Annotated in this window: 106 protein-coding genes and 1 tRNA gene (1 of these 107 running past the window's edge); 68 read left to right on the top strand and 39 right to left on the bottom strand. The window is 70.5% G+C overall.

The annotated features are described in order from the left end of the window. The 3 genes in view from ACFZDA_RS31500 to ACFZDA_RS31490 are tightly spaced (each overlapping or abutting the next) and all read left to right on the top strand, a layout consistent with a single transcriptional unit that may run on beyond the window. Positions 1-578, top strand: the 3' portion of a protein-coding gene (locus ACFZDA_RS31500; protein ID WP_391088303.1) for a replication initiator. The gene continues 403 nt to the left of window position 1, outside the view; the window shows 578 of its 981 coding nt (coding positions 404-981); the start codon falls outside the window, past its left edge; the stop codon is at positions 576-578. Beyond that, entirely contained in the window at positions 554-748 is a 195-nt protein-coding gene (locus ACFZDA_RS31495) for an AlpA family transcriptional regulator (protein ID WP_033314625.1), read from the top strand. The genes ACFZDA_RS31500 and ACFZDA_RS31495 overlap by 25 nt, the downstream gene beginning before the upstream one ends. After that, positions 745-2,151: a tyrosine-type recombinase/integrase gene (locus ACFZDA_RS31490; RefSeq protein WP_391088302.1), complete on the top strand. Its 1,407-nt coding sequence runs from the start codon at positions 745-747 to the stop codon at positions 2,149-2,151. Before ACFZDA_RS31495 ends, ACFZDA_RS31490 begins: the two co-directional genes overlap by 4 nt. Before the next feature lie 233 nt (positions 2,152-2,384). Here ACFZDA_RS31490 and ACFZDA_RS31485 read toward each other — a convergent pair. Further along, positions 2,385-2,456 (bottom strand) — tRNA-Arg (locus ACFZDA_RS31485). A gap of 184 nt (positions 2,457-2,640) precedes the next feature. Between ACFZDA_RS31485 and ACFZDA_RS31480 the strand changes: the two genes are divergently transcribed. The 26 genes from ACFZDA_RS31480 to ACFZDA_RS31355 all read left to right on the top strand — a co-directional run bounded on the left by ACFZDA_RS31480 (position 2,641) and on the right by ACFZDA_RS31355 (position 30,594). Continuing rightward, the gene (locus ACFZDA_RS31480) at positions 2,641-3,141 is read left to right on the top strand and encodes a response regulator (RefSeq protein WP_391088641.1); all 501 of its coding nucleotides are present in this window, start codon (positions 2,641-2,643) and stop codon (positions 3,139-3,141) included. Between the two features lie 156 nt (positions 3,142-3,297). Then, a complete protein-coding gene (gene nrtL / locus ACFZDA_RS31475; protein WP_391088300.1) occupies positions 3,298-4,353 on the top strand; it encodes an ArgS-related anticodon-binding protein NrtL in 1,056 nt (351 codons plus the stop codon). Between the two features lie 15 nt (positions 4,354-4,368). After that, entirely contained in the window at positions 4,369-5,760 is a 1,392-nt protein-coding gene (gene lysA, locus ACFZDA_RS31470; RefSeq protein ID WP_391088298.1) for a diaminopimelate decarboxylase, read from the top strand. Between the two features lie 153 nt (positions 5,761-5,913). Beyond that, positions 5,914-7,206, top strand: coding sequence for a homoserine dehydrogenase (locus tag ACFZDA_RS31465; RefSeq protein ID WP_391088296.1), 1,293 nt, complete (start codon positions 5,914-5,916; stop codon positions 7,204-7,206). 6 nt (positions 7,207-7,212) lie between these two features. Continuing rightward, a complete protein-coding gene (gene thrC, locus ACFZDA_RS31460; protein ID WP_391088294.1) occupies positions 7,213-8,271 on the top strand; it encodes a threonine synthase in 1,059 nt (352 codons plus the stop codon). 294 nt (positions 8,272-8,565) lie between these two features. After that, positions 8,566-9,495, top strand: coding sequence for a homoserine kinase (gene thrB, locus ACFZDA_RS31455; RefSeq protein WP_391088292.1), 930 nt, complete (start codon positions 8,566-8,568; stop codon positions 9,493-9,495). 402 nt (positions 9,496-9,897) lie between these two features. Then, positions 9,898-11,952, top strand: a complete 2,055-nt coding sequence (gene rho, locus ACFZDA_RS31450) for a transcription termination factor Rho (protein ID WP_391088290.1) — start codon at positions 9,898-9,900, stop codon at positions 11,950-11,952. A gap of 125 nt (positions 11,953-12,077) precedes the next feature. Then, positions 12,078-13,871, top strand: a complete 1,794-nt coding sequence (locus tag ACFZDA_RS31445) for a trypsin-like serine protease (protein WP_391088288.1) — start codon at positions 12,078-12,080, stop codon at positions 13,869-13,871. A gap of 208 nt (positions 13,872-14,079) precedes the next feature. Continuing rightward, positions 14,080-15,216, top strand: a complete 1,137-nt coding sequence (locus tag ACFZDA_RS31440) for an LCP family protein (RefSeq protein WP_391088286.1) — start codon at positions 14,080-14,082, stop codon at positions 15,214-15,216. 210 nt (positions 15,217-15,426) lie between these two features. Further along, positions 15,427-15,648, top strand: coding sequence for a 50S ribosomal protein L31 (rpmE, locus tag ACFZDA_RS31435; RefSeq protein WP_010040182.1), 222 nt, complete (start codon positions 15,427-15,429; stop codon positions 15,646-15,648). Between the two features lie 106 nt (positions 15,649-15,754). Then, complete coding sequence (prfA, locus tag ACFZDA_RS31430; RefSeq protein ID WP_391088285.1) at positions 15,755-16,831, top strand: peptide chain release factor 1; 1,077 nt, start codon at positions 15,755-15,757, stop codon at positions 16,829-16,831. 77 nt (positions 16,832-16,908) lie between these two features. Continuing rightward, entirely contained in the window at positions 16,909-17,748 is an 840-nt protein-coding gene (gene prmC, locus ACFZDA_RS31425; RefSeq protein WP_086559099.1) for a peptide chain release factor N(5)-glutamine methyltransferase, read from the top strand. Positions 17,749-17,806: 58 nt separating this feature from the next. After that, positions 17,807-18,454, top strand: a complete 648-nt coding sequence (locus ACFZDA_RS31420; RefSeq protein ID WP_391088283.1) for an L-threonylcarbamoyladenylate synthase — start codon at positions 17,807-17,809, stop codon at positions 18,452-18,454. Then, positions 18,451-19,131 carry a protein-tyrosine-phosphatase gene (locus ACFZDA_RS31415; RefSeq protein ID WP_391088280.1) on the top strand — a complete coding sequence of 227 codons (681 nt, stop codon included), beginning with the start codon at positions 18,451-18,453 and terminating at the stop codon, positions 19,129-19,131. The genes ACFZDA_RS31420 and ACFZDA_RS31415 overlap by 4 nt, the downstream gene beginning before the upstream one ends. 71 nt (positions 19,132-19,202) lie before the next feature. Next, positions 19,203-20,441, top strand: coding sequence for a serine hydroxymethyltransferase (glyA, locus tag ACFZDA_RS31410; protein ID WP_391088279.1), 1,239 nt, complete (start codon positions 19,203-19,205; stop codon positions 20,439-20,441). Positions 20,442-20,570: 129 nt separating this feature from the next. Next, positions 20,571-21,905: an MraY family glycosyltransferase gene (locus ACFZDA_RS31405; protein WP_391088278.1), complete on the top strand. Its 1,335-nt coding sequence runs from the start codon at positions 20,571-20,573 to the stop codon at positions 21,903-21,905. Between the two features lie 315 nt (positions 21,906-22,220). Then, a complete protein-coding gene (locus tag ACFZDA_RS31400) occupies positions 22,221-22,658 on the top strand; it encodes a hypothetical protein (protein WP_391088277.1) in 438 nt (145 codons plus the stop codon). 273 nt (positions 22,659-22,931) lie between these two features. Beyond that, positions 22,932-23,702 (top strand): F0F1 ATP synthase subunit A, encoded by a 771-nt coding sequence (gene atpB / locus ACFZDA_RS31395; protein ID WP_391088640.1) that lies wholly within the window; start codon positions 22,932-22,934, stop codon positions 23,700-23,702. Between the two features lie 78 nt (positions 23,703-23,780). After that, entirely contained in the window at positions 23,781-24,017 is a 237-nt protein-coding gene (locus ACFZDA_RS31390) for an ATP synthase subunit C (protein WP_010040161.1), read from the top strand. Positions 24,018-24,056: 39 nt separating this feature from the next. After that, positions 24,057-24,605, top strand: a complete 549-nt coding sequence (locus ACFZDA_RS31385) for a F0F1 ATP synthase subunit B (protein WP_086852629.1) — start codon at positions 24,057-24,059, stop codon at positions 24,603-24,605. After that, positions 24,602-25,417, top strand: a complete 816-nt coding sequence (locus ACFZDA_RS31380; protein ID WP_391088275.1) for a F0F1 ATP synthase subunit delta — start codon at positions 24,602-24,604, stop codon at positions 25,415-25,417. Before ACFZDA_RS31385 ends, ACFZDA_RS31380 begins: the two co-directional genes overlap by 4 nt. A gap of 126 nt (positions 25,418-25,543) precedes the next feature. Further along, the gene (atpA, locus tag ACFZDA_RS31375; RefSeq protein ID WP_391088274.1) at positions 25,544-27,133 is read left to right on the top strand and encodes a F0F1 ATP synthase subunit alpha; all 1,590 of its coding nucleotides are present in this window, start codon (positions 25,544-25,546) and stop codon (positions 27,131-27,133) included. A 20-nt stretch (positions 27,134-27,153) separates the two neighbouring features. After that, positions 27,154-28,071 carry a F0F1 ATP synthase subunit gamma gene (locus ACFZDA_RS31370; RefSeq protein ID WP_391088273.1) on the top strand — a complete coding sequence of 306 codons (918 nt, stop codon included), beginning with the start codon at positions 27,154-27,156 and terminating at the stop codon, positions 28,069-28,071. Next, positions 28,072-29,508 (top strand): F0F1 ATP synthase subunit beta, encoded by a 1,437-nt coding sequence (atpD, locus tag ACFZDA_RS31365; RefSeq protein ID WP_086601185.1) that lies wholly within the window; start codon positions 28,072-28,074, stop codon positions 29,506-29,508. Positions 29,509-29,638: 130 nt separating this feature from the next. Then, the gene (locus tag ACFZDA_RS31360; RefSeq protein ID WP_391088271.1) at positions 29,639-30,016 is read left to right on the top strand and encodes a F0F1 ATP synthase subunit epsilon; all 378 of its coding nucleotides are present in this window, start codon (positions 29,639-29,641) and stop codon (positions 30,014-30,016) included. Between the two features lie 131 nt (positions 30,017-30,147). Then, on the top strand, positions 30,148-30,594 hold the full coding sequence (locus tag ACFZDA_RS31355) for a DUF2550 domain-containing protein (RefSeq protein ID WP_086565274.1): 447 nt from the start codon (positions 30,148-30,150) through the stop codon (positions 30,592-30,594). Between the two features lie 8 nt (positions 30,595-30,602). Here ACFZDA_RS31355 and ACFZDA_RS31350 read toward each other — a convergent pair whose 3' ends face one another. The 3 genes from ACFZDA_RS31350 to ACFZDA_RS31340 all read right to left on the bottom strand — a co-directional run bounded on the left by ACFZDA_RS31350 (position 30,603) and on the right by ACFZDA_RS31340 (position 34,393). Then, entirely contained in the window at positions 30,603-32,426 is a 1,824-nt protein-coding gene (locus tag ACFZDA_RS31350) for a glycosyl hydrolase family 18 protein (RefSeq protein WP_391088269.1), read from the bottom strand. Positions 32,427-32,561: 135 nt separating this feature from the next. Then, positions 32,562-33,203 (bottom strand): response regulator, encoded by a 642-nt coding sequence (locus ACFZDA_RS31345; protein ID WP_391088268.1) that lies wholly within the window; start codon positions 33,201-33,203, stop codon positions 32,562-32,564. Then, positions 33,200-34,393, bottom strand: a complete 1,194-nt coding sequence (locus ACFZDA_RS31340) for a histidine kinase (protein WP_391088266.1) — start codon at positions 34,391-34,393, stop codon at positions 33,200-33,202. The genes ACFZDA_RS31345 and ACFZDA_RS31340 overlap by 4 nt, the downstream gene beginning before the upstream one ends. Positions 34,394-34,545: 152 nt before the next feature. On the opposite strand from ACFZDA_RS31340, the gene ACFZDA_RS31335 reads away from it, so the two are divergent. Together ACFZDA_RS31335 and ACFZDA_RS31330 are read left to right on the top strand one after the other, a co-directional pair. After that, a complete protein-coding gene (locus ACFZDA_RS31335) occupies positions 34,546-35,124 on the top strand; it encodes a hypothetical protein (RefSeq protein WP_391088264.1) in 579 nt (192 codons plus the stop codon). Continuing rightward, positions 35,121-35,309 carry a DUF5708 family protein gene (locus tag ACFZDA_RS31330; protein WP_391088262.1) on the top strand — a complete coding sequence of 63 codons (189 nt, stop codon included), beginning with the start codon at positions 35,121-35,123 and terminating at the stop codon, positions 35,307-35,309. The genes ACFZDA_RS31335 and ACFZDA_RS31330 overlap by 4 nt, the downstream gene beginning before the upstream one ends. Before the next feature lie 3 nt (positions 35,310-35,312). Here ACFZDA_RS31330 and ACFZDA_RS31325 read toward each other — a convergent pair whose 3' ends face one another. The 3 genes from ACFZDA_RS31325 to ACFZDA_RS31315 are packed head-to-tail and all read right to left on the bottom strand — an operon-like array spanning position 35,313 to position 37,448. Next, positions 35,313-35,885: a cob(I)yrinic acid a,c-diamide adenosyltransferase gene (locus tag ACFZDA_RS31325; RefSeq protein WP_391088260.1), complete on the bottom strand. Its 573-nt coding sequence runs from the start codon at positions 35,883-35,885 to the stop codon at positions 35,313-35,315. 13 nt (positions 35,886-35,898) lie between these two features. Then, entirely contained in the window at positions 35,899-36,648 is a 750-nt protein-coding gene (locus ACFZDA_RS31320) for an ABC transporter permease (protein ID WP_391088258.1), read from the bottom strand. 17 nt (positions 36,649-36,665) lie between these two features. After that, positions 36,666-37,448: an ATP-binding cassette domain-containing protein gene (locus ACFZDA_RS31315; protein ID WP_391088257.1), complete on the bottom strand. Its 783-nt coding sequence runs from the start codon at positions 37,446-37,448 to the stop codon at positions 36,666-36,668. Between the two features lie 79 nt (positions 37,449-37,527). Here ACFZDA_RS31315 and ACFZDA_RS31310 point away from each other — a divergent pair, with 79 nt between their 5' ends. From ACFZDA_RS31310 to ACFZDA_RS31295, 4 genes are all read left to right on the top strand, one after another. Continuing rightward, positions 37,528-38,169 (top strand): TetR family transcriptional regulator, encoded by a 642-nt coding sequence (locus ACFZDA_RS31310; protein ID WP_391088255.1) that lies wholly within the window; start codon positions 37,528-37,530, stop codon positions 38,167-38,169. Positions 38,170-38,295: 126 nt separating this feature from the next. Beyond that, positions 38,296-39,144: a 3-hydroxybutyryl-CoA dehydrogenase gene (locus ACFZDA_RS31305; RefSeq protein ID WP_391088253.1), complete on the top strand. Its 849-nt coding sequence runs from the start codon at positions 38,296-38,298 to the stop codon at positions 39,142-39,144. Between the two features lie 149 nt (positions 39,145-39,293). After that, positions 39,294-39,617 (top strand): STAS domain-containing protein, encoded by a 324-nt coding sequence (locus ACFZDA_RS31300; RefSeq protein WP_186284954.1) that lies wholly within the window; start codon positions 39,294-39,296, stop codon positions 39,615-39,617. A 266-nt stretch (positions 39,618-39,883) separates the two neighbouring features. Beyond that, entirely contained in the window at positions 39,884-42,382 is a 2,499-nt protein-coding gene (locus tag ACFZDA_RS31295) for an ATP-binding protein (protein WP_391088251.1), read from the top strand. 70 nt (positions 42,383-42,452) lie between these two features. On the opposite strand, the gene nucS is transcribed toward ACFZDA_RS31295, so the two are convergent. Then, positions 42,453-43,124, bottom strand: a complete 672-nt coding sequence (gene nucS / locus ACFZDA_RS31290) for an endonuclease NucS (RefSeq protein WP_010040116.1) — start codon at positions 43,122-43,124, stop codon at positions 42,453-42,455. A 256-nt stretch (positions 43,125-43,380) separates the two neighbouring features. Between nucS and ACFZDA_RS31285 the strand changes: the two genes are divergently transcribed. Beyond that, the gene (locus ACFZDA_RS31285) at positions 43,381-43,773 is read left to right on the top strand and encodes an SCO5389 family protein (RefSeq protein ID WP_010040113.1); all 393 of its coding nucleotides are present in this window, start codon (positions 43,381-43,383) and stop codon (positions 43,771-43,773) included. Between the two features lie 83 nt (positions 43,774-43,856). Here ACFZDA_RS31285 and ACFZDA_RS31280 read toward each other — a convergent pair whose 3' ends face one another. Beyond that, a complete protein-coding gene (locus tag ACFZDA_RS31280) occupies positions 43,857-44,885 on the bottom strand; it encodes an LLM class flavin-dependent oxidoreductase (RefSeq protein ID WP_391088249.1) in 1,029 nt (342 codons plus the stop codon). A gap of 257 nt (positions 44,886-45,142) precedes the next feature. On the opposite strand from ACFZDA_RS31280, the gene ACFZDA_RS31275 reads away from it, so the two are divergent. Continuing rightward, complete coding sequence (locus ACFZDA_RS31275) at positions 45,143-45,475, top strand: ATP/GTP-binding protein (RefSeq protein WP_338783186.1); 333 nt, start codon at positions 45,143-45,145, stop codon at positions 45,473-45,475. A gap of 6 nt (positions 45,476-45,481) precedes the next feature. On the opposite strand, the gene ACFZDA_RS31270 is transcribed toward ACFZDA_RS31275, so the two are convergent. The 8 genes from ACFZDA_RS31270 to mce form a co-directional block, all read right to left on the bottom strand. Then, entirely contained in the window at positions 45,482-46,351 is an 870-nt protein-coding gene (locus tag ACFZDA_RS31270) for an ABC transporter permease (protein ID WP_391088247.1), read from the bottom strand. Continuing rightward, positions 46,348-46,536, bottom strand: a complete 189-nt coding sequence (locus tag ACFZDA_RS31265; RefSeq protein WP_391088245.1) for a hypothetical protein — start codon at positions 46,534-46,536, stop codon at positions 46,348-46,350. The genes ACFZDA_RS31270 and ACFZDA_RS31265 overlap by 4 nt, the downstream gene beginning before the upstream one ends. Further along, complete coding sequence (locus tag ACFZDA_RS31260; protein WP_391088244.1) at positions 46,533-47,879, bottom strand: ATP-binding cassette domain-containing protein; 1,347 nt, start codon at positions 47,877-47,879, stop codon at positions 46,533-46,535. Before ACFZDA_RS31260 ends, ACFZDA_RS31265 begins: the two co-directional genes overlap by 4 nt. Positions 47,880-48,022: 143 nt before the next feature. Next, positions 48,023-48,793 carry an ABC transporter permease gene (locus ACFZDA_RS31255; protein ID WP_391088243.1) on the bottom strand — a complete coding sequence of 257 codons (771 nt, stop codon included), beginning with the start codon at positions 48,791-48,793 and terminating at the stop codon, positions 48,023-48,025. Between the two features lie 2 nt (positions 48,794-48,795). Beyond that, positions 48,796-49,764 (bottom strand): ATP-binding cassette domain-containing protein, encoded by a 969-nt coding sequence (locus ACFZDA_RS31250; RefSeq protein ID WP_391088241.1) that lies wholly within the window; start codon positions 49,762-49,764, stop codon positions 48,796-48,798. 85 nt (positions 49,765-49,849) lie between these two features. Continuing rightward, positions 49,850-50,785 carry a cellulose-binding protein gene (locus ACFZDA_RS31245; protein WP_391088240.1) on the bottom strand — a complete coding sequence of 312 codons (936 nt, stop codon included), beginning with the start codon at positions 50,783-50,785 and terminating at the stop codon, positions 49,850-49,852. Positions 50,786-50,968: 183 nt separating this feature from the next. Continuing rightward, positions 50,969-54,916 carry a polarized growth protein Scy gene (scy, locus tag ACFZDA_RS31240; RefSeq protein WP_391088238.1) on the bottom strand — a complete coding sequence of 1,316 codons (3,948 nt, stop codon included), beginning with the start codon at positions 54,914-54,916 and terminating at the stop codon, positions 50,969-50,971. Between the two features lie 233 nt (positions 54,917-55,149). After that, positions 55,150-55,590, bottom strand: coding sequence for a methylmalonyl-CoA epimerase (gene mce / locus ACFZDA_RS31235; protein WP_391088236.1), 441 nt, complete (start codon positions 55,588-55,590; stop codon positions 55,150-55,152). 148 nt (positions 55,591-55,738) lie between these two features. On the opposite strand from mce, the gene ACFZDA_RS31230 reads away from it, so the two are divergent. Both ACFZDA_RS31230 and meaB read left to right on the top strand, forming a co-directional pair. Then, positions 55,739-56,938, top strand: a complete 1,200-nt coding sequence (locus ACFZDA_RS31230) for an acetyl-CoA C-acyltransferase (RefSeq protein WP_391088235.1) — start codon at positions 55,739-55,741, stop codon at positions 56,936-56,938. Between the two features lie 34 nt (positions 56,939-56,972). Beyond that, positions 56,973-57,929: a methylmalonyl Co-A mutase-associated GTPase MeaB gene (gene meaB / locus ACFZDA_RS31225; protein ID WP_391088233.1), complete on the top strand. Its 957-nt coding sequence runs from the start codon at positions 56,973-56,975 to the stop codon at positions 57,927-57,929. A 194-nt stretch (positions 57,930-58,123) separates the two neighbouring features. Here meaB and ACFZDA_RS31220 read toward each other — a convergent pair whose 3' ends face one another. After that, positions 58,124-58,756, bottom strand: a complete 633-nt coding sequence (locus ACFZDA_RS31220; protein WP_391088231.1) for a PepSY domain-containing protein — start codon at positions 58,754-58,756, stop codon at positions 58,124-58,126. 116 nt (positions 58,757-58,872) lie between these two features. Between ACFZDA_RS31220 and ACFZDA_RS31215 the strand changes: the two genes are divergently transcribed. Together ACFZDA_RS31215 and ACFZDA_RS31210 are read left to right on the top strand one after the other, a co-directional pair. Then, positions 58,873-59,541 (top strand): response regulator, encoded by a 669-nt coding sequence (locus ACFZDA_RS31215; protein ID WP_391088229.1) that lies wholly within the window; start codon positions 58,873-58,875, stop codon positions 59,539-59,541. Next, entirely contained in the window at positions 59,538-60,938 is a 1,401-nt protein-coding gene (locus tag ACFZDA_RS31210) for an ATP-binding protein (RefSeq protein ID WP_391088227.1), read from the top strand. The genes ACFZDA_RS31215 and ACFZDA_RS31210 overlap by 4 nt, the downstream gene beginning before the upstream one ends. Positions 60,939-60,960: 22 nt before the next feature. Here ACFZDA_RS31210 and ACFZDA_RS31205 read toward each other — a convergent pair whose 3' ends face one another. The 4 genes from ACFZDA_RS31205 to ACFZDA_RS31190 form a co-directional block, all read right to left on the bottom strand. Further along, the gene (locus ACFZDA_RS31205; protein WP_391088225.1) at positions 60,961-61,437 is read right to left on the bottom strand and encodes a MarR family transcriptional regulator; all 477 of its coding nucleotides are present in this window, start codon (positions 61,435-61,437) and stop codon (positions 60,961-60,963) included. A gap of 116 nt (positions 61,438-61,553) precedes the next feature. Further along, entirely contained in the window at positions 61,554-62,354 is an 801-nt protein-coding gene (locus ACFZDA_RS31200; protein WP_391088224.1) for an AIM24 family protein, read from the bottom strand. After that, positions 62,351-63,001 (bottom strand): AIM24 family protein, encoded by a 651-nt coding sequence (locus ACFZDA_RS31195; RefSeq protein ID WP_391088222.1) that lies wholly within the window; start codon positions 62,999-63,001, stop codon positions 62,351-62,353. The genes ACFZDA_RS31200 and ACFZDA_RS31195 overlap by 4 nt, the downstream gene beginning before the upstream one ends. Before the next feature lies 1 nt (position 63,002). After that, positions 63,003-63,635 (bottom strand): AIM24 family protein, encoded by a 633-nt coding sequence (locus ACFZDA_RS31190; protein ID WP_391088638.1) that lies wholly within the window; start codon positions 63,633-63,635, stop codon positions 63,003-63,005. A 209-nt stretch (positions 63,636-63,844) separates the two neighbouring features. Between ACFZDA_RS31190 and ACFZDA_RS31185 the strand changes: the two genes are divergently transcribed. From ACFZDA_RS31185 to ACFZDA_RS31145, 9 genes are all read left to right on the top strand, one after another. After that, positions 63,845-64,189, top strand: coding sequence for a DUF3817 domain-containing protein (locus tag ACFZDA_RS31185; protein ID WP_086564498.1), 345 nt, complete (start codon positions 63,845-63,847; stop codon positions 64,187-64,189). Next, the gene (locus ACFZDA_RS31180; RefSeq protein WP_391088220.1) at positions 64,186-64,479 is read left to right on the top strand and encodes an MTH1187 family thiamine-binding protein; all 294 of its coding nucleotides are present in this window, start codon (positions 64,186-64,188) and stop codon (positions 64,477-64,479) included. Before ACFZDA_RS31185 ends, ACFZDA_RS31180 begins: the two co-directional genes overlap by 4 nt. Positions 64,480-64,666: 187 nt before the next feature. Then, the gene (locus ACFZDA_RS31175; RefSeq protein ID WP_391088219.1) at positions 64,667-65,785 is read left to right on the top strand and encodes a SchA/CurD-like domain-containing protein; all 1,119 of its coding nucleotides are present in this window, start codon (positions 64,667-64,669) and stop codon (positions 65,783-65,785) included. Positions 65,786-65,853: 68 nt separating this feature from the next. Continuing rightward, entirely contained in the window at positions 65,854-66,318 is a 465-nt protein-coding gene (locus ACFZDA_RS31170) for a cupin domain-containing protein (RefSeq protein WP_391088217.1), read from the top strand. Further along, positions 66,315-67,583 (top strand): beta-ketoacyl-ACP synthase II, encoded by a 1,269-nt coding sequence (locus ACFZDA_RS31165; protein WP_391088215.1) that lies wholly within the window; start codon positions 66,315-66,317, stop codon positions 67,581-67,583. The genes ACFZDA_RS31170 and ACFZDA_RS31165 overlap by 4 nt, the downstream gene beginning before the upstream one ends. After that, complete coding sequence (locus ACFZDA_RS31160) at positions 67,580-68,830, top strand: beta-ketoacyl synthase N-terminal-like domain-containing protein (protein WP_391088213.1); 1,251 nt, start codon at positions 67,580-67,582, stop codon at positions 68,828-68,830. The genes ACFZDA_RS31165 and ACFZDA_RS31160 overlap by 4 nt, the downstream gene beginning before the upstream one ends. 34 nt (positions 68,831-68,864) lie before the next feature. After that, positions 68,865-69,122, top strand: coding sequence for a phosphopantetheine-binding protein (locus ACFZDA_RS31155; protein ID WP_391088211.1), 258 nt, complete (start codon positions 68,865-68,867; stop codon positions 69,120-69,122). A gap of 1 nt (position 69,123) precedes the next feature. After that, a complete protein-coding gene (locus ACFZDA_RS31150) occupies positions 69,124-69,603 on the top strand; it encodes an SRPBCC family protein (RefSeq protein ID WP_391088209.1) in 480 nt (159 codons plus the stop codon). A gap of 26 nt (positions 69,604-69,629) precedes the next feature. Then, positions 69,630-69,971 carry a TcmI family type II polyketide cyclase gene (locus ACFZDA_RS31145; protein WP_391088207.1) on the top strand — a complete coding sequence of 114 codons (342 nt, stop codon included), beginning with the start codon at positions 69,630-69,632 and terminating at the stop codon, positions 69,969-69,971. A gap of 63 nt (positions 69,972-70,034) precedes the next feature. Here ACFZDA_RS31145 and ACFZDA_RS31140 read toward each other — a convergent pair whose 3' ends face one another. Together ACFZDA_RS31140 and ACFZDA_RS31135 are read right to left on the bottom strand one after the other, a co-directional pair. Beyond that, the gene (locus ACFZDA_RS31140) at positions 70,035-71,012 is read right to left on the bottom strand and encodes an amidohydrolase family protein (protein ID WP_391088205.1); all 978 of its coding nucleotides are present in this window, start codon (positions 71,010-71,012) and stop codon (positions 70,035-70,037) included. 38 nt (positions 71,013-71,050) lie between these two features. Further along, positions 71,051-72,694 (bottom strand): FAD-dependent monooxygenase, encoded by a 1,644-nt coding sequence (locus ACFZDA_RS31135; protein WP_391088203.1) that lies wholly within the window; start codon positions 72,692-72,694, stop codon positions 71,051-71,053. Positions 72,695-72,925: 231 nt separating this feature from the next. Between ACFZDA_RS31135 and ACFZDA_RS31130 the strand changes: the two genes are divergently transcribed. From ACFZDA_RS31130 to ACFZDA_RS31110, 5 genes are all read left to right on the top strand, one after another. Then, positions 72,926-74,185, top strand: a complete 1,260-nt coding sequence (locus tag ACFZDA_RS31130; protein WP_391088202.1) for a cytochrome P450 — start codon at positions 72,926-72,928, stop codon at positions 74,183-74,185. Continuing rightward, a complete protein-coding gene (locus ACFZDA_RS31125; protein ID WP_391088200.1) occupies positions 74,182-74,529 on the top strand; it encodes an antibiotic biosynthesis monooxygenase in 348 nt (115 codons plus the stop codon). The genes ACFZDA_RS31130 and ACFZDA_RS31125 overlap by 4 nt, the downstream gene beginning before the upstream one ends. A 32-nt stretch (positions 74,530-74,561) precedes the next feature. Then, a complete protein-coding gene (locus ACFZDA_RS31120; RefSeq protein ID WP_391088199.1) occupies positions 74,562-75,071 on the top strand; it encodes a MarR family transcriptional regulator in 510 nt (169 codons plus the stop codon). A gap of 43 nt (positions 75,072-75,114) precedes the next feature. Further along, the gene (locus ACFZDA_RS31115; RefSeq protein ID WP_391088197.1) at positions 75,115-75,453 is read left to right on the top strand and encodes a DUF3817 domain-containing protein; all 339 of its coding nucleotides are present in this window, start codon (positions 75,115-75,117) and stop codon (positions 75,451-75,453) included. Between the two features lie 75 nt (positions 75,454-75,528). Further along, positions 75,529-77,229, top strand: coding sequence for a methylmalonyl-CoA mutase family protein (locus tag ACFZDA_RS31110; protein ID WP_391088195.1), 1,701 nt, complete (start codon positions 75,529-75,531; stop codon positions 77,227-77,229). A gap of 205 nt (positions 77,230-77,434) precedes the next feature. Here ACFZDA_RS31110 and ACFZDA_RS31105 read toward each other — a convergent pair whose 3' ends face one another. Further along, positions 77,435-78,070 carry a TetR/AcrR family transcriptional regulator C-terminal ligand-binding domain-containing protein gene (locus ACFZDA_RS31105; RefSeq protein ID WP_391088193.1) on the bottom strand — a complete coding sequence of 212 codons (636 nt, stop codon included), beginning with the start codon at positions 78,068-78,070 and terminating at the stop codon, positions 77,435-77,437. Positions 78,071-78,303: 233 nt separating this feature from the next. Between ACFZDA_RS31105 and ACFZDA_RS31100 the strand changes: the two genes are divergently transcribed. From ACFZDA_RS31100 to ACFZDA_RS31085, 4 genes are all read left to right on the top strand, one after another. Beyond that, complete coding sequence (locus tag ACFZDA_RS31100; protein WP_391088191.1) at positions 78,304-79,278, top strand: tetratricopeptide repeat protein; 975 nt, start codon at positions 78,304-78,306, stop codon at positions 79,276-79,278. Positions 79,279-79,901: 623 nt separating this feature from the next. Further along, positions 79,902-80,534: a DUF6230 family protein gene (locus ACFZDA_RS31095; RefSeq protein ID WP_391088189.1), complete on the top strand. Its 633-nt coding sequence runs from the start codon at positions 79,902-79,904 to the stop codon at positions 80,532-80,534. A gap of 118 nt (positions 80,535-80,652) precedes the next feature. Next, positions 80,653-81,216, top strand: a complete 564-nt coding sequence (locus tag ACFZDA_RS31090) for a DUF6114 domain-containing protein (protein ID WP_391088187.1) — start codon at positions 80,653-80,655, stop codon at positions 81,214-81,216. Further along, the gene (locus ACFZDA_RS31085; RefSeq protein WP_391088184.1) at positions 81,206-82,561 is read left to right on the top strand and encodes a hypothetical protein; all 1,356 of its coding nucleotides are present in this window, start codon (positions 81,206-81,208) and stop codon (positions 82,559-82,561) included. Before ACFZDA_RS31090 ends, ACFZDA_RS31085 begins: the two co-directional genes overlap by 11 nt. Before the next feature lie 104 nt (positions 82,562-82,665). Here ACFZDA_RS31085 and pyk read toward each other — a convergent pair whose 3' ends face one another. The 3 genes from pyk to pta all read right to left on the bottom strand — a co-directional run bounded on the left by pyk (position 82,666) and on the right by pta (position 87,484). Continuing rightward, the gene (gene pyk, locus ACFZDA_RS31080) at positions 82,666-84,096 is read right to left on the bottom strand and encodes a pyruvate kinase (RefSeq protein WP_391088182.1); all 1,431 of its coding nucleotides are present in this window, start codon (positions 84,094-84,096) and stop codon (positions 82,666-82,668) included. 74 nt (positions 84,097-84,170) lie between these two features. Continuing rightward, positions 84,171-85,385 carry an acetate/propionate family kinase gene (locus ACFZDA_RS31075; RefSeq protein WP_391088181.1) on the bottom strand — a complete coding sequence of 405 codons (1,215 nt, stop codon included), beginning with the start codon at positions 85,383-85,385 and terminating at the stop codon, positions 84,171-84,173. Beyond that, positions 85,382-87,484: a phosphate acetyltransferase gene (pta, locus tag ACFZDA_RS31070; RefSeq protein ID WP_391088179.1), complete on the bottom strand. Its 2,103-nt coding sequence runs from the start codon at positions 87,482-87,484 to the stop codon at positions 85,382-85,384. The genes ACFZDA_RS31075 and pta overlap by 4 nt, the downstream gene beginning before the upstream one ends. 220 nt (positions 87,485-87,704) lie before the next feature. On the opposite strand from pta, the gene ACFZDA_RS31065 reads away from it, so the two are divergent. Beyond that, positions 87,705-88,730, top strand: a complete 1,026-nt coding sequence (locus tag ACFZDA_RS31065; RefSeq protein ID WP_391088177.1) for an ATP-dependent 6-phosphofructokinase — start codon at positions 87,705-87,707, stop codon at positions 88,728-88,730. On the opposite strand, the gene ACFZDA_RS31060 is transcribed toward ACFZDA_RS31065, so the two are convergent. After that, positions 88,727-89,506 carry a helix-turn-helix domain-containing protein gene (locus tag ACFZDA_RS31060; protein WP_391088176.1) on the bottom strand — a complete coding sequence of 260 codons (780 nt, stop codon included), beginning with the start codon at positions 89,504-89,506 and terminating at the stop codon, positions 88,727-88,729. The two genes, ACFZDA_RS31065 and ACFZDA_RS31060, sit on opposite strands and share 4 nt — an antisense overlap. A 177-nt stretch (positions 89,507-89,683) precedes the next feature. Here ACFZDA_RS31060 and ACFZDA_RS31055 point away from each other — a divergent pair, with 177 nt between their 5' ends. From ACFZDA_RS31055 to ACFZDA_RS31045, 3 genes are all read left to right on the top strand, one after another. Beyond that, entirely contained in the window at positions 89,684-90,145 is a 462-nt protein-coding gene (locus tag ACFZDA_RS31055) for a TIGR03618 family F420-dependent PPOX class oxidoreductase (protein ID WP_391088174.1), read from the top strand. A gap of 486 nt (positions 90,146-90,631) precedes the next feature. Further along, entirely contained in the window at positions 90,632-91,969 is a 1,338-nt protein-coding gene (locus ACFZDA_RS31050; protein WP_391088173.1) for a gluconate:H+ symporter, read from the top strand. 26 nt (positions 91,970-91,995) lie between these two features. Then, complete coding sequence (locus ACFZDA_RS31045; RefSeq protein WP_391088171.1) at positions 91,996-93,333, top strand: enolase C-terminal domain-like protein; 1,338 nt, start codon at positions 91,996-91,998, stop codon at positions 93,331-93,333. A gap of 245 nt (positions 93,334-93,578) precedes the next feature. On the opposite strand, the gene ACFZDA_RS31040 is transcribed toward ACFZDA_RS31045, so the two are convergent. The 5 genes from ACFZDA_RS31040 to ACFZDA_RS31020 all read right to left on the bottom strand — a co-directional run bounded on the left by ACFZDA_RS31040 (position 93,579) and on the right by ACFZDA_RS31020 (position 99,241). Then, positions 93,579-94,418 (bottom strand): ABC transporter permease subunit, encoded by an 840-nt coding sequence (locus tag ACFZDA_RS31040; RefSeq protein ID WP_391088169.1) that lies wholly within the window; start codon positions 94,416-94,418, stop codon positions 93,579-93,581. Positions 94,419-94,423: 5 nt separating this feature from the next. Continuing rightward, on the bottom strand, positions 94,424-95,344 hold the full coding sequence (locus ACFZDA_RS31035; RefSeq protein WP_391088167.1) for an ABC transporter permease subunit: 921 nt from the start codon (positions 95,342-95,344) through the stop codon (positions 94,424-94,426). Between the two features lie 16 nt (positions 95,345-95,360). Beyond that, the gene (locus ACFZDA_RS31030) at positions 95,361-96,728 is read right to left on the bottom strand and encodes an extracellular solute-binding protein (RefSeq protein WP_391088165.1); all 1,368 of its coding nucleotides are present in this window, start codon (positions 96,726-96,728) and stop codon (positions 95,361-95,363) included. Between the two features lie 129 nt (positions 96,729-96,857). Beyond that, entirely contained in the window at positions 96,858-97,556 is a 699-nt protein-coding gene (locus ACFZDA_RS31025) for a response regulator (protein ID WP_306963502.1), read from the bottom strand. Continuing rightward, the gene (locus ACFZDA_RS31020; protein WP_391088163.1) at positions 97,553-99,241 is read right to left on the bottom strand and encodes an ATP-binding protein; all 1,689 of its coding nucleotides are present in this window, start codon (positions 99,239-99,241) and stop codon (positions 97,553-97,555) included. Before ACFZDA_RS31020 ends, ACFZDA_RS31025 begins: the two co-directional genes overlap by 4 nt. A gap of 177 nt (positions 99,242-99,418) precedes the next feature. On the opposite strand from ACFZDA_RS31020, the gene ACFZDA_RS31015 reads away from it, so the two are divergent. Continuing rightward, a complete protein-coding gene (locus ACFZDA_RS31015) occupies positions 99,419-100,810 on the top strand; it encodes a cation:dicarboxylate symporter family transporter (RefSeq protein ID WP_391088161.1) in 1,392 nt (463 codons plus the stop codon). A gap of 101 nt (positions 100,811-100,911) precedes the next feature. On the opposite strand, the gene ACFZDA_RS31010 is transcribed toward ACFZDA_RS31015, so the two are convergent. Further along, positions 100,912-101,529: a TetR family transcriptional regulator gene (locus tag ACFZDA_RS31010; protein ID WP_391088159.1), complete on the bottom strand. Its 618-nt coding sequence runs from the start codon at positions 101,527-101,529 to the stop codon at positions 100,912-100,914. 108 nt (positions 101,530-101,637) lie between these two features. Between ACFZDA_RS31010 and ACFZDA_RS31005 the strand changes: the two genes are divergently transcribed. The 4 genes from ACFZDA_RS31005 (at position 101,638) to ACFZDA_RS30990 (ending at position 106,493) form a co-directional block, all read left to right on the top strand. Then, positions 101,638-103,311: a DHA2 family efflux MFS transporter permease subunit gene (locus tag ACFZDA_RS31005; RefSeq protein ID WP_391088157.1), complete on the top strand. Its 1,674-nt coding sequence runs from the start codon at positions 101,638-101,640 to the stop codon at positions 103,309-103,311. 46 nt (positions 103,312-103,357) lie between these two features. Continuing rightward, the gene (locus ACFZDA_RS31000) at positions 103,358-103,771 is read left to right on the top strand and encodes a MerR family transcriptional regulator (RefSeq protein ID WP_391088156.1); all 414 of its coding nucleotides are present in this window, start codon (positions 103,358-103,360) and stop codon (positions 103,769-103,771) included. After that, positions 103,765-104,082, top strand: coding sequence for a thioredoxin domain-containing protein (locus ACFZDA_RS30995; protein ID WP_391088154.1), 318 nt, complete (start codon positions 103,765-103,767; stop codon positions 104,080-104,082). The genes ACFZDA_RS31000 and ACFZDA_RS30995 overlap by 7 nt, the downstream gene beginning before the upstream one ends. Positions 104,083-104,231: 149 nt before the next feature. Beyond that, entirely contained in the window at positions 104,232-106,493 is a 2,262-nt protein-coding gene (locus tag ACFZDA_RS30990) for a HelD family protein (RefSeq protein WP_391088153.1), read from the top strand. A gap of 200 nt (positions 106,494-106,693) precedes the next feature. Here ACFZDA_RS30990 and glgB read toward each other — a convergent pair whose 3' ends face one another. From glgB to ACFZDA_RS30970, 4 genes are all read right to left on the bottom strand, one after another. After that, the gene (glgB, locus tag ACFZDA_RS30985; protein WP_391088152.1) at positions 106,694-109,540 is read right to left on the bottom strand and encodes a 1,4-alpha-glucan branching enzyme; all 2,847 of its coding nucleotides are present in this window, start codon (positions 109,538-109,540) and stop codon (positions 106,694-106,696) included. A 45-nt stretch (positions 109,541-109,585) separates the two neighbouring features. Further along, positions 109,586-111,028, bottom strand: a complete 1,443-nt coding sequence (locus ACFZDA_RS30980) for a maltokinase (protein WP_391088150.1) — start codon at positions 111,026-111,028, stop codon at positions 109,586-109,588. Positions 111,029-111,219: 191 nt separating this feature from the next. Next, a complete protein-coding gene (treS, locus tag ACFZDA_RS30975; RefSeq protein WP_391088148.1) occupies positions 111,220-112,938 on the bottom strand; it encodes a maltose alpha-D-glucosyltransferase in 1,719 nt (572 codons plus the stop codon). Beyond that, a partial coding sequence (locus ACFZDA_RS30970) for a DUF3459 domain-containing protein (RefSeq protein ID WP_391088145.1) occupies positions 112,935-113,444 on the bottom strand: 510 nt, incomplete at its 5' end. The genes treS and ACFZDA_RS30970, both read right to left, overlap by 4 nt.

The following is a 113,444-nucleotide window of genomic DNA, read 5'->3' as shown; positions in this document are numbered from 1 at the left end:
CACTCGGCTCCCCGCTCGACCCGGACACCTACGACTACGAAGCCGCCGTGCTCTGGAACGCCCATGCCGGTCCGCTCTGGCGGCGTTTCTCCACCTATCTGCGCCGGGAGGTCGCCGCCGTCGCCGCCTACATCGCCAAGTACGCCACCAAGGGCGCCGAGACCGCGACGGGAGCTCTCGACCGGCCGCTCAAGTTCGCCGCCGAACTCGCCCAGCTCGACATCAGCGACCACGCCCGCCGCCTCATCCGAACCGCCTGGTTTCTCGGCGCCCGCAAGGACCTCGAACACCTCCGCCTGCGCGCCTGGGCCCACATGCTCGGATTCCGCGGCCACTTCTCCACCAAGTCCCGCCGCTACTCCACCACCCTCGGAGCCCTCCGCGACGCCCGTGCCGAATGGCGCCGAGCACAAGCCGCAGCAGCCAACGGCCCCGAGCCCGACACGACGTACGTCCTCGCGCACTGGGTCTTCGCCGGTACCGGTCTGTCCGACGCCGAAGCCTGGCTGGCCGCATCTCTCGAACCCGCCCCCGGAACGGAAGGAGAGCCGACATGGACCGTCGGCGAGACGAGCTGATGACTGTCCCGCAGATCCTCGCCGAGCTCGGCGGAGTGTCCCGCCGAACCTTCTACCGCTGGCGCGAGCTGGGGCAGGCTCCGGAAGCGATCAAGCTTCCGAATGGTGAGCTCCGCGTCTGGCGCAGCGACTTCGACGCGTGGCTCCACGGGCTCGCGGAGGCGGCGTGAAGTCGCATGACGTGAGGGTGTGGGGCATCCGCAAGCGGCCGTACAAGACGCCGTCGTACGACGTGCGATGGAAGGTCGGCGATGCCCCGCCGTTCTCCGAGACCTTCCGGACGAAGGCACTCGCCGACAACTTCCGAGCCAAGCTTCTTCGGGCTGCCCAGAAGGGGGAGGCATTCGACACGGAAACCGGTCTGCCGGACTCCATGGCACCCGCCAAGGCGTCTCGCACCTGGTACGACTTCGCACGGGCATACGTCGCCATGAAGTGGCCGCACGCGGCTCCGAACTCCCGCGACAGCTTGAACGAGACGATGACGCTCGTCACGACTCAGCTGCTGGGTGATCGGCCTGGGCGTCCAGCTGACGACGTCTTGCGCCGTGCGCTGCGGGGCTGGGCTTTCGTCGTCCAAGCCTCGGACGAGGAAGCTCCGCCGGTCGACATCGCGAACGCGCTTCGCTGGGTGGCCAAGGCCTCGCTGCCACTGGCGACACTCAAGAATCCGGCAGACATCCGCCGCGTCCTCGACTCGCTCAAGCTCAGGCTGTCGGGCGCTCCAGCGGCCGCCGAGACGGTACGGCGCAAGCGCGCGGTTCTCTTCAACGCCCTCGCCTATGCGGTCGAACTGGGGGAGCTTCCGGAGAACCCGGTCACGCTCGTGAAGTGGAAGCCGCCGAAGGTGACCAAGGAAGTCGACCGCCGGGTCGTGGTGAACCCTCGACAGGCACGCGAACTCCTGGCCGCCGTCTCTTACGTCGGCGGCTACCGCAGAGCCCGTGGGCGGCGCCTGGTCGCGCTCTTCGCATGCATGTACTTCGGTGGGCTTCGGCCGGCGGAAGCAGTGGCGCTGCGTCGTCCGGACTGCACGCTGCCGGAGACCGGATGGGGCTCGCTGATCCTGGAGAAGACCCGCCCGACCGTTGGGAAGCGCTGGACCGGGACCGGGGAGGTTCACGACAACCGCGGCCTCAAGAATCGCCCCGCGAGCGAAACGCGCATCGTCCCTATCCCGCCTCGTCTCGTCCGCATGCTCCTCGCCCACATCGAGGAGTTCGGCACCGCCGAGGACGGGCGGCTGTTCGCCAACGAACGTGGGGGAGTGGTCGCCTCCACTACGTACTGGCGCGTCTGGGACGAGGCTCGGCACTTGGCGCTCACGCCGGAACAGGTGGCTTCGCCGCTGGCCGCTCGGCCGTACGACCTGAGGCACGCCGCGCTCTCCTCCTGGCTCAATGCCGGCGTCGACCCAACCGAGGTTGCGGAGCGTGCGGGCAACAGCGTCGAAGTGCTGCTGAGCCGGTACGCGAAGTGCCTCGACGGCCGCCAGGACATCGCCAACCGCCGGATCGCCGAGCTCCTCGGTGAGGACGACGGCCAGGAGGACGAGCCCGGCGACGGGGACTGATCCCGACACACCTTCGACACGCGCACCTGCGGCATGATGGCCCCTGGACTACGGTCCGGGGGCCTCGGCGCTTTTCTGGGCCTGACCTGCGGATTCCTACCCCGTAGTCAGTCCACGGATAGTCCACGGCGCCCGACATACAGCCGCTCCAAGCGGCACACGCCTGCACAAACGCGAAGACCCCGTCTCAGCGAAACCACTGATGGCGGGGTCTTTAGGCACCTAATCCAAGGTGCCCCCGGCAGGATTCGAACCTGCGCACACGGCTCCGGAGGCCGTTGCTCTATCCCCTGAGCTACGGGGGCGTGTCGGTCGCGTTGCTCGCGGCGACGGGTAGAACACTACCAGCTCCCCCTGGGTGGTCATGAACGGGTTTCCGCTGTCGGGGGCGGGGTTGCGGGTCGCCCGGTCGGGGTGGAAGTGGGGAAAACCCGGACGCGGTGGCCGGGGGCGACCTACTCTCGAGTGGTGCCAGGCGCGTCGGGCCGGGTGCTTGTTGTGGACGACAACAAGGTCATCCGGCAGTTGATCAGGGTCAACCTCGAGCTGGAGGGGCTGGAGGTCGTGACCGCGGCCGATGGTGCCGAGTGTCTTGATGTGGTTCATCAGGTGCGGCCCGATGCAGTGACCCTCGACGTCGTCATGCCCCGGCTGGACGGGATCCGGACCGCCGCCCGCCTGCGAGCCGATCCGCGGACCCGTGACCTGCCCCTCGCCATCGTCAGTGCCTGTACCCAGTACGAGGTCGAGGCCGGGCTGGAGGTGGGCGTCGACGCCTTCCTCGCCAAGCCTTTCGAGCCCGCCGAACTCGTCGGGATGGTGCGGCAGTTGATCGAGCGGGAGCGGAGTGAGGGCCGGCCGGGGGGCGGTGCCGGCTTCAGCGGCGGTGGTGGCGTCGGCAGTGGTGGCGTCAGCGGTGGTGGTGCGCCCGCTTACGGGTCCGTCCTCGGTGCGGGGGAGGCCGAGCGGGCCGGGAGCGCCGGTGGGTGATCCATCGGCCGCACGCGGGCTGTCCGTCCATGACCGTGCGCCGCAGCCGCGCACGGCTCCGCGGGCGCGGCCTCGGCGTCGGACCGCGTCCACATGCCGGACCCTCCTCAAAACCGGCTCGCTTCTCCACCCCCCTCCTCCCATACGCTTGTCCCCGTGACCCCCGTCGAGCTCTCCCGCACCGTGCTGCACGCCGTGCGCCGCGCTGTCGACGACGGTGAGCTCAGCGTGACCGTGCCGGAGCGTGCCGTGGTCACACCGCCGGGGCCCGGAGGCTGTGGCGACTACGCCACCGGCATCGCCCTCCAGCTGGCCGGCGCGGCAGGGCAGCCGCCGCGGCGCGTGGCCGAGATCCTCAGGGCGCGGCTGGCCGGTGCGGCCCTCATCGACGATGTCGTCGTCACGGGGCCCGGATTTCTCAACTTCAGCCTGGAACGCGACGCCTCCGCACTCCTCGTCGAGGAGATCCTGCGGCGCGGGCGGCGGTACGGCCACGCCGAGGGGGCCGGCGGGAGCGTCGTGCGGCTCCGGTGCCCGGCGGAGGTCCGTGCCCTCGTCGTCGCGGATGCCCTGGCCCGCGTGCTGCGCAGCCAGGGCGATGTCGTAGGCGTCACGTGCGACGGCCGGCTCCTGCCGGAGTGGGAGACCGGCCTTGGTGTGGATGCCGGCCAATCCGGCCGTGGCCCCAGCCCTCGCCACATCCCCGGCCCCGACCTCACCCTCCACCCCGTCCCCGCCCCCGCCGACCCCCTGCCCCTGGGGCGCGACGCCGCCCGCTGGGCACTGCTGTATCCGGCCGCGCACGACCGGCCCCGGATTCCCGGTGATCATCTGGTCCAGCGGGAGGTCAACCCTCTCTTCCGCGTCCGGTACGCCCACGCCCGCACCCGGGCGCTCCTGCGTAACGCCGCCGACCTGGGCTTCCACTCCGAGCCCGGCCCCGTGAGCGACGCGGAGGCACTGCTCGCCGCACTCGGCGACCACCCTCGCGTCCTGACCGCCACCGCCACCCACCGCGGTCCCGACCGCCTGGCCCGGCATCTCGTCACCGTCGCTGATGCCGCGCTGCCCCTGCTCCCCGGCGTGCTGCCCCTCGGCGACGAGAAACCCTCGGCCGCCCACCGCGCCCGGCTCGCCCTCGCCGAAGCCGCCGGGACGGTGCTGGCCGGTGGCCTGTCCCTGCTCGGCATCGACGCACCCGACCACCTCTGAGAGACGCATACCGACATGAGCCGTTCCGCCCACCCCGCCGGGCCCCGTCACGCCGACGTCCTTCCCGAGGGCCACTACTCGGCCCCGCCCGCCGACCTCAACGTCCTGGACCCCAAGGTCTGGGCGCAGACCGTGACGCGTGACGAGCACGGTGTCGCCACCGTCGGGGGAATCCCCGTCACGCGGCTCGCCGAGGAGTTCGGCACCCCGGCCTACTTCCTCGACGAGGCCGACTTCCGGGCCCGCGCGCGTGCGTGGCGCACCGCGTTCGGGGCCGGCGCCGACGTCTTCTACGCCGGCAAGGCGTTCCTGTCCCGGGCCGTCGTGCGCTGGCTGCACGAGGAAGGGCTGAACGTCGACGTCTGCTCCGGCGGCGAGCTGACCACCGCCCTGAGCGCGGGCATGCCCGCCGACCGCATCGCCTTCCACGGCAACAACAAGTCCGTCGACGAGATCACCCGGGCCATCGAGGCCGGGGTGGGGCACATCGTGCTCGACTCCTTCCAGGAGATCGCCCGCGTCGCCCACATCGCGCAGAGCCTCGGAAAGCGGCAGAAGGTCCTGATCCGGATCACCGTCGGCGTCGAGGCCCACACCCACGAGTTCATCGCCACGGCCCACGAGGACCAGAAGTTCGGCATCCCGCTGGCCGGGGGGCAGGCCGCCGAGGCCGTGCGCCGGGCCCTCCAGCTCGACGGGCTCGAAGTCGTCGGCATCCACAGCCACATCGGCTCGCAGATCTTCGACATGTCCGGGTTCGAGGTCGCCGCCCACCGAGTGGTCGGGCTGCTGAAGGACATCCGCGACGAGCACGGCGTCGAGCTGCCCGAGATCGACCTCGGCGGCGGGCTCGGGATCGCGTACACGAGTGACGACGACCCGCGCGAGCCGCACGAGATCGCCAAGGCGCTCACCGAGATCGTCAGCCGGGAGTGCGAGGCCGCCAAGCTGCTCACGCCGCGCATCTCCGTCGAGCCGGGCCGCGCCATCGTCGGTCCGACCGCCTTCACGCTGTACGAGGTCGGCACCATCAAGCCGCTCGACGGGCTGCGGACGTACGTCTCCGTCGACGGCGGCATGTCGGACAACATCCGCACCGCGCTGTACGACGCCGAGTACAGCGTCGCGCTGGTCTCGCGCACCTCCGACGCCGAGCCGATGCTCGCCCGGGTCGTCGGCAAGCACTGCGAGAGCGGCGACATCGTGGTCAGGGACGCGTTCCTGCCGGCCGACCTGGCACCGGGTGACCTCATCGCCGTACCGGCCACGGGCGCCTACTGCCGGTCCATGGCCAGCAATTACAACCACCTGCTGCGGCCGCCGGTCGTCAGCGTGCGGGACGGCGAGGCCCGGGTGATCGTCCGCCGCGAGACGGAGGAGGACCTGCTGCGTCTCGACGTCGGCTGAGCGAGAAGCCGAAGGGCACGGGGCGGAAGATCTCCTGTCTTCCGCCCTCGTGTACATGAAATAGACATCTCACGATCCGGACCGGGGGCAGAAACTCCCGTCCGGTGAGTGAGACTGGTTCCACCGTAGAAGGTCATGAGGAGACGAGGTCGGATGATGCGTACGCGTCCGCTGAAAGTGGCGCTGCTGGGCTGTGGAGTGGTCGGCTCAGAGGTGGCGCGCATCATGACGACGCACGCCGACGACCTCGCGGCCCGGATCGGGGCCCCGGTGGAGCTGGCGGGCGTGGCCGTACGGCGGCCCGACCGGGTCAGGGAGGGCATCGACCCGGCCCTCGTCACCACCGACGCCACCGCCCTCGTCAAACGCGGCGACATCGACGTCGTCGTGGAGGTGATCGGCGGCATCGAGCCCGCGCGGACGCTCATCACCACCGCCTTCGAGCACGGCGCCTCCGTCGTCTCCGCCAACAAGGCGCTGCTCGCCCAGGACGGGGCGGCCCTGCACGCCGCCGCCGAGGAGCACGACAAGGACCTCTACTACGAGGCCGCCGTCGCCGGTGCCATCCCGCTGATCCGGCCGCTGCGCGAGTCCCTCGCCGGCGACAAGATCAACCGGGTGATGGGCATCGTCAACGGCACGACCAACTTCATCCTCGACAAGATGGACTCGACGGGCGCCGGCTACCAGGAGGCCCTCGACGAGGCCACCGCCCTGGGGTACGCGGAGGCCGACCCGACCGCCGACGTCGAGGGCTTCGACGCCGCCGCCAAGGCCGCCATCCTCGCCGGGATCTCGTTCCACACGCGCGTGCGTCTCGACGACGTCTACCGCGAGGGCATGACCGAGGTGACGGCGGCCGACTTCGCCTCCGCGAAGGAGATGGGCTGCACCATCAAGCTGCTCGCCATCTGCGAGCGGGCCGCGGACGGGGCGTCCGTCACAGCGCGCGTGCATCCCGCGATGATCCCGCTGAACCATCCGCTGGCCTCCGTGCGCGGCGCCTACAACGCCGTGTTCGTCGAGTCCGACGCCGCGGGGCAGCTCATGTTCTACGGCCCCGGAGCGGGGGGTTCCCCGACGGCCTCGGCCGTGCTCGGCGACCTCGTCGCCGTCTGCCGCAACCGGATCGGCGGCGCGACCGGACCGGGTGAGTCCGCCTACGCCGCGCTGCCGGTGTCGCCGATGGGCGAGGTGGTCACGCGCTACCACATCAGCCTCGACGTGGCCGACAAACCGGGTGTTCTCGCCCAGGTCGCGACCGTCTTCGCCGAGCACGGAGTCTCGATCGATACGGTTCGCCAATCGGGGAAGGACGGCGAGGCGTCCCTCGTCGTCGTCACGCACCGTGCGTCCGACGCCGCCCTCACCGGGACCGTCGAGGCGTTGCGCAAGCTCGACACCGTGCGTGGTGTCGCCAGCATCATGCGGGTTGAAGGAGAGTAACCAGCAATGACCCACCAGTGGCGCGGAATCATCGAGGAGTACCGGGACCGGCTTCCGGTATCCGACAGCACGCAGGTCGTGACGCTCCGTGAGGGCGGCACGCCGCTCGTGCCCGCGCAGGTGCTCTCCGAGCGCACGGGCTGCGAGGTCCACCTCAAGGTGGAGGGTGCCAATCCGACCGGGTCCTTCAAGGACCGCGGTATGACCATGGCCATCACGCGGGCCAAGGAGGAGGGCGCGAAGGCCGTCATCTGCGCCTCCACGGGCAACACGTCGGCCTCCGCCGCCGCGTACGCCGTGCGGGCCGGGATGGTCTGCGCCGTGCTCGTGCCGCAGGGCAAGATCGCGCTCGGCAAGATGGGCCAGGCCCTCGTGCACGGCGCGAAGATCCTCCAGGTCGACGGCAACTTCGACGACTGCCTCACGCTCGCGCGCGGCCTGAGCGACAACTACCCCGTGGCGCTGGTCAATTCGGTCAACCCGGTACGTATCGAGGGCCAGAAGACCGCCTCGTTCGAGATCGTGGACATGCTGGGCGACGCGCCCGACATCCACGTCCTGCCGGTGGGCAACGCGGGCAACATCACGGCCTATTGGAAGGGCTACCAGGAGTACGCCGCCGACGGCGTCGCCTCCCGGACCCCCCGGATGTGGGGCTTCCAGGCCTCCGGCAGCGCCCCGATCGTGCGCGGCGAGGTCGTCAAGGACCCGTCGACCATCGCCACCGCCATCCGCATCGGCAACCCGGCCTCCTGGCAGTACGCGCTCGCCGCGCGGGACGAGTCGGGCGGCTTCATCGACGAGGTGACCGACCGTGAGATCCTGCGCGCCTACCGGCTGTTGGCCTCGCAGGAGGGTGTCTTCGTCGAGCCCGCGTCCGCCGCTTCCGTCGCCGGTCTGCTGAAGGCCGCCGAGCAGGGCAAGGTCGACCCGGGGCAGCGGATCGTGTGCACCGTCACGGGCAACGGTCTGAAGGACCCCGACTGGGCCGTCGCCGGTGCCCCGCAGCCGGTCACCGTACCCGTCGACTCGGCGGCCGCCGCGGAGCGCCTCGGTCTGGTCTGACGTGCGCCGACGCGCCGGGCGCCGGTGTAACGCGCGACACGGTCCGGCGTAAGACGGCGCTTGCCGGGGGAGGATCCCTACGAGGGGTGCACAGGGGGCTTACGACACGCATCGTGCGCCTCCCGTGCGCCCTGTGTCGCCACAGAACCTTCCTTCGATAGGCTGTACTGAACCCGCCCGCCGCATATGCCGCGGAGCCGCGCCGTCTCCGCGGCCCTCAGGGTTCTCGTACGCCATCGAATGTCCATCCCACGTCATTCGACCATCACGCAGCTCAAGGAGAGTCATCGAGCGATGGCCGGTCCAGCGTTCCGCGCCGCCGCCGTCCGGGTGCGCGTCCCCGCCACCAGCGCCAACCTCGGTCCGGGCTTCGACGCCCTCGGCCTCGCGCTGGGGTTGTACGACGACGTGGTCGTCCGGGTGGCCGACTCCGGGCTGCACATCGACATCGCGGGTGAGGGCAGCGAGACACTCCCGCGCGACGAGCGGCACCTTCTCGTACGTTCCCTGCGCACTGCCTTCGATCTGCTGGGCGGACAGCCGCGCGGCCTGGAAATCGTCTGCGCCAACCGCATTCCGCACGGCCGGGGCCTGGGCTCCTCCTCGGCCGCCATCTGTGCCGGCATCGTCGCCGCCCGCGCCGTGACCATAGGCGCGGAGGCCAAGCTCGACGACGCCGCGCTGCTGGAGCTCGCCACCGAGATCGAGGGTCACCCCGACAACGTCGCCGCGTGCCTGCTGGGCGGCTTCACGCTGTCCTGGATGGAGGGCGGCGCGGCCCGGGCGATCAGGATGGAGCCCGCCGATTCCATCGTTCCGGTGGTTTTCGTGCCCGGAAAGCCGGTACTCACCGAAACCGCGCGCGGCCTGCTCCCGCGCACCGTGCCGCACGTCGACGCGGCCACCAACGCGGGCCGGGCCGCCCTGCTCGTCGAGGCCATGACGCGGCGCCCCGAGCTGCTGCTGCCCGCCACCGAGGACCGCCTGCACCAGGAGTACCGCGCCCCGGCCATGCCCGAGAGCGCGGCGCTGGTGGAGCGGCTGCGCTCCGAGGGCGTCCCCGCTGTCATCTCCGGCGCCGGCCCGACGGTCATGGCGCTGGCCGACGCCGGCACCGCCGACAAGGTCGAGGCCCTGGCGGGCGCGGACTGGGCCGCCAACCGGCTGAGCCTCGATCCGCAGGGCGCGATCGTCCTGCCGCTCGCGACCTCCAGTGACATTTGAAAGCGCACGGTTGCCGGATTTCGAGAGGGGGAATGTTTGTTGGATCCGGTAGTGTTAACCTCAAGTCTGCACCCGACCCCACCACGGCGAGGTGCCTCGTGTCCCCGTCCGGGACAGACATTCTTCCGGGAGCCCCCCAAGCCGCACTGTGTTCCGTACGTCGGACCGTACGCCGTACAAGGACACTGAGCGGGGCGCAGGGCACGCTCCGGAACCGGTGCGACCACGCCGCGTGACACTGACACTGGGTGCCACGGCATACGGAAGCGCCATCACCAGATTCCTCCGCCGCTGAGGCGGACCACCGCCCCGGCACGGTTCACACCACACGGACCGAAGCCGGACAGCACAACCGGTCGCCGAGCCAGACAGGCCGACGTCCGCTCCAGGGAAGGACCCTTCGTGAGCGACACCACCGATCTGATGGGCGCACGTGTCGAGGAGACCGCTGCCGCGCCCGCCACGGACGCCTCCGCGCCTGCCACCGGTGCCGGCTCCCGGCGGCGCCGCGGTACCGGCCTCGAGGGCATGGTGCTGGCCGAGCTGCAACAGGTCGCATCCGGCCTCGGTATCAGGGGCACCGCGCGTATGCGCAAGAGCCAGCTGATCGAGGTCATCAAGGAGGCGCAGGCGTCCGGCGGCGCCGCCCCGGCGGCGAAGGCCGAGGCCCCCGCCGAGACCAAGCCGAAGCGCCGCGCCACCTCCCGGACCCGTACGGGGGACAACGCGGAGAAGGCGGAGAAGAAGGCGGACGCGAAGCAGGCCCCCGAGGCCCCCGCCGAGAAGGCCGACAAGGCCGACAAGGCCGTGGCCCAGCAGCAGATCGAGATTCCCGGCCAGCCGGCTGGGGGCCCCTCCCGCGATGGAGCAGCCGAGCGCGGGGGAGAAGACGCGCCCTCCGAGCGCCGCCGTCGCCGGGCCACCGCCGACGCCGGTTCCCCGGCCGGCGCTCCCGAGACGGTCGCGGCCGAGGCGAAGAACGAGTCCAAGGGCGACGCGCAGGCGCAGCAGCAGTCCCAGAACGACGCCAAGTCCGACGGGGGCGAGGGCGGCGAGGGCCGTCGTCGCGACCGCGGCCGTGACCGCGGCCGGGACCGCGACCGCCGGGGCAACAAGGGCGACGACCAGCAGGGCGGCCAGCGCGGCCAGCAGAACCAGCAGCAGGGCGGCGGCCGTCAGGACCGTGACCGCCAGCGGGCCGACGAGGACGGGGACGACTTCGAGGGCGGCCGGCGTGGCCGTCGCGGGCGTTACCGCGACCGCCGTGGCCGCCGTGGCCGTGACGACATCGCCTCCGAGCCGCAGATCGCCGAGGACGACGTCCTGATCCCCGTCGCGGGCATCCTGGACATCCTCGACAACTACGCCTTCATCCGGACCTCCGGCTACCTGCCGGGCCCGAACGACGTGTACGTCTCCCTCGCCCAGGTCCGCAAGAACGGCCTGCGCAAGGGTGACCACATCACCGGTGCCGTGCGTCAGCCCAAGGAAGGCGAGCGCCGCGAGAAGTTCAACGCGCTGGTGCGCCTGGACTCCGTCAACGGCATGGCGCCCGAACACGGCCGTGGCCGCCCGGAGTTCAACAAGCTCACGCCGCTGTACCCGCAGGACCGCCTCCGCCTGGAGACGGACCCGGGCGTCCTCACCACCCGCATCATCGACCTGGTCTCGCCCATCGGCAAGGGCCAGCGCGGTCTGATCGTGGCCCCGCCGAAGACCGGCAAGACCATGATCATGCAGGCGATCGCCAACGCGATCACGCACAACAACCCCGAGTGCCACCTGATGGTCGTCCTCGTCGACGAGCGTCCGGAAGAGGTCACCGACATGCAGCGGTCGGTCAAGGGCGAGGTCATCTCCTCGACCTTCGACCGCCCGGCCGAGGACCACACGACGGTCGCGGAGCTCGCCATCGAGCGCGCCAAGCGGCTGGTCGAGCTCGGTCACGACGTGGTCGTCCTGCTGGACTCCATCACGCGTCTGGGCCGTGCCTACAACCTGGCCGCCCCGGCCTCCGGCCGCATCCTGTCCGGTGGTGTCGACTCGACGGCGCTGTACCCGCCGAAGCGCTTCTTCGGTGCCGCGCGGAACATCGAGGACGGTGGCTCGCTCACCATCCTGGCGACGGCTCTCGTCGACACCGGCTCCCGCATGGACGAGGTGATCTTCGAGGAGTTCAAGGGCACCGGCAACGCCGAGCTCAAGCTCGACCGGAAGCTCGCCGACAAGCGGATCTTCCCGGCGGTGGACGTCGACGCGTCCGGTACGCGTAAGGAAGAGATCCTGCTCGCCAGCGACGAGTTGTCCATCGTCTGGAAGCTGCGCCGGGTGCTGCACGCCCTCGACCAGCAGCAGGCCGTCGAGCTGCTCCTCGACAAGATGAAGCAGACGAAGTCGAACGCCGAGTTCCTGATGCAGATCCAGAAGACCACTCCGACGCCGGGCAACGGCGACTGAGGTAAGCACTGCGTAAGAGGGCCGCTCCCGGAAACGGGGGCGGCCCTCAGTGCTGTTCCCGTGCGGGTAGGATCACGCTCTCTTCGAACATGTGATCCCGAGGGGGGACATTCGTGGGTAGAACCATGCCTGGGGGCGGTCGGCACAGACGCCGGATACGCATCGCCCTTCCCGTCGCCGCGGCCGGTGTGGCCGCCGCCGTGGCCGCCGCGCTGCTGACGACGTCCGCCGGCGCGGCCACCGCACTGCCGCAGCCGACGGTCAAGCCCGCCACCACCTCACCGTCGCTCGCCGAGCTGGAGAAGCGCGTCGCGGGCGCCATGGCCGGTGACGACGTCGCGGGCAAGACGAGCAAGACGTCGCTGAGCACGAGCACGAACACGAGCCCCTCCACCGTCGACCCGAAGATCATCGGCGGCAGCGAGACCACCATCACCTCGGCTCCGTGGATGGCGCAGCTCCACTACTACGACGACCGGGGCACGTCGACCACCAGCGACGACATCGGCTTCTTCTGCGGCGGCGCCGTCGTCGCGCCGACGAAGATCCTCACCGCCTCACACTGCGTCAAGGGCTACGACTGGCACGCCAACGGCGCCATCGTCACCGGCACCTCCCAGCTGCCCTCGGCCGACGGCACCGACCTGCACGGCGGCACCGTCACCGGCGTCTGGCGGCAGTGGAACCACCCGTCGTACAACGCGACGACCATCGACAACGACATCGCGGTGCTCACCCTGCCCGTCCCGGTCAAGGCCACCCCGATCCGCATGACGACGTCCGGCGACACCACGTCGTACAAAGCCGGCACCAGCGCCAAGGTCTACGGCTGGGGCCGCACCAGCTCCACCAGCGACGACATCTCCGAGACGCTGAAGACGGCCACGCTGCCCGTCCAGTCCGACACCACCTGCGCCGGGGCGTACGGCAGCGACTTCATCAAGGGCCACATGGTCTGCGCGGGCAATCCCGCCACCGGCAGCGACACCGGCACCACCACCGCCTGCAACGGCGACTCCGGCGGTCCCCTGGTCGTCAACAACCGGATCGTCGGGGTCGTCTCCTGGGGCGTGACGGACTGCGTCGCCAAGGGCGCCTACAGCGTCTTCAGCAAGGTGAGCACATACGTCGGCGCCGCCTACCCGCGCCTGGACGACACCAACATCAGCGGCGACCACAAGGCCGACCTGTGGGTGCGCAACGCCTCGACGAAGACGGGCTACTCCAAGGACTCCAAGGGGACGTCCTTCGCCGCCCGCGAGTCCTGGGGCAACTGGAACGGCTTCAACACCGTCCTGCAGACGGACTTCGACCGCGACGGCTACCAGGACCTGGTCTACCGGCGCAGCAGCGACGGCGACGTCTTCTGGACCCACTACGTGATCTCCACCGGCACCTGGTCCACCAAGCAGATCGCCGACAACTGGAAGACCCGCACCCGCATCATCACCCCCGGCGACGTCACCGGCGACTACCTGCCCGACCTGCTCTCGGTCGACTCGTCGGGCGTGATGTGGATCTACCCGGGCAAGGGCAACGGCACCTTCTCGCCGCGCGTCAAGGTGAGCTCGGGCTGGAACCAGTACAACTCCGTGCGCGGCCACGGCGACTTCACCGGGGACGGCAAGACCGACCTGATCGCCCGAAGCTCGTCGGGCAGCTACATGTACCTGTACAAGGGCACAGGCAAGGCCGGCTCGGGCGCCTTCTCGGCCCGGGTCAAGGTGCGCACCTGGAGCGGCTACAACGCCTTCGACGCCACCGGCGACATCACCGGCGACGGCAAGGCCGACTTCCTGGCCCGCACCCCCGGCGGGACGCTCTACCTGTACGCCGGCACCGGCAAGGCGACCAGCGAGATCTTCGCCACAAGGAAGTCCGTCGGTACCGATTTCAAGCAGTACGACATCTTCGGCTGAAATCGCAGGTGAGCGAGGTACCCCTCGCCGACACGAACACACACTGTGCCCACCGCCGCACGCGGTGGGCACAGTCCGTTGTGCAACCCTTTCCCGAGTTTCTCCGTCTGACCAGGCGGAGCGACGATGGTGCCAGGGGAAGTCCCCGACCGAGCACGCCTGGCACTGACCGCAGGGGGTAACCGACCGTAGACGAGCTGAGGAGCACATGTCTGCCGAGAGCACGCCGGGTCCGGGCATACCGGGCGATACCGGCACGACCGGGCCGCGCCACCGCGCCAAGGGCCGACGCCGCAAGCCCCGTAAGCGCCACAAGGGCCTGATGGTGACGGCCTGGACGGCCGCGGGCATCGTCGTCCTCGGCGGCGCCGGGGCGGGGTACGTGTACTTCACGCTCAACGGCAACCTCAAGAGCGTCGACATCGACCAGGCCCTCGGCACGAACCGGCCCAAGAAGGCCGACAACGGCTCGGAGAACATCCTCGTCCTCGGCTCCGACACCCGCGCCGGCGGCAACAAGAAGCTCGGCGGCGGCACGGACGACGGCAGCGCCCGCTCCGACACGGCGATGGTCGTGCACGTCTACAAGGGCCACAAGAAGGCCAGCGTGGTCTCCATCCCGCGAGACACCCTCATCGACCGGCCCGCGTGCACGGACACCAAGGGCAAGGAGTACCCCGCCGCGAACGGCGTGATGTTCAACTCCGCGTACTCCACCGGCGGGGCCGCCTGCGCCGTGAAGACCGTCGAGTCGATCACCGACCTGCGCATGGACCACTACCTGGAGGTCGACTTCGCCGGCTTCCAGAAGCTCATCGACGACCTCGGCGGCGTCGAGATCACCACGACCAAGAGCATCGACGACCCCGACAGCCACCTGAAGCTGAAGGCCGGCACCCACAGACTCGACGGCGAGCAGGCCCTCGGCCTGGTCCGCACCCGGCACGGCGTCGGCGACGGCTCCGACCTCGGCCGCATCCAGCTCCAGCAGGCATTCATCAAGGCCCTGGTCAACCAGGTCAAGGACGTCGGCGTCTTCACGAACCCGAAGAAGCTGCTCGACCTCGCGGAGACCGCGACCAAGACGGTGACGGCCGACTCCGACCTCGGCTCGGTCAACAAGCTCGCATCCTTCGCGGGCGGCCTCAAGGGCATCACCCCGTCCCACATGCACATGGTCACGATGCCGGTGGCCTACGACCCGGACGACCCCAACCGTGTCCTCCTCCAGAAGAAGAAGGCCGACGAGATCTGGAAGGCCCTGGAGAACGACAAGCCGATCCCGAAGTCGGCGACGTCCGGATCGGCCACAGGTGAAGCGAAGGGTGTCGTGAGCGCGCCCTGAGGGGCACGTCCCAGGGACGCGGGGCTGTATCGATATGCGGCTCCGCCGCGTGGACGCGAACGACCCCCGCCGGCCCGCGGGGAATAGATCACCGCAACCCCCGGTTTTGGGGGATGGCCCCAGTCCTGGCAGACTGGTACGTCGGCCCCGGTTCACGCTCCCGCACCCCGCGGCAGCGACCCGGCGCCCTCCCGAAACCTAGGAGACACCTTGAAGCGCGACATCCACCCCGCGTACGTCGAGACGCAGGTCAGCTGCACCTGCGGCGCGTCGTTCACCACCCGCAGCACCATCGAGTCCGGCGCGATCCGTGCCGACGTGTGCTCCGAGTGCCACCCGTTCTACACGGGCAAGCAGAAGATCCTCGACACCGGTGGCCGCGTGGCCCGCTTCGAGGCCCGCTTCGGCAAGGCCGCCGGCTCCAAGAAGTAGCGAGCCCCATTTCGCCGGTCCGCGGACGCGCCCCCTCACCGGGCGCTCCGGGACCGGCGTTTTTGGTCGCCCGCCCTTCACCCCCGTCCCTGCACAGGAGCCCAAGATGTTCGAGGCCGTCGAGGAACTCGTCGCCGAGCACGCCGACCTGGAGAAGAAGCTCGCCGACCCGTCGGTCCACAACGACCAGGCCAACGCGCGCAAGCTGAACAAGCGGTACGCCGAGCTCACTCCGATCGTCGCCACGTACCGCTCCTGGACGCAGACGGGCGACGACATCGAGACCGCGCGTGAATTCGCCGCCGACGACCCCGACTTCGTGGCCGAGGTCAAGGAGCTGGAGCAGCGGCGCGAGGAGCTGACCGAGAAGCTGCGCCTCCTCCTCGTCCCGCGCGATCCCAGCGACGACAAGGACGTCATCCTCGAGATCAAGGCGGGCGCGGGCGGCGACGAGTCGGCCCTGTTCGCCGGCGACCTGCTGCGGATGTACCTGCGCTACGCCGAGCGCGTCGGCTGGAAGACCGAGATCATCGACGCGACGGAGTCCGAGCTGGGCGGCTACAAGGACGTCCAGGTGGCCGTGAAGACCAAGGGCGGCCAGGGCGCGACGGAGCCCGGTCAGGGCGTGTGGGCCCGCCTGAAGTACGAGGGCGGCGTGCACCGCGTGCAGCGCGTCCCCGCCACCGAGTCCCAGGGCCGTATCCACACCTCCGCCGCCGGTGTGCTGGTCACGCCCGAGGCCGAGGAGGTGGACGTGGAGATCAATCCGAACGACCTCCGCATCGACGTCTACCGCTCCTCCGGGCCGGGCGGGCAGTCCGTCAACACCACCGACTCCGCCGTGCGCATCACGCACATCCCGACCGGAGTCGTCGCCTCCTGCCAGAACGAGAAGAGCCAGTTGCAGAACAAGGAGCAGGCACTGCGTATCCTGCGCTCCAGGCTGCTCGCCATGGCACAGGAGGAGGCGGAGAGGGAGGCCGCCGACGCCCGCCGCAGCCAGGTCCGCACCGTCGACCGCTCCGAGAAGATCCGTACGTACAACTACCCGGAGAACCGCCTCTCGGACCACCGCGTCGGCTTCAAGGCGTACAACCTGGACCAGGTCCTGGACGGCGACCTCGACGCGGTGATCCAGGCCTGTGTCGACGCGGACTCGGCCGCCAAGCTGGCCGCAGCGTAAGGACACGTAGGAGTACCGAGCACCGGAGGAGTTGCGTGCAGCAGTCATTTGGGGGGCGACCCCCAAGCCCCCGCAGCGTGCTGCTCGCGGAGGTGGCCCAGGCCACCCAGCGGCTCGCCGACGCCGGCGTGCCCTCGCCGCGCACCGACGCGGAGGAGCTCGCCGCGTTCGTGCACGGCGTCAAGCGCGGCGAGCTGCACTCCGTCAAGGACTCCGACTTCGACGCGCGCTACTGGGAGGTCATCGCCCGCCGCGAGGCCCGCGAACCGCTCCAGCACATCACCGGGCGCGCCTACTTCCGGTACCTGGAACTCCAGGTCGGCCCCGGGGTGTTCGTGCCCCGGCCCGAGACGGAGTCCGTGGTCGGCTGGGCCATAGACGCCGTACGGGCCATGGACGTCGTCGAGCCGTGCATCGTCGACCTGTGCACCGGCTCCGGCGCCATCGCGCTCGCCCTCGCCCAGGAGGTGCCGCGCTCGCGCGTGCACGCCGTGGAGCTGTCCGAGGACGCGCTGAAGTGGACCCGCAAGAACGTGGAGGGGTCCAGGGTCGAGCTGCGCCAGGGAGACGCCCTGACGGCCTTCCCGGACCTCGACGGCCAGGTCGACCTGGTCATCTCCAACCCGCCGTACATCCCGCTCACCGAGTGGGAGTACGTCGCCCCCGAGGCGCGCGACCACGACCCCGGCCTGGCCCTGTTCTCCGGCGAGGACGGCCTCGACCTCATCCGCGGCCTGGAGCGCACCGCCCACCGGCTGCTGCGCCCCGGCGGTGTCGTGGTCGTGGAGCACGCCGACACCCAGGGCGGCCAGGTGCCGTGGATCTTCGCCGAGGACCGGGGCTGGACCGACGCCGCCGATCACCCCGACCTGAACAACCGCCCGCGTTTCGCCACGGCCCGCAAGGCGCTGCCGTGAGCGCGCTTTCTTCGCAGTCTTCATCCCAGCAGCACGTGTACGAGGAGGCCAGCTAAAGATGGCACGGCGATACGACACCAACGACGCGACCGACCGTGTGACCGGTCTGCGTGAGGCAGCGTCCGCCGTCCGCCGTGGCGAGCTCGTGGTGCTGCCGACGGACACGGTGTACGGCATCGGCGCCGACGCGTTCTCCTCGGAGGCGGTCGCCGACCTGCTGGAGGCCAAGGGCCGGGGCCGCAACATGCCCACGCCCGTCCTCATCGGCTCCCCGAACACGCTGCACGGGCTCGTCACGGACTTCTCGGAGCTGGCCTGGGAGCTGGTCGACGCCTTCTGGCCGGGCGCGCTGACGCTCGTCGCCAAGCACCAGCCGTCCCTCCAGTGGGACCTGGGCGACACCCGGGGCACGGTCGCCGTGCGCATGCCGCTGCACCCCGTCGCCATCGAGCTGCTGACGGAGGTGGGCCCGATGGCCGTCTCCTCCGCCAACCTGACCGGTCACCCGGCGCCGGAGGACTGCGACGCCGCGCAGGAGATGCTCGGCGACTCCGTCTCCGTCTACCTCGACGGCGGCCCGACCCCCGGCAACGTCCCGTCGTCGATCGTCGACGTGACCCGGGAGGTGCCGCTGCTGCTGCGCGCCGGCGCGATCTCCGCGGACGAGCTGCGAAAGGTCGTACCCGACCTCGAGGTGGCGAATTGACGGCCCCTGGAGCGGGGCGTGGCATAGGCAACGGGGAAAGCGCGGCGGAGATCACGACGACGTTCGTGGGGCTACCGCGTGACAGCTTCCGCATCCTCCACGTCAGTACCGGCAACGTGTGCCGCTCGCCCATCACCGAGCGGCTGACCCGCCATTTCGTGCGGGAGCGGCTCGGGATCCTGGGCGGCGGGCTGATCGTGGAGAGCGCGGGCACCTGGGGTCACGAGGGCGCACCCATGGAGACCCACGCGGAGACCGTCCTCGCCGACTTCGGCGCGGACGCCTCCGGCTTCACCGGGCGCGAACTCCTCGACGAGCACGTGATCCGCGCCGACCTGGTGCTGACCGCCACCCGTGACCACCGGGCGCAGGTCATCTCCATGGGGCACTCGGCGGGCCTGCGGACCTTCACCCTCAAGGAGTTCACCCGCCTGGTGAAGGCCATCGACCCGGCGACCCTGCCGCCTCTGGAGGAGGGCGTGGTCACCCGCGCCCGTGCCCTGGTGCGTGCCGCGGCGGCTCTACGCGGGTGGCTGCTGGCCCCGAACGCCGAGGCGGACGAGGTGTACGACCCGTACGGGGCGCCCCTGACGTTCTTCCGGTCCATCGGGGACGAGATACACCAGGCACTCGATCCGGTGGTCACGGCCCTCACCGGCGTCCCCGCAAAGACGTAACGACCGCGCGCCCCCAGGGCCCCGGGCCTACATTGGACGTACGTCACCGTCGACGCCGCCCGGAGCCCACCATGACGGTCACTCCTGCCATCGAGGCCGACCTCCTGCGCCGCCAGGACCCCGAACTCGCCGACATCCTGCTCGGCGAGCGGGAGCGGCAGGCGACCACGCTCCAGCTGATCGCCGCCGAGAACTTCAGCTCGCCGGCCGTCCTGGCCGCCCTCGGCTCGCCGCTCGCCAACAAGTACGCCGAGGGCTACCCGGGCGCGCGGCACCACGGCGGCTGTGAGATCGCCGACGTCGCCGAACGCGTCGCCGTGGACCGGGCCAGGGCGCTGTTCGGCGCCGAACACGCCAACGTCCAGTCCCACTCCGGCTCTTCGGCCGTCCTGGCCGCCTACGCCGCCCTGCTGCGCCCCGGCGACACCGTCCTCGCCCTCGGCCTGCCGTACGGCGGCCATCTCACGCACGGGTCGCCCGCGAACTTCTCCGGCCGCTGGTTCGACTTCGTCGGCTACGGCGTGGAGGCCGAGTCCGGTCTGATGGACCACGACCAGGTGCGCACCCTGGCGCGCACGCGCCGGCCCAAGGCGATCGTGTGCGGCTCGATCGCCTACCCCCGGCACATCGACTACGCGTTCTTCCGCGAGGTCGCCGACGAGGTGGGCGCTTACCTCGTCGCGGACGCCGCGCATCCCATCGGGCTGGTCGCCGGGGGAGCGGCGCCGAACCCGGTGCCGTACGCGGACATCGTCTGTGCGACGACCCACAAGGTGCTGCGGGGCCCGCGCGGCGGCATGATCCTGTGCCGGGCGGAGCTGGCCGAGCGGGTCGACCGGGCCGTGTTCCCTTTCACACAGGGCGGTGCGCAGATGCACACCATCGCGGCCAAGGCGGTCGCGTTCGGGGAGGCGGCAACCCCGGCGTTCGCCGTGTACGCCCATCAGGTAGTCGCCAATGCGAGGGTGCTCGCGGCCCGCCTGGCCGCCGAGGGCCTGGTCGTCACCACGGGCGGCACGGACACCCATCTGATCACCGCCGACCCGGCGCCGCTCGGCGTCGACGGCCGCACCGCCCGGGGCCGTCTCGCCGCGGCCGGCCTGGTCCTGGACTGCTGCGCGCTGCCGCACGGCGACGCCCGGGGCCTGAGGCTGGGCACGGCCGCCGTCACCACGCAGGGCATGGGCGAGGCGGAGATGGCGCGGATCGCCAAGCTGCTCGCGGGGGTGCTCAGGGGCGTGACGGAGACCGCGAGGGCCCGTGAAGAAGTGCGGGAGCTGGCCGGTGGATTTCCGCCGTATCCGGCGTGAGACGGGGTAAGCGCACCAGGGTGCACAGCTACTCGTGCAACCATCGTCGCTACCCGGAAGTCCCCACACATATGCGCGCATCGCTAGGGTGTGGGGCTGTGATGGCCAGCGAGACCTGTGGGGAAGCCCGTGCGTGAATACCTGCTGACGCTCTGCGTCACGGCCGCGGTGACGTATCTGCTGACAGGGCCGGTACGGAAGTTCGCGATCGTGGCCGGAGCGATGCCGGAGATCCGGGCACGTGACGTGCACCGGGAACCCACTCCGCGCCTCGGCGGGATCGCGATGTTCTTCGGCCTGTGCGCGGGCCTGCTGGTCGCCGACCACCTGACCAACCTCAACCAGCTCTTCCAGGCCTCGAACGAACCACGGGCACTGCTGTCCGGGGCGGCCCTGATCTGGCTGATCGGGGTACTGGACGACAAGTTCGAGATCGACGCGCTGATCAAGCTGGGCGGCCAGATGATCGCCGCGGGCGTGATGGTCGTGCAGGGTCTGACGATCCTGTGGCTGCCGATCCCGGGCATCGGCTCCGTCGCGCTCACCCAGTGGCAGGGCACCCTGCTGACGGTGGCGCTGGTCGTCATCACGATCAACGCGGTCAACTTCGTCGACGGCCTGGACGGTCTCGCGGCCGGCATGGTCTGCATCGCGGCCACCGCGTTCTTCCTGTACGCCTACCGGATCTGGTACTCGTACGGCGTCGAGGCCGCCGCCCCCGCCACGCTCTTCTCGGCGATCCTGATGGGCATGTGCCTGGGCTTCCTGCCGCACAACATGCACCCGGCGCGGATCTTCATGGGCGACTCGGGGTCGATGCTGATCGGCCTGGTCCTGGCCGCGGGCGCGATCTCCGTCACGGGACAGGTCGACCCGGACGCGCTCAACCTGTACGTCGGGTCGGAGAAGGAGGCCGTGCACCAGACGGTCCCCGTCTACATCCCGCTGCTGCTGCCGCTGACGATCATCGCGGTGCCGGCCGCCGACCTGATCCTGGCCATCGTGCGCCGCACCTGGCGCGGCCAGTCGCCGTTCGCCGCCGACCGCGGCCATCTGCACCACCGCCTGCTGGAGATCGGCCACTCGCACAGCCGGGCCGTGCTGATCATGTACTTCTGGTCGGCGCTGATCGCCTTCGGCGCGCTCGCCTACTCGGTCAACTCGGCGTCCATGTGGATCGTGCTCGGCGTCGTGTTCCTCAGCGCGATCGGCCTGGCGCTGCTCCTGCTGCCGCGCTTCACGCCGCGCGCCCCGCGCTGGATGGAGCGGTTCGTGCCGCCGCGCTACCGGCGCCGCGGCGTCCCGGCCCTCGCGCCCGAGGCGTCGACGCCGGCGTCCGCCGCCGAGCAGGCGGCCCCGGTCGCGCCCGGGGACCGGGCCCCAGTGGTCTCAGGAGTCAACGGAGCCACGGCCCTTGGCGCCCGCTCGCGCCTGGCGGACCGGCGCAAGGCCGGGACAAGGTAAGAACCGGGGTTAGGTAAGAATCTGACTAGAGCATTGCCAAGTCGTGGGGTTGCGATGGGGGTGCGAAGCGCCCCAATACCAGACAAGTCGGCGCCGTTCCTGCACAGACGCGCGGCTTCACTCTCATGTGTGACAGCCCGCACACCTTCAGGTAAAGACTGCATCAAATAGTTTGTGATACGGTTCACGAGAACCTCCCGGATAGAGCCGAAGGACCGCAGTGCGACGGTCCATTGGTGTGAGGTCTCCACTCAGCCCGGGACTACGCTCGTCCATGACGACACCCCTGCCCCCTGCGAAAGCGGAGTTGCCGCCATGCCGTCCAATGACGCCCGGAACCTTCTGCAGTGCGCTGTGCCCACAGCGGCTGCCGGTGTGGTCGCCGTCGCCGTCAGCGGCGTGGTGGCCGGAGGCAAGGGAGCCCTCGGAGCCGCCGTCGGCACGGCGCTGGCCATTCTCTTCATGGGGATCGGTCTTTACGTCCTGCAGCGCACGGCAAAAACGCTCCCGCAGTTGTTCCAGGCCATGGGGCTGATGCTCTACACGGCCCAGTTGCTGCTGCTCCTGATTTTCGTCGCCCTCTTCAAGGACACCTCATTCTTCAACGCGAGGACGTTCGCCGCAGGGCTCGTCGTCGCGACCGTCGTGTGGATGGCTGCGCAGGCTCGTGCGCATATGAAGGCCAAGATCTTCTACATCGACCCGGCCTCCGAGAAGAGTGAGACGCCCGAGAAGACCGGGTCCCCGTCGTGACGAGTAGGGGCGCGATAAAGACCACTGGGAACTCCTGCTATCGTCCGGTGCCAACTGCGGCATCGCGGGCGCGGGCATCTGAGCTGACGCCTGCTCGAACGCGAGGCTCGATGCCCCTCAGCCGCCCCCACATCCGTAACACCAGTCCGGTGCCGACCCGCGGCTGCGCGCCGCGCCGACACAACGAGGTTGCCGTACCCATGCGTCACGCCGAAGGAGCCCGCGGTGAGTGCTGACCAGACCCAGCTCGCCTTTGACTGGAGCTGTCGGATCATGTCCGACAACGGGTGTGGTTTTCCGGCTCCGGGCCTGCACTCGTTCCTCTTCAAGCCGCTCGCCACGGTCGGGGGGTTCGAGTTCAACAAGGTGATGCTCCTTGCCATCATCACCACCATTCTCATCATCGGCTTCTTCTACGCGGCCTTCGGCAAGGCCAAGGTGGTGCCGGGCAAGCTGCAGATGGTCGGTGAAGCCGGATACGACTTCGTCCGCCGCGGCATCGTCTACGAGACCCTCGGAAAGAAGGAGGGCGAGAAGTACGTCCCCCTGATGGTCTCGCTGTTCTTCTTCATCTGGATCATGAACATCTGGTCCGTGGTCCCGCTGGCGCAGTTCCCGGTGTCGTCGATCATCGCGTTCCCCGCGGTCCTGGCCGCCGTCGTCTATGTGACCTGGGTCTCGCTGACCTTCAAGCGGCACGGATTCGTCGGGTTCTTCAAGAACATCACCGGCTACGACAAGACGCTCGGCCCGGTGCTGCCGCTCGTGATGGTCATCGAGTTCTTCTCGAACCTGCTCGTCCGGCCGTTCACGCACGCGGTGCGACTGTTCGCCAACATGTTCGCCGGCCACCTGATGCTGGTCATGTTCACCGTCGCCTCCTGGTACCTGCTGAACAGCTGGATGATCCCGGCGGCCGGAGTCTCCTTCGTGATGACCATCGCCATGATCGGCTTCGAGCTTTTCGTGCAGGCCGTCCAGGCGTACGTCTTCGTACTCCTCGCCTGCACCTACATCCAGGGCGCTCTCGCCGAGCACCACTGAGCCCCTCCGCCCCCGCAAGTCCCAAGAACGTCCGGTGGCCAACCCCCGCCGGTCCGTGAAAGAGAAGGAAGATTCAGCATGGCTGCCACTGAGACCCTCGCCGCTGTCTCCGGTTCGCTCGGCTCCATCGGCTACGGCCTCTCCGCCATCGGCCCCGGCATCGGCGTCGGCATCATCTTCGGTAACGGCACCCAGGCCCTCGCCCGCCAGCCCGAGGCCGCCGGCCTGATCCGTGCCAACCAGATCCTGGGCTTCGCCTTCTGTGAGGCGCTCGCCCTCATCGGCATCGTTATGCCGTTCGTGTTCGGTCAGTAATTTCCTGCTCACCGACACGTTTCGACGAAAGGCACTGATGTGATCGCCAACCTGGTGCAGCTGGCGGCCGAGGAAGAGCAGAACCCGCTCGTTCCTCCGGGCCCCGAGCTGCTCGTCGGCACCATCGCCTTCGCCATCGTGTTCTTCTTCTTCTGGAAGAAGCTGCTTCCGAACATCAACAAGGTTCTGGAGGAGCGCCGCGCGGCGATCGAAGGCGGTATCGAAGAGGCCGAGACCATGAAGGTCGAGGCCCAGAGCGTCCTTGAGCAGTACAAGGCACAGCTCGCCGAGGCCCGGCACGAGGCCGCGCGTCTGCGCCAGGAGGCGCAGGAGCAGGGTGCCGCGCTCATCGCCGAGATGCGGGCCGAGGGCCAGCGTCAGCGCGAGGAGATCGTCGCCGCGGGTCACGCCCAGATCGAGGCCGACCGCAAGGCCGCGTCGTCCGCGCTCCGCCAGGACGTCGGCAAGCTCGCCACCGACCTGGCCGGCAAGCTCGTCGGCGAGTCCCTCGAGGACCACGCCCGCCAGAGCCGCGTGATCGACCGGTTCCTCGACGACCTCGAGGAGAAGGCCGAGGCCGGCCGATGAACGGAGCGAGCCGCGAGGCCCTGGCAGCCGCACGAGAGCGTCTCGACGCGCTGACGGACTCCACGTCCGTGGACGCCGGCGCGCTCGCCGACGAACTGGCCGCCGTCACCGCGCTGCTCGACCGCGAGGTGTCGCTGCGTCGGGTCCTCACCGACCCGGCGCAGGCCGGCGAGGCCAAGGCCGAACTGGCCCAGCGCCTCCTCGGCACCCAGGTCAGCGGCCCGGCCGCCGACCTGGTCGCCGGAATGGTGCGCTCCCGCTGGTCGCAGTCGCGCGACCTGGTGGACGCCCTGGAGGAACTGGCCGCCACCGCCGACCTCACCGCCGCGCAGAAGGCGGGCAAGCTCGACGACGTCGAGGACGAGCTGTTCCGGTTCGGCCGGATCGTCTCCGGCAGCACCGAGCTGCGCGCCGCGCTGACCGACCGCAAGGCCACCACCTCGGCCAAGAGCGAGCTGCTGCGCGGCCTGCTCGGCGGCCGGGCGCAGGCGGCCACGGAGCGTCTGGTGACGCGCCTTGTGACCGCGCCGCGGGGACGTAGCCTGGAGTCGGGACTGGAGTCCCTGTCCAAGCTCGCCGCCGAGCGCCGGAACCGCATGGTGGCCATCGTCACCTCGGCGGTGCCGCTGAGCGACCCGCAGAAGCAGCGCCTGGGCGCCGCCCTCGCGAAGCTCTACGGCCGCAAGATGCACCTCAACCTGGACGTGGACCCCGAGGTCCTCGGCGGAATCCGGGTGCAGGTCGGCGACGAGGTCATCAACGGCTCCCTCGCGGACCGCATCGAGGACGCCAGCCGCCGGCTCGCGGGCTGAGCAGCAACTCAATAGGCACAACGTACTTACGACGGCCCTGGTTGGGCCGTGCAGAAGAATCCTGGGGGTCGCCCCCAGACCCCCAAAGTGAAACTTCGGGCCCAACAAGGAGAGCAGGGAACCCAGATGGCGGAGCTCACGATCCGGCCGGAGGAGATCCGGGACGCGCTGGAGAACTTCGTCCAGGCGTACAAGCCGGACGCGGCCTCGCGCGAGGAGGTCGGTACGGTCACCTTCGCCGGCGACGGCATCGCGAAGGTCGAGGGTCTGCCCTCGGTCATGGCCAACGAGCTGCTGAAGTTCGAGGACGGCAGCCTCGGTCTCGCCCTCAACCTCGAGGAGCGCGAGATCGGCTGCGTGGTCCTCGGCGAGTTCAGCGGCATCGAGGAGGGACAGCCGGTCAGCCGTACCGGCGAGGTCCTGTCCGTCGCGGTCGGCGAGGGCTACCTCGGCCGCGTGGTGGACCCCCTCGGCAACCCGATCGACGGCCTCGGCGAGATCGAGACCGACAGCCGTCGCGCCCTGGAGCTGCAGGCTCCGGGCGTCATGGTCCGCAAGTCGGTGCACGAGCCGATGGAGACGGGCTACAAGGCCGTCGACACCATGACCCCGATCGGCCGCGGCCAGCGTCAGCTGATCATCGGCGACCGCCAGACCGGCAAGACCGCCCTGGCCGTCGACACGATCATCAACCAGCGCGACAACTGGCGCTCGGGCGACCCGAACAAGCAGGTCCGCTGCATCTACGTCGCCATCGGCCAGAAGGGCTCCACGATCGCCGGCGTGCGCGGCGCTCTGGAGGAGGCCGGCGCGCTGGAGTACACGACCATCGTCGCCGCCCCGGCGTCCGACCCGGCCGGCTTCAAGTACCTGGCGCCGTACACCGGTTCGGCCATCGGCCAGCACTGGATGTACCAGGGCAAGCACGTCCTGATCATCTTCGACGACCTGTCGAAGCAGGCCGACGCCTACCGCGCCGTGTCGCTGCTGCTGCGCCGCCCGCCGGGCCGTGAGGCCTACCCGGGTGACGTCTTCTACCTGCACTCCCGTCTGCTGGAGCGCTGCGCCAAGCTCTCCGACGAGATGGGTGCCGGCTCGATGACCGGTCTGCCGATCGTCGAGACCAAGGCCAACGACGTCTCGGCGTTCATCCCGACCAACGTCATCTCCATCACCGACGGCCAGTGCTTCCTGGAGTCGGACCTGTTCAACGCCGGTCAGCGTCCCGCGCTGAACGTCGGTATCTCGGTCTCCCGAGTCGGTGGTTCCGCCCAGCACAGGGCGATCCGCCAGGTCTCCGGCCGACTGCGTGTGGACCTCGCCCAGTTCCGTGAGCTGGAGGCGTTCGCCGCCTTCGGTTCCGACCTGGACGCCGCGTCCAAGGCGCAGCTGGAGCGTGGTCAGCGCATGGTCGAGCTGCTGAAGCAGCCGCAGTACCAGCCGATGGCCACCGAGGACCAGGTCGTCTCCATCTGGGCCGGCACCACCGGCAAGATGGACGAGGTTCCGGTCGCCGACATCCGCCGCTTCGAGAAGGAGCTGCTGGAGTACCTGCACCGCAAGGAGCAGGGTCTGCTGACCTCCATCCGCGAGGGCGGGAAGATGTCGGACGACACCCTCCAGGCCATGGCCGACGCCATCGCGGAGTTCAAGAAGCAGTTCGAGACCTCCGACGGCAAGCTGCTCGGCGAGGACACCCCGGCTGCCGGTAAGTGACGACGGAAGGGACCTGACTCATGGGAGCCCAGCTCCGGGTCTACAAGCGTCGCATCCGATCCGTCTCCGCGACCAAGAAGATCACGAAGGCGATGGAGATGATCGCCGCCTCGCGCGTCGTCAAGGCGCAGCGCAAGGTGGCGGCGTCCACGCCGTACGCGACCGAGCTCACCCGGGCGGTCACGGCGGTCGCCACCGGATCGAACACCAAGCACCCGCTGACGACGGAGCCGGAGAACTCGACCCGTGCCGCGGTCCTGCTCCTCACGAGCGACCGCGGTCTGGCCGGCGCCTTCAACTCCAACGCCATCAAGGCCGCGGAGAGGCTCACGGCGAAGCTCGAAGGTGAGGGCAAGGAGGTCGACAGCTACATCGTCGGCCGCCGTGGTGTCGCCCACTACAACTTCCGCGAGCGCAAGATCGTGGAGTCGTTCACGGGCTTCACCGACGACCCGTCGTACGCGGACGCCAAGAAGGTCGCGGCCCCGCTGATCGAGGCCATCGAGACGGAGACGGCCGAGGGCGGCGTGGACGAGCTCCACATCGTCTACACCGAGTTCGTGTCGATGATGACGCAGACGGCGATCGACGCGCGGCTGCTGCCGCTCAGCCTCGACGAGGTGGCGGCGGAGGCCAAGCCCACGGGCGAGATCCTGCCGCTGTTCGACTTCGAGCCCTCGGCGGAGGACGTCCTGGACGCCCTGCTGCCGCGCTATGTGGAGAGCCGGATCTACAACGCGCTGCTCCAGTCGGCCGCCTCCAAGCACGCCGCCACGCGGCGCGCGATGAAGTCGGCCACCGACAACGCCGGAGAGCTCATCGAGACGCTCACCCGGCTTGCCAACCAGGCCCGCCAGGCCGAAATCACCCAGGAAATCAGCGAGATCGTCGGTGGCGCCAGTGCCCTGGCCGACGCGACCGCGGGGAGTGACCGATAAATGACCACCACTGTTGAGACCGCGACGGCTACGGGCCGCGTCGCCCGGGTCATCGGCCCGGTCGTCGACGTGGAGTTCCCCGTCGACGCGATGCCCGAGATCTACAACGCCCTGCACGTCGAGGTCGCCGACCCGGCGCTCGCGGGCGAGAAGAAGACGCTGACCCTGGAGGTCGCCCAGCACCTGGGTGACGGCCTGGTCCGCGCGATCTCCATGCAGCCCACCGACGGCCTGGTCCGCCAGGCTCCCGTCGTCGACACCGGTGCGGGCATCTCCGTCCCGGTCGGCGACTTCACCAAGGGCAAGGTGTTCAACACCCTCGGTGAGGTGCTGAACAGCGACGAGACCTACGAGGGCGAGCGCTGGTCCATCCACCGCAAGGCCCCCGCGTTCGACCAGCTCGAGTCGAAGACCGAGATGTTCGAGACGGGCCTGAAGGTCGTCGACCTCCTCACCCCGTACGTCAAGGGCGGCAAGATCGGTCTGTTCGGTGGTGCCGGTGTCGGCAAGACCGTGCTGATCCAGGAAATGATCATGCGTGTCGCCAACCTCCACGAGGGCGTCTCCGTCTTCGCGGGCGTCGGCGAGCGCACCCGTGAGGGCAACGACCTCATCGCGGAGATGGAAGAGTCCGGCGTTCTGGACAAGACCGCCCTGGTCTTCGGTCAGATGGACGAGCCCCCGGGCACCCGTCTGCGCGTGGCCCTGGCCGGCCTGACGATGGCGGAGTACTTCCGTGACGTCCAGAAGCAGGACGTGCTGTTCTTCATCGACAACATCTTCCGCTTCACCCAGGCCGGTTCCGAGGTGTCGACCCTGCTCGGCCGTATGCCCTCCGCGGTGGGCTACCAGCCGAACCTGGCCGACGAGATGGGTGTCCTCCAGGAGCGCATCACCTCGACCCGTGGTCACTCGATCACCTCGATGCAGGCGATCTACGTCCCCGCGGACGACCTGACCGACCCGGCCCCGGCCACCACCTTCGCCCACCTCGACGCGACGACGGTGCTCTCCCGTCCGATCTCCGAGAAGGGCATCTACCCGGCCGTGGACCCGCTGGACTCCACGTCCCGGATCCTCGACCCGCGGTACATCTCGGCGGACCACTACAACGCCGCGATGCGCGTGAAGAACATCCTGCAGAAGTACAAGGACCTGCAGGACATCATCGCGATCCTCGGTATCGACGAGCTCGGCGAGGAGGACAAGCTCGTCGTCCACCGTGCCCGTCGCGTGGAGCGCTTCCTGTCCCAGAACACCCACGCCGCCAAGCAGTTCACCGGCGTGGACGGTTCGGACGTGCCGCTGGACGAGTCGATCGCCGCGTTCAACGCGATCTGCGACGGCGAGTACGACCACTTCCCGGAGCAGGCGTTCTTCATGTGCGGTGGTCTCGAGGACCTGAAGAAGAACGCGAAGGAGCTGGGCGTCTCCTGAGCCTCGCGCTCGACGTGAGCCTCGTGCTCATACCGGAGGGGGCGGGCGCGTCCCGCCCCCTCTGTCACGCCTACTAGACTTGTAACCAACACCCGGCACTCCCGCCGGGTGGTGACCCGAGGAGCCACCCTTGGCTGCTGAGCTGCACGTCGCGCTGGTCGCGGCCGACCGTGAGGTCTGGTCCGGCCAGGCCACCCTGGTGGTCGCGCGCACCACGTCCGGCGACATCGGCGTCATGCCCGGTCACCAGCCGCTGCTCGGTGTGCTGGAGTCGGGCCCGGTGACCATCCGTACGAGTGATGGCGGGACGGTCGTCGCCGCGGTCCACGGCGGTTTCATCTCGTTCGCGGACGACAAGCTCTCGCTGCTGGCCGAAATCGCGGAGCTGTCGGACGAGATCGATGTCCGGCGCGCGGAGCAGGAGCTGGAGCGTGCGAAGGCGGAGGACGACGCGGAGGCCCAGCGCCGCGCGGACGTCCGTCTGCGTACGGCCACGGCGGCGCGCTGACTCAAGCCCGTCGTGTGATGACGTCACTCAGCCGCGGCTGGGTACCGGAGAGATCCGGACCCAGCCGCGGCTGAGGCGGATGTGGGTGTTTTTTACGTTCCGTTACCTAGGAGACGAGGAGGTCGGTGTCGATGGTCCTCGCTCTGACTGTGTGCGGAATTGTCGTGGCCCTCGTGGTGGTGGGACTGTTCGTCTTCGGTCTGCGCCGCCGGCTCATCCAGCGCTCGGGCGGCACCTTCGATGCCAGCCTGCGCTGGGACACCCCGGAGCAGGGCGACACCAACGGCAAGGGCTGGGCGTACGGGGTGGCCCGCTACAACGGCGACCGCGTCGAGTGGTTCCGGGTCTTCTCCTACTCGCCGCGCCCCCGCCGGATCCTGGAGCGTTCCGCGATCGAGGTGGCCGGCCGCCGGGTCCCGCAGGGGGAGGAGGAGCTGGCGCTGCTGTCCGACCATGTGATTCTGGCCTGTCTGCACCGGGGCACGCGGCTGGAGCTGGCCATGAGCGAGGACGCGCTGACCGGTTTCCTCGCGTGGCTTGAGGCAGCCCCGCCCGGTCAGCGCGTCAATGTGGCCTAGTCGGCGGGTTATGAAAGCCCGTTGTCGATCGCGGTCACGAGTTCGCCGTTGCCTGTGTCGCCGCTGAACTCCCAGAAGAACGCGCCGCCCAGGCCCTGGTTCCTGGCCCAGGTCATCTTCCCGGCGATGGTCGACGGGGTGTCGTACGACCACCAGTTGCTGCCGCAGTAGGCGTACGCGGTGCCCGCGATCGTGCCGGTCGCCGGGCAGGAGTTCTTGAGGACCTTGTAGTCCTCGATGCCGGCCTCGTACGTGCCGGGTGCCGGGCCCGTCGCCGTGCCGCCGGGGGCGGACTGGGTGACGCCGGTCCAGCCGCGGCCGTAGAAGCCGATGCCGAGCAGGAGTTTGGCGGACGGGACGCCTTTCGCCTTCAGCTTGGCGATGGCGTCGGCCGAGTTGAAGCCGGCCTGCGGGATGCCGGGGTACGAGGTGAGCGGGGAGTGCGGGGCGGTCGGGCCGTCCTTGTCGAACGCGCCGAAGTAGTCGTGCGTCATGACGTTGTACCAGTCGAGGTACTGCGCGGCGCCGCCGTAGTCGGCCGCGTCGATCTTGCCGCCGGAGGAGCCGTCGGCGGTGATGGCCGCGGTGACCAGGTAGTCGGGGCCGAACTCCGTGCGCAGGGCGGACATCAGGTTCCTGAAGGCCGCCGGGCCCGAGGTGTCACAGGTCAGACCGCAGGCGTTGGGGTACTCCCAGTCGATGTCGATGCCGTCGAAGACGTCGGCCCAGCGCGGGTCCTCCACGACGGCCTTGCAGGACTTGGCGAACGCGGCGGGGTTCTGCGCGGCCTGGCCGAAGCCGCCCGAGTAGGTCCAGCCGCCGAACGAGTACAGCACCTTGATGTGCGGGTACTTGGCCTTGAGCTGGCGCAGTTGATTGAAGTTGCCGCGCAGCGGCTGGTCCCAGGTGTCGGCGGTGCCGCTGACGGACTGGTCGGCGGTGTAGGCCTTGTCGTAGGCGGCGTAGGTGTCGTCGACCGTGCACTGGCCGTTCTTGACGTTGCCGAAGGCGTAGTTGATGTGCGTGATCTTCGACGCCGAGCCCGAGGTCACCAGGTTCTTGACGTGGTAGTTGCGGCCGTAGACGCCCCACTCGGTGAAGTAGCCGAGCTTGACCTTGTCGCCCTTGGGCGGCTCGGTCGTGCCGCCGGTGGTGCGCACCGCGCGGGCGCCGCTGACCGGGCCGGTCTGGCCGGCGGTGTCGCGGGCCTGGACGGAGTAGGAGTAGTCGGTGCCCTGGGTCAGGCCCGTGTCGGTGTACGACGTGCCCGTCACGGTGGCGACCTTCGTGCCGTCGCGCAGGACGTCGTAGTTCTTGACGCCCTTGTCGTCGGTCGCGGCGGACCAGGACAGTTTCACCGAGGTGTCGGTGATGTCGGAGGCGGTCGGCGTGCCGGGGGCACTGGGTGCGCTGTCGCCGGGTTCCGTGGTGCCGCCGTCGCAACTGCCGCCGTTCAGCTTGCAGTTCGCGGGGGAGCCGGAGCCGGTGCCGTTGAAACCGAAGGAGACGGAGGCGCCGGGGGCGAGGGTGCCGTTCCAGGACTTGTTCTTCGCGGTCCAGTGGGTGCCCGAGGAGGTGACGTCGGCGTCCCAGGCGGAGGTGACGGACGTGCCGGAGGGGAAGTCCCACTCGACGGTCCAGGAGCTGAGGGCCGTGGTTCCGGTGTTCTTCACCGTCCACTTGCCTTCGAAGCCGGAGCCCCAGTCCTGCGTCTTGGTGTAGCTCGCGGTGGCGGATGCCGCGGCCTGGGCCGGGCTCGCGAGGCCGACGAGACCGGCCAGCGGGAGCAACAGGGTCGCGAACCCTGCCGCGGCTCTGTGTCTGAAGCGCATGCTGCGCCTCCTCGATGGAGTGGTGGGGGGCGTGACTGAGCCTGACGCCCACTCATGGTGCGGTGAGAATAGAAAGGTCTGGACCACCGGTCAATAGGTCTGTACCATCGCGACCTGGAGCGATCTGCGACCCGGTCAGATCCCCAACTCCTGTGCGAGCACCGCCGCTTGCACCCGGCTGCGCAGCTCCAGCTTCCCCAGCAGGCGGCTGACATGCGTCTTCACGGTCGCCTCGGCCAGGTCGAGCCGCTCGGCGATCCCCGCGTTGGACAGGCCCTCGCCGAGGCAGGACAGCACCTCTCGCTCGCGCCGGGTCAGCCGGTCGAGGACGGCCGGGTCGGCCGCCGGTTCACGGGCCGGCTTCGCCGCGAACTCGGCGATCAGCCGCCGGGTGACCGCCGGGGCGATCAGCCCCTCCCCGCGCGCCACCGTCCGTACGGCCTCCAGCAGGTCCTTCGCCTCGGTGTTCTTCAGCAGGAAGCCGGAGGCGCCCGCCCGCAGCGCCCCGAAGACGTACTCGTCGAGGTCGAAGGTGGTCAGCACCAGCACGTCCGCGAGCCGCTGCGCCACCACCTGCCGGGTCGCCGACACCCCGTCCAGCCGCGGCATCTGAACGTCCATCAGCACCAGGTCCGGCCGCAGCTCACGGGCCAGGGCCACCGCCTGCTCGCCGTCCGCCGCCTCGCCGACCACCTCGATGTCGGGCGCGCTGCGCAGGATGAGGACCAGGCCGGCGCGGACGGCCGACTGGTCCTCGGCGACCAGGACGCGGATCATTCGGGTTCTCCTTCGACGGTGTCGTGGACGGGCAGGGTGGCACGAACCGCCCAGATCTTGCCGTCCGGCGAGTCCTCCGGGCCGGCCTCGAACGTGCCGTCCAGCAGCGCGGCGCGTTCCCGCATACCGACCAGGCCGGCGCCCGAGCCGGGGGCGCCCGGTCCGTCCCGGTCGCCGTACGGGCTGGTCACCGCGACCGTCAGCAGGCCGTCGGGCTGGGCGAGGGACACCGCGACCCGGCCGGGCCCGGCGTGCTTGAGGGCGTTGGTGAGGGACTCCTGGACGATGCGGTAGGCGGCGAGTTCGACGGGCGCGGGGACCGTGTCGTGAGCGGCGTCGAGTGTGACGTCGAGGCCGTTGGTGCGGGCGCTCTCGACCAGCGCGCCGAGTCCGTCGAGCGTGGGGGCGGCGACCGGGGCGACGTCGCCCGCGGAGTCCCGCAGGATCCCGATGAGCCGCCGCATCTCCGCGAGTCCCGCCACGCTGTTCTCACGGATGACGGTCAGGGCCTCCTGGGAGGTCTTCGGGTCGTCCAGGGAGAGCGCGGCCGTGGAGTGGATGGCGATCGCGGACAGGTGGTTGGCGACCATGTCGTGCAGTTCGCGGGCCATCCGGGCGCGTTCGGCGGTCACCGCCTGGGAGCGGTCCATCTCGGCGAGCAGCGCGGTCTGCTCGGCGCGCAGCCGGGCCGCCTCGGCGGCGTCGCGGTGGTTGCGGACGATCAGACCGGTGGCGGCGGGCCCGAACGCCACCACGCCGGTGACCACGCCGATCAGCAGGGCCTCGGGCTCGCGCCACAACGCGTACGGCACCACGGTCCCGGCCACCGACAGCAGCCCGGTGATCCTGGGGATGCGGTGGGCCGAGGCGGGCGGGCCGTACAGCACGGCCGCGTACATGAGGTCGGTGTACATCAGGATCGTGACCAGGTTGCCCTGCGTGACGACGTCCAGGACGATCGCGGCCGTGCCGGTCAGCAGGGCGGTGCGCGGAGCGGTGCGGCGCAGCAGCTCGCAGCCGGCCATGACCAGCAGGGGCACCAGGACCGGCCAGCGCCCGGGCAGGAGCACGTACACCTCGGTGCTCGGACGGGTGGCCAGGCCGAGCCCCCACAGCAGCAGCCCGCCGAGCAGACTGCCCAGCGCGACGTACACGTCGAAGCGGCGGGGGCGGGCGAGTCGTACGGCCATGGCACCATCCAACACGGCCGCCGGGCCCGGCGCGTGGTCCCCGCGAAGGGTCCCCGACTGCATCTTTCGATGTACCGCGGGTTCGTCAGTCGCGACGACGATGACGGCCGCGCCGGACGGGAGCCTGGAAGGGTGACGGAGAGGAGCGCATCGTGATCGTCGCCTTGATCGCCGCCTGTGAGATCGGCTTCTGGGTGCTGCTGGCGGCCGGACTGGCCTTCCGCTACCTGCTGCGCATGCGGCGTACGGGGCTGGCCCTGCTGCTGTGCGAGCCGCTGCTGGAGGTCGTCCTGCTGGTCGCCACCGCGCTGGACCTGAAGAACGGCGCCGAGCCGAACTGGACGCACGGGCTGGCCGCGCTGTACATCGGCTACACCGTCGGGCACGGCCACCGCACCGTGCGGTGGCTCGACGGCCACGCGGCCCACCGCCTCGGCGGAGCCCCGCCGCCACCGAAGCCCCCGCGCTACGGCATGGCCCGGGCGCGTCACGAGGGCAGGATCTGGATCGGCACGCTGATCGGCGCCGCCGTCGCGACCGCGCTGCTCCAACTGGCCATCTGGTACGTGGACGACCCGAGCCGTGTCACGTCCCTGGAGAGCTGGCGCTTCGTGGCCTGGCGCACGGCGGGCATCCACGGCCTGATCGCGCTCAGTTACTGGATCTGGCCGCGGAAGGCGCCGGCGGGGGAGTCCGGGATGACGCTGGAGAAGGAGAGGGTGCAGCGATGAGCAAGGCGCGCGGGAACCTGGTGGAAGGTGCCGTCACCTTCGTGATCGGCCTCGGGTTGTGGCTGTTCACCGGCGACGTGGAGGTCCCCGTCGTCACCCTCACGAAGGTCGGCGTCGTGATGATGTGCGTCGGCGGCGTGCTGGTCGCCGCCGGGCTGTGGCAGGGGGCGCGGCGCCGGGCCTGAGGGTCAGCGCTCCCCGCCCGGTACCCACAGCACGTCTCCGACCTCCCTGTTCGCCGTCCTCGCGAGGATGAACAGGAGGTCGGAGAGGCGGTTGAGGTAGGTGGCGGTCAGGGGGTTCATGACCTCGCCGTGGACCTCCAGGGCCGCCCAGGTCGAGCGCTCCGCCCGGCGGACCACCGTGCAGGCCTGGTGGAGCAGGGCCGCGCCCGGGGTGCCGCCGGGGAGGATGAAGGAGCGGAGCTTCTCCAGGCCCTCCAGGAAGCGGTCGCAGTCCGCCTCCAGCTTGTCGACGTAAGGCTGCTCGACCCGCAGGGGCGGGAACTCCGGGTTCTCCACCACCGGCGTCGACAGGTCCGCGCCCACGTCGAACAGGTCGTTCTGCACGCGGGTGAGGACCTTGACGATCTCCCCGTCCAGGCCGCCCAGCGCGATCGCCGTGCCGATCGCCGCGTTCGCCTCGTTGGCGTCGGCGTACGCGGCGATCCTCAGGTCGGTCTTGGCGACCCGGCTCATGTCGCCGAGGGCGGTGGTGCCCTGGTCGCCGGTCCTGGTGTAGATGCGCGTCAGATTGACCATATGGCCAGCGTAGTCAGGCTCCGGCCGTTCGGAACACGCGCGTGCCCACTGTCACGGACAGGGCCGTGAAACCGACGGCCACCAGCACGCCGTACAGCATGTGCGCCGTGGTGTAGGAGCCGACGAAGGCGTCCCGGACGGCGTCGACCAGATAGCGGAACGGCATCAGGTGCGACAGCGCGTCCAGCCAGGCCGGGCCCAGGCTCATCGGGAGCATCAGCCCGGACAGCAGCATCGACGGCATGGTCAGCGCGTTGATCGCCGGGCCGAAGCTCTGCGGGGTGTGCAGCTTCATGGCCAGCGCGTACGACAGCGAGGCCAGTGAGAGCGAGAGCAGGGCGACGAAGGCGAACCCGATCAGGACGCCGGGCAGCGGGGCTCGCAGGCCCATCGCCACCGCCGCCAGCACCAGCAGCACGGCCTGGAAGACGAACACCGTGGCGTCCCTGAGCACCCTGCCGAGCAGCAGGGCCAGTCGGCTGACGGGGGTGACGCGCAGGCGCTCGACCACCCCGTGGCCCTTCTCGATGATGATCGAGAAGCCCGCGAACGACGCCCCGAACAGGCCCAGTTGCAGCAGCAGGCCGGGCACGAGCAACTGCCAGGAGCTGCCCTGCCCGCCGAGCGGCAGATCCGTCAGCAGGGGACCGAAGAACACCAGGTACAGCAGCGGCATCAGCACGCCGAAGAGCAGCGCGAAGCGGGAGCGCAGGGACTGGCGGAGATAACGCCCGTAGACGAGCGCGGTGTCGTGCAACAGCATCAGGAGTCCTCTGGGTCCTAGACGGCGACGGGAGTCTGCTCGGCCGGCCCGGCACTGCGGCCGGTGATGGCGAGGAAGGTGTCCTGGAGCGAGGCGTCGATCGAGCCGCCGTAGCGGAGCTTCAGCGCGCTCGGGGTGCCCTCGGCGGCGACCACCCCCTGATCGACGACGACCAGCCGGTCGGAGAGGGCGTCGGCCTCGTCGAGGTAGTGCGTGGTCAGGAAGACGGTCGTGCCGTGCTCGTCGCGCAGCCGGCGCACCAGGTCCCACAGGTCGGCCCGGCTGCCCGGGTCGAGACCGGTCGTCGGCTCGTCGAGGAACAGCACCTTCGGGTGGTGGGTGAGCGCCATCGCGATGTCCAGGCGGCGCCGCTGCCCGCCGGAGAGCGCCGCGCACGTGCGGTCGAGGAACTCGGTGAGGCCCAGGTCGCGGGCGAGTTCCTCGGCGCGCTCGGCGGCCCGGGCCTTTGTCAGCCGGTACAGGCGTCCCTGGGTGACCAGCTCCTCGCGCACGCTGATCTGCGGGTCGACCCCGCCGGACTGCGCCACGTACCCGCAGGCCCGCCGCACGCCGGCCGGGTCGGTCGCCAGGTCGCAGCCCGCGACGGTGGCGGCGCCTCCGGTCGGTTCCAGCAGGGTCGTCAGCATCCGCAGCGTGGTCGTCTTGCCGGCCCCGTTCGGGCCGAGGAAGCCGAGGATCTCGCCCTCGCGGACGGTCAGGTCGATGCCGCGCACGGCGTCCACGGGGCCGCGCTTGGTCCGGAAGGTACGGGCCAGCCCGGCCGTACTGATGATTGCCATGCCGACAGAAAAACAGAGTCTCTTAAATTTTGCAATGGCTCCAAGTTTTCATCGTGCCCACGGAAGCTAGGATGCGGGCATGGCAGAGGGGCTCAGGGAGCGGAAGAAGCGCGAGACCAGGCAGCGCATCTCGGACATCGCCACCGGGCTGTTCCTGGAGCACGGGTTCGTGACCGTGACGATCGCGGACGTGGCGGAGGCGGCCGACGTCTCCGTGAACACCGTCTACAACTACTTCCCGGCCAAGGAGGACCTCTTCTTCGACCGCTCCCAGGGGGTCGTCGACCGGCTCTCCCGCTGGGTGCGCGGCCGGGACGCGGGGGAGTCTGCCGCCCGGGCGGTGCTGCGCGAACTGCGCGCCGAGATCGAGGCCGTCTCACCGCGGATGGGCCTCATCGAGGGCTACGACCGTTTCATGCGCTGCATCGAGGAGGCGCCGCCGCTGCGCTCCCGGCTGTGGAGCATCCAGCAGGAGCTCCAGGACAACCTGGAGGCGACCCTCCGCGAGGAGGCGGATTCCGGGGAGGGCGACCCGCTGCCGGGCCTGATCGCCGGTCAGATCTGCTGGATCCACGGCACCGTCTTCGTCGCCATCGGCCGCGAGATGACCAAGGGGCGCAACCCGGACGAAGTGTCCCGGGAGATGCTCGTCCTCCTCGACGACATCGAGGAGCTGTTGAGCGAGAAGGTGCTCAACTACGCCGTCCGTGGCGCGGGATGACCCCTGCTGGTGTGATGTCCGTCATGTGAGACGTGACGCGCGTTACTTACTGGTCACACAGGCCCTCACGAGCGCTAGTGTCCGCCCGAGAGGCAGACATAAGCAGCGCGTCAGGGGAGTCGCACAGTGGCACGGAAGCTCGCCGTCATCGGAGCCGGCCTCATGGGATCCGGCATCGCCCAGGTCTCCGCACAGGCGGGCTGGGACGTGGTCCTGCGTGACGTCACCGACGAGGCGCTGAAGCGGGGCACCGACGGCATCAAGGCCTCGTACGACAAGTTCGTCGCCAAGGGCAAGCTGGAGGCGCACGACGCCGACGCCGCCCTCGCCCGGATCACCGCGACCACCGACCTGGACGCCGTGGCCGACGCGGACGTCGTCGTCGAGGCCGTCTTCGAGAAGCTCGAAGTCAAGCACGAGATCTTCCGCGCGCTCGACAAGCTCGTGAAGGACGAGGCGATCCTCGCGTCCAACACCTCCGCCATCCCGATCACCAAGATCGCGGCCGCGACGGAGCGCCCCGAGCGGGTCGTCGGCACGCACTTCTTCTCGCCCGTGCCGATGATGCAGCTGTGCGAGCTGGTCCGCGGCTACAAGACCAATGACGAAACCCTCGCCAAGGCCCGGGAGTTCGCCGAGTCGGTCGGCAAGACCTGCATCGTCGTCAACCGCGACGTCGCCGGCTTCGTGACGACCCGTCTCATCTGCGCCCTGGTCGTCGAGGCCGCCAAGCTGCACGAGTCGGGCGTCGCGAGCGCCGAGGACATCGACCTCGCCTGCAAGCTGGGCTTCGGCCACGCCATGGGCCCGCTGGCGACGGCGGACCTGACGGGCGTCGACATCCTGCTGCACGCCACGAGCAACATCTACACCGAGTCCCAGGACGAGAAGTTCGCGGCTCCCGAGTCGATGCGCCGGATGGTTGACGCCGGTGACATCGGACGCAAGAGCGGGCAGGGCTTCTACAAGCACTGAAACCGCACATGCCCCGGGAGCATCACACCCCCGGGTGAATTCGGTATCGGTTCGCTTACAGGAAGCAACCTCTGCCCCCCTCACGCAGTCAGAGGTTGCATCACCGGCATCAGAACGCGGAGCACGAGACGCACGCACGGGGAGCACATATGCACATCAGGGGCGACCACGCCGAGCTGGTCGTCGGGGGCCGCCTCGACGTCCGGAGCGCGGCGGACGCCCGTACGGTCCTGCACTCGGCCGTCGACGACGGAGTCGGCGACCTGGTGCTGGACCTGTCCGAACTGGACTCCTGGGACGCCACCGGACTCGGTGTGATCATGGGAGCTCACCGGCGGGCCGGCCGCTGCGGCCGGCGCCTGGTCCTGCGCGGCGTGCCGCCGCAGATGCAGCGCCTGCTGGTGGCCACCCGCCTGCACCGGATCCTGGCGATCGAGGGGGGCATCGGGGTGGAGTCATTGCCTCGCGTGTGACAATTCTGTGCGGGTGTGAACCGGGCGACCGGGGAGACCCGGACGGACATCGCCGAATGTGACGCGCGCAATCCTCACGAGACCGTGACGTCTCGGACGGCGCGGTACCCCGGACTGTCGTAGATACTGTGCGAAGGTTTAGGGTTCGGCTGCCCGCTGCCTTGACACCCTATCTGCGGGCCCGGACCAGAAGCGACAGCGCGGTGTGCAGCAAGGCCGGGAGGGGCTTTTCAGAGCACACACACGCTTTTGGGGGGCTTTGACCTATGGACCCGAACACCCGGGGACCCGAGGAGTACGGCCACGACGGCGACAACGAGCCGCCGCGTCAGCGCCCGCCCAGGGAACCCCTCACACCCGACTTCAGTCAGCACGCGCCCGCGCTCGCCCGCACGGTGCAGCTCGTCTCCGGCGACTTCCTGCTGACCGTCAACCCCGTCGACGGCAGCGAGATAGAGGTCTGCCCGCCCGCCGAACGCCCCGCCCGGCCGGTGAAGCTCACGGCGGCGGAGCGCGCCGAGGCCGAGCGCGCGGCCCGGCCGCCCGTCCCGCCCGGCCCCGCGCAGCCCAGCCTGCCGCTGCTGGCCCGCCAGGACGAACGCGAGCGACTGGTGCGCCTGCTCGCCCGCGGCCGCTCGGTCCGTCTGACCGGCCCCGCCGGCTGCGGCCGCACCCGCCTCCTCGACCTCGTCGGCGAGGACTGCTCCGACCTCGCCCCCGACGGCGTCGTCCGCCTGAACGGCCTCGGCCGCACCTCCGGCGACCTGCTCCACGACCTCTTCTACGCGGTCTACAACGCCCCCCTGCACCGCCCGGAACGGGATGAACTGCTCACCTATGTCCGGGAGATCGGCGCGGTCGTCGTCGTCGACGACCTGGAGTTCGGCGGCGCCGCGCTCGACGAGCTGCTGGAGGCCACCCCCGAGTGCGCCTTCCTGCTCGGCGCCACGCCGGACGTGCCGGCGCCCTCCGCCGACGCCGCCGTCGATGAGGTCATCCTCGGCGGCCTGGAGCGCGCTGCCGGGCTCGACCTGCTGGAACACGCCGTCGGCCGGCCCCTCACCGACGAGGAGTCCAACTGGGCGGGCGACCTCTGGTTCGAGTCCGAGGGCCTGCCGCTGCGCTTCGTGCAGGCCGGCGCCCTGCTGCGGCAGCGCGACCGGCTGCGCGCCGGGACCAGCGCCGTCGACGAGTTCGGCGTCTTCGAGGACGCGCCCCCGGCCGACGCCGCCGACGCCTGCGACCCCGCCGACGGCGACGACATGCCCCTGCCCTCGCTGGGTGAGGCCGCCGCGGCCGCGCCGCTGCTCGCCTCCCGGCTGAGCGCCTCCGCGCGCGCCACCCTGCGCTTCGCCGTCGCCCTCGGCGGTGAGGTCCCGCACCAGGCGCATCTGCCCGCGCTGGTCGGTGACACCCATGCGGACGCCGCGCTCGGCGAACTGGCCTCCTGCGGCCTGGTTTCCCCGGTCGGCTCCCGCTACCGGCTCGCCGCCGGTGTCCTGACCCAGCTGGAGGCCGCCGGATACGCCGACGAGACCGAGGCCGGCGCCCGCAGCGCCGCCCAGCACTACTCCTGGTGGGCCGGGCACCCCTCGGTCACCCCGGAGCGCGTGTGCGCGGAGGCCGACGCCCTCCTCGCCGCCCTGGCCGTGCTCGGGCCGCTCACCAGCCCGCCCGCCGAGGGTGAGGAGAGCCCGGCCCTGCACCTGGCGCGCACCGCCGCGCCCGCGTTCGCCGCCGGACTGCACTGGAGCGCCTGGGAAAGCGCCCTGTACGCCGGCGCCGAGGCCGCCCGGCTCGCCGGCGATGTCGCCGAACGGGCCTACTTCCACCACGAACTCGGCATCCTCGCCCTGTGCGGCGGACAGCTCGACCGGGCCCAGGCCGAACTGGAGGCCTCGATCGGCCTGCGCGGCTCCCTCTCCGACAAGCGCGGCACCGTCGCCGGCCGTCGTGCCCTCGCCCTGGTCGCCGACCGCTCGGGCACGCCCATCGGGCTCGGGCCGACCGCGGGGGAGGAGGTGCCCGACGCCCGGTACGAGGAGTCGGCGTCCCCGGCCGGTGGCGTGCCGGCGGCCTTCCCGACCCTCCAGCAGCCGCCCTCGCCGGAGCTGGTCACCCGCCAGGGCCCGCCTGCGTCCTCACGCAAGGCGCGGGGCGGCCTCAAGGGCCTGGCCCGGCGCAACCTCGTGGCCTCCGGCGCCGGTGCCCTGCTCGTCGCCGTGCTCGGCACGGTGGTCACCCTCGGCGCCACATCCGACAAGGAGGCGAACCCGCCGTCCGACCAGGTCGGCGTCAACCCCTCGGCCAGCCAGGGCGCAGACGACGGCGGTCTGGGCGCCGACCGCCCGGCGAACGACTCCAACGGCGACCCGGGCGCTGCGACGAGCCGCCCCACCGACCCGGGGCCGGACGGCACACCGGGCACCCCGGACGATCCGACGCCGACGGGCGGTCCCAGCGGGTCCCCGAGCCCCAGCGACTCCGGATCGACGCCGAGGCCGCCGACGACCTCCAAGCCGCCGGCCACGTCCCAGCCGCCGACGACGTCCAAGCCTCCTACGACGTCGAAGCCGCCGTCGACGTCCAAGCCGCCGTCGACCTCCAAGCCGCCCACGTCCCAGTCGCCGACCTCGCAGCCGCCGACGTCCGAGCCGCCGACCACGCAGCCGTCCACCTCCGACACGGCCAGCGGCCCGGCGTCGAGCGCCCCCGCGAGCACCACGGCGAGCGCGCCGCAGAGCGGCCCCGACCCGGTGATGTGACAGCCGTACAGACAGCGGGGCCGGGTCCGTTCCTGGGACCCGGCCCTGTTCGTCGTGTACGTACGGTGTCTCAGAACAGCCGCAGCTTGTCGTCCTCGATGCCCCGCAGCGCGTCGTAGTCGAGGACCTGGCAGCCGATGCCGCGGTCGGTCGCGAGCACGCGGGCCTGGGGCTTGATCTCCTGCGCGGCGAAGATGCCGCGGACCGGGGCGAGATGGGGATCGCGGTTCAGCAGCTCCAGATAGCGCGTCAGCTGCTCCACGCCGTCGATCTCACCGCGCCGCTTGATCTCCACCGCGACGGTCTTGCCGTCGGCGTCCCGGCACAGGATGTCGACCGGCCCGATGGCCGTCGGGTACTCGCGGCGGATGAGGGTGTAGCCGTCGCCGAGTGTCTCGATGCGGTCGGCGAGCAGCTCCTGGAGGTGCGCTTCCACGCCGTCCTTGATCAGGCCCGGATCGACGCCCAGTTCGTGCGAGGAGTCGTGGAGGACTTCCTCCATCGTGATGATGAGCTTCTCGCCCGCCTTGTTGACGACGGTCCAGACGCCCTCATCCTCGCCGGTGCCCTCCTTCAGCGTGCAGGGCGGCGACATCCAGTTCAGGGGCTTGTAGGCCCGGTCGTCGGCGTGGATCGAGACGCTGCCGTCCGCCTTCACCAGGATCAGGCGCGGGGCCGAGGGAAGGTGGGCGGTGAGCCGCCCGGCGTAGTCCACGGAGCAGCGGGCAATGACGAGACGCATGGTCGGCAACGCTACTCGACGGGCAGGTGTCGACGCGATTCGCCCTGGAAAACGCGTGTTCGGTGTTGGCCGATTGTGTGCAGGGTGTGGTCATTCAGAGTGCCTCATCTGTGCATTCTCCTGGTGTGGTCACCGTCGGTTGCTTACGGTGTGAACGGGAGGTCGCGATGTGTGTACGCAGCGTGTCCGGTATCGCGAACTCCCTCATCTGTCCGGCAACCCCTGCCCGTCGGGCGGGGGTGCGAGAGGAGAACTCATGTCGCTCGACGTCTCACCGGCCCTACTCGAACAGGCCGAGCGAGGCGAGGTCGACGAAGCGGAATTCGTCGACTGCGTCCGGACCTCCCTGCCCTATGCGTGGGAGATGATCAGCTCCCTGGTGGCCCAGCTGAAGGTGGACGGCGGTGCGTTCGCCGACAACCAGACGCCTCCGCCGGACGAGCAGGCACGCGGTCAGTTGCTGCGTGCGCTTGCGAGTGACGCGATACGCGGCGCGCTGCAGCGGCACTTCGGTGTGCGACTGGCCTTCCAGAACTGCCACCGGGTGGCCGTGTTCCCGCTTGACTCCTCGGTCGACGAGACGCTGGGCCGCTTCACGTCGGTCCGCAGCCAGGTGCTCAACCAGTCACCCGAGTTCCGGGACTGCTGACGCGGCGCCGTTCGCTTGCCGCTCCGTACGCGGGAGGTGCAGTTCTGCACCGGAGCGGCAAGCCCCAGGAACCCACCGCGTCGTCAGGCGAGTTGGGGGAGCACCTCGGCCCCCAGCCGCCGTACGTTCTCCTCCGTCGCCGCCAGGTCCCCGGAGCCCTCGACGAGCAGGGCGAAGCGGGAGATGCCGGTCCGCTCGCGGGTCGCCGCCAGCCGGTCGGCGCACAGCCGCGGGGTGCCCACCGGGTGCAGCCCGCAGAGCAGTTCGGTGTACGCCAGCGGGTCGCGCATCCGGCGCGTGCGCCCGTCGACCGTGACATGTGCCTCCAGGCCCTGCTTCAGCCAGCCCGGCATCGCCTTCAGCAGGGTCTGTGCCGCGTCGACCCGCCGGTCCGCGATCTGGCAGACGCCCGCCGACACATGGGACGCGCGGCGGATTTCCTCCGCCGGCCGGCCGCACGCCCGCGCGTGCTGCCGCCACAGGGCTACCATCTCGGCCTTCTCCTCGTCCCCCACATGCATACCGAGCAGCATCGACAGACCGTGCTCGGCCGCCAGGCGCACACTCGCCGGGGACGTGCACGCGACGACGAGCTCGGGCCCCTCGGCCTCGGTCAGGGCCTCCGACGGCCGGGGCACGACCGGGACTTCACGGAAGCGGAAGCGCTCCCCGTCGGCCGCCACCGACGCGTCGCGCAGCCAGCGCACCAGGACGTCCAGGGACTCCGGGAACCCCTTCTCGTACGCCTCCAGGCCCGCGCCGAACACCTCCAGGTCGACCCACGGGCCGCCACGCCCGACGCCGAGAGTGAAACGGCCGTCGCTCGTGTGGTGCAGCAGCGCGGCCTGTTCGCCGAGGGTCACGGGGTGGGTGGTGGGCAGCACGCTGACCGCCGTACCGACCCGGATGCGGCGGGTGCGGCCGAGCAGCAGGGCGGCCAGGGTGACGGCCGACGGGCACGTGCCGTACGGCACGAAGTGGTGCTCGGCCAGCCAGACCGTGTCGAGCCCGGCCTCCTCGGCGACCTCGGCCGAGCGGACCGCGCGGTGCAGCGCCTCTCCCTCGCCCTGACCGGGGAACTGGGCCGCCAACACGAAACTTCCAACGCGCATTGCTTTCCTGCTTCCTTGGCTCCGACACGGAGCTCCCCCACAGGGCATAACCGTCTGACACGTGCCGAGGACACGGCCGGGCGGGGTAATTTGCGGATTGTCTGCAGAATGGGCCGTTCCGCGGGAGCCCGGGGAGACCTTGGCGGGGGCCCGCCTCGCCCGGGCAACTTGCGACGATCGGTGGCGTACGTGTACCCCCCTCCGCGCCGCGTAGGCTGGACACACCCCGTGTCCTGTATAGCCCCGAGAGGTGTCCCGTGTCCCCGCGTCGCAACCGACCCAAGGGCGCCGCTTCGTCCGGCCGGAGCGCCGAGGACGACCGCCCCGGCCGCTACGGCGGCTGGCAGTCCTCGGAGAACTGGCAGGGCGAGAGCTGGAGCGTGCGGCATGTGGCCGGCGCGAGCGCGCAGGGCAAGTCGTACCGCTGCCCCGGCTGCGACCAGTTGATCCCGGACGGGGTGCCGCACGTGGTGGCCTGGTCCGAGCACACGGGCGTCGACGACCGCCGGCACTGGCACAAGGCCTGCTGGAACGCGCGGGACCGCCGCACCCCGGGGGTGCGGCGGTCCCGTAACGCGCCCAGGTTCTGACGGGACTCAGACGTCCCGCTTCTCCAGCAGGGCGAAGGCGGCGGCGAACGCGACGGCCGTCGCGCCGAGGATGATCCACAGCGGGTCCCAGCCGGACGGGCCGGACTCGCTGAGGGATGCGGAGTAGAAGACGCTGAGCTGGTTCGGGATCGAGTACTCGAGCAGGGCGTCGCGGACGGCCGACAGCGACTCCGAGAACATGAACAGCGCGATCACCAGCGGGGCGAGCACAGTGCCGATCATGATGGTGATGGCGCCCGCCGAGTGCCGGATGATCGAGCCGACGGCGAGCGAGAGCAGGCCCAACAGAGCGATGTAGGCCGACATGCCGACCGTGGCCTTCAGCCACTCCCCGCCGGAGGGGGACCTGACGCCGTCGCCCTCCAGCATGGCCACGTGCAGGAAGGCGACGAGGGACGCGGACACCAGCGTCACCACGAACGCGACCAGGAAGAACACGATGCCCTTCGCCGCGAGCACCCGGCCCCGGCTCGGGCACGCGACCATCGTGGTGCGCACCATGCCCGTGCCGTACTCCGAGGCCGTGGTCAGCACGCCCAGCGTGATGACGCACATGCTGCCGAGCAGCAGCCCGAAGAAGCCCAGGCCGAGCGGGCTCTCGCCGGACAGCGCCGGGTCGGAGTTCGCCACCACCACGCCGGTCAGCGTGCCGATGCCGATGACGAGCAGGACGAACACGCCGAGCGTCCACATCGTGGAGCGCACGGACCTGATCTTCGTCCACTCGGAGGCGATGGCGTGCCCGAGGTGAGTCCGCACGACCGGGATCGGCGAGGTGTAACCGGAGTACGAAGAACCGGACGCCGCATCCCAGGCGGGCGCGGCCGGCGGCATCGGAGGCTGGGGGCTGCTCATCGGAGGTCCTCGGGCTTGGTCAGGTCGGAGGTCGGGGCGGGCGCCGGCGCGGTGTACGCGGCGGGTGCCCGCGGGGTCGGCCGGGCTGCCTGCTGCACGGGTGCCGACCGGTCGGCCGACGGCCCGGGTGCGTCTGCCCGGAGCGCGGGCCGGGCGGAGGCCGGGAGCGCTGCGGGGCTGCTCATCGGGCGTCCTCGGGCTTGGTCAGGTGAGGGGCCGGGGCGGAGGGCGACGGCGCGGGCGCCGGGGCCGCGGGGCCGCCCTGTGGGGCCCGGCCTGTCGCCTGCGCGGGCCCGGTGCCTGCCTGCGGCGCCTGCGCGGCGGGCATGGCCGGGGCTTGGGGCCGGCCGGCGGGTGCGGGCCGCGCGGGCGGCTGCGGTGGCTGACCCGTCGGCTGGGCGTACGGGTTGGGGGTTTGCGGGCCGGAGGCGGCAGGGGTGGCCGAAGCGGGGGCTCCCGGGGTGCCGGGCGCGCCGTACGGGGCGCCCTGCGGCGGCATCGTGTGCTGGGGCGGCGGCGGGGCGTACCAGTCGGGCTGACCCTGGCCGGGGACCGGCATCGGGGGCTGTGCCCCGGGCGGCAGCGGCTGCTGGAGGCCTTCCTTCTGGTCGATGGTCGAGCGGTAGTCGACGGCGCCCTGCGTCATCCGCATGTACGCCTCCTCCAGCGAGGCCTGGTGCGGCGACAGTTCCCACAGCCGGACGCCGTGGTCGTGCGCGATGTCGCTGATGCGGGGGAGCGGCAGCCCTGTCACGCGCAGCGCGCCGTCCTGCTCGGGCAGCACGTGCCCGCCCGACTCGGTGAGCGCGGCCGACAGCTTCTCGCGCTGCTGCGGCTCGGTGTCCGGCGTACGGACCCGGGCGAAGTCGGCGGAGTTCGCGGAGATGAAGGCCGTCACGCTCATGTCGGCCAGGAGCTGCCCGCGCCCGATGACGATGAGATGGTCGGCGGTCAGCGCCATCTCGCTCATCAGATGGGAGGAGACGAAGACCGTACGGCCCTCCGCCGCCAGCGCCTTCATCAGGTTGCGCACCCACAGGATGCCCTCGGGGTCGAGGCCGTTGACCGGCTCGTCGAACAGCAGCACCTGAGGGTCGCCGAGCAGCGCGGCGGCGATGCCCAGCCGCTGTCCCATCCCGAGGGAGAAGCCCTTGGACCGCTTCTTCGCCACGTCCTGGAGGCCGACGACGCCGAGTACCTCGTCCACCCGCCGGGCCGGGATGCCCGACAGCTGGGCCAGGCACAGCAGGTGGTTGCGGGCGGCCCGGCCCCCGTGCACGGCCTTGGCGTCCAGCAGGGCACCGACCTGACGGGGGGCGTTGGGCAGCTTGCGGTACGGATAGCCGCCGATCGTCACGTGCCCGGCCGTCGGGTTGTCCAGGCCGAGGATCATCCGCATCGTCGTCGACTTGCCTGAGCCGTTCGGTCCGAGGAAGCCCGTGACGGCCCCCGGCCGCACCTGGAAGGAAAGGTTGTACACGGCGGTCTTGTCGCCGTAGCGCTTCGTCAGGCCGACTGCTTCGATCATGCTCCGCACCCATCGCAAGGTTCAGGACAGCGGGGCACACGCCCCCGTAAGGGTTAGGAGGATATCGAGGCGCTGACGGTTCCGCCCAAATGAAAGTAAAGGGGAGAGCGCGACGCGCCCCGGCAGCCCCCGGGGCGCGCTCCCTAGGCGTCGCGCTTCTTCAGCAGCACGTACCCGCCGGCCAGCGCCGCGAGCACCCACAACCCCATGATCCCGAGGCCGCCCCACGGCCCGTACGGGACGCCGTCGTCGACGGGCGTGACCACCTGCATGATCCGGCTGCCGGCCTGGTCGGGCAGGAACCGGCCGACCTTCTTCGTCGCGTCGACGTTGCCCAGGATGTTGGAGATCAGGAAGAAGAACGGCATCAGGATGCCCAGGGACAGCATCGGCGAGCGCAGCATCGCGGCGACGCCCATGGAGAACATCGCGATCAGGGCCATGTAGAGGCCCCCGCCGAACACCGCCCGCAGCACCCCCGGGTCGCCGATCTCCGCCCGGTGCTCGCCGAGCATCGCCTGCCCCAGGAAGAAGGCGGTGAAGCTGGTGACGAGACCGACCAGGAGAGCGAGACCGGTGGCCACCGCGATCTTGCTGAACAGGAAGGAGCCGCGCTGCGGCACCGCGGCCAGGGAGGTGCGGATCATGCCGGTGCTGTACTCGTTCGACACCACCAGCACACCGAACACGATCATCGCGAGCTGACCGAGACTCATCCCCGCGAAACTGATGAACGTCGGATCGAACTCCGCCCGCTCCCGCGCGCCCATGGAGTCGAACTCGTTCTTGGACAGGGCCGAGATCAGCATCCCGAGGGCGACCGTCACGACCACCACCAGCGAGAGGGTCCACACCGTGGACGCCACCGACCGGATCTTCGTCCACTCCGACCGTACGACCTGAGTCGTCGCCATGCTCAGCCCTTCTTCCAGCCGTCGCCCCACTGCTGCCCCGATGGCTCGGGGCTCGGCACGCTCGTCCCGCTGTGCGCGTGGTACTCCACCGACTCCGCGGTCAGCTGCATGAACGCCTCCTCCAGCGACGCCTGCTGCGGGCTCAGCTCATGCAGCGTCACCCCGTGCTGCGCCGCCAGCTCACCGATGTGCTCGGCCTTGCCGCCGTCCACCTCCAGCACCCCGTCACCGCCCTCGACGGCCACGATCCCGGCCTGGTGCAGCACGTCGAGCAGCCGCTCGCGCTGCGGGCTGCGGACCCGGACGTACGACCGTGAGTTGCGCGCGATGAAGTCGGCCATGGAGGTGTCCGCTAGCAGCCGCCCCTGACCGATGACGACGAGGTGGTCGGCGGTCAGCGCCATCTCGCTCATCAGATGGGAGGAGACGAACACGGTCCGGCCCTGTGCCGCCAGGGACTTCATCAGGGTGCGGATCCAGTGGATGCCCTCGGGGTCGAGGCCGTTGACCGGCTCGTCGAACATCAGGATCCGCGGATCGCCGAGCAGCGCGGCCGCGATGCCGAGCCGCTGCCCCATGCCCATCGAGAAGCCCTTGGTCTTCTTCTTCGCGACCGACGTCAGCCCGACCGTCTCCAGCACCTCCCGCACCCGGCTGGGCGGGATGCCGTTGCTCTGGGCGAGGCACAGCAGGTGGTTGTAGGCGCTGCGCCCGCCGTGCCAGGCCTTGGCCTCCAGCAGGGCGCCGATGTACGTCAGCGGGTCCTTGAGCTGCTGGTAGTGCGTGCCGTCGATACGGACGTCGCCGGCGGTCGGATGGTCGAGACCCAGGATCATCCGCATGGTCGTGGACTTGCCCGCGCCGTTGGGCCCGAGGAAGCCGGTGACGATGCCCGGTCTGACGGTGAAGGACAGGTTGTTGACCGCCACCTTCTCGCCGTACCGCTTGGTCAGCCCCTCGAGCTCAATCATGCCGCCACGCTAGAACGGGACAAAGCCCTCTGCCACCGGAGCGGCAGAGGGCTTTGCGGAGATTCAGACTCCGTATCCCGGGTCGTTACCGGGACTGCTGGGCCGGGACCCCGCGGGAGATCGGCTCGTCCTCGGCCGGCGTACCGGCGGCGGCCACCGCGGCGCCCGTGAGCGTGGCGAGCATCTCGCGGACGTTCGTCAGCTGGGCGTTGATGCTGTCGCGGCGGTTGGTGAGGGCCGCGAGCTCGCGCTCGGATTCCGAACGGATGCGGTCGGCCTTGGCGTTCGCGTCGGCCACGATGTCCTCGGCCTGGCGCTGGGCCGTCTCCACCGTCTGGCGGGCGCGGCGCTCGGCGTCCGTGCGCAGCTTCTCCGCCTCCAGGCGGAGCTGCTCGGCGCGGTGCTCGATCTCGGCGAGGCGCTTCTCGGCCTTGGCCTGACGGGACGCCAGGTCACGCTCGGACTGCTCGCGGCGCTTGGCGAGGTTCGTCTCGAAGTCGGCGGCGGCCTGCGCGGCCTTGGCGCGGGTCTCCTCGAAGAGGGCGTCCGCCTCCTCGCGCTTGGACTGCGCGTCCTTCTGCGCCTCGGAACGCAGCTGGGCGGCGTCGCTCTTGGCCTTCTCGACGATCCGCAGGCCCTCGTCCTCGGCCTTGGCCTTGCGCTCCGCCGAGTACGACTCGGCGTCGTTGCGCACCTGCTGGGCCGCCGACTCGGCGAGCTCGCGGTGCTGCTCGGCCGCGCGCCGGGCCTCCTCGCGCAGGTCCTTCGCCTCTTCCTCGGCGAGGCGGAGGATCTTCTCCACCCGCGCGCCGAGACCCGCGTACGACGGCTCGGAGTCGGTGATCTGAGCCTGGGCGTTCTGCGTCTCGAGGTGGAGCTCTTCGATGCGCTTTTCCAGAGCGGTGATGCGGGCGAGAGCGCTGTCACGGTCGGAGACGAGCTTGGAGATACGTTCGTCCACCTGAGCGCGGTCGTATCCACGCCGCACAAGCTCGAAGCCGTAGGGGGAAGTGTCGCTCATGGGGTTCCTGTCGAATGAGACCGGTGAGGTGATAGGTGGAATCCTAGGGGCCGAAACGGTGTGTCATCGAGCGGATGCGCGTTTGGTCTGCAAAATGAGACCCCTTTTGAGTGGCTGACCCCGGGACCGCTTGCCAAAGACCTGGCCAAAGGCTCCAGCACACACCCGTTTCGCCCCGGTTCGCTAGCTATCCGTGGACTTGCCACCCGAACGGGGTGCGCCGACTGTTGCGCCTGCCTTGACTCCGTTGTCCTTGGCCGGGGACGGGGCCTCGAAGGATTCCAACGCTTCCAGGACGTCCTGGACACGGGAGATCTCGGCGTTGATGTCCTCGCGTCGGCGGACCAGGACCTCCAGCTCGCGCTTGCCCTCCTCGACCGTGCGCTTGGCCTCGCGGATCGCCTCGGCCTTGAGCTCCTCGGCCTCCCGGACCAGCGTGGCCTTCTTCTGCTCGGCCTCCTTGAGCAGCCCCTCGGCCTTCTTCACCGCGGCGATACGGACCTTGCCCGCCTCCGAGTTGGCCTCCGAGACGATCTCCTTGGCCTTCGCCTGCGCCTTCGCGAGCTGCTCCTCGGCCGCCTTGACGAGCGCGTCGCAGCGGTCGCCCGCCGACTTCATCGTCTCGGCCGACTCCCGGCGGGCCCGCTCGTGCAGCTCCTCGATCTCCGCCGTGATGCGGTCGCGCAGCTCCTCGGCACGCTCCCGGATCTGCGTGGCGTCCCGGCGCGCGCCGACCAGCAGCTCGTCCGCGTCCGTACGGGCCTTCTCCACCCTGGAGTTGCCCTCGACCGTCGCCTCGGACACGAGCCGGTCGGCCTCCTTGCGGGCCGCGCCCACCATCGTGTCGGCCTGCGACTCGGCCTCCGCGGTGGTCTTGTGCGCCTGCTGCTGCGCCTCCGTGAGCAGCTTGTCGGCCTCCGCCGTGGTCTCCGTGATGAGCTTGTCGACCTGCTCGGCCGCCTCGGAGCGCCGCTTGTTGGCGTCCTTGCGGGCCTCGTCCAGCGTCCGGTCGGCCTCCTCGCGCGCGGAGTTGACGAGCCGTTCGGCCTCCGCCTCGGCGTCCGCCTTGACGCGCTCGGCCTCGCCGCGGACCCGCTCGGCGTGCTGCTGCGCCGCCCCGACCGTCTCGGCGGCCTCGGCCCGCAGCCGCTCCGCCTCGTCCGTGGCCTCCCCGACCAGCTGGTCGGCCTTGGCGACCGACTCGGCCCGCAGCCGCTCGGCCTCCGCGGCCGCCTCGGAACGCAGGCGCTCCGCCTCGGAGACTGCCTCCGTACGGACCCGCTCGGCCTCGGCGACCGTCTCCATCCGCAGCCGGTCGGTCTCCTGGACCGTCTCGGTCGTGAGCCGCTCCGCCTCGTGGCGCGCCTCGGTGATGAGGGTGTCCGCCTGCGTCGCCGCGTCCGAGCGGATGCGGTTGGCGTCCTCGCGGGCGTCCGCCCGGGTGCGCGAGGCGCTCTGCTCGGCCTCCGCGATGGCGTCCGACGCCTCCGTGCGCACCCGCTGGGCGTGCTCGGCGACGTCCGCGCGGATGCGCTCCGCCTCCGCGATCGCCTCGGACATCGTCCGCTCGGCGAGCGCCTTGGCGGCCTCGGACTCCTCGTGCGCCTCGCGCCGCAGCCGGCCGGCGTCCTCGCTCGCCCGCTCCCGCTCGGCGTAGGCGTCGGAGCGGACCCGGTCCGCCTCCTCCTGCGCCTCGCGCCGCGTACGGTCCGCCGCGTGCTCGGCGGCGCTGCGCAGCCCGGCGATCTCCTCCTGCGCCTGCTCGTGCAGCCCCGCGACGGAGTCCCGGACCTGCTGCGCGTGCTGCTCGGCCGCCGACACCATCTCCGTGGCACGCCGGTCGGCCTCCTCGACCAGCCGGATGGCCTCGGTCTGCGCCTCCTCCACGCGCGTGCGCGCGGAGGCCAGCAGCTCCTCGCTCTGCTCGCGGGCCCGCTCGCGCTCCTGGTCGGCCTCCTGCCGGGCGCTGCCGAGGAGTTCCTCGGCCTCCCGGCGGCGCCGGTTGGCCTCCTCCTGCGCGGCGGCCAGCGTCTCGGACGCCTCCGTGGCCAGCCGCTCGGCGGCGGCCTGCGCCTCCGCGCGCACCCGGTCGGCGCTCTCCTGCGCCTCCGACTTTAGCCGCTCGGCCTCGCTCGCGGCCTCCGACCGCAGGCGCACGGCGACGGCCTCGCCCTCGGCGCGCGCGGCCGACGCGTCGGACGCGGCCTCGTCGCGCAGCCGCTCGGCCTCCGCCTCGGCCTGCTGCTGGAGCGCACGGATCCGCTCGGCGGCCTCGGCACGCAGCCGCTCGTTCTCCTCGGCGGCCTCGCGGCGGATCCGCGCGGCCTCCTCACGGGCGTCGGACAGCGCCTGTTCGGCCGCCGTCAGCCGCTCCTCCGCCTCCGTCTGGAGCCGCGTCAGCTCCTGGGCGGCCTCCGTGCGACGGGTCTCCACGGCCCGCTCGGTCTCCTCGTGCAGCTCGCGCGCCGCACGCTCGGCGTCCGCCTTGAGGGCCTCGGCCTGCTCGATGACCTCCTCGCGGTGGCGCTCGGCCTCCTGCCGGGTGCGCTGAAGGGTCTCCTCGGCCTGCCGGCGCAGCGTCGTCGCCCGCTCGATGGCCTCGGTGCGGACCTTCTCGCTGTCCGTCTGGGCCGTCGTGCGCAGCTCGTCCGCGTCCGCCTTCGCCTTGGCGAGCAGTTCCTCGGCGGACCTCGCGGCCTCCTCGATCTGCGCCACGGCCTCCTTGCGGGCCTCGGCGCGGATCTTCTCGCCCTCTTCGACCGCGTCCGACCGCAGCTGCTCGGCCTCGCCGCGCAGCCGGCGGGCCTCCTCCTGCAGCTCGACCGTCTTGGCGCGGTACTCCTTGGTGTCGTCCTTCGCCGCGCCCTTGAGCTGCTCGGCGATGTCATGCGCCTCGGCCCGCAGCCGGTCCGCCTCGGCCTCGGCCTCCCTGCGGATCCGCTCGGCCTCCTCGGCCGCGGCCTTGGTGGTCTTCTTGGCGTCCTCCGACGCCTTGGTGAGGACCTCTTCGGCGGTCTTGGCCGCCTTGGACAGCTGGGTCGCGGTCTCCTCGGCCGTGAGCGTACGGGCCTTCTCGGAGGCCTCCGCGACGATCTTCTCCGCCTCGGCGCGGGCGTCCGCGACGAGCTGCTCGGCCTCGGACTTGGTGTTCTCGGCCTCCTTCGTGGCCTCCTCGACCAGCCGGGCGACCTGCTCCTTGGCGGTGCGTGTCCGCGTCTCGTTCGCGGACTCCGCGCTCGCCAGGGCCTTGGCGGCGGCCTCCTTGGCCTCCGCGACCACCTTCTCCGACTCGGCCTGCGCCTTACGCAGCGCCTCCTCGGCCTCCGCCATCCGCTGCTCGGCGGCCTTGCTCAGCTCCTGGGCCTGGCGGCGCGCGGACTCCGACTCGCTGGCCGTGGACGTCCGCAGCTGCTCGGCGTGGTCGGTGGCCTCCTGGGCCTGGGTGGAGGCGGCGTTGAGCAGCCGCTCGGCGTCCGTGCGGGCACGCCGCAGGATCTGCTCGGCCTCGGTCCGGGCCTCCTCGGCGGCGCTGGTGAGCCGCTGCCGGGCCTCGGTCGTCAGCCGCTCGGCCTCCGAGCGGGCGGTGGCCAGGGCCTGCTCGGCCTCGGCGCGGGACTCCTCCAGCAGCCGGCGGGCCTGCTGCTCGGTGCGGGCCCGCAGCTGCTCGGCCCACGCCACGTTCTCGTTGACGTGCGACTCGACCGTCTGGCGGCGCTCGGCCAGCTCCTGGTCCAGCTGCTGGCGCCGCGTCACCGCCTCCTGGTGCAGCTCCGCCTGGAGCCGGGCCGCCTGCTCGGCGTGCTCCTGGAGGATCCGCTGGGTCTGGGCCCGGGCCTCGCTCAGCTCGCGGTCGGCGTCCGCGCGGATCTGGTCGGCCTGCATCTGCGCGTTGCGCAGCAACTGCTCGGCCTGCCAGCCGATGTCGCCGCCGTCGAAAGAGGGCCGGGACATGATGGTGCGCCGCGCCTCGTGCAGCTTGGCGCGCAGCACCTCGACCTGGTAGCCGAGGTCCTCGGCGTGCTGGATCGCCTTTTCCCGCTCGGTCTTCAGCCGCTTCATCTCGGCTTCGAACCGAGAGAGGTGGTCGACGTCAGCCGCCGGCTCTCGCTCCTGGCTCTCGTAGCCCCGCACTGCGCGGTCCCATCCGTCCCCTGGTCGCAACTCTTTCCGAACGAGCTCCGTCCATACGCCGAACGGGGCCCCCGGGGAATGGTGTCAGATCATCGGCGGAGCACGGGCTGCTGCCCCGACGCTCGTCCCCCGAAACCCGGACCCCGGTGGTCCTGCCGTCGCACGGCGGGACCGCGGTCACCCTGGACTGAGCGGCGACCGCCCCCAACCCTACCGGCCCCTATGTACGAGCATCAGTGCTCAGGTGACTCAACGGGCGCCGAAGTGACCAGTTCTGTCAGTACGCCGTGGCAGTCCTTGGGGTGCAGGAAGGTGATCCGTGACCCCATGGAGCCGCGTCGCGGCTCTTCGTACAGCACGCGTACGCCCCTGTCCTTGATGTCCGCGGCCTCGGCGTCCACGTCCGCCGTGCCGAAAGCGATGTGGTGGACGCCCTCCCCGTTCTTCGCGAGCCACTTCGCGACGGTGGAGTCCTCGCGGGTCGGCTCCAGCAGCTGGAGGTACGAGGCGCCGCCGTCGGACGTATCGTTGATCTTGAGCATGGCCTCGCGCACGCCCTGCTCCTCGTTGACCTCGGAGTGGAACACCTCGAAGCCGTACGTGGCACGGTAGAACTCGACGGTCTTGTCGAGGTCGAAACAGGCGATCCCGATGTGGTCGATTCGCGTCAGCATGGATTCAGTGCAGCGCTCCGGAGGTGGTTACGCAACGTGCGCGCGATCACACCGACAGCCCGATGACGGGTCGGACTACCGGTCAGTACATTCGAAGTAAACCCTCGTTCACTCCTCGGCTGTGCAGCCGGTAAGGGGATCGCAGCTCATGTCTTCTGCTACGAACAGCTCGGTGATCGTCTCGGGCGCGCGTACGCCCATGGGGCGGTTGCTCGGTTCGCTGAAGTCCTTCTCCGGAGCCGACCTCGGCGGCTTCGCGATCAAGGCCGCCCTCGACCGTGCGGGGATCGGTGGCGACCAGGTGCAGTACGTGATCATGGGTCAGGTGCTCCAGGCCGGGGCGGGGCAGATCCCGGCGCGCCAGGCCGCGGTCAAGGCCGGCATCCCGATGAACGTGCCGGCGCTGACCATCAACAAGGTGTGTCTGTCCGGTCTCGACGCCATCGCGCTCGCCGACCAGCTGATCCGTGCGGGTGAGTTCGACGTGGTCGTCGCCGGCGGCCAGGAGTCCATGACCAACGCCCCGCACCTGCTGCCCAAGTCCCGCGAGGGCTTCAAGTACGGCGCCGTGCAGATGCTCGACGCCATGGCCTACGACGGGCTGACCGACTCCTTCGACGGCGTCGCCATGGGCGAGTCGACGGAGAGGCACAACACGCGCCTCGGCATCGGCCGGGCCGAGCAGGACGAGATCGCCGCGCTGTCCCACCAGCGGGCCGCCGCCGCGCAGAAGAACGGGCTGTTCGAGGCGGAGATCACGCCCGTGGAGATCCCGCAGCGCAAGGGCGACCCGGTGCTGTTCAGCAAGGACGAGGGGATCCGGGGCGACACGACCGCGGAGTCCCTGGGCAAGCTGCGCCCGGCGTTCTCCAAGGACGGCACGATCACGGCCGGTTCGTCGTCGCAGATCTCCGACGGTGCCGCCGCCGTCGTGGTGATGAGCAAGGCCAAGGCGCAGGAGCTCGGCCTGGAGTGGATCGCCGAGATCGGGGCGCACGGGAACGTGGCCGGGCCGGACAACTCGCTCCAGTCCCAGCCGTCCAACGCGATCCAGCACGCGTTGAAGAAGGAGGGGCTGGGCGTCGAGGGCCTCGACCTCATCGAGATCAACGAGGCGTTCGCGGCGGTGGCCGTGCAGTCGATGAAGGACCTCGGGGTATCCACCGAAAAGGTGAATGTCAACGGTGGTGCCATTGCCCTGGGTCACCCGATCGGGATGTCCGGTGCGCGGCTGGTGCTGCACCTCGCGCTGGAGCTGAAGCGGCGTGGCGGCGGCGTGGGTGCGGCCGCGCTGTGCGGTGGCGGTGGTCAGGGTGACGCGCTGATCGTGCGGGTGCCCAAGGCCTGAGTAGCGGTACGTCCCTTAACTGAACGGAGCTGTGATGCAGGACGTCTCCACCCTGGTGGCCCAGGCGAGGGAAGGCCGGCCGCGGGCCGTGGCCCGGCTGATCTCCCTGGTGGAGGGGGCGTCCCCGCAGCTGCGTGAGGTCATGGCGGCGCTGGCGCCGTTGGCGGGCAAGGCGTATGTGGTCGGGCTGACCGGGTCGCCGGGGGTCGGCAAGTCCACGTCGACGTCGGCGCTGGTGACGGCGTACCGCAAGCAGGGCAAGCGGGTCGGCGTGCTCGCCGTCGACCCGTCGTCCCCGTTCTCCGGGGGTGCGCTGCTCGGGGACCGGGTGCGGATGTCCGAGCACGCGTCGGACCCGGGCGTGTACATCCGCTCGATGGCGACGCGCGGGCATCTGGGCGGGCTGGCGTGGGCCGCGCCCCAGGCGATCCGGGTGCTGGACGCGGCGGGGTGTGACGTGATCCTCGTCGAGACGGTGGGGGTCGGGCAGTCCGAGGTGGAGATCGCCTCGCAGGCGGACACGTCCGTGGTGCTGCTGGCGCCGGGGATGGGCGACGGGATCCAGGCGGCCAAGGCCGGGATCCTGGAGATCGGTGACGTGTACGTCGTGAACAAGGCCGACCGGGACGGGGCGGATGCGACGGCTCGCGAGCTGAACCACATGCTGGGGCTGGGGGAGGCCCGGGGGCCCGGGGACTGGCGTCCGCCGATCGTGAAGACGGTCGCCGCGCGGGGGGAGGGCATGGACGAGGTCGTCGAGGCCCTGGAGAAGCATCGCGCCTGGATGGAGGAGCGGGGGGTGCTCGCGGAGCGGCGCACGGCCCGTGCGGCGCGGGAGGTCGAGACGATCGCGGTGACGGCGCTGCGGGAGCGGATCGGGGATCTGCACGGGGACCGGCGGCTGGGCGCCTTGGCGGAGCGGATCATGGCCGGGGAGCTGGATCCGTACCGTGCGGCTGACGAACTCGTCGCGGGGTTGACGGAGGGCTGAACGGTGCGGGTGCCTGCGGCGGCCTGTGCGGGTGCCGTGGGGGTGTGCGTAGCGCCTGCTCGCCGGTGGTGGGTCGGTGCGTAGGCGGCTGCGGGTGCGTCCTGTCTTGGCTGCCGCAGCTGCACCTCGTCGTGCCGCGCAACGCCCCGGCGTCAGCAGCGACGCCGAGGCGGTTGGAAAGCGGCAGTACCTGATCAGTCCTGGTCGTCGTCCTGGTCGCGGTCCGCCGTGAGCTTGCCCGTGTGGAGGTCGATCCTCCAGTCCTGCTCGGCGCCGCCGGACTTGTGCGTCTCGGCCTCCCAGGACTTGTTCTTGCCGTCCTCGTCCAGGTCGACAGAGGTCACCGTGCCCTTGCCGCCGGCGGCCTTCGCGGCCTCCTCGGCCGTCACGGTCGCACCCTTCAGCGCCGCCCGCACCTGCGCCGTGTCGTCCTCGTCGTCGGTGTGCGAGCCGAGCACCTTGCCGCTGGACGGGTCGACGCTCACGCTGTGCCAGGTGGTGCCGCCGGACAGGACGTCGACCTTCCAGATCACCTTGCCGCTGTCGTCCTCGTCGTCCAGCTCCGCGGAGACGGCCGTGCCGGACGTGTGCTTCAGGGCGGACGCGATGGCCTCGGGCGCCGTCACGTCGGCGGAAGCCGCCCGCGCCGCGTCGTCGTCCTGCGCGTCGGGAGCGTCCTGGTCGTCGCGGGCGTCGTCGTCCGACAGCCGGGTGTTGGCCGCCTGCCGCGCCGAGCCCCCGTCGTCCGTGGTCGCGAGGGCCGTGGCCGTACCGCCTCCGATCAGAGCGGTCGCGGTCACAGCGGCGATCACGATGTTGCGCTTCATGCGGATTCCTCCCGAGTCGTTTTGTTTTCGACGTGTTCCAATCTGGCTGATCGAGGCTGAGAGGAAGCTGAAGGCCCCTGAAGTGATCTTCAGCTCGGCTTTGCCACTCTTTACCCATGCGCCTGTTGATCGTGGAGGACGAGAAGCGGCTGGCCCTGTCGCTCGCCAGGGGCCTGACGGCCGAGGGGTACGCCGTGGACGTCGTCCACGACGGAAGGGAGGGCCTCCACCAGGCCTCGGAGGGCACGTACGACCTGGTGATCCTCGACATCATGCTGCCCGGGCTCAACGGCTACCGGGTCTGCGCCGCCCTGCGCGCCGCCGGGCACGAGGTGCCGATCCTGATGCTCACCGCCAAGGACGGTGAGTACGACGAGGCGGAGGGACTCGACACCGGTGCGGACGACTATCTGACCAAGCCCTTCTCGTACGTCGTGCTCGTCGCCCGGATCAAGGCGCTGCTGCGGCGGCGCGGGGTGGGTGCCGGGGCCTCGCCCCTGCATGTGCACGGAGATCTGAAGGTGGACACCGCGGCCCGGCGGGTGTTCCTGGGGGAGGACGAGGTCGCCCTGACCGCCAAGGAGTTCTCCGTGCTGGAGCACCTCGTGCTGCGGGCCGGGGAGGTCGTGTCCAAGTCCGAGATCCTCGAACACGTGTGGGACTTCGCGTACGAGGGTGATCCCAACATCGTCGAGGTGTACGTCAGCACCCTGCGGCGGAAGCTGCGGGCGGGGCTGATCCGGACCGTGCGCGGTGCCGGGTACCGGCTGGAGACGTCGCGATGAGACGGCTGTTCGGGTCAGTCCGCGCGCGGGCCACGCTGGGAGCCACGCTCGTGGTCGCGGTGGCGCTCGTCGCGGCTGGGGCGGCCGTTCTGCTGTCCCTGAAGTCCAACCTGATGGGCGAGGCCGGCACCCGGGCGGAGCACTCCGCCCGGGCGGTCGCCGCCGAGCTCGCCGCCGGGACGCCGTACGACAAGCTGTCCGGGCTGGACGGCGACGACGGGCCGGTCCAGGTGCTCGCCGAGAAGGAGCGGGTGGTCGCGGTCAGCGAGGATCTGGAGAAGATCAGCGGCACCGACTCCGACCGGGTGAAGCCGATGCCGTCGGTGGCGGCGCGCGGGGACGATGACGACGACCACGACGAGTCCCTCGAACCCGGGGAGATCGCCGGGGAGAGCACTTTCCGGAACGGGTCCGCGACGATCGACGGCGAGACGGAGGACTACCGGTTCGCCGCCGTCGAGGTCGAGACCGAGGACCGGGGGCGGCTGAAGGTCTACGCCGGTGCCCCGCTGGCCGCCGAGCACGGAGCCGTGCAGAGCGCGACGACGGTGATGCTGATCGGGTTCCCGCTGCTGCTCGGCGTCGTCGCGGGGGTGACCTGGCTGGTCACCCGGCGGGCGCTGCGGCCGGTGGAGGGCATCCGGAGTGAAATGGCCGCGATCACCGCCTCCCAGGACCTCGCACGGCGGGTGCCGGAGCCCCAGACGCACGACGAGGTCGCCCGGCTCGCCCTGACGACGAACGAGACGCTCGCGGCCCTGGAGACCTCTGTGGAGCGGCAGCGGCGCTTCGTCGCCGACGCCTCCCATGAGCTGCGGAGCCCGATCGCCTCGCTGCGGACCCAGTTGGAGGTGGCCGCCGCGCATCCCGAACTGCTGGACCTCGATGGGGCCGTGGAGGACACCGTGCGGCTCCAGCGGCTCGCCGCCGACCTGCTGCTGCTCGCCCGGCTGGACGCGGGGGAGCGGCCGGGCGAGGCGAAGGTCGACCTCGCCGTGCTGGCCCGGGAGGAGGCCGAGGGGCGGCCGGGCGTGACGGTGGACGCGGAGCCGGTGAACGTGGCCGGATCGCGCGGGCAGTTGGGGCGGGTGCTCGCCAATCTGCTCGACAACGCCCAGCGGCATGCCCGGTCGGCCGTCACCGTGAGCGTGCGCACGGAGGGCGGCCTGGCCGTGGTCGGGGTGGCGGACGACGGGGACGGTGTGCCCGAGGCCGACCGGGAGCGGATCTTCGAGCGGTTCGTACGGCTGGACGCCGCCCGCAGCCGTGACGACGGCGGTGCCGGTCTGGGGCTCGCCATCGCCCGGGACGTCGCCGTCCGGCACGGTGGCACGCTCACGGCCGGTCGGGGGCCCGCAGGCGGAGCCCTGTTCGAACTCCGCCTGCCGCTCGCCTAGCCGGGGATGTGCCGTCCAGGGATCACGGGCGGCCGCGCTGGGTGCGCAGGTGCTCCGCGATGGGCTTGAGGGCCTTGTCGAGTTCCGTCAGGGCCTCGGGGGACAGCAGGTCGATGAAGTGCCTCCGCACGGACGCCACATGGTGGGGCGCGACCTTCCGCATCGTCGCCATGCCGTGGTCGGTGAGGACCGCGTAGAGCCCCCGGCGGTCGGACTCGCAGTTCTCCCGCCGGACCAGGTTCGCGTTCTCCATGCGCGTGATCTGGTGGGAGAGGCGGCTCTTGGACTGCAGGGTCGCGGAGGCGAGGTCGCTCATCCGCATCCGCTGGTCCTCCGACTCGGAGAGATTCACCAGGATCTCGTAGTCGTTCATTGTCAGGCCGAACGGCTGCAGGTCCTTTTCGAGCTGGTACGTCAACAGCCTGTTGACCTCCAGGTGGGTGCGCCAGGCGCACTGCTCCGCATCGGTCAGCCAGCGCGTGGCCGTCTCGGTCTCCATGAATGAAGTCTACCTAAAAGGTTGAAAGGCGAACTAGTGAGGGTTTTCGTGTGACGGAGCGCACCCGCCGAACATCGGTGCGCAGACGTTCGATGTCACACTCCGCAGACTACCGCTCACAGCCCGAAGCGACGCTGGAGGTCCCCCAGCTGTCCGGGAAGACGCGGTACGCCGGACTGTCCCGGCTGGGGTCCGTGAGCCCCGCCGCCGGGCACGCCGGCCTGGTGCGGCACGAGCCCCGTCGCCTGCTCGGCCATCAGCGTCTCGGACGACTGGAGCAGGACCGTGCCGGCGCCGACGAACTCGAACTGGTGCTCCTCGCCGGAGGCCCCGCCGAGGCCCGTCAGCGCACGTAGACCGCCCATGACGCCGGTCATGTACCCGTGGTCGTAGTGGTGGCACGGCGAGGGGCAGTCGGCCCAGCCGACCAGGGCCTGGGGGTCGACCCGGATGGGGGGTTCCATGAACACCACGGGGCCGTTCGACGCGGCCACGAACTTTCCGGTTCCGATGAGGGTCAGAAAACCCGGCACGATTGATTGCTTCAGTGACAGAGTTGGCTGAAAAGCGAGCAGGTTGCCCGAGCGAATGGTCAGATTGCCGTCTTCGAGGTCGTACGAATTGACGTCGAAGGCCCGGTCGGCGAGGAGCATCTTGCCCGAGCCCTCCGCCACGACCCAGTCGCTCGCGTGCAGTGGCGAATGGAAGGACGTACGGACGAGACGGTCCAGCCGGCCGTGTCCGACGCCGTTGAAGTCGATCGAGCCGTAGTAGGCGATCATCTTCCCCTTCTGGAGGAACCACTGGCTCCCCTTGAGCTCCACGCAGAAGGTGTAGGCGTTGACATTGTCGTCGGGCGGCAGGGTCGCCGGGTCGAAGACCGCGGGGCCGGCGCCGGGGCTTCCGTACGTGCTCACAGCTTCTCCTCCGACGCCTGGACGTACACCGCACCGCTGCCGCTGAGCTCCAGCTGGAACGCCTCGCCCGAGCCGCGGCCCACCATGTCCCGCCAGCCCAGGGCCGTGGACAGCTTGTTGCGGACGTCGCCGTGGTGGGCGACGTAGGCCTGCGGGTCCACATGGACCGGCCGCTGCGGGCTGACCGGGATCTCGATGACGCCGCCGTGGGCCATGACCGCGACGGCCCCGTGTCCCTTGAGCGTGGTGGTGAACAGCCCCTGGCCGCTGACCTGGCCGCGCACCATGCCCATGACGCCGCCCTGCGAGCCCAGGAACATCGTGCCCTGCTGGAGTGTGCCCTCGAAGGCGAGGAGGCGGTCCGCCTCGACGTACAGCGTGTCGCCGGAGAGCCGGATCACCTGGACGTGATGCCCGCCGTGCCCGAAGAGGACGGTGCCGCTGCCCTCGACGGTCATCAGCGGTGTGTCCTCGTCGGCGACCCGGCGGCCGATCATCGACATGATCCCGCCCTGGCCGCCGGCCATGTTGGGGGTGAAGGACACCTCGCCCTTGTAGGCCAGCATCGCGCCCCGCTGGCTGAACAGCCGCTGGCCCGGCGCGATCGTCGCCTCGACCATCTTCGCGTTGATCTCGCGGAAGGCCATCTCACACGTCTCCCGCGATCGTGTTGCGCTCGCTCGGCTGCACGTACACCAGTCCGTCCCCCTCGAACCGCATCTGGAAGCCCTCGCCGCCGCCCTCCCCGAGCAGCGTGCGGAACGTCACACCGGACTGGAAGGACTGCCGCAGATTCCCCTGGTGCGCCACATACGCCCCCGGGTCGACGGTCAGCGGATACTGCGGACTCACCCGCAGCACCACCGCCGGGCCGTCCGACATGATCGCCGCCTGGCCGTGGCCCTCGACGGTCGTCGTGAACAGCCCGTTGCCCTGCGAGGCGCCGCGCAGGCCCGTGAACTCCGTGCCCGTGCGCAGCCCGCCGTCGGTTGCGAGCAGGTTGCTCGACTCCACGTGGAGCTTGTCGCCCTGGAGGCCCACCAGGTTGATCTCGGAGGCCCGGTCGGCGAACCAGCAGGTCCCCCGCCCCTTCACCTCCATCAAGGTCATCTGCTCGCCGGTCAGCCGCCGGGTCACCATGCCCCGTATGCCCTCGCCGCCGCCGCTGAGCTTCTTGAAGGCCATCTCGCCGTCGTACGCGACCATCGAGCCGTTCTTCGCCTTCACGGCGTCCCCGGTCATGTCGACGGCGAGCACCTTGCTGCTCTGAAGTCGGAACATCGCCACGTACGCGAAGGTAGCCGCAGGCCGGGCACTGCGAACAGGGCCCGTGGGTGGAGAACGACCCTGACCGCACCCCTAGGGGTGGCGCCCCGCGGCGGTTTGTCACAATGGGCGGGACGCTTGTGCGTGCGTTCACAAACCGTCAGGCCCCAGCAAGCCCGTTCCGACAGTCCAGACCGCCGCGTCTTACTCACCGAAGGTGACCCGTGGACCTCAAGACCGCCACCGCCCTCCGCCGCCTCCGCCTGGTCTCGGCCCCCGAGGCGATCTCGTTCCTGCTCCTGCTGATCTGCTCGGTGCTGAAGCGGACCACGGACTTCAACGCCGTGCCGGTGATGGGCATGGTGCACGGTGTGCTGTTCATCCTGTACGTGATCTTCTGGGCCGACGCGTGGAACCGGACGAAGTGGTCCCTGAAGACCGCCGCGCTGTACTTCGTCCTCTCCGTGCTGCCCACCGGTGGGTTCTTCGCCGAGCGCAAGCTGCGGCGTGAGGCCGAGGACGCCGTCATCGCGTCCCGGGCGCGCAACGAAGGGGTCGTGAACGCGTGATCGTCGCCTTTTCCGTGACGCCGCTGGGCGTCGGGGAGGACGTGGGGGAGTACGTCGCCGACGCGGTGCGGGTGGTGCGGGAGTCCGGGCTGCCGAACCGTACGGACGCGATGTTCACCTCCGTCGAAGGAGAGTGGGACGAGGTCATGGACGTCGTCCGGCGAGCGGTCGCCGCCGTCGAGCGGCGGGCGCCTCGGGTGTCCGTCGTCCTCAAGGCGGACATCCGCCCCGGAGTGACGGACGGACTGACCTCCAAGGTGGAGACGGTGGAGCGCCACCTCTCCGAGTAGGCCACAGGAACCAAAGCCCCGGCTCGCGATGAGCCGGGGCTTTGTTGTGCACCGGGCAGGTCCCTCTGATGACCCATGCGGCTCGCGGAGTCCGACGCACCGACCCACGATGAGGGCTCAGGGCCGACCGCCGTCCCCCTGCCGGACACGGCGGCCGCCGTCTGCCCAGTGAAAGAAGGGCCTGCCGGTGAACACTTCGACGCATACGTCCCAGTCGGCGTTCGACGGCTCCAGGCTGCGCGTCATCCTGCTCGTCGATCTCCACGAAGGCGCCCAGCAACGGTTCCTCGACGCGTACGAGCACATGCGCAACCGGGTCGCGTCGGTTCCCGGTCACCTCGGTGACCAGCTGTGCCAGTCCGTGGAGAACCCGTCCCAGTGGCTCATCACCAGCGAATGGGCGACCGCGCCGCCGTATCTCGCCTGGGTGAACAGTGAGGAGCACCTCGAGACCGTCAGGCCCATGCAGGACTGCGTCCGGGACATCCGGTCGCTGCGTTACAGCGTCGTCCGCGAGACCGGGCGGGCCGTCGCACCCGCCGCCCAGGCCGCCGACGGGGGCCTGGCGCCGGTACGGGAGGGCGACGGAGTGACGCGCCACGCGCTGACGTTCACCGTCAAGCCCGGCTCCGAGTCGAAGGTCGCGGACATCCTCGCCGGATACGCGCCGCCCCAGGCCCGCGCCGACGACTCCACACGACTGCGTCGCACGACGCTGTTCATGCACGGCAACCGCGTCGTACGCACCGTCGAGGTGGAGGGCGACCTGCAGACCGCGCTGCGCCACGTCTCGCGTCAGCCGGAGGTGCGGGCCGTCGAGGAAGCCCTCAACCCGCACCTGGAACAGATCAGGGACCTGGCCGATCCCGCGTCGGCACGGGCCTTCTTCATCCGCGCGGCCATGCCGGCCGTCCACCATGTGGCGCGTGGCGGGCCGGAGCCGGACGGCCTGCGGCGTCACGCCCTGTACTACCCGGCCCGCGAGGGCCGCGGGATGGCGCTGGCCCGGCTGCTCGCCCAGCAGGACGAGACCGCCGCGGCCGACCCCGCCGGACCCGTGCATCGCAGCACCGTCTTCCACCGGGACGACCTGGTCGTCCGCCTCATCGACACGCGGGATCCCGAGACGGATCCGGTCAGGGCGCTCGGTCTGCACGGCACGCGGAAGGCCGCCGTGCTGGCCCGCCTGCTCGACGGCGCCGCACTCGGCGTCGAAGGGCCGCTCGGTGACGACCGGGACGCCACCCGCCTCCTGGCGCACACCGACATGACGCTGATCACCGATCGCACGGCCGCCCAGTCCTGACCCTCCGCATCCCGTGGACGACACCCGCCCATCGGCAACACCCCCACAGACCGACCTGGAGACGGATCATGCACAAGACGCGCCCGCGCATCGTGGACCTCAGCGAGACCGAGCCCAACCGCAAGCGTGGCGGCGACCTGCGCACCCTGCTCACGCCCCTCACGGTGGGTTCCACGAGCGGGTTCATGGGCCTGGCCATCATGCAGCCCGGTGAACGCATCAGCGAGCACTACCACCCGTACTCGGAGGAGTTCGTCTACGTCGTCCAGGGCGAACTGGAAGTCGACCTGGACGACATGACCCAGCCGATCCGAGCCGACCAGGGCCTCATGATCCCCATCGGCATGCGGCACCGCTTCCGCAACACCGGTGACGCCGAAGCCCGGATGGTCTTCCATCTGGGTCCGCTGGCCCCGAAGCCGAGCATGGGCCACGTCGACACGGAAGCCCTGGAGGGGAGCGCGAGCGGCGAGACGTACCCGGCCGTGCAGGGGGACGGAGCGCAGCCGGAGCGACGCGGGGTGCCCTCGTGACCCGGCGGGTGGCGGTCACCGGCATCGGCGTCGTCGCCCCGGGCGGTATCGGGGTGCCGGCCTTCTGGGACCTCCTGTCCAGCGGCCGTACCGCGACGCGCGGCATCACCCTGTTCGATCCCGAGGGACTGCGGTCACGTATCGCGGCCGAGTGCGACTTCGACCCGGTCGCGCACGGGCTCGATCCCGGCCTCGTCGAACGGGCCGACCGGTACATACAGTTCGCGGTCGTCGCCGCGGCGGAGGCGGTGGCCGACTGCGGCATCGACTTCGCCGCCGAGGACCCGTGGCGCGTGGCCGTCTCACTCGGCAGCGCCGTGGGCGGCACGACCCGCCTGGAGCACGACTACGTCCTGGTCAGCGAGCGCGGGCAACGCTGGGACGTCGACCACCGCGCCGCCGGCCCGCAGCTGCACCGGGCCTTCTCGCCCAGCACCCTGGCGTCCGACGTCGCCGAGTACCTCGGCGCCCAGGGGCCGGTGCAGACCGTGTCGACCGGCTGCACCTCCGGACTCGACGCGGTGGGCTACGGCTTCCACACGATCGAGGACGGCCGCGCCGACATCTGCGTCGCCGGAGCATCCGACTCCCCGATCTCCCCGATCACCATGGCCTGCTTCGACGCCATCAGGGCCACATCGCCGAACAACGACGACCCGGCACACGCCTCCCGGCCCTTCGACGCGCACCGCGACGGATTCGTCATGGGAGAGGGCTCCGCCGTGCTCGTCCTGGAGGAGCTCGAACACGCCCGTGCCCGCGGCGCGCACATCTACTGCGAGATCCGCGGCTACGCCACCTTCGGCAACGCCTACCACATGACCGGACTGACCAGCGAGGGCCTGGAGATGGCCAGGGCCATCGATACCGCGCTCGGACAGGCCCGGCTGGATCCCTCGCTCATCGACTACGTCAACGCGCACGGCTCGGGCACCCGCCAGAACGACCGCCACGAGACCGCCGCGGTCAAACGGTCCCTGGGCGCCCACGCCTATGACACGCCCATGAGTTCGATCAAGTCCATGGTGGGCCACTCGCTGGGGGCGATCGGCGCGATCGAGGTCGTCGCCTGCGTGCTGGCGCTGGCTCACCAGGTGGTCCCGCCGACGGCGAACTACGAGACCCCGGACCCCGAGTGCGACCTGGACTACGTGCCGCGCACCGCACGCCCGCGCAAGCTCGCCCATGTGCTGTCCGTGGGCAGCGGCTTCGGCGGGTTCCAGTCCGCGGTGCTCCTGACGGGGCCGGCCGGGAGGAAACGATGAGCGCTCAGCCGAACCGTCGCACCGCCCTCACGGGGATCGGTGTGGTCGCGCCCAACGGACTGCAGACGGAGACCTACTGGAAGTCCGTGGAGGAGGGCCTGTCCGTACTCGACCGGATCACCCGGGAGGGATGCGGGCATCTTCCGCTCCGTGTCGCGGGCGAGGTCCGGGGATTCGACCCCGCGGCACTCATCGAGGAGACCTTCCTCGTCCAGACCGACCGCTTCAGCCACTTCGCGATGGCCGCCGCCAGTGCCGCCCTGAAGGACGCGGGACTGAGCGACGCGCCCACCGACTCGCCGTACTCCGTCGGTGTGGTCACCGCGGCCGGATCCGGTGGCGGCGAGTTCGGCCAGCGGGAGCTGCAGAAGCTGTGGGGACAGGGGTGCCGTTTCGTCGGTCCCTACCAGTCCATCGCCTGGTTCTACGCGGCCAGCACGGGCCAGATATCGATCCGCAGCGGCTTCAAGGGCCCCTGCGGAGTGGTCGCGAGCGACGAGGCCGGCGGGCTGGACGCCATCGCGCACGCCGCCCGTACCGTGCGGCGGGGGACCGACGTGGTCGTGGCCGGGGCGGCCGAAGCGCCGCTCGCTCCGTACTCGATGGCCTGCCAGCTCGGCTACCCGGAACTCAGCACGGCCGAGGACCCGGCGCGGGCCTATCGCCCCTTCACCCCGGAGGCCTGCGGCTTCGTCCCGGCCGAGGGCGGTGCCGTGCTGATCGTCGAGGACCTGGACCACGCACGCCGGCGCGGCGCGGACGTCCGCGCCACCGTGGCGGGCCATGCGGCCACGTTCACCGGCGCCTCGCGCTGGGACCGCTCCCGGGAGGGACTCGCCCAGGCCATCCGCGGCGCCCTCGACGAGGCCGGCTGCGCGCCGGAGGAGATCGACGTGGTCTTCGCCGACGCGATGGGTGTCCCGGAGGCGGACCGCGCCGAGGCGCTCGCCCTCGCCGACGCCCTGGGGCCGCACGGCACCCGGGTGCCCGTCACCGCTCCCAAGACCGGCATCGGGCGGTCCTACTGCGGGGCACCCCTGCTGGACGTCGCGGCCGCGGTGATGGCCATGGAAGAAGGGCGGATCCCGCCCACCCCCAACGTCTTCGACATCTGCCACGACATCGACCTGGTGACGTCGACGGCGCGCCCGGCCGAGCTGGCCACGGCCCTGGTCCTCAGCCGTGGACTCATGGGCTCCAACGCGGCGCTCGTCCTGCGCCGCGACCCGGGACCGGCCGCCCGGTGAAGCCCCCCGCACCCGTACGACAAGGAGAACGCGCATGAGCAGTGAAGTGACCCTGCGAGAGCTGGCCGCACTGATGAAGAAGGCCGCCGGTGTCACCGTCGACCCGCACGACCTCGAAGCCCGGATCGACACCCCCTTCGCCGAGTTCGGGCTGGATTCGCTGGGCCTGCTCGGCATCGTGGGCGAGCTGGAGAACCGGCACGCCCGGGCGCTTCCCACCGACGCGGAGAAGTGCAAGACCCCCCGCGACTTCCTCGACCTCGTCAACAGCACGCTCACGGCAGGAGCTTGAGATGGCAGGGCACACCGAGAACGAGATCACCATCGCCGCACCCCTCGACCTGGTCTGGGACATGACCAACGACGTCGAGGGATGGCCCCGGCTGTTCAGCGAGTACGCGGCCGCCGAGGTGCTGTCGCGGCAGGGCGACACGGTGACCTTCCGCCTGACCATGCACCCGGACGAGAACGGCAAGGTGTGGAGCTGGGTGTCGGAACGGACCACCGACCGCGACAAGCTCACCGTCACGGCACGCCGGGTCGAGCCGGGTCCGTTCGAGTACATGAACATCCGGTGGGAGTACGAGGAGACCTCCGAGGGCGTCCGGATGCGCTGGATCCAGGACTTCGCTATGCGGCCGGACGCGCCCGTGGACGACGCCGGGATGACGGACATCATCAACCGCAACTCGCCCGTCCAGATGGCCCTCATCCGCGACCGCGTCGAGCAGGCCGCCGGCGAGCGGCGGACCTCCCCCGTCACGCCCGCCTGAACGGCGCCGCCGCGTAAGGAGACCTCATGCACCACGCCCTGATCGTCGCCCGGATGGCCCCGCATTCCGCGCCGGACATCGCCGAGGTCTTCGCGGCCTCCGACCGCGGCGACCTGCCCCGTCTCGTCGGGGTGACCCAGCGTTCCCTCTTCCAGTTCGGCGATGTGTACATGCACTTCATCGAGGCCGAGCAGGACCCGGGCCCCGCCATCGCGCGCGTGGCCGGGCACCCCGAGTTCCGCGACATCAGCAGCAGGCTGGAGGCGTACGTCAGCCCGTACGACCCGCAGACCTGGCGCGGTCCGAAGGACGCGATGGCGACGTGCTTCTACCACTGGGAGAGAGACTCGGTCCCGGCCACCCGGTGACACCGAGGTCAGACGCCGAAGGCCGCCGCCCGCGAGGGCGGCGGCCTTCGGCGTCTGCGGTACTCAGCGGGCCAGTGCCGGCAGCAGACGCAGGGCGTTCTCCCGGTTGATGCCCCTGAGTTGCTCCGGTGAGAGGAAGGGGTCGCCGTCCAGGGCGGGTACCGCGACGTCGGCGACGGCCTGCGCGGAGGTGGGCGGCCAGTCCGTGCCGAAGAGGACCCGGCCGGGATCCACCGTGGTCAGCAGCGTGGGCGTGGCGGAGGGGGACATGGGGCCCGCGGTGTCGAAGTAGAACCGGTGCAGGTAGTCACGGACCCGGCCCGGCTCGATCGCCGGGGTGAGGTGCCCGCCGAAGAGTTCGAGCCGTGTGGCCATGTACGGCAGGAAGCCTCCTCCGTGGGGAAGGACGAAGCTGAGGTTCGGATAGCGGTCCAGGGTGCCGTTCCGGATCAGGTTGACGGCCGCGCGTGTGGTGTCCATGAGGAAGTCGCACACGAAGGGCGGCATCCCCGGCAGTCCAGAACCGCCGTCCTTTCCGGCCGGCACGTCCATGGGGTGCGTGCTGACGACGGCTGACCGGTCGTTCAGCTCCTGAAGGAGGCGGTCGTGGGACGCGTCACCGAGGTAGACGCCGTCCATGCTCGTTCTCGTGCTCACTCCGACGGCCCCGAGTTCGTCGAGTCCGTAGCGCAGGCTCCACTGTGAGAGTTCCAGGTCGTCCAGGAACACAGGGGTGAAGAAGGCGAAGCGCGCGGGATGCTCCTCGACGACATCGGCCGCCGCCCGCAGGGCGATCCGTGCGCTCTCCTGGCGCTGCGCGCGCTCGCGGAACCGTCCGAGCATCGCGACGGTCATGACGGCGGTGCTGATGCCCGTCTTGTCCATGACCTCCAGAGCCGCGTCGAGGTCCCAGCGGGTCCACCAGGGCAGCTTCTCGCGGTTGACGACACCGTGTTCCGCCGCCCAGTCCAGCCAGGCCGGCGCGGTGAAATGGTGGTGGACGTCCACTCGGCCCGCCAGGGGGCCGTCTTCGTATGGCATGGGCATGTCCTCGGCGTGGTCGGTTCGGTGGGGGGTGCTCAGCCGCGGCAGAGCACGGTCCGCAGCACGTCCGTCAGCACACGATCGGCGGACGGCGGGTGGGTGGGCGAGCGCCAGGCGACGAAACCGTCCGGGCGCACGAGGACGGCACCGTCGGCGGCGGTGCCGTGCAGCGCCGCCCAGTCGGCGTCCGGCTCGGGAACGAGATCGTGGTCAGGGCCGTCTCCCACGAGATACACCTCGACCGGAACGCCCAGCTCCGCGCCGGCCCGCTCCGCGGCACGGCGCCACGGGTGGCCCTCGGCCCCGGCGAGCACGACGAAGGAACGCTCGTACAGATCGAGAGTGGAGATCCGGGCGCCTGCTCTGCGCACCCACATGTGGGGTGCGCGGCTCCCCGGCTCGCCGTCGATCCGGAAGGCCTCCGGGATGACCGGCCGCTCGGGGGAGGCACCCACCACGGCGTTGGAGGCGTACCGGTAGCAGAGCGCGACCGTCATGAGGTCCGCCGCGTCGTTGTTGCGCCCCGCCGCCGGGCCGAACGCCGGGTGCTGCTCCTCGGCCACCTGCTGGGCGGCCCGCTCGCTCGTCGTGACGGCGACCGGCCGCCGTTCGCGCTCGTAGGTGCCGAGCAGCGGCGGGCCGGCCCAGCCGCGCAGGACCGCGGCGAGTTTCCAGGCGAGGTTGTGGGCGTCCTGGATTCCGGTGTTGGAGCCGAACGCCCCGTTGGGCGGCATTTCATGAGCCGAGTCACCGACCAGAAAAACCCGGCCCTGTCCATAGCTGTCCGCGACGCGCTGGGAAGCGTGCCAGGGCGCTTTCCCCGTGATCTCGACATCAAGGTCCGGAACACCGGCAGCGGCGCGGATATGTGCGGCGCAGCGCTCGTTTCCGAAATCCTCCAGGGTTTCGCCCCGATCGGGTGACCAAGGGATATGAATGACCCACCGCTCCTCGTTGTCCACGGGCAGCAGGGCGCCTTCCCCTTGTGGATCGGTGGTGTAACAGACGATGAAGCGATTCGGCCCGACATATTCCTTGAGGGTCTTGCTCCGGAACGTGACACTCACGTTGTGGAACAGGGCCCCGGGCCCGGACTGGCCGATTCCCAGACGTTTTCGGACGGGGCTTCTCGGGCCGTCGGCGGCCACCAGGAAATCAGCTTTCACGGTGTAGGTCTCACCCGTGTCCCGGCGCATGATCTGCGCCAGGACACCCTCGTCGTCCTGCGTGAAGGAGAGCAGCTCCGTGCCGAAGCGGATGTCTCCGCCCCGGCGGGCACGGTTCAGCAGCACCGGCTCCAGGTCGTTCTGGCTGCACAGGCACCAGTTCGAGGAGCTCACCCGGGAGACGTCCATGCCCGCGGCGATGTCCTGGACGATCCAGCGGCGCCGCTCTCCCACGAGGGTGTCCACCTGGAGTACGCCGTCGTTCCCGTCGAGAGCGACAGCGGCCTCGCGCAGGCTCTGCTCCAGTCCGGCGGTGCGGAAGATCTCCATGGTGCGCACGTTGTTCCCGCGGCCGCGCGGATGCGTCGATGTCTCGGCATGCCGCTCCACGAGCATGTGCTCGATTCCGAGACGCCCCAGGAACACTGAGGTGGAAAGACCCACCAGCGATCCGCCTGCGATGAGAACTGGTACAGATTCCACTCCGCGTCCGCTCACTGGTTTCCTCGTCATCCGGCGCCTGCACCAGCCCGGGAACGGTGGACTGGCCCGTCCCTGATGTTTACCAAGCAGGACTTACCCGCGCGATCCAGGGCGCCCTGGGGTAGGCCGGCCGGGTAATCGGAGCCGTTTCGCACACCTCCACCTGCGCTCGAACTCATATGGCCCAGCAGTGTTTGCAGCACAGCGCCGGCGGGGAAATCGTGTGATTCGACCGACGGAACTCTCGACCTGGGGACAGCCATGACGCAAGCGTTCGCATCCGAGGAAATGTCGTCAGAAGAGGCCGCCGCCGCGGCCTCGGCGTGCAGCCGGGAGTTCCGCGCCAACCCGCATCCCGTGTACTCCGCCCTCAGGGCGACAGCGCCCGTGTGCCCGCTGAAGCCCCCGCACGGGGTCGACACGTACCTCATCACCCGGTACGACGACGCCCGCGCCGCCTTGGCCGACCCCCGGCTGAGCAAGGACATGTACGGCGCCATCGACGCCTACCACCGGATCTTCGGCGACTCGTCGATCGCCCTGGACGACAACATGCTCTTCTCGGACCCTCCGAAGCACACGAGGCTCCGCAGGATCGTCGGCGCCACCTTCACGCCCAAGAGGGTGGAATCGCTGCGGCCGAAGGTCCAGAAGATCACCGACGAACTGCTGGAGCGCTGCCCGGCGTCGGAGCCGGTGAACCTCCTCCAGGAGTTCTGCTTCCCGCTGCCGCTGCATGTGATCTGCGAGCTCCTCGGCGTCCCGGAGAACGAGCGCAGACAAGCCCAGGAATGGTCCGCCACGGTCGCTCAGACCGGCTTCGGGCCGGAGGCGCGCAAGGCGCTGGAGATCGCCGAGGGAAACCTGCGCGACTATCTGGTGGACCTGATCGCGCGCAAGCGCAGGGAGCCGGACAAAGCCCTGCTCAGCGCACTCGTCGCGGCGCAGGACGAGGACGGCGCGCTCACCGACCACGAACTCGTCTCCACCGCGTGGGTGCTGCTCTTCGCGGGCCACAAGTCGACCGCGTACGAGATCGGCAACGCCGTCTACCACCTGCTCTGCCGGCCGGAGCAGAAACGCCTGGCCTTCCGCGACCCCCAGGCGACGGCCGCGGCCGTCGAGGAGATCTTCCGGTTCGAGACCTCCGTGGAGAACTCGACGTTCCGCTACGCGACGGAGGACATCGAGATCCGCGGCACCCGCATCCCGAAGGGCGCGCTCGTGCAGATCTCGCTCACGGCGGCCAACCGCGACCCGGAGGTGTTCCCCGACCCGGACCGCATGGACGTCGAGCGTCCGAACGTCCAGGCCACGCACCTCGCCTTCGGCCTCGGCCCGCACTACTGCATCGGCGCGTCGCTGGCGCGGCTGGAGATGCAGATCGCCCTGGCCACGCTCTTCGGGCGCCACCCCGAGATGGCCCTGGTCGGGGAGCCGGAGGACGTGCGCTGGCTGACCGTGCCGTTCCCGGCCTTCCGCGGGCTCGCGGAACTCCCCGTCGTTCTCGACCCGTCGTGACGCGCGAGGCGCCGGCACCGGCGCGGGTGCGCGTGGTGCGCCTGCTGCGTGTCCAGGAGGGAAGGGAAGCGGACTTCGTGAACGCCTACCAAGGCGTACGCGACGGTGCCGCACGGTGTCCCGGACATCTGCGCGAACAGCTCTGCCGCTCCCTCGACGATCCCGGTCGGTGGCTGCTCACCAGTGAGTGGGACAGCCTCGAAGCCATCGAACGGTGGCGCACCGGCCCCGATCACACCACTCTGGTCGGGCCGATGAACGCCTGTCTGCACGACGACCGGTGGACCGGGGTCTTCGAGATCATGCCCGAGAGCCCGGGTGACCGAAGGCCGAGACAGGGCTGACCATCATGTGACCGGCCGGTAAGGTCGGGTTCGTGCCGAAGCCGCTCAGTCTCTCCTTCGATCCGATCGCGCGCGCCGACGAACGCTGGAAGCAGCGCTGGGGAAACGTGCCGTCCATGGCGGCGATCACCTCGATCATGCGTGCCCAGCAGATCCTCCTCGCCGAGGTCGACGCGGTGGTCAAGCCGTACGGGCTGACGTTCGCGCGCTACGAGGCGCTGGTGCTGCTCACCTTCTCCAAGTCCGGCGAGCTGCCGATGTCCAAGATCGGCGAGCGGCTCATGGTGCATCCCACGTCCGTGACGAACACCGTGGACCGGCTCGTGAAGTCGGGCCTCGTCGACAAGCGGCCCAACCCCAACGACGGGCGCGGCACCCTCGCCAGCATCACCGAAAAGGGCCGTGAGGTGGTCGAGGCGGCCACCCGCGACCTGATGGCGATGGACTTCGGGCTCGGGGTGTACGACGCGGAGGAGTGCGCCGAGATCTTCGCGATGCTGCGGCCGCTGCGGATCGCAGCGGGGGACTTCGAGGAGGGGTGACCCGGGCCAAGATCTCCCGGAACGGGTGGTTACGCTCGACGGCATGAAAAAGAGCGTGCTGACCCGCTACCGCGTGATGGCCTACGTCACCGGTGTGCTGCTGGTCCTGCTGACCCTCGGCGTCATCGCCAAGTACCTGCTCGACATGAACGGCGCCGCCGACTTCACCCGCGTCGTCGGCATCGCGCACGGCTGGCTGTACGTCGTGTACCTGATCTTCGCCTTCGACCTGGGCTCCAAGGCGAAGTGGCCGGTGGGCAAGCAGCTGTGGGTGTTGCTCGCCGGGACCGTTCCGACGGCCGCGTTCTTCGTGGAGCGAAGGATCAGCCACGAGCTGGAGGCCAGGGTCGCGGAGGACTCGCCCGCGACCGCCAAGGCGTAACCGCACCGCCGTACGGGCGAACGTACGGCGGTCTGCCATCGACATTTACTTGGACGTCCTAGTAAATTCGAGGGTATGGACGCTGACGCCATAGAGGAAGGCCGCCGCCGCTGGCAGGCCCGGTACGACTCCGCGCGCAAGCGCGACGCGGACTTCACCACGCTCTCCGGCGACCCCGTGGAGCCGGTGTACGGGCCCCGGCCCGGCGACAGGTACGACGGGTTCGAGCGGATCGGCTGGCCCGGGGAGTACCCCTTCACCCGCGGCCTGTACGCCACCGGCTACCGGGGGCGTACCTGGACCATCCGGCAGTTCGCCGGGTTCGGCAACGCCGAGCAGACCAACGAGCGCTACAAGATGATCCTCCGCAACGGCGGAGGCGGGCTCTCGGTCGCCTTCGACATGCCCACGCTCATGGGCCGTGACTCCGACGACCCGCGTTCGCTGGGGGAGGTCGGGCACTGCGGCGTCGCGATCGACTCGGCGGCCGACATGGAGGTCCTGTTCAAGGACATCCCACTGGGTGACGTGACGACGTCCATGACCATCAGCGGCCCGGCCGTGCCCGTCTTCTGCATGTACCTGGTCGCCGCCGAGCGGCAGGGCGTCGACCCCTCCGTCCTGAACGGCACGCTCCAGACGGACATCTTCAAGGAGTACATCGCCCAGAAGGAGTGGCTCTTCCAGCCGGAACCGCATCTGCGGCTCATCGGCGACCTGATGGAGCACTGCGCGGCCGGCATCCCCGCGTACAAGCCGTTGTCCGTCTCCGGCTACCACATCAGGGAGGCCGGGGCGACGGCCGCGCAGGAGCTGGCCTACACACTGGCGGACGGCTTCGGATACGTGGAGCTGGGGCTGTCCCGCGGGCTGGACGTCGACGTCTTCGCCCCCGGTCTGTCCTTCTTCTTCGACGCGCACGTCGACTTCTTCGAGGAGATCGCGAAGTTCCGGGCGGCCCGGCGGATCTGGGCCCGCTGGATGCGGGACGTGTACGGCGCCCGGTCCGAGAAGGCCCAGTGGCTGCGCTTCCACACGCAGACCGCAGGGGTCTCGCTCACCGCCCAGCAGCCGTACAACAACGTCGTACGGACGGCCGTGGAGGCGCTGGCGGCCGTGCTCGGCGGGACGAACTCGCTGCACACCAACGCCCTCGACGAGACCCTCGCGCTGCCCAGCGAGCAGGCGGCGGAGATCGCGCTGCGCACCCAGCAGGTGCTGATGGAGGAGACCGGCGTCGCCAATGTGGCCGACCCGCTGGGCGGCTCCTGGTACGTCGAGCAGCTCACGGACCGGATCGAGGCCGACGCCGAGAAGATCTTCGAGCGGATAAGGGAGCGGGGAGTGCGGGCGCACCCGGACGGGCAGCACCCGATCGGGCCGATCACCTCCGGGATCCTGCGGGGCATCGAGGACGGCTGGTTCACCGGCGAGATCGCGGAATCGGCGTTCCGGTACCAGCAGGCGCTGGAGAAGGGCGACAAGAAGGTCGTCGGGGTGAACGTCCACACCGGCTCGGTGACCGGCGATCTGGAGATCCTGCGGGTCAGCCATGAGGTGGAGCGGGACCAGGTCCGGGTGCTCGGGGAGCGGAAGGCCGGGCGGGACGACGCGCGGGTCCGTGCGGCGCTCGACGACATGATCGCCGCGGCGCGGTCGGACACGAACATGATCGAACCGATGCTGGAGGCGGTACGGGCCGAGGCGACCCTCGGCGAGATCTGCGGGGTGCTGCGGGACGAGTGGGGGGTGTACACGGAGCCTGCGGGGTTCTGAGGTCCGCGGCAGCGTGAACAGATCTGGGCGTCCCCGCGCGACCTGGTCGCCCGAAGGGGGCCCGCTCCGGCGAAGAGGAACCGGCGGTGCCCGCCGAGCCGCCGCGCACCGAGGAGCGGGCCGGGCAACTCGCCGAGCTGCTCGACGAACGCGCCCGGCCCGACCCCGACTTCAGCGGGCCGCCAGGGTGAGCGGGGGCCGCCGCTCAGCCGGTGGCCGGGTCCGCGGCTTCTGCCGCCAGGCCCCTGAGCAGGACCAGCGTGAAGCCGCGGACCCACTCCTCGTCGACCGGCTGCCCGCTCACCAGCGTGCGGTGGACCACCGCTCCCGCCACCATGTCGAAGATCAGGTCCGCGGTGCGGGACGCTGTGGCCGGGTCCGTTTCGGGCGGGAGTTCGCCTCTCTCCTGGGCTCGGGACCTGCCCTCCACGACCAGGCGTTTCTGGCGGTCGACCACCGACGCGCGGATACGGCTCCGCAGGGCGTCGTCGCGGGTGGCCTCCGTGACCACCGCCATGAGGCCGCTCTTCGCCTCCGGGCGGGCCAGGATGGCGGCGAACTGCAGGACGACGCCCTCGATGTCCGCGGCCAGTGAGCCGCTGTCCGGGAGCTGAAGTTCGTCGAAGAGTTCCGCGACCGCGTCGACGACCAGTTCGTTCTTGCCCGCCCAGCGGCGGTACAGCGTCGTTTTCGCAACCCCGGCGCGGCTCGCGACGTCTCCCAAGGTGAGCTTGGACCAGCCCAGTTCGACCAGCGCCGCCCGCGTCGCGGCCAGGATCGCGGCGTCCGCCGTGGCGCTGCGCGGGCGCCCGGTGCGGCTGGCTGGGCTGCGGCTCGGCATGGGATGACCATAAACCGGCGTTTCCCGCGAGGCCGTGAGGGAGATCACCGAAGGGTGGTGTTCCGGCGGTGGAGTGTGGCATTACGCTACGACTCGTAGCGAAAGCCCGTGGGGGACGTACACGGGCTGGAGTGACATGGCGTGGGGTGGGGACCCGGCGCCGAAGGGCACCGGCCGGCCCGGCTTTCACACCGTTTTTCACACGCGGTCGCAGTACGGGGGAGGATAGGCGCATGCAGCCACGGAACATGTCCATGAGCGGAGTCGTCGACCTCGCCGCGGTGAAGGCGGCCCAGGAGGCCAAGGCGAAGGCGGAGCAGGCGCGTGCGCAAGCCGCCCGGGAGGGCGGCACGGGGGCGATCTCCCCGGCCGACCTCGTCATCGACGTCGACGAGGCGGGGTTCGAGAGGGACGTCCTCCAGCGGTCCGCCGAGGTGCCCGTCGTCATCGACTTCTGGGCCGAGTGGTGTCAGCCCTGCAAGCAGCTGAGCCCGGTCCTGGAGCGGCTGGCCGTCGAGTACAACGGCCGCTTCCTGCTCGCCAAGATCGACGTCGACGCCAACCAGATGCTGATGCAGCAGTTCGGCATCCAGGGGATCCCGGCGGTGTTCGCGGTCGTCGCGGGGCAGGCGCTGCCGCTCTTCCAGGGGGCCGCGGGCGAGGCGCAGATCCGGCAGACGCTGGACCAGCTGGTGCAGGTCGCCGAGCAGCGCTTCGGCCTGACCGGCCTCGCCGTCGACCCCGAGGCCGACCCGGGCGGCGCCCAGCCGGCGCCCGAGCGGCCGGCCGGTCCGTACGACGGCCTCCTCGAGGCCGCCGTGCAGGCGCTGGACTCGGGTGACCTGAGCGGTGCCGTCCAGGCCTACAAGAACGTACTGAACGAGGACCCGGGCAACGAGGAGGCCAAACTGGGCCTCGCCCAGGCCGAGTTGCTCCAGCGGGTGCAGGGTGTCGACCCGCAGCGGGTGCGCAGGGACGCGGCCGAGAAGCCGGCCGATGTGCAGGCGCAGATCGCCGCCGCCGACCTGGATCTGGTCGGCGGCCATGTGGAGGACGCCTTCGGCCGGCTCATCGAGACCGTGGGGCGTACGGTGGGTGACGACCGGGACACCGTACGGATGCGGCTGCTGGAGCTGTTCGAGGTGGTCGGACCCGAGGATCCGCGGGTGATCGCGGCGCGCAGGGCCCTGGCCCGGGCCCTGTTCTGACCAGTCGTTAAACGCGGGGGCCTGTGGCGCCCGCGTGAAGGATTTGCCGACGCAGCGTCACGGCGGCCGCGCTTTACCAAAACTTGGTAATCGCGGCCGCTGTTACTGCGAGTAAGTCAGGGCCGTTGATCTGTCGGTTTCTGTCCAGCGATCAACAGCTTTGTACCGCGGTTCGGCGCCACCCTGTGTCGTCGTCCGAGACCGGGGGGTCGTTGTTCGGTTATCCCGCCGTTACTAGTCAGTAACGAACCCCCTTGTGCGGGCGGCGAGAATGCACCACGATCGGCCACGCTCGGTCCATTCCCGTACCCCGGCAGCCGGTTGGGTCGCGGGACGTCCTTGGGTCCCCACCGAGCAGAGCCGGCGGCAGTGGCGCCGGCTCTTGGACAGGGGGGTCTTCGCCCACCCGGCGAAGCCTGTCCAGCAGGGTTGTGCGTGATGCGTGTCAGGCGCGACCAGTGGTTGTCGCTCGGGGGTGATCGCCGGTGATTCGGGCGCGAGTTGCGCCTCCGAGTGCAGGCGCTCTCCTTCCCGAGGACGTAGCACTTCTCCCATCCCTGCCCGGCTGAGCCGCGACTCGGGGCGAGCCAGGACAGGAGATGTACGTCCGAGAAGGAGGAAATATGGAGTCCCAGGTGCGTGGCGGGACCAGATGGAAGCGGTTCGCTGTGGTGATGGTGCCCAGCGTCGCCGCCACGGCTGCGATAGGTGTCGCCCTCGCGCAGGGCGCTCTCGCCGCGTCGTTCAGTGTCTCCGGGCAGTCGTTCAAGGTCACGACCGACCAGCTCGTCGGAGAGGGCTTCTCGCAGTACGGCGCCCTCGACGAGGGGTACACGCTCGACGGCAAGAAGGCTGTGCACCCGGTCGCGGTCTCGTCGTTCAAGTCGGCGACGATCAAGAACCTGTGCCAGTCGGTCGTCACCCCGAACATTCCGGTGCTCGGGAACGTCAGCCTGATCCTGCGTGCGGGTCAGGGTGCCAAGCCGGTCGAGGCCCAGAACCTCTACATCGATGTCGCCGACCTCAGCGCCGACGCGACGTTCGAGAACATCGACATCGGTGTGGCCGCCAAGGACGCCAACAAGGGTCCGGCCATGAGGAAGGGCGAGACGTCGAACCCGTACGGCTTCGCCCAGCAGGCGGACCGGGCGACCCTGACCGACGTGAAGCAGACGGCGTGGGCGACCACCGCCGGAACCTTCAAGCTCAGCGGCCTGAAGATGTCGCTGTCGACGGGTGTCAAGGAGTGCTACTAAGCACTCGATGACGGGCGGGGGAGCCGGTGGCGCCCCCGCCCGTCCACCTTCCGGCCGGGCCTTCACGGACGGCCCACATCACCACCACAGCAACGCCGTACCAGGGAGCTGTTTTTCCATGAGCGCCGAGACTCCTGCCGCAGACGGCCAGTTCACTCTCCGGAGGCAGCAGTTCCGCGCCTGGCGGGGTACGCGGCCGTTCTGGGCCGGGCTGTTCGTCCTGCTCAGCGGACTGCCCATCGCCTACTTCCCGTACGCGAACCTCCAGATCGGTCACCTGACGCTGGCGATGGCGACCACCGCGGGTGCCGGTTCCCTGATCATCGGCGTGCTGCTCGTCGTGCTGGGCGTCAGCCTCTGGTTCCAGAAGCACGTCCGCGTCTTCGCCGGTGTCGCGGCGATCCTGCTGGCGCTGGTGTCCATCCCCGTGTCCAACCTCGGCGGCTTCCTCATCGGCTTCTTCCTCGCCCTCGTGGGCGGGGCGATGGCCGTGGCCTGGGCGCCGGGCCCGCCGCCCGCGGGGCAGCTCGCCGCCCACGCGACCACGGGCACGGGCGAGGCCCCCGGCGCCACGGACCACGACACCACGGTGCTGCGGCCCGTGGACGGGGCGGGCCAGCCGAACGATCTGTCAGGAACGAACCCGGCCAACGGGGCGAACGGGAGGCACAGTGCCGGCTGACGAGGTGACCCACGGGGCTGATGTGGAGGCGTCCCGTGTGAGAACCGGGCCGCGCCACGCGGCACCCAAGAAGCCGCTGTTCACCAGGTTCAACAGGCCCGCGGGCAAGGCGATAGCCATGGCGGCGATGCCGACGGCGGTCCTCATGGGCATGGGCTTCACATCCACGCTCGCCATCGCCGACAGCGACAGCCCGGCGACGCCGACGTCGAAGAGCCTGACGGCCGACGAGTACAAGGAGTGCGTGGCGGCCCTGGAGGACGCCAAGGACCCCAAGGGCGACGACTCCGCCTCGCCCACGCCGTCCCCCTCGGCGAGCGACGGCTCGAAGGACGACAGCGCCGACCAGGGCGGGACGGCTCCCACACCGTCCCCCTCGTCCGGCGGAGGCGGCACGGGCGCGGACACGGGCGACTCCTCTTCGTCGGATTCAGGTTCCGACGACAAGGGCGACCCCGAGCCGGCCCCCTCCCCGAGCGCGCCCGACGGCGACTCGGCCGCCACCCCGTCCCCCTCGCCGTCCGAGAGCGGCGGCAACCTGCTGGAGGACATCGGCGACGCCATCGGCGGCATCTTCAACGGCGGGAACACGGCCGGCGCCGGCCCGAGCCCCACCCCGTCCGCCTCCGCGTCCGACAGCACCGGGACGAAGGACGACGACGCCGCCGGCTCGGTGAAGGACACCACCGAGAAGGCCGCCGGCACGGTCGAGGACACCGTCAAGGACACCACCGGCAAGGCGTCGAAGACGGCCGAGGACACCGGCGAGGCCGTCGAGAAGGCGGCGGAGCAGGCGAGCAAGGCGGCGCAGGAGGCCGGGCAGGCCACCGCCTCGCCCAGCCCGTCCCCGAGCTCCTCCACGGACGCCGGGGACTGCCCGGCCGCCACCGACGCCGAGGGCGGCGTCGACAACAAGGTGCCGCTGCCCGACGACCCGTGGTTCCTCAACGCCAGCTCGCTGACGCTCAAGGGCGCCGACTACAAGGGCGTCGTCGAGGTGCGCACCGCCAACGGCACCGTCAAGAAGGTCCTGAAGTACGTCATCTCCGGCGGCACCGACATCGGCGACCTCCACCAGACGGTCAAGGACAAGCAGTCCGGCAAGACCTACCACGTGCAGGCGGCCAAGGGCTCGACGTCCACGATCCGCGACGGCGACACGGTGATGTACACGGAGAGCATCTCCGGCAACCTGCTCGGACTGATCCCGATCACGTTCGACCCGGAGCACCCGCCGCCGCTGAACATCCCGCTGATCTACTTCACCAACGTCAAGGTCCAGCAGGCCGGCCAGTTCGGCGGGACGCTGCACGTGCCCGGGCTGCACAACTTCGTCACCGACTGAACGCCTCTCAAGGCCCGTTCGGGAGCCGCACACGCCGAGGGCGCCCCCTGAAGTCCAGGGGGCGCCCTCAGCGCCGTACACGGGCCCTCAGGCCCTTTTCCGGGTCAGTCCCTGGCGCCGCCGCCCAGGTGGTGGACGCGCACCATGTTGGTGGTGCCGGGGACGCCGGGGGGCGAGCCGGCCGTGATGACCACGATGTCGCCCTCGTCGAAGCGGTTCAGCTTCACCATCTCCTGGTCCACCAGGTCGACCATCTCGTCGGTGCTGTTCACGAACGGCACGACGTGCGGCTCCACGCCCCAGCTGAGCGCGAGCTGGTTGCGGGTGGACTCGTCCGTGGTGAACGCGATGATCGGCTGGACCGCGCGGTAGCGGCACAGCCGGCGGGCGGTGTCGCCGGACTGGGTGAAGGCCACCAGGCCCCGGCCGCCGAGGAAGTCGGCGATCTCGCAGGCGGCACGGGCCACCGAACCGCCCTGCGTGCGCGGCTTCTTGCCCGGGACGAGCGGCTGCAGGCCCTTGGACATCAGCTCCTGCTCGGCCGCGGTGACGATCTTCGACATCGTCTTGACGGTCTCGATCGGGTACGCGCCCACGCTTGACTCGGCGGACAGCATGACCGCGTCGGCGCCGTCCAGGATCGCGTTGGCCACGTCGGAGGCCTCGGCGCGGGTCGGACGGGAGTTGGTGATCATCGACTCCATCATCTGGGTCGCCACGATCACCGGCTTGGCGTTGCGCCGGCACAGCTCGATCAGGCGCTTCTGCACCATGGGGACCTTCTCGAGCGGGTACTCGACGGCGAGGTCACCGCGGGCGACCATCACACCGTCGAACGCCATCACGACGTCCTCCATGTTCTGCACCGCCTGCGGCTTCTCCACCTTGGCGATGACCGGGACGCGGCGGCCCTCCTCGTCCATGATGCGGTGCACGTCCGCGACGTCCTTGGCGTCCCGGACGAACGACAGCGCGACCAGGTCGCAGCCCATGCGGAGCGCGAAGCGGAGGTCCTCGATGTCCTTCTCGCTCAGCGCGGGCACGTTGACGGCCGCGCCGGGCAGGTTGATGCCCTTGTGGTCGGAGATGACGCCGCCCTCGATGACGATCGTCTTCACCCGGGGGCCCTCGACCTCGGTGACCTTCAGCTCGACGTTGCCGTCGTTGATGAGGACCTGGTCGCCCTTGGTCACGTCGCCGGGCAGGCCCTTGTAGGTCGTCCCGCAGACCGTCTTGTCGCCGGGGACGTCCTCGGTGGTGATGGTGAACTCGTCACCGCGGACCAGCTCCACAGGACCCTCGGCGAAGGTCTCCAGACGGATCTTGGGGCCCTGGAGGTCGGCGAGGACCCCGATGGCCCGGCCGGTCTCCTTGGCGGCGGCACGGACCCGGTCGTACCGGCCCTGGTGCTCGGCGTGCGAGCCGTGGCTGAAGTTGAAGCGGGCCACGTTCATCCCGGCTTCGATCAACGCGACAAGCTGCTCGTGGGAGTCGACCGCGGGGCCGAGAGTACAGACGATTTTCGAACGGCGCATGGGGGCGATCCTATCGGTTTGTTTCGCAACGGAATATTCCGTCTGGCGGAAAATACAAAAGGGCGGGATGCCGCTCAGGTGTGATTCCCCGAACCAATTACCAGCGCGTAGGTCTGTGTCGCGATCTCCAATTCCTCGTCAGTGGGCACCACCGCCACAGCGACCCGGGCACCCTCGGGCGAGATCAGCCGCGCCTCGTCGCCGCGTACGGCGTTGCGCTCGCCGTCCACCGCCAGGCCCAGCTCCTCCAGACCCGCCAGGGCGGCCTCCCGCACGGGCGCCGCGTTCTCGCCGACACCGGCGGTGAAGGCCACCGCGTCCACCCGTCCGAGGACGGCGTAATAGGCGCCGATGTACTTCTTCAGGCGGTGAATGTAGATGTCGAACGCCAGCTCCGCCTGCTCGTCGCCCTCGTCGACGCGGCGGCGGATCTCCCTCATGTCGTTGTCACCGCACAGTCCGATCAGACCGCTCTTCTTGTTGAGAAGAGTGTCGATCTCGTCGGCGGACATTCCACCAACACGCATCAAATGGAAGATGACGGCCGGGTCCATGTCTCCCGAGCGCGTACCCATCACGAGCCCCTCCAAAGGCGTCAGCCCCATGGAGGTGTCCACGCAGCGCCCGCCCCTGACGGCCGATGCGGACGCCCCGTTGCCCAGGTGCAGCACGATCACGTTCGTCTCGGCGGGGTCCTTGCCGAGCAGTTTCGCGGTGGCCCGGGAGACATAGGCGTGGGAGGTGCCGTGGAAGCCGTAGCGCCGGATGCGGTGCTCGTCGGCCGTCTTCACGTCGATCGCGTAGCGGGCCGCCGACTCCGGCATGGTCGTGTGGAACGCGGTGTCGAAGACGGCGACCTGCGGCAGGTCGGGCCGCAGCGCCCGGGCCGTGCGGATCCCGGTGAGGTTGGCCGGGTTGTGCAGCGGGGCGACCGGGATGAGCCGCTCGATCTCGGCGAGCACGGCGTCGTCGATCACGGTCGGCTCGGTGAAGGACTTGCCGCCGTGCACCACCCGGTGCCCGATCGCGGCCAGTTCGGGCGAGTCCAGGCCGAGACCGTCCTTGGCGAGCTCCTCGGCGACGGCCTTCAGGGCGGCGTCGTGGTCGGCGATCGCCCCGCCGCGCTCCCGGCTCCCGCCGCCGGCCGGGGTGTGCTTCAGCCGGGAGGTCTGCTCGCCGATGCGCTCGACCAGGCCCACCGCCAGCCGGCTGTTGTCGCGCATGTCGAGCAGCTGGTACTTCAGCGACGAGGAGCCGGAGTTGAGGACGAGGACACGGGTGGGGCTCACAGGGCGGTTGCCTTCTCGCTCGGGGACGGGGCGGGGGACTGGGCCTGGATCGCCGTGATGGCGACGGTGTTGACGATGTCCTGGACGAGGGCGCCCCGGGACAGGTCGTTGACGGGCTTGCGCAGACCCTGGAGCACCGGGCCGACGGCGATCGCGCCGGCCGAGCGCTGCACGGCCTTGTAGGTGTTGTTGCCGGTGTTCAGGTCGGGGAAGATCAGCACGCTCGCCTGCCCGGCGACCTCGGAGCCGGGCAGCTTGGTCGCCGCGACCGACGGCTCCACGGCGGCGTCGTACTGGATCGGGCCCTCGATCTTCAGGTCGGGCCGGCGCGTGCGGACCAGCTCGGTGGCCTCGCGGACCTTGTCGACGTCGGCGCCGGAGCCGGAGGTGCCCGTGGAGTACGACAGCATGGCGATGCGCGGCTCCACGCCGAACTGCCCGGCCGTGGTGGCCGACTGGATGGCGATGTCGGCGAGCTGCCGGGCGTTCGGGTCCGGGTTGACCGCGCAGTCGCCGTAGACGAGGACCTTGTCGGCCAGGCACATGAAGAACACCGACGAGACGATGTCGGCGTCCGGCTTGGTCTTGATGATCTCGAAGGCGGGGCGGATGGTCGCGGCCGTGGAATGCACCGAACCCGACACCATGCCGTCGGCGAGGCCCTCCTGGACCATCAGCGTGCCGAAGTAGTTCACGTCGGAGACGACGTCGTACGCCAGCTCCACGGTGACGCCCCGGTGGGCGCGCAGGGCCGCGTACTGCTCGGCGAAGGCGTCGCGCAGGTCGGAGGCGGCCGGGTCGACCAGCTGGGACTCGCCGAGGTCGATGCCGAGGTCGGCGGCCTTCTTGCGGATCTGGTCGACCGGGCCGAGCAGGGTCAGTTCGCACACGCCCCGGCGCAGCAGCACCTCGGCGGCGTGCAGCACGCGCTCCTCGGTGCCCTCGGGCAGGACGACCCGGCGCAGGTCGGAGCGGGCCCGCTCCAGCAGCTTGTGCTCGAACATCATCGGCGTGACGCGGTCGCTGCTCGGGGCGGAGACGCGGCGGGCGAGGCCGGCGGTGTCGGCGTACCGCTCGAACAGGCCGAGCGCCCGCTCCGCCTTGCGCGGGGTGGCCGCGTTGAGCTTGCCCTCCAGGGAGAACAGCTGCTCGGCGGTGGGGAAACTGGTGCCGGCCACGGACAGCACCGGGGTGCCGGGCGCGAGGCGGTCGGCGAGGGTGAGGATGTCGTCGCCGGGCACCTCGTCCAGGGTGAGCAGCACGCCCGCCAGCGGCGGGGTGCCGGCGCTGTGCGCGGCGAGCGCGCCGACGACCAGGTCGGCCCGGTCGCCCGGGGTGACGACGAGACAGCCCGGGGTCAGGGCGCCCAGGAAGTTCGGCAGCATCGCGCCGCCGAAGACGAAGCCGAGCACGTCCCGGGCCAGCCCCGAGTCGTCGCCGAGGACCACCTTGGCGCCGAGGGTGTGGCCGATCTGCGAGACGGTCGGGGCGGACAGCGCGGGCTCGTCGGGCAGGACGTAACACGGCACGGGGAGCCGGGAGCCGAGCCGGGCGGCGATCTCGTCGCGGTCCTCGCGCGCCACCCGGTTGGCGACCATGGCCAGCACGTCGCAGCCCAGCGTGTCGTAGGCCCGGTAGGCGTTGCGCGTATCGGCGAGCACCGACTCCACGGTCTGCTGCCGGCCGCCCACGACCGGGATCACGGAGGCGCCGAACTCGTTGGCCAGCCGGGCGTTGAGCGACAGTTCGTCCGGGAGCTGGGTGCCGGCGTAGTCGGTGCCGAGGACCAGGACCACGTCGTAGTCGCGGGCGACCAGGTGGAAGCGGTCGACGAGCGTGGACACCAGCTCGTCCGTGCCGGCCTCGGCCTGGAGGGCGGACGCCTCGTGGTAGTCCATGCCGTAGACGGTCGCCGGGTCCTGGGCGAGCCGGTAGCGGGCGCGCAACAGCTCGAAGAGGCGGTCGGGCCCGTCATGGACGAGGGGACGGAAGACGCCCACCCGGTCCACCTGCCGGGTGAGGAGCTCCATGACCCCCAGTTCGACGACCTGGCGGCCGTCGCCGCGGTCGATGCCGGTCACGTACACGCTGCGGGTCACGCGCGCTCTCCGTTTCGTCTCGAGTGGGGGTGCGTATCAAGCCAACGGCTATCCAGCCAGGGGCACAAAAATCGCCCACCGAGGTGAGCAGAACCCTCTTGACAATACCTCCGTCGATAGATAAGGCGCCCATCCGTCTCGGGTGCCACACCGGGCTGTGGAGCGTGAAACAATCGGCAGAGGCTCACCGGTGTCAACAGCGAGCAGGAGACACAGCACGATGCGTATCGGAGTTCTCACCGCAGGCGGAGACTGCCCCGGCCTGAACGCCGTGATCCGGTCGGTCGTGCACCGGGCGGTCGACAACTACGGCGACGAGGTCATCGGCTTCGAGGACGGTTACTCGGGCCTGCTGGACGGCCGCTACCGCACCCTCGACCTGAACGCGGTCAGCGGCATCCTGGCCCGTGGCGGCACGATCCTGGGGTCGTCCCGGCTGGAGCGCGACCGGCTCCGCGAGGCCTGCGAGAACGCCTCCGACATGATCCACGAGTTCGGCATCGACGCGCTGATCCCGATCGGCGGCGAGGGCACGCTGACGGCGGCCCGCATGCTGTCCGACGCCGGTCTGCCGGTGGTCGGCGTCCCGAAGACGATCGACAACGACATCTCGTCGACCGACCGCACCTTCGGCTTCGACACGGCGGTCGGGGTCGCCACGGAGGCGATGGACCGCCTGAAGACCACCGCCGAGTCCCACCAGCGGGTGATGGTGGTGGAGGTCATGGGACGCCATGCGGGCTGGATCGCGCTGGAGTCCGGCATGGCGGCCGGTGCGCACGGGATCTGTCTGCCGGAGCGGCCGTTCGACCCGGCCGATCTCGTGAAGATGGTCGAGGAGCGCTTCGCCCGCGGCAAGAAGTTCGCGGTCGTCTGCGTCGCCGAGGGCGCCCACCCCGCCGACGGCACCATGGACTACGGCAAGGGCGCGATCGACAAGTTCGGCCACGAGCGCTTCCAGGGCATCGGCACGGCACTCGCCCTTGAGCTGGAGCGCCGGCTCGGCAAGGAGGCCAAGCCGGTCATTCTCGGCCACGTCCAGCGCGGCGGCTCGCCCACCGCGTACGACCGGGTGCTCGCCACGCGGTTCGGCTGGCACGCGGTGGAGGCCGCGCACCAGGGGCGGTTCGGCAGGATGACCGCGCTGCGCGGGACGGACATCGTGATGGTGCCGCTCGCGGAAGCCGTCACCGAGCTGAAGACCGTGCCGAAAGACCGCATGGACGAGGCCGAGTCGGTCTTCTAGAGCGGCCGCGCCTGCGTTGGGCCAGGGCCCTGGGCCGGGCTCTTCTGGATCCGCGCCCAGAAGTGCTCGACGATCCGGTCGAGGAAGTCGCGGGCCGCGTCGCCGGCGTCGCTGCCGCCGCCGCCCCAGCTCAGCGTGGCGGCCATGTGCCCCTGGTAGTCCTGGTGCAGCCCCTGGAGGGCCCCCTCCAGGAACGGCCGGTCCAGGGGCACGACCTTGGCCACCGGACGTACGTAGGCCTGCCAGCGGGTGGTGACGGCGTTGCGCAGCAGTTCGCCGAGCTTGGCGTCGCGGCCCGTGACGGAGACGAAGTCGGGCAGGCGCAGGCCGAGCAGCTCGGCGAGGGCGGCGGACTGGCGGTCGGTGCCGCGCCAGGTGTCGGTCTCCTCCATCCGCAGATAGGCGTGGAGTTCGTGTCCCACGGCACGGGCCACGTCCTCCGGGGCGAAACCGCGGGCGATGCGGTGCTCGCGCAGGGTGCGGGGTCTGTCGATGAGTTCACCGGGCGAGCACCACAACACCCCTGCGAGTGCGGTGAGTTCGGAGCCGGAGGGGGTCGCGGCCCCGCGTTCCCAGGCCATGACGTGGCCCGGGGTGATGTGCGGGTGCCCGTAGGAGACGCGTATGTCGTGGGCGACGTGCTCGGGTGTCATGCCGAGGGCCGCGCGCAGCCGTCGGGCGGCGGGGGCGTTGAAGGGCGGGGGCGTCGGGGTGGCGGGCGCGGGGTGGGGTGCGGGCTGGCTCGGGCGGGCTGAAGGTCGGCGCACGGGCCACAAGCTAGGGGTGTCGGGCTGCGGTGACTACGGTCTGTTCGGCCAGGATCACGGATTGTAGGAAGCTACGGCTACCGCCGGGTTCGACCGGGGCTGAAGATCGTCTGTCGGCCGGGGCGGAGGTGTGGCGAGGATGGCGCCGGGCCCGGCGAGCGTGGGCCCGGAAAGGTGGCCAGTCAGGTGAACGGCAAGCTCAGTGGGCATATTCGCGAGCGTCTCCTCGCGACGAACTTCTGGCATCTCGCGACGGTGGGTGCGGACGGTGCGCCCCAGGTGTCGCCCATGTGGGCGGACATCGAAGGGGAGTACGTCATGGTCAACACGTCGATCGGGCGGGTGAAGGAAGAGAATCTGCGGCGCAATCCGTACGTTTCGCTGTCCCACCACGACCCCTCCAACCCGTACGACCGGGCGGAGATCCGGGGGAAGGTCGTCCGGTTCGTGGAGGGCGAGGAGGCGGAGCGGGCGATGGACCGGCTCGCGCGGAAGTACCTCGGGGAGGACCGGTATCCGTGGCTGCTGCCCGGGGAGCGCCGGGTGATGCTGCTGATCGAGCCGACGCGGGTGCGGAGGGTGGAGGGGGTGGAGCCGTTCCGGGCGGGGGTCCTGCCGGACGGGGCGGCCGACGGGGCGGCGGACTGAGGGGCGCTGTGCCCGGCTGGGCGGGGCGGCGGTGTCGGGGTGCTGTGCCCGGGTGGGCGGGGCTGCGGTGCGGGGACGCCGCGCCCGGGCGGCCGGCCGGCCGCAGGGGGGCGGGTCGGGCAGATCCGACCCCCATCCGCTCAACTCGCTCAGTGACGCCGCGAGACGGGTGGCGGTCTTCTCGCCCGCCCGCTGTTTGATCAAGCCTTCCCCGGCGGCCGCGCGCAGCCTGACTTTCGCGCTGCCCACCCCGCTTCTCGTCACCCAGCGCGGTGACCATCACGGGATTCAGGCCGCCGAACATGTCATGCGAGCCGGCTTCACGCCGCGGGCCCCCTGCTGTCCTGCGCTCGGCTCATCGTAGGTCCGCGCGAATCCGTGATCACCCGGCCATTGACCCGGCACGTTCACCCACTTAGCCTCCATCTTCATACGTGGACGCCGTCTGCATATAGGGATGGGACACCGGTTCAAAGGGGAACTGCCTTGCCTCTGCTCGTAGTCGGAATCAGCGTTCTGGTTCTGCTCCTCCTCATGACCAGGCTGAGACTGAACGGCTTCGCGGCCCTGCTGCTCGTGGCGGTCGGTGTCGCACTGGTCCGGGGGATTCCGGTGGCGACCATCCCGGACGTCCTCTCCGAGGGCATTGGTGACCAGATCGGCGACACCATGCTGACCATCGGACTCGGCGCCATGGTCGGCCGGGTGATGGGGGACGCGGGCGCCGCGCAGCGCATAGCCGGCAAGCTCCTCGACGCCTTCGGGCCGCGCTGGGTCCAGGTCGCCATGGTGGTCACATCCATGCTGATCGGCGTGACCATGTTCTACGAGGTCGCGTTCGTCATCATCGTGCCCATCGCGTTCACGCTGGTCAGGGTCACCGGCGCGAAGCTGCTGTGGGTCGGCCTGCCGATGTCCATCGCCCTGTCCACCATGCACAGCTTCCTGCCGCCGCACCCCGGCCCCACCGCCGTCGCCGCGACCTTCCACGCCTCCGTCGGACTCACGCTGTTCTACGGCCTGTTCGTCGCCGTGCCCGCCGGTGCGCTCATCGCCCTGACCTGGCCTCGTCTTCCGTTCGTCGCGCGGCTGACCCCGGCCATCCCCGAAGGCCTGGTCAGCGATCGCGAGTTCACCGACGAGGAGATGCCGGGCCTCGGCTGGTCGCTGTTCGTGGCGCTGTTCCCGGTCGTGCTGATCGTGGCCGCCGCCGTGACCGACATGGCGGCCTCGGGCGACAGCCCGTTCCTGCACGTCGTCGCCTTCGTCGGGTCCGCGCCGATCGCGTTGCTGCTGACCCTGTGCCTGGCCGTCTGGGTGTTCGGGCCGCGGATCGGGCGGAGCCTGAGCGACGTCGGGGCCTCCTGCGGCTCGGCGGCCCAGGCGATGGCGATGATCCTGCTGGTGATCGGCGCGGGCGGGGCCTTCAAGAACGTCCTCGTCGAAGGCGGGATCTCCGACTACATCAAGGACGTCACGAACGGCTGGTCCATCTCGCCGATCGTCCTCGCCTGGCTCGTCGCCGTCATCCTGCGCATCGCGCTCGGCTCGGCCACGGTCGCCGTCGTCACGGCCTCCGGGGTGGCGCTGCCGCTGCTGGCGGGCAGCGGGGTGCACCCGGAAGTCATGGTGCTGGCCGTCGCCTGCGGCTCCATCGCCTTCTCCCACGTCAACGACCCCGGGTTCTGGCTGTTCAAGGAGTACTTCAACCTGTCCGTCATCGAGGCGATCAAGGTTCGCACGTCCTATACGACGACGCTCGCCGTGCTCGGGCTGGGCGGGGTGCTGGCCGTCGAGTGGGTCCTCGATGTCCTGAGTCTGTGAACCGTATGTCTGAGAAAGGGCACCTGATGAGCAGCAGGCAGCAGCCGACCGTCACGGCGTTCGCCGTCTACCCCGTCGCGGGCCGGGACAGCATGGAGCTGAATCTCTCCGGCGCGCACGGCCCGTACTTCACGCGCAACGTCGTCGTCCTCACCGACTCCGAGGGGCGTACCGGACTGGGGGAGGTGCCCGGCGGGGAGAAGATCACGCGGACGCTGCGGGACGCCGAGCAGCTGGTCGTCGGGGCGAAGGTGGGGGACTACAAGCGGGTGCTGCGCGAGATCGGGGAGCGGTTCGCCGACCGGGACGCCGGGGGGCGGGGTGCCCAGACCTTCGACCTGCGGACCACGGTCCACACGGTGACCGCCGTGGAGTCGGCGCTGCTCGATCTTCTCGGGCAGCATCTGGACGTGCCGGTGGCGGCGCTGCTGGGTGACGGGCAGCAGCGGGACTCCGTGCGGGTGCTGGGGTACCTCTTCTACGTCGGTGACCCGGACCGGACGGATCTGGAGTACGTCCGGGAGCCCGGCGCGTCCGTGGAGTGGTACCGGGTGCGGCATGAGGAGGCGCTGTCGCCGGAGGCGATCGTGCGGCAGGCGGAGGCGGCCTACGAGCACTACGGGTTCCGGGACTTCAAGCTCAAGGGGGGTGTGCTGGCGGGGGCCGAGGAGGTCGCGGCGGTGCGTGCGCTGAAGTCGCGGTTTCCCGAGGCGCGGATCACCCTGGACCCGAACGGGGCGTGGTCGCTGCGGGAGGCGGTGGAGCTGTGCCGGCCGTTGGTGGGCACGCTCGCGTACGCCGAGGATCCCTGCGGGGCGGAGGGCGGTTACTCCGGGCGGGAGATCCTCGCGGAGTTCCGGCGGGCCACGGGGTTGCCCACGGCGACGAACATGATCGCGACGGACTGGCGGCAGATGGCCCATGCCCTGGCTCTCCAGTCGGTGTCCATTCCGCTGGCGGATCCGCACTTCTGGACGATGCGGGGGTCGGTGCGGGTGGCGCAGTTGTGCAACGCGATGGGGCTGACGTGGGGGTGTCACTCCAACAACCACTTCGACATCTCCCTGGCGATGGTGACGCACTGCGGGGCGGCGGCGCCCGGGGAGTACAACGCGCTGGACACGCACTGGATCTGGCAGGAGGGGCTGGAGCGGCTGACCGTGTCGCCGCCCCGCATCGTGGGCGGGGAGATCGCCGTCCCGGACGCGCCGGGGCTGGGCGTCGAACTCGACATGGACCGGCTGCTGGCAGCGCATGAGCTGTACCGGGAGAAGGGGGTGGGGGCTCGGGACGATGCGGTGGGGATGCGGTATCTGGTGCCTGGCTGGGAGTTCGACGCGAAGCGGCCGTGTCTGGTGCGGTGATCGGTGGGGTGGGTGCCTGCGGCGGCCTGCGCGGGTGTGGTGGGGGTGCGCGTCGCGCCTGATGCCGAGTGGTGGGTCGGGGCCGCGCCGGGGGGTGTCCGTCCTCGGAACGGCGCGATGGGGTTGCGTACCGACTGACTGTCCGTCGACGCGCCAACCGCTGCGGGCGGACACCCCCCGACACGGCCCCTTCCGCGCTTCGGCGGGTGCCGGTGCGTCGTGTTCAGTCGTGCCTCCCCCAGCGTTCAGCCCTTGACCGCCCCTCCCAGTGCGAAACCCCCTCCCAGGCGCCGGGCGATCAGGACGTACAGGAGGATCACCGGTGTCGAGTAGACGACCGAGAACGCCGCCAGTTGCCCGTACGCCACCATTCCCCGGTTCCCGAAGAAGTCGTTGATGCTGACGGACGCCGGCATCTGGTCGGGTGTGAGCAGGAGCATGAACGGGACGAAGAAGTTGCCCCACATCATGACGAAGGAGAAGACCGTCACGACGGCCACGCCCGGGCCCATGAGGGGCAGGACGATGCGGACCAGGGACTGGAGGGACGACGCCCCGTCGGTCCAGGCCGCCTCCTCCAGTTCCTTCGGTACGCCGTCCATGAAGTTCTTCATCAGCCAGATGGCGTACGGCAGTTGGGACGCGGCGAAGAAGAAGACCGTGCCCTGCATGGTGTCGATCAGGTCCACCCGGACGAAGAGCGCGTACACCGGGACCATGATCGCCGTGATGGGCAGGCTCGTCGCGAAGAGGATCGTCAGCAGGAACGGGCGGTTGAAGCGGGAGCGGAACCGGGAGAGCGGATAGGCGGCCAGGGCCGCGCAGACCACCGTCAGGAGCGTCGCGCCACCGCACAGGATCAGGCTGTTGAGGAGGGGGGTGAAGGTGATCTCGGGCGTGAGGATCGCGTCGAAGTTGTCCAGGGTGAGGCCGTCGGGTGCCTTCACCCGGAGGTCGGCGTGCGGGTCCAGGGCGGACAGGACGACCCAGGCCAGGGGGAGGACGAACGCGGCGGCGACCACCAGGAGGCCCGCGTCCGCGGCCAGGCGTCGGGCCGTGCGGCGGGAGGCGAGGGTGACGGCCATGCGGGTCAGACCTCCGTCCGTAGCAGGCGCAGGTAGACGAGGGAGAAGAGGGAGCCGACCAGGAGGAGCAGCAGGGCCACCGCGGTGCCGTAGCCGATCAGGCTGTTCTGGAAGGCCTGTTCGTACATGAACAGGGGCAGGGTCTGGCTTCTGCCGCCGGGGCCGCCTCGCGTCATCACCCAGATCAGCCCGAAGACCGAGAGGGTCTGGAGGGTGTTCAGCATCAGGTTGGTGGCGATGGAGCGGCGGATCATGGGGAGGGTGATGTGCCACATGCGGCGCCGGCCCCCGGCCCCGTCCACCTCGGCCGCCTCGGTGATCTCCTGGGGGATCTCGTTCAGCGCGGCCGAGTAGACCAGCATCGAGAAGGCCGTGCCGCGCCAGACGTTGGCGAAGGACACCGCCAGGATGGGCAGCGTGTACAGCCAGTTCTGGGAGGGCAGGTGGAGCCAGTCCAGGAGGGCGTTCAGGGTGCCCTCGCGGCGGAAGAAGGCGTAGAGGAGGAAACCGGCGACGACCTCCGGCAGGACCCATGCCGTGACGACGATGCCGCCGGTGAGCGTGCGGACCGGTTTCGACGCGCGTCGCATCAGGGCCGCCAGGGCGAGGCCCAGCGTGTTCTGCCCGACGAGCGATGACAGGACGGTGAACACCAGGGTCAGCCATACGGCGTTGAGGAACGCCTCGTCCCGGAAGGCCCGGGTGAAGTTCTCGAAGCCGACGAACGACTCCTCGGCCTGGCCGGTGAGCTGGAGGTCGGTGAAGGCGATGAAGACGCAGTAGGCGATCGGGCCGGCCAGGAACAGGAGCAGGAGGACGACGGCGGGCGTGAGGGGCAGGGCCCGCAGCGGCAGGCGGGAGCCGCGTGCCGGGTGCGTGGCCTCGGGTGTCTTGGCGAGCGGCGGGCGGGGTGCGGTGGCGGTCATGCGCGCCGGCCCTCGCTCACCGCTCGATCACCTCGTCGTCCGTCGCGTCCTTGAGGGCGCTGGTGTAGGCGCTCGTCGCCTCCTCCACCGACGCGTCGCCCGTGGTCACGCTCTCCATCGCCTCCTGGATGGCCGTGGAGACCTTCGGGTACGCCGGGTAGGCCGGGCGGTAGTGCGTCGAGGCCACCAGGTCGGTGAAGAACCTGATGCCCGGCTGGGCGGTGGCGTACCCGGGGTCCTTCGCCACGTCCTCGCGGACGGCGATGCCGGAGTTGGCGACGTACCACTTCTGTGCGTTGGCCTTGGTCTGCATCGTCTTGATGAACGCGAAGGCCAGGTCCGGGTTGCCGGCCTTGGCCGGGATCGACCAGGTCCAGCCGCCGGACATGCTCACCTTGCCGGGAGCCTGGCCGTGCTGGGTCGGCATGGCGGCCAGGCCCAGCTTCTTCGACCACTCGGGCCATGCGTGGCCGCTGCCGGGCAGCCAGTCCTGCGGCAGCCAGGAGCCGTCGAGGGCGATGCCTAGCCTGCCCTTGGGGAGCCACTCGCCGCGCACCCGGGTCATGACGTTCGGGTCGAGCGCGTCGGAGACGTCCGGGCCCAGCTTCTCCTTGTAGACCGTCTCGACGAAGGCGAGGGCGTCCTTGAAGCCCTGGCCGCCGGCGATCCACTTCTTCGCGTTCTTGTCGTACAGGGGGTCCGTGCGGCCGTCGTTGGTGCCGTAGAGCAGCATCTCGAAGGTCTGCATGGTGGCCGCCTCGCCGACCGGCTTGCCCGTGTAGACGTTGAGCGGGATGACGCCGGGGACCTTCTGTTTGATGGTGCGGGCCGCGGTCAGGACGTCCTTCCAGGTCTTCGGCTGCCAGTCGGCGGGGAGGCCGGCCTTGGCGAAGACGCCCTTGTCGAACCAGAGTCCGCGGGTGTCGGTGCCGTCGGGGACACCGTACGTCTTGCCGTCCTCGCCCTTGGCCGCCGCCTTCGCCGTGTCGATGAACCGGTTCCAGTCGGGCCACTTGGCGAGGTAGGGGTCGAGGGGCTTGAGATAGCCGCTGGTGATGTCGGAGTTGATGAGGAAGGTGTCCTCGTAGACCAGGTCGGGGGCGGTCTTGGGGGAGCGGAGCATCTGCTGGAGCTTGGTGTAGTACTCCGAGTCCGGGGCCTTGATCGGGACGAGTTCGACCTTCTTGCCCGGGTGTGCCTTCTCGAACTGCTTCTTGATGTCCGCGAGATAGGTGTCCATCACCTTGATGGAGTTGTCCGTGGACTGTTTGAAGGAGACCTTCACGGTGTCGGGGTCGCTGCCGGAACCGCCACCGCAGGCGGTGAGGGTGGTCGCGGCGAGGGCAAGGGCGAGCAGAGGTGTGAAAGCGGCGGTGGGGCGCACGGCACGAACCTCCTACGGACGCACTTCGTTGTGGCCGGGACGGCTGCGTGGTGAACGTAAGTTGAGTGGTCTAGTCAGGTCAATGCGTGTGCGCGGGTTCGGTGGTTGCCGCTGGTGACTGACGGCCCGTCACTGGCCCGTGACCCAGCGGTACTGCAGCTCCGGGCGCCCCACCGTGCCGTACTGCGGGCGGCGGGCCGCGCGGCCCGCGTCCACCAGGTGTTCCAGGTAACGCCGGGCCGTGATGCGGGAGATGCCCACGGTCTCCGCCACACCGGCGGCCGTGAGGCCCTCCGCGCTGTCGCGCAGGGCCACCGTCACCCGCTCCAGCGTCGGTGCGCTCAGGCCCTTCGGCAGGGCCGCCGGACCCGGGGCGCGCAGGGCCGCCAGCGCCCGGTCCACCTCGTCCTGGCCGCTCGCCTCGCCGACCGCGGCATGGAACTCGGCGTACCGCACGAGGCGGTCGCGCAGGGTCGCGAAGGTGAACGGCTTCAGGACGTACTGCACGACTCCGAGGGAGACGCCCTCGCGCACGACCGCCAGATCACGCGCCGACGTCACCGCGATCACGTCCGCGTGGTGCCCGGCCGCCCGGAGGGAGCGCGCGAGGTGCAGTCCGTGCACGTCCGGCAGGTGCAGATCGAGCAGGAGCAGGTCGACGGGGGTGCGCTCCAGGGCCCGGCGGGCCTCCGCGCCCGTGTGCGCCTTGCCCACCGCGACGAAGCCGGGGACACGGCCGACGTACAGGACGTGCGCGTCGGCGGCGACCGGGTCGTCCTCCACGACCAGGACGCGGATGTCCCTCTCGGGCGTGCTGTCGCTCGTCATGCGTCGCCTCCGGCGCCTCTGGACACCGAGGTCCTGGATGTCACGCCCCCGGCCACCGCCCCCGACTCCTTGAGCGGCAGCCGTACCTCGAACTCGGCCCCGCCCCCCTCGGCCTCCGACACCGACAGCGCCCCCTCGTGCCGCTGGACCGCCTGCCGTACCAGGGCCAGCCCCAGGCCCCGGCCGCCCGGCCCCGCCGGCTTGGTCGAGAAGCCGCGCTGGAAGACCGCCTCGGCGTGCTCCGGGTCCACGCCCGGGCCGGTGTCCGAGACGCGCAAGACCAGCTCCGGGGCTTCCTCGGGGCCCCCGGGGCCCGACGTGTCCTGGGTGTAGGCCGCCACCGTCACCCGCGCCCGCGCGCTGCCCTGCGCCGCGTCCACGGCGTTGTCGATCAGGTTGCCCAGGATGGTCACCAGGTCGCGGGCCGGCAGGGACTCCGGCAGCAGGCCGTCGTCCAGACTGCTGTCCTCCGACACCATCAGCTCCACGCCCCGCTCGTTCGCCTGGGCCGTCTTGCCCAGCAGCAGTGCCGCCAGCACCGGCTCGCTCACCGCCGCCACCACCTGGTCGGTCAACGCCTGTGCCAGTTCCAGTTCGGCCGTCGCGAACTCCACCGCTTCCTCCGCCCGGCCCAGCTCGATCAGCGAGACGACCGTGTGCAGCCGGTTCGCCGCCTCGTGCGCCTGCGAGCGCAGCGCCTGCGTGAAGCCCCGTTCGGAGTCCAACTCTCCCATCAGTGACTGGAGTTCGGTGACGTCGCGCAGGGTGACGACCGTACCGCGCCGCTCGCCGCCCGACACCGGAGACGTGTTGATCACCAGGACCCGCGACGCCGTCAGATGCACCTCGTCCACCCGCGGCTCCGACGCCAGCAGCGCACCCGTCAGCGGGGCGGGCAGCCCCAGCTCCGCCACCGACCTGCCCACCACGTCCCCGGCCACGCCGAGCAGCTCCCGCCCTCCGTCGTTGATCAGCGCCACACGGTACTGCCCGTCCAGCATCAGCAGCCCCTCGCGTACGGCGTGCAGGGCGGCCTGGTGGTAGTCGTGCATCCGGCTGAGCTCGGCCGCGTTCATGCCGTGGGTGTGGCGGCGCAGCCGGGCGTTGACGACATAGGTGCCGACGGCGCCCAGGGCCAGCGCGCCGGCCGCGACGCCGAGCAGGGCCGTCAGCTGGTCCGACACGCGCTGGCTGATCTCGTCGACGCGGATGCCCGCGCTGACCAGGCCGACGATTTTCCTGCCGTCCTGGATCGGGGTGACCGCACGGACCGAGGGGCCGAGCGTGCCGGTGTAGGTCTCGGTGAAGGTCTGGCCCTTGAGGGCTTTCTCGGTGTGGCCCTGGAAGGGCTGGCCGATCCGGTCCGGGTCGGGGTGCGTCCAGCGGATGCCCTGCGGATTCATGATCGTTATGAAGTCGACCTCGGTGTCCCGCATCACCCGCAGCGCGTACGGCTGGAGCAGGCCCGTCGGGTCGGAGCCGCGGGCCGCCTCCAGCACCGAAGGGGAGTCGGCGACGGACCGCGCCACCGCCCTGGCCTGGCGCCGCGCCGCCTCTTCGGCCTGGCTGCGGTCACTGACGTAGGTGAACAGCGCGTATCCGGCCACGACGACCGCTATCAGGACGGCCTGCATGGCGAAGAGCTGGCCCGCCAGGCTGCGGGGACCGGGTACGGAGAAGCGCATGCCGTCAGTCTGCCTCGTGGCTGATTGTGAACTAAATGAACGGAAGGGTGACCGCGCTCACAGAGCAGGACATAGTCACGGCATTCCCCAATACGCATCCCCGGGAGTTCCCCGCTCCCTGTCCCGGACGTGAGCCGCACGCCGGTGATGCCGACGACGTCGTCAAGGAGGGCCGCCGTGACCAGCGCAGCCGATACGGCACCAGCCGCACCCAAGGCCAAGCGGGACCGCACGCACTATCTCTACATCGCGGTGATCATCGCGGTCGCCGCCGGTATCGCGGTGGGCCTGGCCGCGCCGGACTTCGCGGTCGGGCTGAAGCCGATCGGTACCGGCTTCGTGAACCTGATCAAAATGATGATCTCGCCGATCATCTTCTGCACGATCGTGCTGGGCATCGGCTCGGTGCGCAAGGCCACCAAGGTCGGTGCCGTCGGCGGTATCGCCCTGAGCTATTTCATGGTGATGTCGCTGGTGGCGCTGGGCATCGGCCTGGTCGTCGGCAACATCCTGGAGCCGGGCACCAGCCTCGCGGTGACGGACGCGGTCAAGGACGCCGGTCACGCGCAGGTCGATCCCGAGGTCAAGGGCACCACGGAGTTCCTGCTCGGTATCATCCCGACCACGATCGTCTCCGCCTTCACCAACGAGTCGGTCCTGCAGACCCTGCTGATCGCCCTGCTCGCCGGCTTCGCCCTGCAGGGCATGGGCTCGGCGGGCCAGCCGATCCTGCGCGGCATCGAGCACATCCAGCGGCTCGTCTTCCGCATCCTCGCCATGGTGATGTGGGCCGCCCCGATCGGTGCCTTCGGCGCCATCGCCGCCGTCACCGGCTCCGCCGGCGTGGACGCGCTCAAGAGCCTCGCCGTGCTGATGCTCGGCTTCTACGTCACCTGTTTCCTCTTCGTCTTCATCGTGCTCGGCATCCTGCTGCGCGTCATCGCCGGCCTGAACATCATCACGCTGTTCAAGTACCTCGGTCGTGAGTTCCTGCTGATCCTGTCCACCTCCTCCTCCGAGTCCGCGCTGCCGCGGCTCATCGCGAAGATGGAGCACCTGGGCGTCAGCAAGCCGGTGGTGGGCATCACCGTCCCGACCGGCTACTCCTTCAACCTCGACGGCACCATGATCTACATGACCATGGCCTCGCTGTTCATCGCCGACGCCATGGGCACGCCGATGTCGATCGGCGAGCAGATCCCGCTGCTGCTCTTCCTGCTGGTCGCCTCCAAGGGCGCCGCCGGTGTCACCGGCGCGGGCCTCGCGACCCTGGCCGGTGGTCTGCAGTCGCACAAGCCCGCCCTGGTGGACGGCATCGGCCTCATCGTCGGCATCGACCGCTTCATGAGCGAGGCCCGCGCCCTGACCAACTTCGCCGGCAACGCCGTGGCCACCGTGCTGATCGGCACCTGGACGAAGGAGATCGACAAGGAGCGGGTCGACCAGGTCCTCGCCGGCCGGCTGCCCTTCGACGAGAAGACGCTGCTGGACGACGAGCACGGCGGCCCGGGCGACGGCCAGGCCGAGGTGCCCGAGCAGGGCGGCGACAAGGAGCTGGCGAAGGCCTGACGGCCCGCGCGCCGCGCCCCCCGCGAGACTCCGGGCGGCTGAGTGTCCCCCCGTCGCTCAGCCGCCCGGTTCTTACGCAGGCAAGATCAACGCAGACAAGATCAATCGTTCAGCTTCGCCACCAGTTCGGTGGCCTTCGAGGCGGGCACGCCCGCCGCGGTCAGTACCGTGACCGCGGCGCAGCGGCCCGCCTCTCGCGCTGCCACGAGCCCGTCGTTCACCGCCTCCATCAGCGCGACCAGCATCTGCTCGTGCACGTACGCCAGGGCCGGCGCGGGCAGCGGTGAGCTGAAGACGCCCTCGTCGAGGCCGCGCCGGAGCACCCCAGTGGCGGCCTCCCGGACCGGGGCGAGCCGCTCCCGGATGCCCTGCATGGTGACCGTGCGCTGGGCGAGCGCGATCAGCAGCCGATAGCGGTCGGCCAGCTCCCACACCGCCAGCACCGAGCGGGCCACGGACTCCGCCGGGTCCTCCACGCCCTCCCGGCCCGCCGCGTGCGCCGCCGACAAGGACGCCACCGCCTCGTCGACGAGCGTGCTGATCAGCGCCTCGCGGCTCGGGAAGTGCCCGTACACCGTCCGCCGTACGACGCCCGCGGCGCGTGCGATCTGGTCCATGGACGCGTCGGGGTCGCGCAACAGCTCGCCGAGGGCGACGTCGAGGATGCGGCGCCGGTTGGCGTCGGCGCGGCTGGTGGTGCCCGTGGTCATGGACGCCATTGTGCCCTTCCTCCATCGAGTTGCACAGCAGTGTGCAACGACGTACATTGCACATGGTTGTGCAAATGCACACCCCTGTGCAAGTCAGTGAGGAAGGCGACCCCTGCCATGCGACTCGTCGTGACCGAACCGGCCGAGAGGACGGACCGCCCCTACGCGCGCCGCTGGTGGGCGCTCCTCGTGCTCTGCCTGAGCCTGCTGATCATCGTGATGGCGAACACCGCCCTCACCGTCGCGGCGCCCGCCATGACGGAGGACCTCGGCCTGTCCAGCGCCGACCTCCAGTGGGTCATCGACGGCTACACCGTCCCGTACGCCGCGCTGATGCTGCTCCTCGGCGCGATCGGCGACAAGCACAGCCGCCGGGGCGCGCTCGTCCTCGGGCTGGTCGTCTTCGGCGGCGGAGCCGTCTTGGGCTACCTCGCCGACAGTGCCACGGCGGTGATCGCGGCGCGTGCCGTGATGGGTGCCGGGGCCGCGATGATCATGCCCGCGACGCTGTCCCTGCTCGCGGCGACCTTCCCGCGCGCCGAGCGCGCCAAGGCGATCACCCTGTGGACGGCCACGGCCGGGCTCGCCATCGCGGCCGGTCCGCTGGTCGCCGGGGCGCTGCTGGAGCACCACGGCTGGTCGTCGACGTTCCTCATCAACGTGCCCGTCGCCGCCCTGGCCATCGTCGGCGCGTTCGTCCTCGTACCGCCGTCCCGGTCCGGCCACCAGGGGCGGATCGACTACGGCGGCGGACTGCTGTCGGTGGTGTGGATCGGCGCGCTCGTCTACATGATCATCGAGGGTCCGCACTTCGGCTGGGGCGTCAAGGCGGTGACGGCGGCGGTCGTCGCGGGCGCCGGGCTCGTGGCCTTCGTGCTCTGGGAGCTGCGCCACCCGCGCCCGATCCTGGATGTGCGCCGCTTCACCGACCGCCGCTTCGCGGGCTCCAACCTCGCCGTCGCCCTGTTCTTCCTGGCCGTCTTCGGCGCCTTCTACTACCTGACCCAGCACCTCCAGTTCGTCCTCGGCTACGACGCCCTGGACACGGGCCTGCGGATGCTGCCGCTGGCCGGTGCCGTCTTCGTGGGCTCCGCCCTCACCGGCTACCTCACCCCGCGGGTCGGCATGAAGTGGACCGTCACGGCCGGCATGGCCGGCGGTACGGCGGCCCTGGCGCTGCTCACCCGGGTCGGCTCCGGGTCGTCGTACGGCGACTTCGTCGCGCCCCTGATCGTGCTCGGCCTCGCGATCGGGCTCGCGCTGTCGCCCTGCACGGACGCGATCATGGGGGCGTTCCCGGAGGCCCAGCTGGGCGTCGGCGGCGCGGTGAACGACACGTCGCTGGAGCTCGGCGGGTCGCTCGGCATCGCCGTCCTCGGCTCGCTGCTGGCCACGTCGTACTCCGGCCACCTCGCGGACGCGACGGCCGGCGGCAAGCTCCCCGCCTCGTCGCTGGAGACGGCCCAGGACTCCGTCGGGGCCGGGTACGCCGTCGCCCGGGGAATCGGTGACAAGGCCCGGCAGCTCGCCGAGCAGGCGGCGCACACCAGTGACCCGCAGCAGGCGGAGCGGCTCAAGGCGCAGGCCGGGCAACTCGCCGGCGGGGCACGGCAGATGGCCGACGCGGTGGGTTCCGCGTTCGCCGACGCGGTCGCGCACACCAGTCTGGTCGGGGCCGTGGTCCTGGGCGTCGGGACGGTCGTGGTGGCGCTGCTGCTGCCCGGCAGGACGAAGGCCGCGGATCAGCCCTCCGAGGACGCCCGGGAGCTGGAGTCCGCCGGGGCCCGCTAGAAAACGCCGTTGCCTTGACGTCGGCGTCAAGGATTACGTTCGACGCATGCGAATCGGCGAGCTGGCCGCACGGGCCGGGACCACGACGCGGACGCTGCGGTACTACGAGTCGCGGGGCCTGCTGCCCGCGCGGCGTGCGGGCAACGGATACCGGACGTACGACGAGCACGACCTGAAGCTGCTGGAGCAGATCAGGACGTTGCAGGACTTCGGGTTCGACCTGGAGGAGACGCGGCCCTTCGTGGAGTGTCTGCGGGCCGGGCACCCCGAGGGCGACACCTGTCCGGCGTCCCTCGCGGTCTACCGGCGCAAGCTGGACGAACTCGACTCCCTGATCGGTCAGCTGACGAGCGTGCGCGAGACGGTCGCCCGGCAGCTGGCGCGGGCCGAGCTGGCCGCCGAGGCGGAGGTTCCGGGGGGTCCGGATCCTGGTTGCGAACTGGGGAGGCACACATGGTGACCGATGTGACGGACGCGGACTTCGAGGCCGAGGTGATCGGCGCCGGCCTGCCGGTGCTGGTGGAGTTCACCGCCGACTGGTGCCCGCCCTGCAAGCAGATGGGGCCGGTGCTGAAGGCTCTCGCCGCCGAGGAGGGCGACCGGCTGAAGGTGGTCCAGCTCGATGTGGACTCCAACCCTCGGACCACCAACGCCTACAAGGTGCTGTCGATGCCGACGTTCATGGTGTTCCGCGACGGTGAGCCCGTGAAGGCGATGGTGGGCGCGCGGGCGAAGCGGCGGCTGCTGGAGGAGCTGGCCGACGTGCTGTAGCGGGCTGCTTGGCCGCCCGGAAACGAGGAAATCCCCCGAGCAATTGCGCTCGGGGGATTTCCTCGCGTATATTTGTTCATTCGTGACTTCAAGTCGATTGAAGCCATAGTGAAGTTCAGTGAGCACAGTATATCCGGGCGGGAGCGGAATTGTCAAACACCGAATTTCCGGACGATGAATTGCGGCAGGAGCAGGAATTCATCGACGGGTTGTACGCGCGCGTGGACGCGCTGCGCGGCGACACCGAGACCTCCGTCATGGACGCGCTCGCGCAGGGCAACACCCCCCAGCAGGCCAGACTGGAGCGGGACATCCTCGTCGCCGAGCGGTCGGGGCTGCTCGCCGCGCTGAACGCGGTGGACGGCTCCCTGTGCTTCGGCCGGATCGACCTCACCTCGGGCGTGACCCACCACATCGGCCGCATCGGCCTGCGCACCGACGACGCCGAGCGCACACCGGTGCTGATCGACTGGCGTGCCGAGGTCGCCCGCCCCTTCTACCTGGCCACCGGCCACACCCCGATGGGGCTGAGGCGCCGGCGGCACATCGCCACCGACGGCCGCAGGGTCACCCATCTGCACGACGAGATCCTCGACCTCGGCGACGAGACCCGCACCGGCCACGAGGACCCGACGGGCGACGCCGTGCTGCTCGCCGCGCTCAACTCCGCGCGCACCGGCCGGATGAGCGACATCGTGCAGACCATCCAGGCCGACCAGGACCGCATCATCCGCGCCCCGCACCGGGGCGTCCTGGTGGTGGAGGGCGGCCCGGGAACCGGCAAGACGGCCGTCGCCCTGCACCGTGCCGCGTATCTGCTGTACGAGCACCGGGAGCTGCTCGCCAAGCGTGCGGTGCTGATCGTCGGGCCGAACCCGGCGTTCCTCGGCTACATCGGCGAGGTGCTGCCCTCCCTGGGCGAGACCGGTGTGCTCCTCGCGACCGTCGGCGAACTGTTCCCCGGCGTGAAGGCGACCGCCACCGACACGCCCGAGGCCGCCGCCGTGAAGGGCCGCGCCGACATGGCCGGCGTCCTCGCCGAGGTCGTCAGTAGCCGTCAGGCGCTGCCCGACCCGGTGATCGCCATCGAGCACGAACGCGAAGTGCTCATGCTGGACGACGGTCTGGTCAACGTCGCCCGCGAGCGCACCCGCGCCGCGAAGCTGCCGCACAACGCGGCCCGCGAGCACTTCGAGGGCCACATCCTCAACGCGCTCACCGACCTGTACGCCGAGCGGATCGGCACCGACCCCTTCGACGGGTCCAGCCTGCTCGACCCCAGCGACATCACCCAGATCCGCGACGACCTCGCCGAGAACCCCGAGGTCTGGGCCGCCGTCGACCAGCTGTGGCCGCTGCTGACCGCGCAGCGGCTCGTCGCCGACTTCCTCGCCGCCCCCGAGGAGTTCCTGTCCGCCGAGGACGCCGAGGCCGTACGCCGCCCGGTGACCCGGCGCTGGACGGTCGCGGACGTGCCGCTGCTCGACGAGGCCGCCGAACTCCTCGGCGAGGACGACCGGCTGGCCCGGGAGCGCGCGCAGCGCGAGCGGGAGCGGCAGATCGCCTACGCGCAGGGCGTGCTGGACGTGTCCTACGCGTCCCGGACGTACGAGTTCGAGGACAAGGAGGAGGACGACCCCGAGTCCTCCGAGGTGCTGTCCGCGCACGACATCATCGACGCCGAGCGGTTCGCCGAGCGGCACGAGGAGGACGACCACCGCAGCGCCGCCGAGCGCGCCGCCGCCGATCGCACGTGGGCGTTCGGGCACATCATCGTGGACGAGGCGCAGGAGCTGTCGCCGATGGCGTGGCGGCTGCTGATGCGGCGCAGCCCGACCCGCTCGATGACCCTGGTCGGGGACCCCGCGCAGACGGCGGAGGCGGCCGGTGTGGGCTCCTGGGCGGGCATCCTCGCCCCGTACGTCGAGGACCGCTGGGAGCACACCCGGCTGGGCGTCAACTACCGCACCCCGGCCGAGATCATGGACGTCGCCGCGGCCGTGGTCCGCGCCGAGCACCCGGACTTCGAGCCGCCGAGCTCGGTCCGCTCCACGGGCGTACACCCCTGGGCACGGGCCACCGACGACCTCCCGGGCGCCGTCGCCAAGGCGGTCGGGGAACTCACCCCGGCCGAGGGGCGGCTCGCGGTGATCGCCCCGCGCGACCTGCACCGTGGCCTCGCGGCCCGGCTGGACGGCGTGACGGCGGGCGCCGAACCCGACCTCACGCAGTCCGTCGTCCTCCTCGACCCGCGCCAGGCCAAGGGCCTGGAGTTCGACTCCGTCCTCGTGGTCGAGCCCGCCCGGTACGGCACCAGCGACCTGTACGTCGCTCTGACCCGCGCGACCCAGCGCCTCGGCGTGCTGCACACCGGGGAGCTGCCCGAGTCCCTGTCGGAGGCATTCGGGTAGCCCCCATCGCTGGACGCGCCTACCGCGGGAGGGCCTTTGGGTCCCGCAGGGCGTGCCACAGTCCGGCCGTCGGCGGGACGACCGTCAGGGCGAAGAAGAGCCCGGGAGAGTACACGGCCGTGTGCATGCGGCCACCCCAGCAGGCCCGGACCGGACGGACTGTGACGGAAGCCGGCCCTCCCGTCACAGTCACAGGCCGTCTACGCCGGGCGCAGCCACACCGTCGACAGCGGCGGCAGGGTCAGCCGGATGCTCGCCGGGCGGCCGTGCCAGGGCTGGGCCTCCGGCTTGACCGGGTCGGGGTTGGTGACATCGCTGCCGCCGTAGCGCGCGGCGTCGGTGTTGACGGCCTCGTGCCAGGCCGGGACGTCCTCGGGCACGCCCAGGCGGTAGTCCTGGCGGACGACCGGCGCGAAGTTCGACACCGACAGGATCGGAGTCCCCTCCGGATCCAGCCGCAGGAACGCCAGGACGTTGTCGTCGGCGGCGTCCCCGACCACCCACTCGAAACCGGCCGGGTCCGTGTCGAGCCGCCACAGCGCCGGGGTCGCGCGGTAGACCGTGTTGAGGTCGCGGACCAGGTCCCGCACACCCCGGTGCTCGGCCTCGGCCCCGTAGCCCGGATCGAGGAGCCACCAGTCGGGGCCGTGCGCCTCGGACCACTCGGCGCCCTGCGCGAACTCCTGCCCCATGAACAGCAGCTGCTTGCCGGGATGGGCCCACATGAAGCCCAGGTACGCCCGGTGGCCCGCGCGCTGCTGCCACCAGTCGCCCGGCATCTTCGACACCAGGGAGCGCTTGCCGTGCACCACCTCGTCGTGGGAGATCGGCAGGACGTAGTTCTCGCTGTACGCGTACACCATCGAGAACGTCATCTCGTGGTGGTGGTACTTGCGGTACACCGGCTCGTGGCTCATGTACTGGAGCGAGTCGTGCATCCAGCCCATGTTCCACTTCAGCCCGAACCCGAGCCCGCCGAAGCCGCTCGGGCCCTTGTGGTGGGTGGCCCGGGTGACGCCGTCCCAGGCGGTCGACTCCTCGGCGACCGTGACCACGCCGGGCACCCTGCGGTACACCGTCGCGTTCATCTCCTGGAGGAACGCCACCGCGTCCAGGTTCTCCCGGCCGCCGTGCTCGTTGGGCGTCCACTGGCCCGGCTCGCGCGAGTAGTCGAGGTAGAGCATCGACGCCACCGCGTCCACGCGCAGCCCGTCGATGTGGAACTCCTCGCACCAGTACAGGGCGTTCGCGACGAGGAAGTTGCGTACCTCGTTGCGCCCGTAGTCGAACTCCAGCGTGCCCCAGTCGGGGTGCGCGGCCCGCAGCGGATCCGCGTGCTCGTACAGGGGCCGGCCGTCGAACTCGGCCAGCGCCCAGTCGTCGCGCGGGAAGTGCGCCGGCACCCAGTCCATCAGCACGCCGACGCCGGCCCGGTGCAGCGAGTCCACCAGGTACCGGAAGTCGTCGGGTGTGCCCAGCCGGGCCGTCGGCGCGTAGAAGCCGGTCACCTGGTAGCCCCAGGAGCCGCCGAACGGGTGCTCGGCGACCGGCATCAGCTCGACGTGCGTGAAGCCCAGGTTCTTCACGTACTCCGGGAGCTGCTCGGCCAGTTGACGGTACGTCAGCCCCGGCCGCCAGGACGGCAGATGCACCTCGTACACCGAGAAGGGCGCCTCGTGCGCCGGGGCTTCGGCGCGCCGGGCCAGCCACGCGTCGTCGCCCCACTCGTACCGCGAGGACGTGATGACCGACGAGGTCGCGGGCGGCACCTCCGTACGGCGGGCCATCGGGTCGGCCCGCAGCGTCTTCGAACCGTCCGGCCGGGTGATCTCGAACTTGTACAGCTCGCCCTCGCCGATGTCCGGCAGGAACAGCTCCCACACGCCCGACGAGCCCAGCGAGCGCATGACGTGGCCGGTGCCGTCCCAGAAGTTGAACGTGCCGGCCACGCGCACACCGAGCGCGTTCGGCGCCCACACCGCGAACCGGGTGCCGGTCACGCCCTGGTGGGTCATCGGGTGCGCGCCCAGCGCCGTCCACAGCTCCTCGTGCCGGCCCTCGCCGATCAGGTGCAGGTCGAGGTCGCCCAGCGTGGGCAGGAAACGGTAGGCGTCCTCGGTGTCCAGGACCGTCCCCTCGTACTCCACGAGCAGCCGGTACTCCGGGACCTCCCGCAGCGGCAGCAGCCCGGAGAAGAACCCGTCCCCGTCGTCGTCCAGCTCCGCCCGCACCTCTCCGACGACGACGGTCACCGACAGGGCGTACGGCCGGAACGCCCGGAACGCGATCCCGCCGGGCACGGGGTGGGCGCCGAGCACGGAGTGCGGGTTGTGATGCGTGCTGTTGAGCAGCCGCTCCCGGTCGGCCGCGCCGACGACGGGCGAGACGGCGAGCTCCGTCTCCGGCGGCAGGGTCTGGGCGGGGGCTGCGGTGGTGGTCCCGGCGGTGGCCTTTTTGGCGGCGGTGGCCCTCTTGGCCGGAGCCTTCTTCGTGGGGGCCTTCTTCGCGGGGGGCTTGGCGGTGGTGGCCTTGGTGGCGGGGGCCTTCGTGGCTGCCGCCTTCGTGGCCGTGGCCTTGGTGGCCGCCGCCTTCGCCGTCGTGGCCTTCTTGGCGACCGCCTTCTTCGCTGTCGCCTTCTTGGCAACCGCCTTGGTGGCCGTCGCCTTGGCGGCGGTGGCCTTCTTGGCGGGGGCCTTCTTCGCCGTCGTCTTCGCCGCGGTCGTCTTCTCGGCGGCGGCCTTCTTCGCGGGTGACTGCGCGGCACCCGCCTTCTTCGCGACAGCCTTCTTCTCGACGGCCTTCTTCGCCGTCGTCTTCGCCGGTGCCGCCTTCTTGGCCGTGGCCTTCGTCGCGGGTGGCCGCGCGGCGGGCGTCTTCTTGGCGGCGGCCTTCTTCGCGGGGGCCGTCGCCTTCTTGGCCGCCGCCTGTTTCGGCACCGCCGTCTTCTTCGCCGCACTCTTCTTCTGGGCGGCCGTGGGCTGCTCGGGGATCTTCTCCCCTGCCGTCCCCTTGGGACGGGAACCGCTGGACTCAGGGCGGGGGGTCACGGGCGGAGCCTCCAGGACGCAGGTGGGTCAGTCAGGTCGGTCGGGTCAGGCCAGGTGGCCGGTCGAGGCGAGCCGGTCTATGGCGGCCAGGGGCACCGGCAGCCAGTCGGGGCGGTGCCGGGCCTCGTACACCACCTCGTAGATCGCCTTGTCCGTCTCATAGGCGCGCAGCAGCACCGGGTCGGTGCGCGGATCGAGGCCGGAGGCCTCCGCGTACCCGGAGCAGTACGCGGAACGGCAGGTCTCGGCCCAGTCCGGCTGGGGCGGATCGGCCGAGCGTGCCGCGTAGTCGAAGGACCGCAGCATGCCGGCGACGTCCCGCACCGCCGGCTGCGGCATGCGCCGCTCGGCCAGCGGCCGGGCCGGCTCGCCCTCGAAGTCGATCAGCCACCACTCGCCGGCCGGCGAGCGCAGGCACTGCCCGAGGTGCAGATCGCCGTGCACACGCTGGGCGGTCCAGGTGCGGCCCTCGGCGGCGAGATCGCCCAGCGCCGTGAAGGCCGACCGCAGCCCGTCGGCGTAGGGCCGCAGCGCGGGCACCGCCTGGACGGCCGCCTCCAGCCGCTCGATCATGCCGTCCACCATGAGCCGGAGCTGCATGTGACCGAGCGTGACCGTCGGCAGTGCCCGGGCCAGCGTGGTGTGCACCTCGGCGGTGGCCCGGCCCAGCGCCCGGGCCTCGGCGCCGAAGTCCTCGCCCTTGGCCAGCTCGCGCAGCGCCAGCTCCCAGCCGTCGGAGGCGCCCTGCACGAACGGCTGGAGCACTCCCAGCACATACGGCTGGCCGGCCAGGTCGGCCGGGCCCGCCGAGATCACCGGGTCCGCCGTGGGGTCGACGTCCGCGACCATCCAGGCCGTCGGCGCGGGCACCCGGGGGCAGCCCTCGCGGGCCAGCGCCAGCGGCAGTTCGAGGTCCGGGTTGACGCCGGGCACGATCCGTCGCAGGAGCTTCAGGATGAACGTATCGCCGTAGACGACGGACGAGTTGGACTGCTCCGCGGTCACCACGCGCGGCACCAGCCCGGACCGGATGTCCTGGTCGAGGTCCCGCTCGAAGCGGAGCCCGCCGATCCGGGCCTGGGTGCGCAGCGCCTCCAGGAGCAGTTCGGCGGGCCTGGCGTCGTGCAGGGCGTCGTAGACCGTCCGTCCGGCCAGCGGCCCCGTCGACAGGTGTCCGATCAGCGCGGGCGCCAGCCGAGGCGGCAGCGCCTCGCGCGCGCCTATCAGCAGCTGGTAGCAGTCGCCGGGATGGCCGGGCGCGCCGTGCGACGGCACGGACGGCTGGTGGGCGCGCACGAGCAGGTGGTACAGGCCGAGCTTGCCGTTGGAGGGGAGCAGCTCGGTGGCCTCGACCAGCGTGAACCCGGTGACCGGACGTCCCTTGCCCGCGAACCAGCGCTGCCGTGGCAGCCACTCCCGCAGCAGCGGATCGAGAGAGGCAAGAAGGCCGGGCGGGGCGGTGACGGTGCGTGTGACGGCTTCCGACATGGCGTCGCGTCCTTTCACCCATGATTGGTGCGCCTCCGGGGCCTTCAGCAGGTGCCGGCGGCGCCCCTCCGGCTCACGCGGATGGGCGGGGTGTTACTGATGCGTGCCCCGGGCGGGGCGGGAGAAACGCCCCGCCCCGGGGGTTTGCGGCCCGCCCCGTGAATCGGGGCTTCCTCAGGCCGCCTCAGGCCTCACAAGGTATCCCTGCGGAGCCGGAACCAGTAGAAACCGTGACCTGCCAGCGTCAGCAGGTACGGCAGCTCGCCGATCGCCGGGAAGCGGACCCCGCCGAACAGCTCCACCGGGTGCCGCCCCTCGAAGGCGCTCAGATCCAGCTCCGTGGGCTGCGCGAACCGCGAGAAGTTGTTCACGCACAGCACCAGGTCGTCCCCTCCTTCCCCGGAAACGGGGGCCTCCCGCAGGAACGCCAGCACCGCCGGGTTCGTCGACGGCAGCTCGGTGTACGAGCCGAGACCGAAGGCCGGGTTCTGCTTGCGGATCTCGATCATGCGGCGGGTCCAGTGCAGCAGCGACGACGGCGAGGCCATGGACGCCTCGACGTTGGTCACCTGGTAGCCGTGGACCGGGTCCATGATCGTGGGCAGGAACAGCCGTCCCGGATCGCACGAGGAGAACCCGGCGTTGCGGTCCGGCGTCCACTGCATCGGCGTGCGCACCGCGTCCCGGTCGCCGAGCCAGATGTTGTCGCCCATGCCGATCTCGTCGCCGTAGTACAGGATCGGCGAGCCCGGCAGCGACAGCAGCAGGGCCGTGAACAGCTCGATCTGGTTGCGGTCGTTGTCCAGCAGCGGGGCGAGACGGCGCCTGATGCCGATGTTGGCGCGCATCCGGGGGTCCTTGGCGTACTCGGCCCACATGTAGTCGCGCTCTTCGTCGGTGACCATTTCGAGCGTGAGCTCGTCGTGGTTGCGCAGGAAGATGCCCCACTGGCAGCCCGAGGGGATGGCCGGGGTCTTGGCCAGGATCTCGGAGACCGGGTAGCGGGACTCGCGCCGCACCGCCATGAAGATGCGCGGCATGACCGGGAAGTGGAAGGCCATGTGGCACTCGTCGCCGCCACTCGGATAGTCACCGAAGTAGTCGACCACGTCCTCGGGCCACTGGTTGGCCTCCGCCAGCAGCACCGTGTCCGGGTACTGCGCGTCGATCTCCTTGCGTACCCGCTTCAGGAAGTCGTGCGTGGCGGGCAGGTTCTCGCAGTTGGTGCCCTCCTCCTGGTACAGGTACGGCACCGCGTCCAGCCGGAAGCCGTCGATGCCCAGGTCCAGCCAGAACTTCAGGGCGGAGATCATCTCCTCCTGCACGGCCGGGTTCTCGTAGTTGAGGTCCGGCTGGTGGGAGAAGAAGCGGTGCCAGTAGTACTGCTTGCGGACCGGGTCGTAGGTCCAGTTCGAGGCCTCCGTGTCGACGAAGATGATCCGCGCGTCCTGGTACTGCTTGTCGTCGTCCGCCCACACGTAGTAGTCGCCGTAGGGCCCGTCGGGGTCCTTGCGCGACTCCTGGAACCACGGGTGCTGGTCGCTGGTGTGGTTCATGACGAAGTCGATGATCACGCGCATGCCGCGCTGGTGGGCGGCGTCGACGAACTCCACGAAGTCGGCCAGGTCGCCGAACTCCGGCAGCACGGCCGTGTAGTCCGAGACGTCGTAGCCACCGTCGCGCAGGGGCGACTTGAAGAACGGCGGCAGCCACAGGCAGTCGACGCCGAGCCACTGGAGGTAGTCGAGCTTCGCGGTCAGGCCTTTGAGGTCACCGACGCCGTCGCCGTTGCTGTCCTGGAACGAGCGGACGAGTACCTCGTAGAAGACGGCGCGTTTGAACCACTCCGGGTCCCGGTCCCTGGCGGGAGTGTCCTCGAAGGTGTCCGGCACGGGTTCGTTGACGATCATGTTGTGGGTGACCCTCCGATCTGCGGGGTGGACGGTCGCAGAACCGAGAAGACGTGCGCGGGCCTATGGCCCGGTTCGAGGCGCACATAGTTGGCCCTGCCCCAGTGGTAGGTCTCGCCGGTGAGCTCGTCGCGCACCGGCACCGACTCGTGCCAGTCCAGGCCGAGTTGCGGCATGTCCAACGAGACCGTGGCCTCCTGGGTGTGGTGGGGGTCGAGGTTGGCGACCACCAGAACCGTGTTCGAACCCTGCCGCTTCGAATAGGCGATCACCGCTTCCTGGTCCGCGTGGTGGAAGTGGAGGTCGCGCAGCTGCTGGAGGGCCGGGTTCTCGCGGCGGATGGTGTTGAGCCGGGCGATCAGCGGGGTGATGGTGCGGCCCTCACGCTCGGCCGTCTCCCAGTCGCGGTGTCTGAGCTGGTACTTCTCCGAGTCCAGGTACTCCTCGCTGCCCTCTTTGAGCGGGGTGTTCTCGCACAGTTCGTAGCCGGAGTAGATGCCCCAGGT

Source organism: Streptomyces sp. NPDC007991 (assembly GCF_042958445.1).
Taxonomy (GTDB): domain Bacteria; phylum Actinomycetota; class Actinomycetes; order Streptomycetales; family Streptomycetaceae; genus Streptomyces.
This window is presented reverse-complemented; position numbering and strand designations above follow the sequence as displayed.

Bases quoted from the DNA above. Each gene is read 5' to 3' on its own strand.
- ACFZDA_RS31205 (WP_391088225.1), bottom strand. From the start codon at position 61,437: ATGGAGACCGAGACGGCCACGCGCTGGCTGACCGATGCGGAGCAGTGC.
- ACFZDA_RS31065 (WP_391088177.1), top strand. From the start codon at position 87,705: ATGCGTATCGGAGTTCTCACCGCAGGCGGAGACTGCCCCGGCCTGAAC.
- ACFZDA_RS31445 (WP_391088288.1), top strand. From the start codon at position 12,078: ATGCCTGGGGGCGGTCGGCACAGACGCCGGATACGCATCGCCCTTCCC.
- ACFZDA_RS31355 (WP_086565274.1), top strand. From the start codon at position 30,148: ATGGTCCTCGCTCTGACTGTGTGCGGAATTGTCGTGGCCCTCGTGGTG.
- ACFZDA_RS31215 (WP_391088229.1), top strand. From the start codon at position 58,873: ATGCGCCTGTTGATCGTGGAGGACGAGAAGCGGCTGGCCCTGTCGCTC.
- ACFZDA_RS31345 (WP_391088268.1), bottom strand. From the start codon at position 33,203: ATGATCCGCGTCCTGGTCGCCGAGGACCAGTCGGCCGTCCGCGCCGGC.
- ACFZDA_RS31190 (WP_391088638.1), bottom strand. From the start codon at position 63,635: ATGTTCCGACTTCAGAGCAGCAAGGTGCTCGCCGTCGACATGACCGGG.
- ACFZDA_RS31380 (WP_391088275.1), top strand. From the start codon at position 24,602: ATGAACGGAGCGAGCCGCGAGGCCCTGGCAGCCGCACGAGAGCGTCTC.
- ACFZDA_RS31000 (WP_391088156.1), top strand. From the start codon at position 103,358: ATGCGAATCGGCGAGCTGGCCGCACGGGCCGGGACCACGACGCGGACG.
- ACFZDA_RS31230 (WP_391088235.1), top strand. From the start codon at position 55,739: ATGTCTTCTGCTACGAACAGCTCGGTGATCGTCTCGGGCGCGCGTACG.
- mce (WP_391088236.1), bottom strand. From the start codon at position 55,590: ATGCTGACGCGAATCGACCACATCGGGATCGCCTGTTTCGACCTCGAC.
- prfA (WP_391088285.1), top strand. From the start codon at position 15,755: ATGTTCGAGGCCGTCGAGGAACTCGTCGCCGAGCACGCCGACCTGGAG.
- ACFZDA_RS31315 (WP_391088257.1), bottom strand. From the start codon at position 37,448: ATGGCAATCATCAGTACGGCCGGGCTGGCCCGTACCTTCCGGACCAAG.
- ACFZDA_RS31140 (WP_391088205.1), bottom strand. From the start codon at position 71,012: ATGCCATACGAAGACGGCCCCCTGGCGGGCCGAGTGGACGTCCACCAC.
- ACFZDA_RS31280 (WP_391088249.1), bottom strand. From the start codon at position 44,885: ATGCGCGTTGGAAGTTTCGTGTTGGCGGCCCAGTTCCCCGGTCAGGGC.
- ACFZDA_RS31285 (WP_010040113.1), top strand. From the start codon at position 43,381: ATGTCGCTCGACGTCTCACCGGCCCTACTCGAACAGGCCGAGCGAGGC.
- ACFZDA_RS31350 (WP_391088269.1), bottom strand. From the start codon at position 32,426: ATGCGCTTCAGACACAGAGCCGCGGCAGGGTTCGCGACCCTGTTGCTC.
- ACFZDA_RS31330 (WP_391088262.1), top strand. From the start codon at position 35,121: ATGAGCAAGGCGCGCGGGAACCTGGTGGAAGGTGCCGTCACCTTCGTG.
- ACFZDA_RS31130 (WP_391088202.1), top strand. From the start codon at position 72,926: ATGACGCAAGCGTTCGCATCCGAGGAAATGTCGTCAGAAGAGGCCGCC.
- ACFZDA_RS31295 (WP_391088251.1), top strand. From the start codon at position 39,884: ATGGACCCGAACACCCGGGGACCCGAGGAGTACGGCCACGACGGCGAC.
- ACFZDA_RS31300 (WP_186284954.1), top strand. From the start codon at position 39,294: ATGCACATCAGGGGCGACCACGCCGAGCTGGTCGTCGGGGGCCGCCTC.
- ACFZDA_RS31160 (WP_391088213.1), top strand. From the start codon at position 67,580: ATGAGCGCTCAGCCGAACCGTCGCACCGCCCTCACGGGGATCGGTGTG.
- pyk (WP_391088182.1), bottom strand. From the start codon at position 84,096: ATGCGCCGTTCGAAAATCGTCTGTACTCTCGGCCCCGCGGTCGACTCC.
- ACFZDA_RS31195 (WP_391088222.1), bottom strand. From the start codon at position 63,001: ATGGCCTTCCGCGAGATCAACGCGAAGATGGTCGAGGCGACGATCGCG.
- ACFZDA_RS31115 (WP_391088197.1), top strand. From the start codon at position 75,115: ATGAAAAAGAGCGTGCTGACCCGCTACCGCGTGATGGCCTACGTCACC.
- ACFZDA_RS31155 (WP_391088211.1), top strand. From the start codon at position 68,865: ATGAGCAGTGAAGTGACCCTGCGAGAGCTGGCCGCACTGATGAAGAAG.
- ACFZDA_RS31245 (WP_391088240.1), bottom strand. From the start codon at position 50,785: ATGAGCGACACTTCCCCCTACGGCTTCGAGCTTGTGCGGCGTGGATAC.
- atpA (WP_391088274.1), top strand. From the start codon at position 25,544: ATGGCGGAGCTCACGATCCGGCCGGAGGAGATCCGGGACGCGCTGGAG.
- ACFZDA_RS31320 (WP_391088258.1), bottom strand. From the start codon at position 36,648: ATGCTGTTGCACGACACCGCGCTCGTCTACGGGCGTTATCTCCGCCAG.
- ACFZDA_RS31105 (WP_391088193.1), bottom strand. From the start codon at position 78,070: ATGCCGAGCCGCAGCCCAGCCAGCCGCACCGGGCGCCCGCGCAGCGCC.
- ACFZDA_RS31110 (WP_391088195.1), top strand. From the start codon at position 75,529: ATGGACGCTGACGCCATAGAGGAAGGCCGCCGCCGCTGGCAGGCCCGG.
- meaB (WP_391088233.1), top strand. From the start codon at position 56,973: ATGCAGGACGTCTCCACCCTGGTGGCCCAGGCGAGGGAAGGCCGGCCG.
- ACFZDA_RS31440 (WP_391088286.1), top strand. From the start codon at position 14,080: ATGTCTGCCGAGAGCACGCCGGGTCCGGGCATACCGGGCGATACCGGC.
- ACFZDA_RS31090 (WP_391088187.1), top strand. From the start codon at position 80,653: ATGAGCGCCGAGACTCCTGCCGCAGACGGCCAGTTCACTCTCCGGAGG.
- ACFZDA_RS31145 (WP_391088207.1), top strand. From the start codon at position 69,630: ATGCACCACGCCCTGATCGTCGCCCGGATGGCCCCGCATTCCGCGCCG.
- ACFZDA_RS31150 (WP_391088209.1), top strand. From the start codon at position 69,124: ATGGCAGGGCACACCGAGAACGAGATCACCATCGCCGCACCCCTCGAC.
- ACFZDA_RS31340 (WP_391088266.1), bottom strand. From the start codon at position 34,393: ATGGCCGTACGACTCGCCCGCCCCCGCCGCTTCGACGTGTACGTCGCG.
- ACFZDA_RS31005 (WP_391088157.1), top strand. From the start codon at position 101,638: ATGCGACTCGTCGTGACCGAACCGGCCGAGAGGACGGACCGCCCCTAC.
- ACFZDA_RS31020 (WP_391088163.1), bottom strand. From the start codon at position 99,241: ATGCGCTTCTCCGTACCCGGTCCCCGCAGCCTGGCGGGCCAGCTCTTC.
- ACFZDA_RS31100 (WP_391088191.1), top strand. From the start codon at position 78,304: ATGCAGCCACGGAACATGTCCATGAGCGGAGTCGTCGACCTCGCCGCG.
- ACFZDA_RS31390 (WP_010040161.1), top strand. From the start codon at position 23,781: ATGGCTGCCACTGAGACCCTCGCCGCTGTCTCCGGTTCGCTCGGCTCC.
- atpB (WP_391088640.1), top strand. From the start codon at position 22,932: ATGTCCGACAACGGGTGTGGTTTTCCGGCTCCGGGCCTGCACTCGTTC.
- ACFZDA_RS31265 (WP_391088245.1), bottom strand. From the start codon at position 46,536: ATGAGCAGCCCCGCAGCGCTCCCGGCCTCCGCCCGGCCCGCGCTCCGG.
- ACFZDA_RS30995 (WP_391088154.1), top strand. From the start codon at position 103,765: ATGGTGACCGATGTGACGGACGCGGACTTCGAGGCCGAGGTGATCGGC.
- ACFZDA_RS31260 (WP_391088244.1), bottom strand. From the start codon at position 47,879: ATGATCGAAGCAGTCGGCCTGACGAAGCGCTACGGCGACAAGACCGCC.
- thrB (WP_391088292.1), top strand. From the start codon at position 8,566: ATGGCCGGTCCAGCGTTCCGCGCCGCCGCCGTCCGGGTGCGCGTCCCC.
- ACFZDA_RS31255 (WP_391088243.1), bottom strand. From the start codon at position 48,793: ATGGCGACGACTCAGGTCGTACGGTCGGAGTGGACGAAGATCCGGTCG.
- ACFZDA_RS31095 (WP_391088189.1), top strand. From the start codon at position 79,902: ATGGAGTCCCAGGTGCGTGGCGGGACCAGATGGAAGCGGTTCGCTGTG.
- ACFZDA_RS31045 (WP_391088171.1), top strand. From the start codon at position 91,996: ATGAGCAGCAGGCAGCAGCCGACCGTCACGGCGTTCGCCGTCTACCCC.
- ACFZDA_RS31270 (WP_391088247.1), bottom strand. From the start codon at position 46,351: ATGAGCAGCCCCCAGCCTCCGATGCCGCCGGCCGCGCCCGCCTGGGAT.
- ACFZDA_RS31010 (WP_391088159.1), bottom strand. From the start codon at position 101,529: ATGGCGTCCATGACCACGGGCACCACCAGCCGCGCCGACGCCAACCGG.
- ACFZDA_RS31400 (WP_391088277.1), top strand. From the start codon at position 22,221: ATGCCGTCCAATGACGCCCGGAACCTTCTGCAGTGCGCTGTGCCCACA.
- nucS (WP_010040116.1), bottom strand. From the start codon at position 43,124: ATGCGTCTCGTCATTGCCCGCTGCTCCGTGGACTACGCCGGGCGGCTC.
- ACFZDA_RS31035 (WP_391088167.1), bottom strand. From the start codon at position 95,344: ATGACCGCCACCGCACCCCGCCCGCCGCTCGCCAAGACACCCGAGGCC.
- ACFZDA_RS31370 (WP_391088273.1), top strand. From the start codon at position 27,154: ATGGGAGCCCAGCTCCGGGTCTACAAGCGTCGCATCCGATCCGTCTCC.
- thrC (WP_391088294.1), top strand. From the start codon at position 7,213: ATGACCCACCAGTGGCGCGGAATCATCGAGGAGTACCGGGACCGGCTT.
- treS (WP_391088148.1), bottom strand. From the start codon at position 112,938: ATGATCGTCAACGAACCCGTGCCGGACACCTTCGAGGACACTCCCGCC.
- glyA (WP_391088279.1), top strand. From the start codon at position 19,203: ATGACGGTCACTCCTGCCATCGAGGCCGACCTCCTGCGCCGCCAGGAC.
- ACFZDA_RS31420 (WP_391088283.1), top strand. From the start codon at position 17,807: ATGGCACGGCGATACGACACCAACGACGCGACCGACCGTGTGACCGGT.
- ACFZDA_RS31465 (WP_391088296.1), top strand. From the start codon at position 5,914: ATGATGCGTACGCGTCCGCTGAAAGTGGCGCTGCTGGGCTGTGGAGTG.
- atpD (WP_086601185.1), top strand. From the start codon at position 28,072: ATGACCACCACTGTTGAGACCGCGACGGCTACGGGCCGCGTCGCCCGG.
- ACFZDA_RS31040 (WP_391088169.1), bottom strand. From the start codon at position 94,418: ATGGCCGTCACCCTCGCCTCCCGCCGCACGGCCCGACGCCTGGCCGCG.
- ACFZDA_RS30980 (WP_391088150.1), bottom strand. From the start codon at position 111,028: ATGTCGGAAGCCGTCACACGCACCGTCACCGCCCCGCCCGGCCTTCTT.
- ACFZDA_RS31310 (WP_391088255.1), top strand. From the start codon at position 37,528: ATGGCAGAGGGGCTCAGGGAGCGGAAGAAGCGCGAGACCAGGCAGCGC.
- ACFZDA_RS31495 (WP_033314625.1), top strand. From the start codon at position 554: ATGGACCGTCGGCGAGACGAGCTGATGACTGTCCCGCAGATCCTCGCC.
- ACFZDA_RS31250 (WP_391088241.1), bottom strand. From the start codon at position 49,764: ATGATTGAGCTCGAGGGGCTGACCAAGCGGTACGGCGAGAAGGTGGCG.
- ACFZDA_RS31220 (WP_391088231.1), bottom strand. From the start codon at position 58,756: ATGAAGCGCAACATCGTGATCGCCGCTGTGACCGCGACCGCTCTGATC.
- ACFZDA_RS31135 (WP_391088203.1), bottom strand. From the start codon at position 72,694: ATGACGAGGAAACCAGTGAGCGGACGCGGAGTGGAATCTGTACCAGTT.
- lysA (WP_391088298.1), top strand. From the start codon at position 4,369: ATGAGCCGTTCCGCCCACCCCGCCGGGCCCCGTCACGCCGACGTCCTT.
- ACFZDA_RS31210 (WP_391088227.1), top strand. From the start codon at position 59,538: ATGAGACGGCTGTTCGGGTCAGTCCGCGCGCGGGCCACGCTGGGAGCC.
- ACFZDA_RS31325 (WP_391088260.1), bottom strand. From the start codon at position 35,885: ATGGTCAATCTGACGCGCATCTACACCAGGACCGGCGACCAGGGCACC.
- ACFZDA_RS31025 (WP_306963502.1), bottom strand. From the start codon at position 97,556: ATGACGAGCGACAGCACGCCCGAGAGGGACATCCGCGTCCTGGTCGTG.
- ACFZDA_RS31170 (WP_391088217.1), top strand. From the start codon at position 65,854: ATGCACAAGACGCGCCCGCGCATCGTGGACCTCAGCGAGACCGAGCCC.